Origin of the sequence: Streptomyces sp. H27-H5, assembly GCF_026627505.1 — a bacterium.
Lineage (GTDB): Bacteria > Actinomycetota > Actinomycetes > Streptomycetales > Streptomycetaceae > Streptomyces.
In genome coordinates this window covers 1-81,233 of sequence record NZ_JAPNLK010000038.1, presented here as the reverse complement: position 1 = coordinate 81,233, position 81,233 = coordinate 1, and the positions used below count along the sequence as shown (strand labels likewise).

66 protein-coding genes, 1 tRNA gene and 3 pseudogenes are annotated in these 81,233 nt (G+C 73.2%); 38 read left to right on the top strand and 32 right to left on the bottom strand.

Translation table 11 applies throughout. From position 1 onward, the window contains the following. Positions 1-133 precede the first annotated feature (133 nt). The 3 genes from OTB19_RS20140 to OTB19_RS20130 all read left to right on the top strand — a co-directional run bounded on the left by OTB19_RS20140 (position 134) and on the right by OTB19_RS20130 (position 2,069). Complete coding sequence (locus OTB19_RS20140) at positions 134-1,054, top strand: LysR family transcriptional regulator ArgP (RefSeq protein WP_267799706.1); 921 nt, start codon at positions 134-136, stop codon at positions 1,052-1,054. A gap of 25 nt (positions 1,055-1,079) precedes the next feature. Continuing rightward, positions 1,080-1,472: a TOBE domain-containing protein gene (locus OTB19_RS20135; RefSeq protein ID WP_267799705.1), complete on the top strand. Its 393-nt coding sequence runs from the start codon at positions 1,080-1,082 to the stop codon at positions 1,470-1,472. Positions 1,473-1,613: 141 nt separating this feature from the next. Then, positions 1,614-2,069 (top strand): tellurite resistance TerB family protein, encoded by a 456-nt coding sequence (locus OTB19_RS20130; RefSeq protein WP_267799704.1) that lies wholly within the window; start codon positions 1,614-1,616, stop codon positions 2,067-2,069. 43 nt (positions 2,070-2,112) lie between these two features. Here OTB19_RS20130 and OTB19_RS20125 read toward each other — a convergent pair whose 3' ends face one another. Further along, entirely contained in the window at positions 2,113-3,045 is a 933-nt protein-coding gene (locus OTB19_RS20125) for a M56 family metallopeptidase (protein ID WP_267799703.1), read from the bottom strand. Between the two features lie 14 nt (positions 3,046-3,059). Continuing rightward, positions 3,060-3,494, bottom strand: a complete 435-nt coding sequence (locus OTB19_RS20120; protein WP_267799702.1) for a BlaI/MecI/CopY family transcriptional regulator — start codon at positions 3,492-3,494, stop codon at positions 3,060-3,062. A gap of 175 nt (positions 3,495-3,669) precedes the next feature. Here OTB19_RS20120 and corA point away from each other — a divergent pair, with 175 nt between their 5' ends. Next, on the top strand, positions 3,670-4,752 hold the full coding sequence (gene corA / locus OTB19_RS20115; protein ID WP_267799701.1) for a magnesium/cobalt transporter CorA: 1,083 nt from the start codon (positions 3,670-3,672) through the stop codon (positions 4,750-4,752). Positions 4,753-5,048: 296 nt separating this feature from the next. On the opposite strand, the gene OTB19_RS20110 is transcribed toward corA, so the two are convergent. Together OTB19_RS20110 and sigK (OTB19_RS20105) are read right to left on the bottom strand one after the other, a co-directional pair. Then, positions 5,049-5,768, bottom strand: coding sequence for an anti-sigma factor (locus OTB19_RS20110; RefSeq protein ID WP_267799699.1), 720 nt, complete (start codon positions 5,766-5,768; stop codon positions 5,049-5,051). Further along, entirely contained in the window at positions 5,765-6,352 is a 588-nt protein-coding gene (gene sigK, locus OTB19_RS20105) for an ECF RNA polymerase sigma factor SigK (protein ID WP_267799698.1), read from the bottom strand. Before sigK (OTB19_RS20105) ends, OTB19_RS20110 begins: the two co-directional genes overlap by 4 nt. A 229-nt stretch (positions 6,353-6,581) precedes the next feature. Here sigK (OTB19_RS20105) and OTB19_RS20100 point away from each other — a divergent pair, with 229 nt between their 5' ends. From OTB19_RS20100 to OTB19_RS20090, 3 genes are all read left to right on the top strand, one after another. Next, on the top strand, positions 6,582-7,427 hold the full coding sequence (locus OTB19_RS20100) for a chitosanase (protein ID WP_324290530.1): 846 nt from the start codon (positions 6,582-6,584) through the stop codon (positions 7,425-7,427). Positions 7,428-7,652: 225 nt separating this feature from the next. Continuing rightward, positions 7,653-9,872, top strand: coding sequence for an NADP-dependent isocitrate dehydrogenase (locus OTB19_RS20095; RefSeq protein ID WP_267799697.1), 2,220 nt, complete (start codon positions 7,653-7,655; stop codon positions 9,870-9,872). A 121-nt stretch (positions 9,873-9,993) separates the two neighbouring features. Then, positions 9,994-10,542, top strand: a complete 549-nt coding sequence (locus OTB19_RS20090; protein WP_267799696.1) for a GNAT family N-acetyltransferase — start codon at positions 9,994-9,996, stop codon at positions 10,540-10,542. An 894-nt stretch (positions 10,543-11,436) separates the two neighbouring features. Here OTB19_RS20090 and OTB19_RS20085 read toward each other — a convergent pair. From OTB19_RS20085 to OTB19_RS20075, 3 genes and pseudogenes are all read right to left on the bottom strand, one after another. Then, positions 11,437-12,351, bottom strand: a pseudogene (locus tag OTB19_RS20085) (formylglycine-generating enzyme family protein); the annotation flags it as partial. Positions 12,352-12,386: 35 nt separating this feature from the next. Beyond that, positions 12,387-13,799, bottom strand: a complete 1,413-nt coding sequence (locus OTB19_RS20080; protein WP_267799695.1) for a sulfatase — start codon at positions 13,797-13,799, stop codon at positions 12,387-12,389. 249 nt (positions 13,800-14,048) lie between these two features. Continuing rightward, positions 14,049-14,468, bottom strand: coding sequence for a hypothetical protein (locus OTB19_RS20075; protein ID WP_267799694.1), 420 nt, complete (start codon positions 14,466-14,468; stop codon positions 14,049-14,051). 227 nt (positions 14,469-14,695) lie between these two features. Here OTB19_RS20075 and OTB19_RS20070 point away from each other — a divergent pair, with 227 nt between their 5' ends. The 4 genes from OTB19_RS20070 (at position 14,696) to OTB19_RS20055 (ending at position 18,486) form a co-directional block, all read left to right on the top strand. After that, a complete protein-coding gene (locus tag OTB19_RS20070; protein WP_267799693.1) occupies positions 14,696-14,932 on the top strand; it encodes a hypothetical protein in 237 nt (78 codons plus the stop codon). Next, entirely contained in the window at positions 14,926-15,096 is a 171-nt protein-coding gene (locus tag OTB19_RS20065) for a hypothetical protein (protein ID WP_420716872.1), read from the top strand. Before OTB19_RS20070 ends, OTB19_RS20065 begins: the two co-directional genes overlap by 7 nt. A gap of 416 nt (positions 15,097-15,512) precedes the next feature. Further along, a complete protein-coding gene (locus OTB19_RS20060; protein ID WP_267799692.1) occupies positions 15,513-17,216 on the top strand; it encodes a glycoside hydrolase family 71 protein in 1,704 nt (567 codons plus the stop codon). Positions 17,217-17,337: 121 nt separating this feature from the next. Further along, positions 17,338-18,486 carry an aminotransferase class V-fold PLP-dependent enzyme gene (locus tag OTB19_RS20055; protein WP_267799691.1) on the top strand — a complete coding sequence of 383 codons (1,149 nt, stop codon included), beginning with the start codon at positions 17,338-17,340 and terminating at the stop codon, positions 18,484-18,486. Here the strand turns inward: OTB19_RS20055 and cobF are convergent. Then, positions 18,473-19,225, bottom strand: a complete 753-nt coding sequence (gene cobF / locus OTB19_RS20050; RefSeq protein WP_267799690.1) for a precorrin-6A synthase (deacetylating) — start codon at positions 19,223-19,225, stop codon at positions 18,473-18,475. The genes OTB19_RS20055 and cobF overlap by 14 nt on opposite strands. 18 nt (positions 19,226-19,243) lie before the next feature. Here cobF and OTB19_RS20045 point away from each other — a divergent pair, with 18 nt between their 5' ends. The 4 genes from OTB19_RS20045 to OTB19_RS20030 are packed head-to-tail and all read left to right on the top strand — an operon-like array spanning position 19,244 to position 22,501. Then, positions 19,244-19,999, top strand: coding sequence for a (Fe-S)-binding protein (locus OTB19_RS20045; RefSeq protein WP_267799689.1), 756 nt, complete (start codon positions 19,244-19,246; stop codon positions 19,997-19,999). Then, positions 19,996-21,477 (top strand): lactate utilization protein B, encoded by a 1,482-nt coding sequence (locus tag OTB19_RS20040; protein WP_267799688.1) that lies wholly within the window; start codon positions 19,996-19,998, stop codon positions 21,475-21,477. Before OTB19_RS20045 ends, OTB19_RS20040 begins: the two co-directional genes overlap by 4 nt. Further along, positions 21,474-22,106 carry a LutC/YkgG family protein gene (locus OTB19_RS20035; RefSeq protein ID WP_267799687.1) on the top strand — a complete coding sequence of 211 codons (633 nt, stop codon included), beginning with the start codon at positions 21,474-21,476 and terminating at the stop codon, positions 22,104-22,106. The genes OTB19_RS20040 and OTB19_RS20035 overlap by 4 nt, the downstream gene beginning before the upstream one ends. A gap of 5 nt (positions 22,107-22,111) precedes the next feature. Next, on the top strand, positions 22,112-22,501 hold the full coding sequence (locus OTB19_RS20030) for a VOC family protein (RefSeq protein ID WP_267799685.1): 390 nt from the start codon (positions 22,112-22,114) through the stop codon (positions 22,499-22,501). 18 nt (positions 22,502-22,519) lie between these two features. Here OTB19_RS20030 and OTB19_RS20025 read toward each other — a convergent pair whose 3' ends face one another. After that, a complete protein-coding gene (locus OTB19_RS20025) occupies positions 22,520-23,011 on the bottom strand; it encodes a DUF309 domain-containing protein (protein WP_267799684.1) in 492 nt (163 codons plus the stop codon). A 115-nt stretch (positions 23,012-23,126) separates the two neighbouring features. Here OTB19_RS20025 and OTB19_RS20020 point away from each other — a divergent pair. The 3 genes from OTB19_RS20020 (at position 23,127) to OTB19_RS20010 (ending at position 24,416) form a co-directional block, all read left to right on the top strand. Beyond that, positions 23,127-23,200 (top strand) — tRNA-Pro (locus OTB19_RS20020). A gap of 328 nt (positions 23,201-23,528) precedes the next feature. Next, entirely contained in the window at positions 23,529-23,894 is a 366-nt protein-coding gene (locus tag OTB19_RS20015) for an STAS domain-containing protein (RefSeq protein WP_267799683.1), read from the top strand. Positions 23,895-23,981: 87 nt separating this feature from the next. Next, complete coding sequence (locus tag OTB19_RS20010; protein WP_267799682.1) at positions 23,982-24,416, top strand: ATP-binding protein; 435 nt, start codon at positions 23,982-23,984, stop codon at positions 24,414-24,416. Here OTB19_RS20010 and OTB19_RS20005 read toward each other — a convergent pair. Both OTB19_RS20005 and OTB19_RS20000 read right to left on the bottom strand, forming a co-directional pair. After that, positions 24,400-25,014 carry a hydrolase gene (locus OTB19_RS20005; protein WP_267799681.1) on the bottom strand — a complete coding sequence of 205 codons (615 nt, stop codon included), beginning with the start codon at positions 25,012-25,014 and terminating at the stop codon, positions 24,400-24,402. The genes OTB19_RS20010 and OTB19_RS20005 overlap by 17 nt on opposite strands. A 29-nt stretch (positions 25,015-25,043) precedes the next feature. Continuing rightward, positions 25,044-25,496 carry a MarR family winged helix-turn-helix transcriptional regulator gene (locus OTB19_RS20000; RefSeq protein WP_267799680.1) on the bottom strand — a complete coding sequence of 151 codons (453 nt, stop codon included), beginning with the start codon at positions 25,494-25,496 and terminating at the stop codon, positions 25,044-25,046. Positions 25,497-25,787: 291 nt separating this feature from the next. On the opposite strand from OTB19_RS20000, the pseudogene OTB19_RS19995 reads away from it, so the two are divergent. Then, positions 25,788-26,015: pseudogene (locus OTB19_RS19995) on the top strand (helix-turn-helix transcriptional regulator); the annotation flags it as partial. Positions 26,016-26,047: 32 nt separating this feature from the next. On the opposite strand, the gene OTB19_RS19990 reads toward OTB19_RS19995, so the two are convergent. Continuing rightward, positions 26,048-26,701: an ATP-binding protein gene (locus OTB19_RS19990; RefSeq protein WP_267799679.1), complete on the bottom strand. Its 654-nt coding sequence runs from the start codon at positions 26,699-26,701 to the stop codon at positions 26,048-26,050. Between the two features lie 121 nt (positions 26,702-26,822). On the opposite strand from OTB19_RS19990, the gene OTB19_RS19985 reads away from it, so the two are divergent. Continuing rightward, positions 26,823-27,905 (top strand): enoyl-CoA hydratase/isomerase family protein, encoded by a 1,083-nt coding sequence (locus OTB19_RS19985; protein ID WP_267799678.1) that lies wholly within the window; start codon positions 26,823-26,825, stop codon positions 27,903-27,905. Between the two features lie 62 nt (positions 27,906-27,967). On the opposite strand, the gene OTB19_RS19980 is transcribed toward OTB19_RS19985, so the two are convergent. Both OTB19_RS19980 and OTB19_RS19975 read right to left on the bottom strand, forming a co-directional pair. Then, positions 27,968-30,241, bottom strand: coding sequence for an excinuclease ABC subunit UvrA (locus OTB19_RS19980; protein WP_267799677.1), 2,274 nt, complete (start codon positions 30,239-30,241; stop codon positions 27,968-27,970). 9 nt (positions 30,242-30,250) lie between these two features. Beyond that, complete coding sequence (locus OTB19_RS19975; protein ID WP_267799676.1) at positions 30,251-30,661, bottom strand: VOC family protein; 411 nt, start codon at positions 30,659-30,661, stop codon at positions 30,251-30,253. A 94-nt stretch (positions 30,662-30,755) separates the two neighbouring features. Between OTB19_RS19975 and OTB19_RS19970 the strand changes: the two genes are divergently transcribed. Then, positions 30,756-31,520: a TetR/AcrR family transcriptional regulator gene (locus OTB19_RS19970; protein WP_267799675.1), complete on the top strand. Its 765-nt coding sequence runs from the start codon at positions 30,756-30,758 to the stop codon at positions 31,518-31,520. A 13-nt stretch (positions 31,521-31,533) separates the two neighbouring features. On the opposite strand, the gene OTB19_RS19965 is transcribed toward OTB19_RS19970, so the two are convergent. The 10 genes and pseudogenes from OTB19_RS19965 to OTB19_RS19920 form a co-directional block, all read right to left on the bottom strand. Continuing rightward, positions 31,534-32,457, bottom strand: a complete 924-nt coding sequence (locus OTB19_RS19965) for an SDR family oxidoreductase (protein WP_267799674.1) — start codon at positions 32,455-32,457, stop codon at positions 31,534-31,536. Between the two features lie 85 nt (positions 32,458-32,542). After that, a complete protein-coding gene (locus OTB19_RS19960) occupies positions 32,543-32,884 on the bottom strand; it encodes a putative Ig domain-containing protein (protein ID WP_267799710.1) in 342 nt (113 codons plus the stop codon). Beyond that, positions 32,879-33,796 (bottom strand): annotated as a pseudogene (locus OTB19_RS19955) (alkaline phosphatase family protein); the annotation flags it as partial. The pseudogene OTB19_RS19955 and the gene OTB19_RS19960, both read right to left, overlap by 6 nt. A gap of 59 nt (positions 33,797-33,855) precedes the next feature. Further along, positions 33,856-34,809 carry a galactokinase gene (locus tag OTB19_RS19950; RefSeq protein WP_267799673.1) on the bottom strand — a complete coding sequence of 318 codons (954 nt, stop codon included), beginning with the start codon at positions 34,807-34,809 and terminating at the stop codon, positions 33,856-33,858. After that, complete coding sequence (locus OTB19_RS19945) at positions 34,806-36,740, bottom strand: class I SAM-dependent methyltransferase (protein WP_267799672.1); 1,935 nt, start codon at positions 36,738-36,740, stop codon at positions 34,806-34,808. The genes OTB19_RS19950 and OTB19_RS19945 overlap by 4 nt, the downstream gene beginning before the upstream one ends. Then, entirely contained in the window at positions 36,737-37,903 is a 1,167-nt protein-coding gene (locus tag OTB19_RS19940) for a glycosyltransferase (RefSeq protein WP_267799671.1), read from the bottom strand. Before OTB19_RS19940 ends, OTB19_RS19945 begins: the two co-directional genes overlap by 4 nt. Further along, positions 37,900-38,724 carry an alpha/beta fold hydrolase gene (locus tag OTB19_RS19935; protein ID WP_267799670.1) on the bottom strand — a complete coding sequence of 275 codons (825 nt, stop codon included), beginning with the start codon at positions 38,722-38,724 and terminating at the stop codon, positions 37,900-37,902. The genes OTB19_RS19940 and OTB19_RS19935 overlap by 4 nt, the downstream gene beginning before the upstream one ends. A 6-nt stretch (positions 38,725-38,730) precedes the next feature. After that, positions 38,731-39,054, bottom strand: coding sequence for an acyl carrier protein (locus OTB19_RS19930; RefSeq protein ID WP_267799669.1), 324 nt, complete (start codon positions 39,052-39,054; stop codon positions 38,731-38,733). Next, positions 39,044-43,585 (bottom strand): type I polyketide synthase, encoded by a 4,542-nt coding sequence (locus OTB19_RS19925; RefSeq protein ID WP_267799668.1) that lies wholly within the window; start codon positions 43,583-43,585, stop codon positions 39,044-39,046. The genes OTB19_RS19930 and OTB19_RS19925 overlap by 11 nt, the downstream gene beginning before the upstream one ends. Next, positions 43,578-50,924, bottom strand: a complete 7,347-nt coding sequence (locus tag OTB19_RS19920; RefSeq protein ID WP_267799667.1) for a type I polyketide synthase — start codon at positions 50,922-50,924, stop codon at positions 43,578-43,580. Before OTB19_RS19920 ends, OTB19_RS19925 begins: the two co-directional genes overlap by 8 nt. Before the next feature lie 659 nt (positions 50,925-51,583). Here OTB19_RS19920 and OTB19_RS19915 point away from each other — a divergent pair. The 3 genes from OTB19_RS19915 to OTB19_RS19905 all read left to right on the top strand — a co-directional run bounded on the left by OTB19_RS19915 (position 51,584) and on the right by OTB19_RS19905 (position 55,183). Next, positions 51,584-52,477 carry a LysR family transcriptional regulator gene (locus tag OTB19_RS19915; RefSeq protein WP_267799666.1) on the top strand — a complete coding sequence of 298 codons (894 nt, stop codon included), beginning with the start codon at positions 51,584-51,586 and terminating at the stop codon, positions 52,475-52,477. 111 nt (positions 52,478-52,588) lie between these two features. Continuing rightward, complete coding sequence (locus OTB19_RS19910) at positions 52,589-53,863, top strand: putative Ig domain-containing protein (protein ID WP_267799665.1); 1,275 nt, start codon at positions 52,589-52,591, stop codon at positions 53,861-53,863. Between the two features lie 84 nt (positions 53,864-53,947). Continuing rightward, a complete protein-coding gene (locus OTB19_RS19905; protein WP_267799664.1) occupies positions 53,948-55,183 on the top strand; it encodes a cytochrome P450 family protein in 1,236 nt (411 codons plus the stop codon). 77 nt (positions 55,184-55,260) lie between these two features. On the opposite strand, the gene OTB19_RS19900 is transcribed toward OTB19_RS19905, so the two are convergent. From OTB19_RS19900 to OTB19_RS19875, 6 genes are all read right to left on the bottom strand, one after another. Beyond that, a complete protein-coding gene (locus tag OTB19_RS19900; protein ID WP_267799663.1) occupies positions 55,261-55,848 on the bottom strand; it encodes a fasciclin domain-containing protein in 588 nt (195 codons plus the stop codon). Between the two features lie 177 nt (positions 55,849-56,025). Next, positions 56,026-56,814 (bottom strand): anti-sigma factor, encoded by a 789-nt coding sequence (locus OTB19_RS19895; RefSeq protein WP_267799662.1) that lies wholly within the window; start codon positions 56,812-56,814, stop codon positions 56,026-56,028. Beyond that, positions 56,811-57,392 (bottom strand): ECF RNA polymerase sigma factor SigK, encoded by a 582-nt coding sequence (gene sigK, locus OTB19_RS19890; protein ID WP_267799661.1) that lies wholly within the window; start codon positions 57,390-57,392, stop codon positions 56,811-56,813. The genes OTB19_RS19895 and sigK (OTB19_RS19890) overlap by 4 nt, the downstream gene beginning before the upstream one ends. 121 nt (positions 57,393-57,513) lie before the next feature. After that, on the bottom strand, positions 57,514-57,729 hold the full coding sequence (locus OTB19_RS19885) for a hypothetical protein (protein ID WP_267799659.1): 216 nt from the start codon (positions 57,727-57,729) through the stop codon (positions 57,514-57,516). A gap of 206 nt (positions 57,730-57,935) precedes the next feature. Then, positions 57,936-60,212: an alpha-N-acetylglucosaminidase gene (locus tag OTB19_RS19880; RefSeq protein WP_267799657.1), complete on the bottom strand. Its 2,277-nt coding sequence runs from the start codon at positions 60,210-60,212 to the stop codon at positions 57,936-57,938. 59 nt (positions 60,213-60,271) lie between these two features. Continuing rightward, on the bottom strand, positions 60,272-61,954 hold the full coding sequence (locus tag OTB19_RS19875; protein WP_267799656.1) for a ricin-type beta-trefoil lectin domain protein: 1,683 nt from the start codon (positions 61,952-61,954) through the stop codon (positions 60,272-60,274). Between the two features lie 239 nt (positions 61,955-62,193). Between OTB19_RS19875 and OTB19_RS19870 the strand changes: the two genes are divergently transcribed. Then, on the top strand, positions 62,194-62,838 hold the full coding sequence (locus OTB19_RS19870) for a TetR/AcrR family transcriptional regulator (RefSeq protein WP_267799655.1): 645 nt from the start codon (positions 62,194-62,196) through the stop codon (positions 62,836-62,838). Between the two features lie 125 nt (positions 62,839-62,963). Further along, on the top strand, positions 62,964-63,917 hold the full coding sequence (locus OTB19_RS19865) for a serine/threonine dehydratase (protein WP_267799653.1): 954 nt from the start codon (positions 62,964-62,966) through the stop codon (positions 63,915-63,917). An 18-nt stretch (positions 63,918-63,935) separates the two neighbouring features. On the opposite strand, the gene OTB19_RS19860 is transcribed toward OTB19_RS19865, so the two are convergent. Further along, entirely contained in the window at positions 63,936-64,385 is a 450-nt protein-coding gene (locus tag OTB19_RS19860; protein WP_267799652.1) for a universal stress protein, read from the bottom strand. 187 nt (positions 64,386-64,572) lie between these two features. Between OTB19_RS19860 and OTB19_RS19855 the strand changes: the two genes are divergently transcribed. The 9 genes from OTB19_RS19855 to OTB19_RS19815 all read left to right on the top strand — a co-directional run bounded on the left by OTB19_RS19855 (position 64,573) and on the right by OTB19_RS19815 (position 76,019). Further along, entirely contained in the window at positions 64,573-64,932 is a 360-nt protein-coding gene (locus OTB19_RS19855; protein WP_267799651.1) for a hypothetical protein, read from the top strand. Positions 64,933-65,228: 296 nt separating this feature from the next. Further along, on the top strand, positions 65,229-66,563 hold the full coding sequence (locus tag OTB19_RS19850; protein WP_267799650.1) for an ABC transporter substrate-binding protein: 1,335 nt from the start codon (positions 65,229-65,231) through the stop codon (positions 66,561-66,563). Positions 66,564-66,643: 80 nt separating this feature from the next. Then, complete coding sequence (locus tag OTB19_RS19845) at positions 66,644-67,465, top strand: carbohydrate ABC transporter permease (protein WP_267799708.1); 822 nt, start codon at positions 66,644-66,646, stop codon at positions 67,463-67,465. Next, positions 67,462-68,337: a carbohydrate ABC transporter permease gene (locus tag OTB19_RS19840; RefSeq protein WP_267799649.1), complete on the top strand. Its 876-nt coding sequence runs from the start codon at positions 67,462-67,464 to the stop codon at positions 68,335-68,337. Before OTB19_RS19845 ends, OTB19_RS19840 begins: the two co-directional genes overlap by 4 nt. 48 nt (positions 68,338-68,385) lie before the next feature. After that, the gene (locus OTB19_RS19835; RefSeq protein ID WP_267799648.1) at positions 68,386-71,409 is read left to right on the top strand and encodes an alpha-mannosidase; all 3,024 of its coding nucleotides are present in this window, start codon (positions 68,386-68,388) and stop codon (positions 71,407-71,409) included. Positions 71,410-71,614: 205 nt separating this feature from the next. Next, the gene (locus OTB19_RS19830) at positions 71,615-73,648 is read left to right on the top strand and encodes an NADPH-dependent 2,4-dienoyl-CoA reductase (RefSeq protein WP_267799646.1); all 2,034 of its coding nucleotides are present in this window, start codon (positions 71,615-71,617) and stop codon (positions 73,646-73,648) included. A gap of 80 nt (positions 73,649-73,728) precedes the next feature. Then, a complete protein-coding gene (locus tag OTB19_RS19825; protein WP_267799645.1) occupies positions 73,729-74,142 on the top strand; it encodes a PaaI family thioesterase in 414 nt (137 codons plus the stop codon). Next, positions 74,139-75,488 carry an MFS transporter gene (locus OTB19_RS19820; RefSeq protein WP_267799644.1) on the top strand — a complete coding sequence of 450 codons (1,350 nt, stop codon included), beginning with the start codon at positions 74,139-74,141 and terminating at the stop codon, positions 75,486-75,488. The genes OTB19_RS19825 and OTB19_RS19820 overlap by 4 nt, the downstream gene beginning before the upstream one ends. Positions 75,489-75,566: 78 nt before the next feature. Beyond that, positions 75,567-76,019 carry an SRPBCC family protein gene (locus OTB19_RS19815; RefSeq protein WP_267799643.1) on the top strand — a complete coding sequence of 151 codons (453 nt, stop codon included), beginning with the start codon at positions 75,567-75,569 and terminating at the stop codon, positions 76,017-76,019. 69 nt (positions 76,020-76,088) lie between these two features. Here OTB19_RS19815 and OTB19_RS19810 read toward each other — a convergent pair whose 3' ends face one another. Next, positions 76,089-77,651 (bottom strand): alpha/beta hydrolase, encoded by a 1,563-nt coding sequence (locus OTB19_RS19810; protein WP_267799642.1) that lies wholly within the window; start codon positions 77,649-77,651, stop codon positions 76,089-76,091. Positions 77,652-78,072: 421 nt separating this feature from the next. Between OTB19_RS19810 and OTB19_RS19805 the strand changes: the two genes are divergently transcribed. The 3 genes from OTB19_RS19805 (at position 78,073) to OTB19_RS19795 (ending at position 81,126) form a co-directional block, all read left to right on the top strand. Further along, positions 78,073-78,741: a DUF4142 domain-containing protein gene (locus tag OTB19_RS19805; RefSeq protein ID WP_267799641.1), complete on the top strand. Its 669-nt coding sequence runs from the start codon at positions 78,073-78,075 to the stop codon at positions 78,739-78,741. A 9-nt stretch (positions 78,742-78,750) separates the two neighbouring features. Continuing rightward, on the top strand, positions 78,751-80,142 hold the full coding sequence (locus OTB19_RS19800; protein WP_267799640.1) for a DUF1996 domain-containing protein: 1,392 nt from the start codon (positions 78,751-78,753) through the stop codon (positions 80,140-80,142). Between the two features lie 141 nt (positions 80,143-80,283). Beyond that, positions 80,284-81,126, top strand: a complete 843-nt coding sequence (locus tag OTB19_RS19795) for an RNA polymerase sigma factor (protein WP_267799639.1) — start codon at positions 80,284-80,286, stop codon at positions 81,124-81,126. Positions 81,127-81,233 lie beyond the last annotated feature (107 nt).

The window sequence follows — 81,233 nt, the reverse complement described above, 5'->3', positions numbered from 1 at the left end:
CCACCTCCGACCTGGACGATCTCCTGGCCAGGCTCGACCAGCACACCGCCGATCACCCAGAAGAATCCTCCGCCGCCAAGGCCGCGTGATCAACCCCCGAAGGACTTACGACGCAGACCACTTAGCGCTCGTGATGGAAGAGCTTCCCCTGGAGCAGGTGCGCACCCTGCTCGCCGTGGTCGACGAGGGCACCTTCGACGCCGCGGCCGCCGCCCTGCACGTGACCCCCTCCGCGATCAGTCAGCGCGTGAAGGCCCTGGAACAGCGCACGGGCCGGGTGCTGCTGATGCGCACCAAGCCCGTGCGGGCGACGGAGTCCGGGCAGGTGGTGATCCGGTTCGCCCGCCAACTGGCCCGGCTGGAACGCGACGCCCGCGCCGAGCTGGGCCTGGGCGCGGACGAGGCGCGCGGGCCGGTCCGCCTGCCGATGGCGGTCAACGCGGACTCGCTGGCCACCTGGCTGCTCCCGGCGCTGACCCGGGTGCCCCGCGACCCGCCCGTCTGCTTCGAACTGCACCGCGAGGACGAGGGACACACCACGACGCTGCTCCGCGAGGGGCAGGTGATGGCGGCGGTCACCTCCACGCCCGACCCGGTGGCCGGGTGCACGGTCCGGGCGCTCGGGCTGGCGCGCTACCTGCCGGTGGCGCGGCCCGACTTCGCCGCCCGATACCTGACCGGGGCGTTGGAACGGGACCTCCGGGAGGCGCCGGTGATCGTCTTCGACCGGCGCGACGAGCTCCAGGACCGGTTCGTACGGACCTTGGCGCGCGGCGCCGGCTCGGGGGTGGGGGCGAGTTCGATCAGGCACCACGTGCCGACCTCGGAGGGGTTCCGCGACGCCGTGGCCGCCGGCCTGGGATGGGGGCTGGTGCCGCAGGCGCAGGCCGACCCGCTCCTGCGGAGCGGCGAACTGGTGCTGTTGACGCCGAAGCGGACGATGGACGTGCCGCTGTACTGGCAGCAGTGGAAGCTGGACTCGCCCGCGCTCGCGGCGGTCGCGGAGGTGATCGCGGAGGCCGCGAGGGAGGCGTTGCTGCCTCCGGCGCGCTGACTCGGGCAGGTCCTACGCTGTCGACATGGAGTCCTACACGATCGGCCAGGCCGCGCGACTGCTCGGCGTGAGCGTCGACACGGCACGCCGCTGGGCCGACGCCGAACGCTTCCCCACGCGGCGGGAGGGCGCGCGGCGCATGGTCGAGGGACCGGACCTGGCGGCCTTCTGCGTGCAGGTGGCGCAGGAGGGCGACGAGGACGAGGAGACCCCCTCCACCTCGGCCCGCAACGCCTTCCCGGGCATCGTCACGGCCGTGAAACTCGGCACGGTCGACGCGCAGGTGGAGATCCAGGCCGGACCGCACCGGGTCGTGTCCCTGCTGACGCGGGAGGCGGTGGAGGAACTGGGACTGGAGGTCGGTGCGCGGGCGGTCGCCCGGGTGAAGTCGACCAGCGTGTTCGTCGACCGGGGCTGAGCGTGCGGTGGGGGTGAGTCGTGCGGTCGGGGCGTGCCGGTCGGGGTGTTCGGGTCGGCGGGGCGCCGGGGGTGAGGGTGTGTCACCGGCGCCTGGTAACTTCTACAGTGTTGTAGAAGCAAGCCGACGTATGGAGCTCTCATGGCCCTGTGGGACCGCATCAAGGAGTCCGCATCGACGATGCAGACCCAGCTCGTGGCAACCAAGAACGACCTCAAGAGCGGCGCGTTCCGCGACGCGAGCATGGCGATGTGCGCCCTGGTCGCCGCCGCCGACGGGACCATCGATCCCGACGAACGGCGGCGCGTGGCGCAGTTGATCGCCGGCAACGAGGTGCTGCGGAACTTCGACGCCGACGACCTGCGCCGCCGGTTCGAGACGAACCTGACCAAGCTCACCGCCGACTTCGACTTCGGCAAGGTCAGCGTGCTCCAGGAGATCGCCAAGGCGAAGAAGAAGCCGACCGAGGCGCGCGCCGTGATCCAGATAGGCATCGTCATCGGCGGGGCCGACGGGGACTTCGACAAGACCGAGCAGGCCGTGGTGCGCGAGGCCTGCTTCGCGCTGGACCTGCCCCCGCACGAGTTCGACCTCTGAGTCGCCCGCGCCCCTCTCCGACACCCCGGTGCCGCCGGCCGGCTCAGAGGGCCGTGGCGGTTCTCAAGACGCAGATCAGGGTCACCGCCGAGTTCGCGGACGAGAGCGCCGAGACCGTCGTGCCCGCCGCAGCGCCCCAGGTGGCCAGTCCGGCCGCCGTGCGCAGCGGAGGCCAGACGGGCGCCGGCGGGGCCGGGGACAGCAGGGCCGCCACGCGGCGCGGCACCGGCCCGGCCGTGGCCGCGGGGAGTCCCGGGGGAGTGGCGCGGGTGAGCAGGGCGGCCTTGCCGATGGCCGTGGCGACCGTACGCCGGTTGCCGACCCGGGCCGCCGCTTCCTCGTCCGCCCAGCGTTCGGCCGTGTACGACACGGCCGAACGCCACGGCCGCAGGAAGGGGTTGGCGCAGGCGCCCAGCCGCACCACCGTCTGAAACCGGTGGTGACGACCGGCGAGGTGCGCCCGCTCGTGGGCGAACAACGCGCGCCGCTCGGCGGGGTCGAGTGCCGACAGCAGCCCCGTCGTCACCACGACGCGGCCACCGTGCCGGCCCGGGCCGGGCAGCGCGTAGGCGTACGGTTCGGCGGCCGGCAGCACCGCCACCGGCCCGTCGGCCAGTCGCGCGAGGGCGTGCCGGCAGGCGCGCCGGACCCGGAGATCGCGCCACGCGCCGGCCGCGGCGCAGCCGAGTACGGCCGCCAGCGCGGGGATCGCCGCGGGGCCGGCCACCTCGTCGTAGGGGAGCGCCGTGCGCACCTCGGGGTCCGACCAGGCGTCGGGCAGCGGGTTGCCCGGCAGTTGGGCGGTGCCCACCACCATGAGCAGGGCCAGGCACAGGGTGCTGCACAGGGCCAGCGCGGCGGCCGCGCCGGTCAGCAGCCAGGTGGCGGTGCGCGGGTGCAGGTGCTGCGCGGCCGGCCGGGCGAGCGGCCAGGCGGTCAGGGGCAGGACCAGGGGAAGGAAGACGAGCAGGCCCATCGGTGTCCCTCCCGTCACGCCCGGGCCGGGCCGGAGCCGGGCGACCCGTCGCCCGGCAGCGCACCGCCGAGCAGTTCGCGCAGCAGTCGCTCGTCGTGGGGCGACAGGGCGGTGACGAAGCTGGCCAGCACCGCGTCACGGTCCGCTTCCCCGTCCAGGACCTTGCGCATCCGCAGCGCGGCCAGTCCGGCGCCGTCCGCGACGGGCGTCCAACGGAACGACCGGCCGGATCGCTCCCGCTCGACGGCGCCCTTGTCGTGCAGGCGGGTCAGGATGGTGATCACCGTGGTGTAGGCGATGCCCCCGCCGATCCGCTCCTGCACCCAGCCCGCGGTGGCGGCCTCCGGGGACTCGCCGAGCGCGGCCAGCACCTGAGCCTCCAACTGGCCCTGGGCCCGACGTCGGGACGGGTGCGGGCCGGCGGCGCCACCCTCGTCGTGGTCGTTCATGCCGTCCGCCTTCCGGTCCGCGTCCCGACTGTCGCGGGGGAGGCCATCGTACTGACGCCCCGCGGCCGGGGTCCGGGTGCGGTCGTGTCCCGGCGCGGTGGTGTCCGGGGTCGGGCACCGGCGCGGCGGTGGCAGACTGGCGGCTGATCCGCCGAAGGGGAGTACCTCGTTGTCCATGTTCAGCAACCTGCGCCGGGCCGTCCGCCGCGGCTACCGGCGGGCCGTCGACCTCAGCCACCCGGCCCGTTCCCCTCTCGGCAGCGCGGTCGTCAACTGCCTCGTCTACCGCGACGGCCTCCGCCAGGAGGACTGCGGGGAGGTCGAGGAGGCACTGCGGCGGGTCCGCAAGAGCGGCGAGGGGTTCGTCTGGGTCGGCCTGCACGAGCCGAGCCAGGAGGAGATCACCGGGCTCGCCGGGCTGTTCGACCTGCACCCGCTCGCCGTCGAGGACGCCGTGAACGCCCACCAGCGGCCCAAGGTGGAGCGGTACGACGACACCCTCTTCGCCGTGTTCAAGACCGTTCGCTACGTCGAGCACGAGGAGCTGACCGCGACCAGCGAGGTCGTGGAGACCGGCGAGTTGATGGCCTTCGTCGGCGAGGACTTCGTCCTCACCATCCGGCACGGCGGCCGCGGCACCCTCGGCCCCGTCCGCGAGGCCCTGGAAGCCGCCCCGGACCAACTCGCCAAGGGGCCGGCGGCCGTTCTGCACGCCATCGCCGATCACGTGGTCGACGACTACGTGGCTGTCACCGACGCCGTGCAGAACGACATGGACGCCGTCGAGACCGCGGTGTTCAGCGAGTACGGCGGTCGTGGCGACGCCGGACGGATCTACCAGCTCAAGCGCGAACTCCTCGAACTGCGCAGGGCGGTGGCGCCCGTCGGTCGACCGCTGCACCTGCTGGCCACGGAGCCGATACCGCTCATCCCGCCGGACATCCGCGCGTACTTCCGCGACGTGGCCGATCACCTCACCCGCGCCACCGAACAGATCGGCGCCTACGACGGTCTCCTCGACTCCATCCTCCAGGCCCACCTCGCGCAGGTGACCGTGGCCCAGAACGAGGACATGCGCAAGATCACGGCCTGGGCCGCGATCGTCGCCGTGCCGACCATGGTCTGCGGGGTGTACGGCATGAACTTCGACCACATGCCGGAGCTGCACTGGACGTACGGATATCCGCTGGTGGTCGCGGTCATGGCGATCGCCTGCTTCGTGATCCACCGCGGATTCCGGCGCAACGGCTGGCTCTGACCCGGCCGGTTCCGAACCGGCACGACGGCGAGACCCGGGCGGGGACGTGCCCGTGTACGGGACGCAGGCCAGGACCCCGCACGCCGAACACCGCGATCGGCGTGCGGGGACTCCTCCCGACTTCTCGGAACCCGGCGCGGCGAAAGAGCCGCAGACACCACGCCGGACCCCGTGGTGTCCGGCCAGTCAACCAAGCCGGGCGGGGTCGCCACGACTGGTGCCCGACACGGAAAAGCCGCCGGTCGAAGGCGTGCGGCCTGGTCGATGATCCGAACCGGCCGGCCGCGCGCCCGACCTCAACCGGCCAGACTCATCAGCATCACCGGATCGGACGTCGGCCGGGGCGATCCGCCCGCCGGCTCCAGGGTGACCCCCACCGCGGTGGCCCGGCCGACCGGCCCGGTCATCAGGGTGCTTCCGTCACCGCCGACCAGGCCCGCCGGTCGCATCCCCGGACCGTCCGCGAACCACAGTTGGTACGTCTTGCCCGCCGGTGCGGGCGCCATCCCGGAGCCGACGAACGCGGCCCGGTTCCGCGCCGTGCTCACCACCACCGTGCCCTTCGCACCGGACGCGGTGCGACCCACCACCGTCCGGGCGTCCGGAGCGGTGATCACGTCCGTCAGGTTCTGGAGTTCGCGCAGCTCCCGGCCGGCCTGGACGGCCTGGTCCCGCTGCCACACCGCCGTGCCGCCCAGGGCGAGCGCCCCGGCCAGACAGGCCGCGAGGGCCAGCGGCAGGGCGCGCCTGCGCAGGCTCGGGATGCCGCGACGGGCCGGGGGCAGTTGCCGCACCGTGTCGATCCGGTCCAGTACGTGCGCGCGCATGGCGGGCGGCGGGGGCAGGGCGGTCGCCGAGCCGAGCCGGGCCGCCGTCGCCGTGAACTCCCGTACGTCCTGCGGGCACAGCGCGCACCGGGCCAGGTGGTGCTCGAAGGCGGTCCGTTCCTCGGAGTCCAGGGCGTTCAGGGCGTAGGCGCCGGCGAGGGCGTGCATGTGGTCGGTCCCGGTGCTCATACGTTGACCCCCATGCAGTCGCGCAGGCGGATCAGGCCGTCGCGCAACCGTGTCTTGACCGTGGGCAGCGGGGTGCCGAGGGTCTCCGCGACCTCGCGGTACGTCAGCCCCCCGTAGTAGGCGAGGCTGACGGCCTGCCGCTGGAGTTCGGTGAGGCCGCGCACACAGCGGCGTACCTGCTCGCTCTCCAGCCGGACCTCCACCTGCTCGCTCACCTCGTCGTAGGGGCGGGTGTGCTCCCGCGCCGCGTTCTCCTGCTCCCGGGCCGCCGCCGCCTGCGCGGAGCGGACCCGGTCCACCGCGCGCCGGTGCGCGATCGTCATCACCCAGGTCATGACGCTGCCCTTGTCGGAGCGATAGCGCGCGGCCTGCCGCCAGACGTCGATCAGCACCTCCTGGGCCACTTCCTCGGACTGCGCCCGGTCCCGCAGGACCTTGACGACGATGCCGTAGACGGGACCCGCGACCACGTCGTAGAGCGCGGCGAAGGCGTCCTGGTCGCCGCGGGCGATCTGGTCCATGAGGGCGGGCAGGTCGGGGCCGGGCTTCTCCCAGGCCGCGCCGAAGGTCACCGGTTGCCGCACGAGAGCCCCTTTCGCCCGAGGAGCCGGCCGTTTCGAGTACTGGTCATGGCAGGGGTTCCTTCGGGAGCGGCGACTGCTGACAGGGGTGACACATGGAGGGTTTCGTAGCCGGAGCCGCCATGGATTGGTTTGCTCCGGAACTGACAACAAGGGTTCTCCGCGCCCCGAATATCTGGTAGGAAAGTTTCCTAACCGAATCGGGAAGCCTCAACCACCGCATGGAGGCCTTGTGTTCACCCCCCAACGCAACAACAGGACCGTCGCGCTCGGCGCCCTGCTCGGCGCCGCCCTGCTCGCCGCGCCCGTCGCGGCCCACGCCACGGTGGCCCCGGCCACCGCACCCGCCGCTTCCACCGCGGCGGCCGCGACCGGACTCGACGACCCGGCGAAGAAGGACATCGCCATGCAGATCGTCTCCAGCGCGGAGAACTCCTCGCTGGACTGGAAGGCGCAGTACAAGTACATAGAGGACATCGACGACGGCCGCGGCTACACCGCCGGGATCATCGGGTTCTGTTCCGGCACCGGCGACATGCTGGACCTCGTCGAGTACTACACGCAGGTCAAGCCGGGCAACGTGCTCGCGAAGTACCTCCCGGCGCTGCGCAAGGTCGACGGCAGCGACTCGCACGCCGGCCTCGACCCGAACTTCACCAAGGACTGGGCCAAGGCCGCCCAGGACACGGAGTTCAAGAAGGCCCAGGACCACGAGCGCGACCGGGTCTACTTCAACCCCGCCGTCAAGCAGGGCAAGACCGACGGCATCGGCACCCTCGGCCAGTTCGCCTACTACGACGCCATCGTCATGCACGGCGACGGAAGCGACTCCACCAGCTTCCGCAACATCCGCAAGCGCGCCCTGACCAAGGCCAAGCCCCCGGCCCAGGGCGGCAACGAGACCACCTGGCTGAACGCCTTCCTCGACGCCCGCGTCTGGGCGATGAAGCAGGAGGAGGCCCACAGCGACACCAGCCGCGTCGACACCGCCCAGCGGGTGTGGCTGAAGAAGGGGAACCTGAACCTCGACACCCCGCTCGACTGGAAGGTCTACGGGGACCCCTTCCACATCGGCTGACCCGCCCCCCGCACCCCGCGCCCCCCTCCGGCGCCCGCATCCGCGGCCCGGGACGGTCCCTCCCCGTCCCGGGCCGCGGCCGCGTCGACCGGGCGGGCGGCGCCGGGTGACGCGTGTCTCCCCCGGGTTCCGGCAGGGGGCTGTCCAGACCGGTCCGATCACGAGATATCTTGATGTCGAGCAATGTTGCAGACGAGAGACGCAGACTGTGGAGCGGAGCATCCGGTGACTGACTCGACCATCATCTACACGCACACTGACGAGGCCCCGGCCCTCGCGACGTATTCCTTCCTGCCTGTGATCCAGGCATACGCGTCGACGGCCGGTGTGAATGTCGAGACCCGTGACATCTCCCTGGCCGGTCGGATCATCGCCAGCTTCCCCGAGCACCTGGAAGAGGGCCAGCGCATCGCGGACGCCCTCGCCGAGCTGGGCGAACTGGCGAAGACCCCGGGCGCCAACATCATCAAGCTGCCCAACGTGTCGGCCTCGATCCCGCAGCTCAAGGCCGCGGTCGCCGAGCTCCAGGGTCAGGGCTACGCGCTCCCGGACTACCCGGACGACCCGAAGAGCGACGACGAGCGCGAGATCCGCGCCCGCTACGACAAGATCAAGGGCAGCGCCGTCAACCCGGTCCTGCGCGAGGGCAACTCCGACCGCCGCGCCCCCGCCTCGGTCAAGAACTACGCCAAGGCCCACCCCCACCGCATGGGCGCCTGGACCTCCGAGTCGAAGACGAACGTCGCCACCATGGGCGCCGACGACTTCCGCTCCACCGAGAAGTCCACCGTGATCACCGAGGCCGGCACGCTCCGCATCGAGCACGTGGCCGCCGACGGCACCACCACCGTCCTGCGCGAGTCCGTACCGGTCCTCGCCGGTGAGGTCGTGGACGCGTCCGTCATGCACGTCGACGCGCTGCGCACCTTCCTGAACGCCCAGATCGAGCGCGCCAAGACCGAGGACGTGCTGTTCTCCGTCCACCTCAAGGCCACGATGATGAAGGTCTCCGACCCCATCGTCTTCGGCCACGTGGTCCGCGCCTTCTTCCCGAAGACCTTCGCCCGCCACGGCGAGACCCTGGCAGCCGCCGGTCTGTCCCCCAACGACGGCCTCGGCACCATCCTGAACGGCCTGGGCGCGCTGCCCGCCGCCGCCGCCATCAAGGCCTCGTTCGACGCCGAGCTCGCCGAGGGCCCCGCCCTCGCCATGGTCGACTCGGACAAGGGCATCACCAACCTGCACGTCCCCTCCGACGTGATCGTCGACGCCTCCATGCCGGCGATGATCCGCACCTCCGGTCACATGTGGGGCCCCGACGGCGCCGAGGCCGACACCCTCGCCGTCCTCCCGGACAGCAGCTACGCCGGTGTCTACCAGGCCGTCATCGACGACTGCCGCGCGCACGGCGCCTTCGACCCCTCCACGATGGGCTCGGTGCCGAACGTCGGCCTCATGGCCCAGAAGGCCGAGGAGTACGGCAGCCACGACAAGACCTTCGAGATCGCCGCCGCGGGCACCGTCCGCCTCGTCGACGCCGAGGGCAACGTGGTCCTGGAGCAGAAGGTCGCCAAGGGCGACGTCTTCCGCGCCTGCCAGACCAAGGACGCGCCGATCCAGGACTGGGTCAAGCTCGCCGTCACCCGCGCCCGCGCCACCGGCGACCCGGCCGTCTTCTGGCTGGACGAGGGCCGCGCGCACGACGCGCAGCTGATCGCCAAGGTCAAGACGTACCTCGCCGACCACGACACCGAGGGTCTGACCATCAAGATCCTCTCCCCGGTCGAGGCCACCGCCTTCTCCCTGGAGCGCATCCGCCGCGGCGAGGACACCATCTCGGTGACCGGCAACGTGCTGCGCGACTACCTGACCGACCTCTTCCCGATCCTGGAGCTGGGCACCAGCGCCAAGATGCTGTCGGTCGTCCCGCTGATGAACGGCGGCGGCCTCTTCGAGACCGGCGCCGGCGGCTCCGCCCCGAAGCACGTGCAGCAGCTCGTCAAGGAGAACTACCTGCGCTGGGACTCCCTCGGTGAGTTCCTCGCGCTGGCCGTCTCCTTCGAGCACCTCGCGACCACCACCGGCAACGCCCGCGCCCAGGTGCTGGCCGACACCCTGGACCGCGCGACCGGCACCTTCCTCAACGAGGACAAGTCGCCGAGCCGCAAGCTGGGCGGCATCGACAACCGCGGCAGCCACTTCTACCTCGCCCTGTACTGGGCGCAGGAGCTGGCCAAGCAGACCGACGACGCCGAGCTCGCGACCGCGTTCGAGGCCCTCGCCAAGTCGCTGGGCGAGCAGGAGGAGACCATCGTCTCCGAGCTCATCGCGGTGCAGGGCTCCCCGGCGGACATCGGCGGGTACTACCAGCCCGACGCCGCCAAGGCCTCGAAGATCATGCGCCCGTCCGAGACCCTGAACCAGGCCCTCGCGATCCTGGGCTGACGCCCACCGCGTGTCCGCCGACGCCCCGACCGGCACCTCCCGGCCGGGGCGTCGGCGCGTCCGGGCGCCCGCGGCCGTATTCCGGTTGTGAAGGGGGCCGGCCCGCGGCTAGTAATACGGGGTGATCACTGGACAGCTGGCCGGGCTGCGCGCCCGCCACCCCGACGACGTGGCGATCCTGCACGCCGGACTCTACGACGACGTCCCGAACCACGCCCGGTCGGACTCGCGCCCCTGGCGCCCGCTGACCCTGGCGAGCGGCCACTCCCCCTACGAACCCGACGGGCCCTCCGACGACGGCAAGGCCGCCTTCTCCGTCGTCGACCTGGCCACCGGCGAACTCGCCGGCGAGGCCCTGCTGTGGGGCATCGACCTCCACAACCGGGGCGCCCACCTCGGGATGTCCCTCCTGCCCGGCGCCCGCGGCCGCGGGATCGGCGCGGAAACCGTACAGCTCCTGTGCCACTACGGGTTCACCGTGCGCGGTCTGCACCGGCTCCAGTTGGAGACCCTCGCCGACAACCCGGCCATGATCCGGGCCGCACAGAGCGCGGGCTTCCAGGTCGAGGGCACCCTGCGGCGCTCCGCGTGGGTGTACGGGGCCTTCGTCGACGAGATGATCCTCGGACTGCCCGCCGATGAGTGGCAACGCCCGTCCTGGGACAGCTGATTCGCCCCACAGGAGCCCGCCGGGTGCGTTGGCCTGCCGCCGGTGAGCTGGGGGGAGAACTGGTGGCTCGTCGAGACGACACGTCCTGCGCCGGAATCGGGTGCGTGGGATATCTGCTGCTCAACCTGGTGGTCATCGTCGGAGGGCTGCTCGCCACACCGGTGCTGATCCCCGACCTCATGGCCCGGCAGGACCCGCCGGTACGCGTGGAGGGCCCCGGGGCTTGGGCGATCCTGTACGGCATACCCGTCGTGGTCGCGCTCGCCGTCACGGCCCTCGCCGGTCGGGGTACCGCCGGCTTCGTGTGGTGGCGGTTCCTGGCCCGGGGGGCCCTCCTCCTCGCCGTCGTCGCGGGCGCGGTGCTCTACACCGGGCACCGGGTGGAGGACATCGAATCGTGGAACGCACGCGGCGCCCTGACGAGCGGCGCCGCCGGGCTGGCCGCCCTCGCCGTGTACCTCGGCGTGCGCCGCTGGGACCGCACGCGCGGGGCGCGCCCCCGGGCCGGGGAGATCTGGTTGGCCATGGTGCCGCTGCGGGAGGACCCGTCGCGGCACCTGCGGCACTACTGCGTGGTGCTCGCCGCCGGGCTCGGCCGCGCCGAGGTCGCGCAGATCACCCAAGGACAAGGACGGCCGGCGCGACCACGTCCGGCTCCCCAACGACGGCTGGGACGAGGTCTCCGGCCGCCCCCACTGGGTGGAGATCGGCCGCGAGCCCCGGGTCGTCCGCTACCGGAAGTTCCTCGCGTCCCGGCCGCAGGGCCGCTGCCCGGACGCCGTCTGGTCCCAACTCCGCTCCCGCCGACCGGTGTCGGCGCGCTCCTCGGTGCCCGTGTCGAGGCTGTGGGGCCGGATCCGCCGGATCTGACCGGCGCTGGATTCCGGTGCGGACGTCGGCCGCCACGCGGAAGCCGATGTTGCCCGCGGAGCTGTCCGGGGTGTTGCGGGTGCGGGCCGCGACGCGGTAGCGGTTGCAGTACGAGTCGTGGCACATGTGCGAGCCGCCGCGCATCGCGCGCTCCGGGCCGGCCGCCGCGAAACGGTCCGCGGACCACTCCCACACGTTGCCGACCGTGTTGTACAGCCCGTGCCCGTTGGGGCGGAAGGACTTCGCGGGGGCCGTGCCCGCGTAGCCGTCCGCACGCGTGTTGTGCCGGGGGAAGTCGCCGTTCCAGATGTTGCACATGTACCGCCCGTCGGGGCGCGGTTCATCACCCCAGGGGTACCGCTTCCCCTCCAAGCCGCCGCGCGCCGCGAACTCCCACTCGGGCTCCGTGGGAAGCCGGGTGCCGGACCAGGCGCAGTAGGCCTGGGCCTCGTTCCACGACACGTGCACCACCGGGTGGTCCTGCCGCGCGGCGAACGAGGAACCCGGTCCCTCGGGGCGCCGCCAGTCCGCGCCGTCGACCGCCCGCCACCACGGGGTGCCGGCCACCGCCGGTGAGTGCGCGGCGAGTCCGGGCGCGAGGAACCCGGCGAAGACGAAGCTGAACCCGAAGGACTCCGCCTCCGTGACGTGCCCGGTGGCCTTCACGAACGAGGCGAACCGGGCGTTGGTGACGGTGGTCGGGGCGATGCGGAACGCCCCGACCACCGCCTCCCGTACCGGCCCCTCGCTGTCCGCCGGGAAGCCGTCCGGGTCCTCGGTGCCCATCAGGAACCGGCCGCCCGCCAGCTCCACCAGATCGCGGGCGGCCCGCCGCGCCGCCGGGTCGACCGGCCGCGCGGGCGGCGGCGGTCCGAGCGTGATCACGCTGGAGGCCGGTTCGCGGCCGGGGGTGCAGCAGGACTCGGTCGGCACGGGCATCACTCCTGGGTGGGCGCTACGGGCGGGTCGGGGGCTCAGCCGGTGCGGTCGGCGGCCAGCCGCGCCGCCAGCGCCGGGACACCGAGGGCCTGCTCCTGCGCGGGTGTGGCCTGGTACAGCAGGTTCTTCAGCTGGTACGGGTCGGCGGCCAGGTCGTAGTACTCCCGGAAGGTGACCTGTCCGGTGCCGGACACGGCGCCCGTCGCGTCGGTGTACAGGTCGTAGTACTCCGTATATTGCTTGTCCTTGGCCACGTACGAGGCCCAGGACTTCGGGCCCTCGCCGCCGGTGCCCTTCTTCCACCACTGGACCAGCAGGTGGTCCCGGGACTCGGAGCCGAGCAGGGACCGCCCGTCCTGACCGGCGGGCCGTGCGAGGCCCGCGGCGTCCAGGATCGTCGGCGCGATGTCGATGTTCGCGACGATGCGGTGGTCCGTGGTGTCGCCGCCGAGACCGCCGGCGGGCCAGGACAGGTAGAAGGGGACCTCGTGGGCGGGGGAGTAGGGCACCGACTTCTTGGTCCAGCCGTGGTCCGCCCAGGTGTAGCCGTTGTCCCCGGTGAAGATGACGAGCGTGTTCTCCAACTGGCCCAGCGCGACGAGCTTGTCGTGGATGGCCTGCACCGCGTCGTCCACCGAGAGCAGGCTGCGCAGTTGGCGCTTGCGGGTCTCGCGGGCGTCGTCGAGGGTGGACGTCGCGTCGCGGATGTAGGCGGGCTTGTCGGAGCGGTCGTCCTCAGGGACCGAGGGGCGGCCGTTCCAGGCGGGGACGGGTGTTTCGGTGTACTTCGGCGCGGGGGTGTTCGGCGCGTGCGAGGCGTACGGGGTGACGTACGCGAACCAGGGCCGGCTGTCGGTGGTCGACTTGTCGAGGAAGGCCAGTGTCCGGTTCTTGACGATGTTGGTGGTGTAGCCGGGGAGCTGTTGGACGGTGCCGTCCACGTTCCAGCGGGCGTCGTTGTAGCCGGGCTGGAGGAGGGCGAACTCCTCGAAGTGCGGCGGATTGTCCGGCAAGGTCCAGGCGTTGAGGTACTTGCCGAACAGCCCCGTGCGGTAGCCGGCCTGCTTGAGGTGGCGCTGCACGGTGGTCGCCTGGTCGAGGCTGTACGAGGCGGAGTTGTTGCGCACGCCGTGGTGGTGCGCGTGCCGTCCGGAGAAGATCGAGGACCGGGACGGCGCGCACAGCGGGGTCGCCGCGTGCCCGTGGGTGAAGGTGACGCCGTGGCCCCCGAGCCATTCGATGGTCTTCGGTATGGCCCAGTCGGTCTGCTTGGGCTGGTCGTCGGTGACGATGAGCAGGATGTTGGGGCGCGCCGCCGGCGCGGCCGCCGCGTCCCGGGCGAGGGCCGGGGTGGCCGCGGCGGCGGCCACGGCCGCGGCGCCGGCGAGGAAGCCGCGTCTGCCGACGGCGGAGTTCCGGGGCCCGCTGGTGGTGTGCTGCTCGCTCACGAGGGTCTCCTGTACGTGCGGGGGAAGGTGACGTACGTACGCGGGGCTCGCACCGGACCTCACGGCCCGCCGAACCCGCAGGTCAGACCCTAGAATTCGGGCAGCCGCGACTCAATGTCGGCCGCATGGCAGTGCTGTGGCAGTGCTGTGGCGCGAACATGGCCACTGTGGCGCGGACATGGCGGCGCCGTGCCGCGCGCGTAACGGCCCGGTGCCGCCCCGTCGAGGCCCCGCTGTGTGCGTACGGCCTCAGAGGCGGTGGACCCGGCCCTCTCCGACGGCCAGCGGGTGGCGTCCGGCGGCCAGGATCCGCAGGCCGGGCGCGACGGCGAGCAGCTCGCGCAGCCAGCGCAGGGTGTCGGCCGTCAGGTGGTCGACGCCGTCCAGGACGAGGAGCATGTCCCGCTCCGCGAGCCAGGAGGCGGCGTCGCGCGTGCCGTAGGGCAGGAAGGGCATGCCGGGTACACAGCCCAGTGCGGCCACCAGCTCCCGGACGCCACCGGCCTCGGCCACGGTGACCACGGCCACCCCGTCGCAGAAGTTGGACGCGAGCCGCCGTGCGACGTCGCGCACCAACAGGCTGCGCGGCGCGCGGAACCGGCCGGTCACGGTCAGCACCCGGCCCCGCCGGACGGCGGTGAGCAGCCATGACAGTTCCGTCGATGTCATCGGCAGCGTTCCGGACGGTCGAGATTCCCCCATCGGCACGATGCCCCCCATTGCATGCGCGACCAGGCGCGGCAAGAGGCGTGCTTCAGGCCGCATGCCGATGATTATGCGCCAGTTTCGTGGCAAGACCGGCGGAATGTCTTATTCCGCCGAATGGCTTGCACGGCTTGCCGGGCCCCGTCCCCGCCGGGCGGCGGCCCACGGGGGCGTGTGGTCGGATGGCGATCATGGGCCATGACCACGGTGCACCCCCGGCCGCCGCCGGCACCCTCAGCGGGACCTACCGCCCACGCCTGCTGTGGACGATCGCCATCAGCGTCTCCATCACCGTCCTCCAAGTGGTCGGCTCCCTGCTGTCCGGGAGCCTCGCCCTGCTCGCGGACGCCGCCCACAGCCTCACCGACGCCGTCGGCGTCTCCCGCCAAGGACCACAGCCTGAACCTGCGGGGCGCCGCCGGTGCTGACCGCCCACGTCGTCGTCGACCCCGCGACCCTGCGCGGCGAGGACCACGGCCGTCTCCTCACCCGCTTGCAGGCATGTGTCGGCGATCATTTCGACGTCGCCCACTCGACCCTCCAGTTGGAGCCCGAGGGCCACGCGGAGGACGGGTCCGCCCTGCACGGCTGACCCTCGCCCACCCCCGGAGCGGTCCACGACGTGGGTGACGCGCGTCGGCCGGACGACGGAGGGCCCGTAGACGACGCACGCGGCGGGAGGTCCGGCGGGCGGAACGCGGCGCGCCAAGCCCCCAGGTGGGGAACGCCCGGGCCCGCCGTCCCGGGGCCCGCCCGCGGGCCCGCGGGCCGGCACGGAACGTTGCGGACGCGTCCGCGCGGCCACGGGACCCGACCGGGACCGCGGTGCGCCAAGGGCCCCGGGGCGGAAGCCGTGTTGGCCAAGGCAAAGCGGTCGGCGTAGTTCCCGTGGTCCCCGTGACGTACGTGCCGGGCCCCGGCTCCGGGGGAACGGTTGTTTGGCAGCCGGGAATCGGCTCTACTGCTGTGCAGCCCCGCAGCCGGGGCATATTCCGGGGAGGGGCACACATGAGAGCGGACCGGCGGGCAGAGCGGGAGGCACGACCCGCGTCGCACCGACGCCGTCCCCGCTTCCGGGGGCGCAGACCCCTGCTGGCGTTCCTGATGTCGGCCTTCCTGCTCGTCGGCGTCTGCGCCGCGACGGGCGTCGCCTGGGACCCCTTCACCGCCGACGCCCACCAGAACCGCGCGACGCCCGAGATCGACGCGCCCTGGACCATCGCCCCCGGCGGCGATCCCTCGTCCGAGGCCTCCCGCACGCCCGAGGCCACCCCGAGCCCGAGCGGATCCCCCGAGGCGTCCGAACCGGCGACCCCACGCGGGCAGGTGGACACCGGGGGCGTCCGCCCCGCGGGCGCCCTGCCCTTCGACATGCCCCGACCGGCCGCGCTGCGCTCGGGCTCCGCCGGCAAGAAGCTGGTGTTCGCCCACTACTTCACCCCGTACCCGCTGTCCCTCGACAACGCGAGCGCGGACGTGGACTACTACACCCGCAACTACCTCGAACCCGACGGGGAGCGCGGCAAGCACGAGCGGTACGGCGGCCTGCTGCGCGACCGCCCGCTGCCCGTCCAGCCCAAGGGCGGCAACTGGGAGTACGCCAACCTCCAGCAGGAGGTGCGCACCGCCCGCGCCGCCGGCATCGACGGGTTCACCCTCGACATGCTCTCCCTCTCCGGCAAGAACTGGGAGCGCTGCAACCTCCTGATGGAGGCCGCCCGTTCGGTCGACCCCGACTTCAAGATCATGCTGATGCCGGACATGACCTCGCTGAAGACCGACGACCCGGGCGTACTCGCCGACGCCATCGCCGCCCTCGGCAAGAGCCCCGCCGCCCACCGGCTCGGCGACGGACGGCTCGTCGTGTCGCCCTTCAAGGCCGAGGCCAAGAACGTGGCCTGGTGGACCCGGGTGATCGACAACCTGAAGTCCGAGCACGGCATCCGCACCGCCTTCGTCCCCCTCTTCCTCGACTTCGGCGCCAACGGCGCGGGCTTCGCACCGATCAGCCACGGCTTCTCCGAGTGGGGCAGCCGCAGTTACGTCGGCCAGGAGAGCTCGACGCGAGACGTCCGACGGGCACACGAGATGGGCAAGATCTGGATGCAGCCCGTCTCCGTCCAGGACGCCCGCCCCAACCAGGGCATCTACGACGAGGCCGGCAACACCGCCACGCTCCGGTCCACGTGGACGCACGCCATCGACGACGACGCCGACTGGGTGCAGCTGACCACCTGGAACGACTACTCCGAGGGCAGCCAGTTCGCCCCGTCCCTGCACAACGGGTACGCCTACCTGGACCTCACCTCGTACTACCTGACCCGCTTCAAGACGGGCGACTGGCCGCGGATCGTCCGCGACACCCTGTACCTCACGGCCCGCACCCAGTTCGCCGCCGCCGACCCGACCGGTGACCAGTCGCTGGTCATGTCGCTGCGCAGGGGCAGCGCGGCCCCCCGGGACACCGTGGAGGTACTGAGCTTCCTGACGGGGTCGGCGAGGATCCGTACGGCCGTCGGCGCCGCCAAGGACACCCACGAGGCCCCGGCCGGGCTCCACACCGAACTGCTGCCGCTGAAGACGGGCGTCAGCTCGGCGGAAGTGGTGCGGGACGGCCGGACCGTGACGGAGGTCGAGCTCCCCTACCCGGCGGACCGCAGGGTGGAGGTCCAGGACCTCCAGTACTACGCGGCGACCAGCGGCCGGGAGTAGCCCGGCCCCGGCGGCGGTCCTCAGCTCCGGGGGCGGTCCTCCGGCCGCCGGGGCGGTCTTCCGGTCCGAACCCGCCCCGGGGGATGATCGGCGCACCAGCCGTTCCACTCACGGAGGTCCAGTGACCGAGCCGAAAGCCCTGGCGGAGTTCCCCGGCGGGCGCGCCCTGTTCCGGCTCGACCCCGACGTCGCGCACCTCAACCACGGATCGTTCGGCGCCGTACCGGTCCCCGTGCAGCAGGCGCACGCCGCACTCCAGGCAGAGGTCCACCACGACCCCGACGTGTTCTTCATCGGGGTGCCGGAACGTATCGCCGACGCCCGCGCCCGGGTCGCGACCCACCTCGGCACCGAAGCCGACGGCATCGGCTTCATCGCCAACGCCACCGAGGGGGCGAATCTCGCCCTCGACGCCGTCACCCTCGCCGACGGCGACGAGATCCTGGTCACCGACCACGGCTACGGCACGGTGGTCGAGGCGGCGGCCCGCCGCGCACCCCTCACCACGGTCACCCTCGACCCGTACCTCCCCGACGAGGACGCCGTACGGGAGACCGTGCTCGCCGCACTCACCCCCCGCACCAAGGTGGCGGTCCTCGACCACGTCAGCTCGCCGACCGCCCGGCTGATCGCCGGCCCCGCGCTCCTCGCCGACCTGGCCGCCCGCGGCGTCACCACCATCGTCGACGGCGCCCACGCCCCCGGCATGCTCGCCGACCCGCTGGCCGGCGGCGCCGACTTCTGGTTCGGGAACCTGCACAAGTGGGGGTACGCGCCCTCCGGCAGCGCCGTCTTCGCCGTCGCCCCGCGCCACCGGTCCCGGATCCGGGCCCTGGTCCCCTCGTGGGAGGACCGGCACGGCTTCCCCCGCTCCGTCGAGAACCGGGCCACCGTCGACTACACCGGCTGGCTGGCCGCACCCGAGGGCCTGGACCTCCTCGCACGCCTCGACGCGGCCGCCGTACGGGCCCACAACGCCGCGCTCGCCGCCCACGGCGCCGCACTGCTCGCCGAGCTCCCCGGACTCACCCCGCTCCCGCACACCGAGGGGCTCGCCATGCGCGCCCTGCGCCTGCCGCCGGGCATCGCCGAAACCCAGGAGAGCGCCCGCGCCCTGCGCGAACGGATCGCCGCCGAGCTGCGCGTACGCGTACTGATCTGGCCCTGGCCGGGCGGCGGCGGCATCCGGGTCTGCGGCCAGATCTACAACCGGCCCGAGGAGTACGAGCGCCTGGCCGCCGCCCTGCCCGACTACCTCAAGGGCGCCTGAGCAGGTACGTGTCCATGATCCAACCCTTGCGGGCGCGGGCCTCGGTCCGCAGCTCCTCGATCCGGCCGGCCACCTCCGCCAGCTTCCCCGAGACCAGGATCTCGTCGGGCGTGCCGACGTAGGCGCCCCAATGGATGTAGAGGTCCTGGTCGAGGTGGGCCGTGAACGCGTGCCGCGCGTCCAACATCACCACCACGTCGTCCACGTCCTGCGGCCAGCCCTCCGCGAGCCGCCGCCCGGTGGTGATCTGCACCGGGCGACCCACCCGGTTCAAAGTGGTCCGGTGCCGGGCGAGCAGCGAGGAGATGCTGCTGATGCCGGGCACCACCTCGTGGTCGAAGGCGACCCGACCCTTCTCCAGCACCTCGTCGAGGATCGCGAGCGTCGAGTCGTACAACGAGGGGTCGCCCCACACCAGGAACGCCCCGGTCTCGCCGTCCGCCAGGTCCTCGGCGATGAACCGCTCGAAGATCTCCGCCCGGGCGCTGCGCCAGCCGTCCACGGTCGGGGCGTAGTCCGCCGGCGTGCGGTCCCGGTCCGGGTCGCGGCCCTCCACCAGCCGGTGGCCGGGCCGGGCGTACTCGTCCAACATCGCCCGCCGGAGCCCGGTCAGGTCCGACTTCTCCTCGCCCTTCTCCAGGATGAGGAATGCGTCCGAGGCGCCGATCGCCTTGACCGCCTGGAGGGTCAGGTGGTCCGGGTCGCCCGCGCCGATGCCGATCACGTAGAACTTCTTCACCCGGCTATTCTGCCCGTCATGCGCGCCGCCCTGTTCGTCACCTGCGTCAACGACGCGCTGTACCCCCGAACCGGCATCGCCGTGGTCCGTCTCCTGGAGCGGCTCGGCGTCCACGTGGACTTCCCCGCCACCCAGAGCTGCTGCGGACAACCGCAGTACAACACCGGCTACCGCCACGAGAGCGAACCGCTGATGCGGCGCACCGCCGAGGCCTTCGCGGGCCACGCGTACGTGGTCACCCCCTCGGCGTCCTGCGCCGCCATGATCCGCGAGCACTACCCCCGGATCGGCCGCAGAGCGCAGGACGAGGGACGCGGCCCGGGACTGGCCCGGCTCGCCGACGACCTCGCACCCCGCGTGTACGAGTTGACCGAGTTCCTCGTCGACGTCCTCGGCGTGACCGACGTCGGCGCGTACTTCCCGCACACCGTCACCTACCACCCCTCCTGCCACGGCCTGCGGACCCTGGGCCTCGGGGACCGCCCCCGGCGGCTGCTGGCCGCCGTCAAGGGCCTGGAACTCGTCGCACTCCCCGGGGCCGAGGAATGCTGCGGCTTCGGCGGGACCTTCGCCGTCAAGAACCCGGACGTGTCCGCCGCGATGGGCGCCGACAAGATCCGCGGCGCCGCCTCCACCGGCGCCGAGGTGCTGTGCGGCGCCGACAACTCCTGCCTCGCCCACCTCGACGGCATGCTCCGCCGCCGTGACGTCCCGCTGCGCGCCCTGCACCTCGCGGAGATCCTCGCCGCGACCGAGGAGGACCCCCTGCGATGACCGCCATCCCGCTCGGCATGCCCGCCTTCCCCACCGCGGCGCGCGACGGCGTGCACGACGAGGTCCTGCGCGCCAACCTCCGGCACGCCACGCACACCATCCGCGACAAACGGGCCCGCGCCGTAGCGGAGTTGGCGGACTGGGACCGGCTCCGGGCGGCCGGCAAGGCGGTCAAGGACCACACGCTCCGCCATCTCGACCGCTACCTGCTGGAGTTGGAGGAGTCGGTCACGGCGGCCGGCGGCACCGTCCACTGGGCCGCCGACGCGGACGAGGCCAACCGGATCGTCACCGCACTGGTCCTGGCCACCGGCGAGCGCGAGGTGGTCAAGGTCAAGTCGATGGCCACCCAGGAGATCGGCCTCAACGAGGCCCTGGAAGCCGCCGGGATCGCCGCGTACGAGACCGACCTGGCCGAACTCATCGTGCAACTCGGCCACGACCGGCCCTCCCACATCCTGGTCCCCGCCATCCACCGCAATCGGGCCGAGATCCGGGACATCTTCCGTGCCGAGATGGGAAGTTGGGGCAGGCCCGCACCGGACGGTCTCGGCGACGACCCGCGCGAACTCGCCGAAGCCGCCCGCCTGCACCTGCGCGAGAAGTTCCTGCGCGCCAAAGTCGCCGTGTCCGGGGCCAACTTCATGGTCGCCGAGACCGGCACCATGGTCGTCTTCGAGTCCGAGGGCAACGGCCGGATGTGCCTCACCCTCCCCGACACCCTCATCTCGGTCGTGGGCATCGAGAAGGTGGTGCCGACCTTCCGGGACCTGGAGATCTTCCTCCAGACGCTGCCGCGCTCCTCCACGGCCGAGCGGATGAACCCCTACACCACCATGTGGACCGGCATCACCGACGGCGACGGCCCCACCGCCTTCCACCTCGTCCTCCTCGACAACGGCCGCACCGACACCCTCGCCGACGCCGTCGGCCGCCAGGCCCTGCGCTGCATCCGCTGCTCCGCCTGCCTGAACGTCTGCCCCGTCTACGAACGCGCCGGCGGCCACGCCTACGGCTCCGTCTACCCCGGCCCGATCGGCGCCATCCTCAGCCCCCAACTGCGCGGCACCGGCAGCGAGATCGACGCCTCGCTGCCCTACGCCTCCACCCTGTGCGGCGCCTGCTACGAGGTCTGCCCCGTCGCCATCGACATCCCCGAGGTCCTCGTCCACCTCCGCGAACGCGTCGCCCAAGGCGGCCCCGTGACCCGCGAGGGCATCCGCGTACGCATCCGTCCCGCCCGCGGTCACACCGCCGAACGGGCCGCCATGCGCGCCGCCCGCCTCCTCCTCGACCGCCCCGGCGCCCTCCGCGCGGGGGAGCGACTGCTGTCCCGCGCACGCCGCCTGCGACCACGCCGACTGCCCGGGCCCGGCCGGGCCTGGACCGACAGCCGCGAGCTGCCGCGCCCGCCCGCCGAACCCTTCCGCGACTGGTGGGCCCGGGAACGCGGCGACCGGGGAGAGGAACGGCGATGAGCACCAGGGACCGCATCCTGGGCCGCATCCGACGGGCCGTCGACGGCCCCGACACGCAAGTGCGCCGGGACTACCTCCGCCACCACGGCGCCCGCACCCCCGAGCAGAGCGCCGACCTGCTCGCCGCCCACCTCACCGAGTACCGGGCGACGGTGCACCGCGCCGACGAGGACGGCCTGCCGCCGCTCCTGGCACGACTCCTCGCCCGACGGGGCTCCACCACCGTGCTCGTGCCGCCCGACCTGCCCCCGCACTGGCTCGCCGACGCCGACGTGACCCTCGTCCACGACCTGGCCGCGTCCACCCCGCTCGAACTCGACGCGGTGGACAGCGTCGTGACCGGCTGCGCCCTGGCCGTCGCGGAGACCGGCACCCTCGTCCTCGACGGCGGACCCGAACAGGGTCGGCGCCGGATCACCCTGATCCCCGACCACCACGTCTGCGTCGTCCGGATCCCCGACCGGCTGGTGGACTCGGTCCCGCAGGCCCTGGAGCGGCTGGACCCCACCCGCCCGCTGACCTGGATCTCCGGCCCCTCGGCGACCAGCGACATCGAGCTCGACCGGGTGGAGGGCGTACACGGCCCCCGGACCCTGGAGGTCGTCCTGCTCGGCGGGTCCGCACAATAGGACCCATGTTTGCACACATCGCCCTCACCGCCCTCGTGGTCCACGACTACGACGAGGCCATCGACTTCTACACCCGCGCTCTCGGCTTCACCCTCGTCGAGGACACCGCCCGACCCGACGGCTCCCGCTGGGTCGTGGTCCGCCCGCGCGGCGCCACCGAAGCGGCCCTGCTGCTGGCCCGGGCCAAGGACGAGGCCCAGCGTGCCCGGGTCGGCGACCAGACCGGCGGACGCGTCGGGTTCTTCCTCCACACCGACGACTTCGCCGGCGACCACGCCCGGATGACCGCCGAGGGGGTCCGCTTCCTGGAGGAGCCGCGCCACGAGACGTACGGCTCCGTCGCGGTCTTCGAGGACCTGTACGGCAACCGCTGGGACCTGCTCCAGCCGGCGTAGCCCCCGGGCGCGGGACGGTCAGGCCGTCGGCGGTCCGTCCGGGGTCGTGGCGAGCCGGGGCGCCTCGGCCGCCGCGTCCACCACCGCGCCGGCCTCGACCCGACCGGCCAGCGCCCCGGCCCACTCCGCCAGCCCGGGCAGGTCGATCCCGTACGGCGCGTCCAGCCCGGCCAGGACGCCCGCGCCGCGCCGCAACAACCGGGCCCCACCGGTGGCGTTCCCCCGCGCCGCATGCGTGAGCCCCACCGCCAACTGGGCGAGCCCCCGCCACATCGCCGCCTCGCCCGGCGGACCCGACTTCCAGGCGTCCTCGAACACCTCGTGCGCGTGGAAGGGCATCCCGGCGTCCAGCAGCCGCTGCGCCTCCGCGACGGTCGCGGCGGGCGTCCGCACCACCCCCTCGGGCTGCCGCTCGACACCCGGTGCCCCGTACGGCAACGGCCGCCCGAGTCCGTCCCGCGGCCGCGCGCTCCGCGCCCGCCCCTCGCCATCCCGATCCCGTGCGTTCACCCGCACATCCTCTCTCCCGCCGATCACCGGTGCACGCGTACCCCTCGGCGTGGGGTAATGTTCTGCATGTGCCCGGCACGAGGGGGAAACCCCAGGTGGAAGGCGCAAAGCAGAACGGGACGTGGCGCAGCTTGGTAGCGCACTTGACTGGGGGTCAAGGGGTCGCAGGTTCAAATCCTGTCGTCCCGACTCGACAGAGTCGTAAAGCAGAGGCCGTATCGGATTCACCCGATACGGCCTCTCTTTCGTTTTCCGTCCTCCGCCTCCGGCCGCGCGCACTCGTCGTGTGCCGTGCGGGGTCAAGTGCCGTGACGCCGGGCGCTGTTCAGGCGGATCGCCGGCCGTGCCGGCCGGGTGGTGCGGGTGCCTGTGGGGCCGTGCTCTCATCCGCGTACGGTGTGGTTCCCGACCGGTTGCGGGGATGTGCCCGCCCGGTCCGACAGACTTCATGCCGTGGCGCGTATCCCGGCGGTATCCGGGCAGACGCATCGGCAGCAGGACGGAAGGATGATGGCGGATGGTGCCGGGAGTGGAGAAAGAGCGGTTCACCGTGGTGGAGCGGGCCGCGGACGGCGCCGTGATCCTGGCTCTCACCGGGGAGCTGGACCACGACACCGCCCAGCCCCTGCGGGATGCCCTCGACGCGGCGATCAGCCCGGGCGTCCGCCTGCTGGTGGACCTCTCGAAGCTGGAGTTCTGCGATTCCACCGGACTGAACGTGCTGCTGCACAGCAGGATCTCGGCCCAGGAGGCCGAGGGCACCCTGGAGCTGGCGGGCCTGACCGGACCCGTCGCACGGATGTTCCGCATCACCGGCGCGGACGGGGTCTTCCCCGTGCACGCCGACGTGGAGCAGGCGCTCAGTGGGCGACAGCCCGGCTAGACGGTCGACCCCGACGGGCGGAGGCCCGACGGTTCGTACAGGAACAGAGACACGGACACGGATACGGACGCGAGGAGTCTGAGCGCCATGGAGCAGCGTGGGTCGTCCGACCGGACCTGGCTCCTGGAGCTGGCGGGCGCCCGTAACCCGGTGACGCGCAGCCGGGACTTCACCCGCATGGCGCTCGACACCTGGCGGTGGTCCGCGGACGCGACCGACGACGTGCTGCTCCTGGTGTCCGAGGTCGTGTCGAACGCCTGCCTGCACGGCGGCGGGCCGGGCGTGCTCGTCCTCGACCGCACGCCGGAGCGGCTGCGGATAGAGGTGACCGACGGCAACCCCGCCCCGCCGGTCCCGGTGCCGGCGGGCTCCGCGGAACCGGGGCGGCCCGGCGGGCACGGGATGCTGATCGTGGAACGGCTCGCCCGGTCCTGGGGTTCACGGCCGGGCCCGGACGGGAAGTGCGTCTGGCTGGAGGTCGGACCCGACGGAGTGGACGGGCCCCTCAGTCCTTCGGGCTGAGGGCGTAGAGCGCCGCGAGGACCTCGCCCGTCGCGCTCACCCGGCCGATGCGCGGGAAGATCTTGCCGAAGGTGTGGGCGTGCGCGTCGCGATCCGTGTCGGCGGTGGCGTCCTCGGCGAAGACCAGCTCGTAACTGTGCTCCCAGGCCGTGCGGGCCGTGGACTCCACGCCGATGCTGGTGGAGATGCCGGCGAGGACGATCCGACGGACGCCGCGGCGGCGCAGTTGCAGATCGAGTTCCGTGCCGGTGAACGCGCCCCAGTGCCGCTTGGTGACGATCACGGTCCCGAGCGCGGCCAGCTCGGCGGGGATCTCCGAGAACGCAGCGGGCGGGGCCGATGCCGGGCCGGGCCGGTCGACCCGGCGAACGGGCAGGTCGCCGCCGTCCGGAGACCAGGCGACCCGCACCAGCACCACCGGCAGCCCGCGGGCGCGGAAGGCCTCGGCGAGGGCGATGCCGTTCTTCAGGACCTCGGGGGCGGGCCTGGTGGTGGGCAGCGCCAGGATCCCGTTCTGGAGGTCGACGAGGACCAGCGCCGTGGCGGAATCGAGGGTCAGGTCGGGCTCGGGGCGGTCGGGCGACGCGGGCGCGGTCATGGGGTCGGTCTCCTCGGGTCGTGGGGTGTTCAGTCCTCGGCCAACCGCCGCAGCAGTGGCACGACATCGGCCACCATCCGCTGCTCCGCCGGACTCAGACGCTCGGCGATCAGCTCGGCGAGCCGGTCGTGGCCCGCCTCGCGGCGCTCGCTCACGAGGGCCCGGCCCTCGGGGGTGAGCGAGATCGGCAGCCTGCGCCCGTCCGTGGGGTGCGGGGTGCGGACGACGAGGCCCTCGGCCTGGAGGGAGTTCACGGTGGCGATGACGGACTGGGGGCGGATCTTCTCCGCCCGGGCCAGCTCCGACGCCGTGCAGGGCCCGAGCCGGTCGAGCCGCTTGAGCACGGACATCTGCGACAGGCTGATCCCGCCACCGGCGGCGGCCCTCATCTGCCGCACCAGCATGCCGAGCGCGAGTTGCAGTTCCTCGGCCGTCTCACGGGACCGAGGGGCTCGGGGGGTGGTGGACGAATAGGGGGACATGTCGCCACGATAGGGACATACAGTCAAACTTGCAAGGTGGCCTTATGGCTTTTCGACGCGTGGCCCGCGGACCCCGTTGCCGTCGATTCCGTCCCGGCCGAGTCGGTTGCGGCCGCGTCCGGCGGGGTGGCCTCCGGCGGGGTGGCCTTCGGTAGGGCGTCCTTCTGTAGGGCGGGCTTCGATAGGGCGGGCTCGGGCAGGCGCCGGGCCGGGGCCCACGCCAGGAGCGGCAGCGCGCAGCGGCAGCAGCGCGGTGCGCAGCGAGGAGGCGTCGGCGAGGGCGGGGCGGCGGCCGGCGCGGGAGCGGGGGAACGGACGCTGAGCCGGCTGTTCCGCGCCGACCTGGGCATGACGTTCCCGCAGTGGCGCACGCAGTTGCGGCTGCACCAGGCGCTGCGGTTGCTCGCCGTGGGAACGCCGGTGACGGCGGTCGCGCACCGCTGCGGCTGGTCGTCCACGAGCGCGTTCATCGACGTGTTCCGACGCGCCTTCGGCCACACGCCGGGCACACACCTGTAGCCAGGCCGCCGGGTCTTGGCGCGCCCGCACGGTCAGTCGGCGCGGCGGTCGTCGAAGGCGACGGACAGGAAGGGCCAGGCCGCGGCGAAGCCGGCGGGCTGCTCGACGACCAGGTCGCACGCGGCATCGGTCGTGCCCGCGGCGTCGGTCGTGGCCGTCGCTCCGGCGGGGCGGAAGTGGACGACCGTGCCCGTGGTGCCGTCGTCCGCGATCGGCGTCAGACCGGTCGCCGGCACACCGTGCTCGTAGCGTTGGCTCCAGGCGCCGCCCGCACGGCGGTTGATGTGGACGAGCCACTCGCTCAGCGCCGCGACCACGGACATGCCCCGGCGCGGATGCCCGTCGGGCAGTGACTCGGCGTCGGGGTGGTCGAAGAACCGCAGGTCCTTCGTCGCCATGACGGGCTTGCGGACCGGCCGGCCCTGCTCGTCGAAGCGGGTGTCGGTGCCCCGCCCGTTGTCCGCGACGGACACCGACCCGTCGGGGCGGAGCGTCACGGTACAGCGGCCCGCGCCCCTGGACTCCGCCTCGTCGGCCGCGTAGGCGAGGACTTCCAGGATCAGGTGCCGTAGCCCGCCGGGAGCGAAACCGGCCGGATCCCGACGGATGAGGGCCAGGTGCTCCGGGTCCACGGATCTCGCCCAGTCGTGCGTGGTGTTGCGCCAGGGCGTACTCGAATCATCCATCACGGAAGTATGTCGACCGTGCCGTGGGCGCCGGGGGCGGGCCCCTCGAACGGGCCGTCCGGGGGCGCGGACACCATGGGATGATCTTCCGCGGGGCGGGCCACGCAGCATACTGGCCGGTGTGAAGAGCGAAGACGCCGCAGACGAGACGGTCCTGATCGAGATCGACGGCCACACGGGGGTGATCACCCTCAACCGGCCCAGGGCCCTCAACGCGCTCACCCACCCCATGGTGCTGCGGATCACCGAGGCGCTGACGGACTGGGAACGGGATCCGGGAGTGACCCAGGTCCTCCTGCGCGGCGCCGGCGAGCGGGGGCTGTGTGCGGGGGGTGACATCCGGGCCATTCACGACGATGCCAGGGCCGGGGGTTCGGCGTCGGCGGACTTCTGGCGGGACGAGTACCGGTTGAACGCGCTCATCGCCCGGTATCCCAAGCCGTACGTGGCGTTGATGGACGGCATCGTGATGGGCGGCGGGGTCGGGATCTCGGCCCACGGCAACGTCCGCATCGTCACCGAACGCTCGCGCGTGGCCATGCCCGAGACCGGCATCGGCTTCGTCCCCGACGTTGGCGGCACCTACCTCCTGGGCCGCGCCCCGGGGGAGCTGGGGCTTCACCTGGCCCTGACCGGAACGGCCGTCGGGGCGGCCGACGCCCTGTTGTGCGGGCTCGCCGGTCACTTCGTACCAGCCGGACGGCTGCCGGAGCTGACCGCCGAACTGCTCCTCGCCCCGGTCCACGAGGTGCTTCCCCATCACGTCGGCACCCCCGGACACGCCGAACTGGCGGAGCACCGGCGGTGGATCGACCCCTGCTACACGGCCGACACCGTCGAGGAGATCGTCGAGCGGCTCCTCGCGACCAACGAGCCCGAGGCCAAGGCGGCCGCCGAGACCATCCTGGCCAAGTCGCCGACCGCACTCAAGGTCACCCTGGCCGCCGTGCGCCGGGCGCGTGAACTCGGTCCCCTCGAATGGGTGTTGGAGCAGGAGTACCGGGTCTCCTGCAACGCCCTGACATCGCCCGACCTGGTGGAGGGCGTCCGGGCCCAGGTGATCGACAAGGACCGCAGGCCCCGTTGGTCGCCCGCCACCCTCGAAGAGGTCACCGAGGCGGACGTGGCCCGCTTCTTCGCCCCGCTCGGGGCGGATCACGAACCGATCTTCCCGGAGGCGCGGGACGAGCGCGTCACCGGCTGAGCGCGTCGGGCCGCCGCCTCCCGCGCACGGCGGCGGGCGGCGGCCCGACAGTTCACCCGTCGTCAGGAGCCGACGTACTCCCGAAGATGACGTGCCGTCAAAGTGTTGCCCGCGGAGACCAGTTGGGCCGGTGTGCCCTCGAAGACCACGCTGCCGCCCGCGTGACCACCGCCCGGCCCGATGTCGATCAGCCAGTCGGCGTGCGCCATCACCGCCTGGTGGTGCTCGATGACGATGACCGAGTTGCCGTCGTCCACGAGGCGGTCCAGCAGGGCGAGGAGCTTGTCGACATCCGCCATGTGCAGGCCGGTCGTCGGCTCGTCCAGGATGTACGTCGAGGACTTCTCCGCCATGTTGATGGCGAGCTTGAGGCGCTGGCGCTCGCCTCCCGACAGGGTGTTCAGCGGCTGCCCGAGCCGCAGATAGCCCAGCCCCACGTCCGAGAGCCGGCCCAGAATCGCCCGGGCCTGGCCGGTGGTGAAGAACGCGTGCGCCTCCGTCACCGGCATGTCGAGCACCTCGCTGATGTTCTTGCCGCGCAGTCGGTACGTGAGCACCTCGGGCGTGAAGCGCCGGCCCTCGCACTGCTCGCAGACCGAGGCCACCCCGGCCATCATCGCCAGGTCGGTGTAGACGAGGCCGAGACCGGTGCACTTCGGGCAGGCACCCTCCGAGTTGGCGCTGAACAGCGCCGCTTTGACCCCGTTGGCCTTGGCGAAGGCGGTGCGGATCGGGTTGAGCAGGCCCGTGTACGTGGCCGGGTTGGAGCGGCGCGAACCCCGGATCGGGGACTGGTCGGCGACCACCACCCCGTCCCGCCCGGAGAGGTAGCCGTGGATCAGGGAGCTCTTGCCGGAGCCCGCGACGCCGGTCACCACCGTCAGCACCCCCAGGGGGACGTCCACGCTGACGTCCTTGAGGTTGTGCAGGTCGGCGTCCTTGACGGACAGGTGGCCGCGAGGGGTGCGCACGGGCTCGCGCAGCGCCGCGCGGTGTTCGAGGTGTCGGCCGGTGAGGGTGTCGGAGGCGCGCAGTCCGGCCACGTCCCCGCTGTAGCAGAGCCGCCCGCCGGCGGTGCCCGCTCCCGGGCCGAGGTCCACGACGTGGTCGGCGATCGCGATGACCTCCGGCTTGTGTTCCACGACCAGGACGGTGTTGCCCTTGTCGCGCAGCCGCAGGAGCAGGTCGTTCATGCGCCGGATGTCGTGCGGGTGCAGACCGGTGGTCGGCTCGTCGAAGACATAGGTGATGTCCGTCAGCGAGGATCCGAGGTGGCGGACCATCTTGACGCGCTGCGCCTCGCCGCCCGACAGGGTGCCGGAGGGGCGGTCCAGGCTCAGGTAGCCGAGGCCGATCTCGACGAGGGAGTCCAGCAGGTCCCGCAGGTTGGCGATCATCGGGGCGACGGCCGGATCGTCGATCCGCCGGACGAACGCGGCCAGATCGCTGATCTGCATGGCCGAACAGTCCGCGATGTTCACCCCGTCGATCCGCGAGGACAGCGCGGCGGCGGAGAGCCGGGTGCCCGCGCAGTCGGGGCAGTCGGCGAAGACCACGGCCCGGTCCACGAAGGCCCGGATGTGGGACTGCATGGCCTCGCGGTCCTTGGCGAGGTAGGTGCGCTGGATCTTGGTGATCAGGCCCTCGTAGGTGAAGTTGTTGGACCCGACCTTCACCTTCACCGAGGGCTTGTGCAGGAAGTCGGCCCACTCCCGTTCGGTGAAGTCCTTGAGCTTGGTGTCGGGGGAGTAGAGGCCGGAGTTCGCCATGATCTGCCAGTACCACGAGTCCACGGCGAAGCCGGGAACGGTGATCGCGCCCTCGTTGAGGGACAGTTCGCGATCGACGAGCTGGTCGACGGCGATGTCGGAGACCTGGCCGATGCCCTCGCAGCGCGCGCACATGCCGTCGGGGGTGTTGAAGCTGAAGGCGGTGGACGTGCCGATGTGCGGGACGCCGAGCCGGGAGAAGACGATCCGCAGCATCGTGTAGGCGTCGGTGGCGGTGCCCACGGTGGAGCGGGAGTTGGCCCCCATCCGCTCCTGGTCGACCACGATGGCGGCGCTGAGGTTGTGCAGCCCGTCCACGTCGGGGCGGCCCAGGCTCGGCATGAACGACTGGATGAAGGCCGTGTACGTCTCGTTGATCATGCGCTGGGACTCGGCGGCGATGGTGCCGAAGACCAGGGAGGACTTGCCGGAGCCGGAGACCCCGGTGAAGACGGTGAGGCGCCGCTTGGGGATGTCGAGGGAGACGTCCGCGAGGTTGTTCTCCCGGGCGCCCCGGACCTGGATGACCTGGTGGGCGTCGGCGGCCGCGATGGGCTGAGAGGTCACGGGGGCTCCCTACTGGTGGTTGTCGGCCGGCTCGCCGGCGCCGGGGGCGGTGATCCAGTCGACGAGTTCGATGATCACGCCGTTCGGGTCGGTGACCTGGAACAGCCTCTCGCCCCAGGGCTCTTCGCGCAGCGCCATGGTGATGGGGACGCCCGCCGCGCGCAGTCGTTCGTGCTCGCTCGGCAGGTCGGCCACGGTGAACACCAGGATCAGGCCGGCCGCGCGCTCGTCACGGAAGTCTTCGGGGAGGAGTTCGAGTCCCCGGCGCAGGAAGATCACCTGCGGGCCGTCCGGGTGGGAGAGCGAGACGAAGCCGTCGGCGGACATGGCTTCCCGGAAGCCGAAATGGCCGGTCAGGAAGGTGGCGGAGGCGTGAACGTCGTCAACGTTGAGGGATATGGCGGAACTGGCGATCTGCACGGAACTCCTCGCGGCTCGGTGGCTCTGCCGTACATTGTACATAGTATTCTGTACAGCGTAGAAGGATTTCGACGCGGGCTGGAAGGAGCCGGGCATGGCGAAGGACCGGAGCGGTGCGGGCGACCCCGTCCGCACCCTGGAGCTGCTGTGGAGGGAGCCCGGGCAAGGGGCCCCGAGCGGCCGGCGCGGCCCCCGCCAGGGGCTGACCGTCACCGCGGTCGTCGAGGCCGCGCTCGCGCTCGCGGACGAGGCGGGCCTGGCGGCCCTCACCATGCGGGCCCTGGCCGGCCGGCTGGGAGTGACCCCGATGACCCTCTACACCTACGTGCCGGGCAAGGCGGAGCTGCTCGACCTGATGCTCGACGAGGCGTACCGGCGCATGGCGCGCCGGGACACGCACGCCGACGACCCCTGGCGGGCCCGGGTCGCACGGGTCGCCGACGACAACCGGGACCTGCTCCTGCGCCACCCGTGGATCGCCGACCTCCCGGTCACCCGGCCCCCGCTGGGGCCCGGCGTGATCGGCAAGTACGAGCACGAACTGGCGGCGTTCGACGGCATCGGCCTGACCGACGTCGAGATGGACGCCGCCCTCACCCACCTGCTGGGCTTCGTCCACGCCAACGCCCTGGCCGCCGCCGATGCCGCGGCCCACAACGACCGCCAGAGCGACGACGAGTGGTGGGCCGTCAGTGCCCCGCTGCTGGAGCGGGCCATGGACGCCGAGCGCTATCCGCTCGCCGGACGCGTCGGCAGCGCGGTCGGCGGCTACCGACCCGAGACCGTCTGGGACTTCGGGCTTGCCTGCGTGCTCGACGGCCTCGCCCGACGGGTGGAGGGGCGCCAAGACCCGGAGTGAGGCGGGCCGGCGCTCAGCGGTAGCCGGTGGTGTCCGCCGGGCGGTCCGGGTCCTGGACCTCGACCATGTACCGCCAGGCGTCCGGCCGGCTGCCGTCCAGGTCCGTGAACCCGTAGACCCGGGCCAGTTGCCCGCTGGAGAGGGACTGCCCGTTCCAGCGCGACACCTCGGGGTCGGCGGCGAGCGCCGCGACCGCGCGCCCGACGTAGGCCGGGGTCTCGGAGATCCCGAAGTGGGGGACCTTCTCCAGCGCGTCCCGCCAGTTCGCCTCGGTCACACCGAAGTGCTCCAGCATCATCTCCGACCGCAGCCAGCCCGGGGTCAACGCCACCGCCGTCGCGCCGCGCGGCCCCAGCTCGTGGCCGAGGGTGAACGCCATGCGCAACACCGCCGACTTCGCGATGTCGTAGAAGAACGACACCCGGTAGCGGCTCGCGTTGTACTCGGCCGTCCCGTCCGTCATCTCCACCACCAGACCGCCCGGACCGCGCAGCAGCAGCGGCAGCGCATGATGGCTGGTGATGGCGTGGGTGTCCACCGCGAGGCGCATCAGGCGCAGCCCCTTGTCGAGGTCGTGCTCCCAGACCGTGCTCTCCCACTCGAAGAGCAGCTCGCCGCCCCAGATGTCGTTGACCAGGACGTCCAGCCGGCCCTGCTCGGAATCGATCCGCCGGACCAGCGCCTCGACCTGCTCGGGCACCAGATGGTCCGCCACCACCGCGATCCCGTGACCGCCGGCCGCCGTCACGAGCGCGGCCGTCTCCTCGATCGTCTCCGGCCGGTCGTACTCCGACCGCTTGCCGGTCGTGCTGCGCCCCGACACGTACACGGTCGCGCCCCGCGCGCCCAGTTGCACCGCGATGCCCCGGCCCGCGCCCCGTGTCCCACCCGCCACCAGGGCGACCTTGCCCCGGAGGGTCTGCTCTGCGTCCGCCATGCCCCGAGCCTACGACGCCGCGTCGCGCGGGGCACGCCCATCGGCGGGCACGGCGGCGGGGCCCCGGCGTCACCCGGTGGGGGGATCAGAACCAGTTGAGGGTGAGGGTGAAGGTGGTGTGGGTGGTGGCGCCGGTGGGGTCGGTGGCGGTGGCGGTGATGGGGTGGGTTCCGGTGGTCCAGGGTGTGCCGGTGATGCGTCCGGTGGTGGGGTCGAGGGTGAGTCCCCAGGGGAGTGTGGTGGTGGTGTAGCGGATGGGGGGTGTGCCTCCGGTGGTGGTGAGTCGGATGGTGCAGGTCTGGTTGAAGCGGCAGGTCTGTGGTCCGGGGTCGACGATCCGCAGATCACCCGACGTCGGGGTCGGCGTGGGAGTCGGGGTCGGCGTGGGGGTGGGAGTTGGCGTGGGTTCCGTGGAGCCCCCGAACACCTCCGTGACGGGTGCGACGTTGGCCGCGTTGCCGGCGTGCGTCGCCGTCCCGAGCAGATCCTCCAGGGTGCGCAGCAGGTGATGGTGGTTGTAGGTGCTCGCATACGCGCCGGTCTTCACGTTCGCGCCGTGGAAGACCGTCGCGATCCGGTTCGAGCCGAGGTAGTTGTCCTCGTCCCAGGTCAGCACCAGCAGACTGTTGTTGGCCTTCGCCCACCGCGCGTACGCATCGAGGTTGTTCCTGGTCCAGGTGTCGCCCGTGGCCACCGGGCAGGAGTGCATGTCGTTGCACTGGTTCGGCACGACGAAGGACAGGTTCGGCAGCGACGCGAAATCGCCCTGCGGGAACTGCGCCCAGGTCTTCCCGGTGTCGAGCGGGACGTTCTTGAAGGCGAACCACGGGTTGTGCTTCTGCGCGTACTGCCCGCTGGTGCAGGCCGTGGAGCCCTGGCCGGGCAGGTCCTCGTTGTACGTGGCGAACGTCCTGCCCGCCGCGAGGACCTCCTGGCCCAGGTTGGGGGCGGACATCGACTGCGGGGTGTAGCAACCGTCGCCGGTGATGCCCTGGGTGGCGCCGGAGAAGAGGTTGAAGTAGTTCGGCTGGCTGGGATGGGTCAGCGCCTTCATGCCGGTCAGGCTCGCGCCGCCCTTCGCCAACTGGTTGATGTACGGGGCGTTCGCGCTGCCGATGATCTCCCCGTACTGCTTGTTCTCGTACACGACGACCACCACGTGGTCGTAGCTCGGCAGCGCGGCGGCGTCGGCGGTCGCCACGGAACGCGTCCGCACTGTCTTCGAACCCCCTTCCGCTGCCTGAGAGTTGGCGACGGTAAAGGCGGCGAGCAACACGAACGCGCCGAGTGCGGCGATCGGCGCGGACCTTCGGGTCCGCTGTCTCGCGGTGATGGGCATGGACGTTTCCTCCTCGATGCGGCGGGACGCCGACAGGGTGGTGGGTGGGATGCGGGTATTCAGTCCTCGCGCCGGGCCCCACCGGCCACGGCGATGTTCAGGAACCGGGGCGCCGGGCACGCCCGATCGCGGAACTCCCGTGCCACGGCGGCCCGGACGGCCGTGTTGCGCTCCTCGGGCAGCAGCATCAGCACGCTCCGTCCCGGGAGCCTCCCCGGCGGCCAGGCCCGCAGCGCCCCGGCCTCCCGGGCCCGGGCCACGGCCCGGGCCGACTCCGTCGCCCACCGGGCCGGATCGCCGCGTACGACCAGGAGCACCAGCCGCGCGCCCGAGGCCGCCGGGTCGAAGACGGCGTACCGGGGAGCGTCGGAGCCCCCCGGCAGCAGGGCCTGCCCGGGGCGGGCGAACAGGGCCGCCCGGCGAAGGGCCGTGTCCCCGTCCGGCAGCGCCTCGGCCAGCAGCCCGGCCAGCTCCGCCCGGTCCGGATCCACGCCCGGCGGCGTGTGCGCGTCGGCCACCGCGAGCGCCACCGCGCAGTCCGCCGGCTCCGACGTGTCCAGCCCGGAGGCCTCCGTCAGCGAGCCCTGGACGTGCAGGTCGGTCCCGCCGCGCCCGTACCCGGCGCGGGCCAGCGCCCGCAGCACCGCGTAGGGACGGACCGCCCAGGCCGGCGGGGTCGGCGCGGGCCCCGCCGGGGTGAGCGGCAGATCGCAGCCGTCGGCGGGGTGGGCGAGCGAGCTGAGTCGGACCAGCCCGTCGTCACGCGGCGCGGCGGCCGCGGCGACCGGCCAGCCGGCGCCCGCGACCGAGCCGGGGCCCGGGTGCGGGCCGCCCGGGGAGCCCACCGGCCACGCGCCGCGGTCCAGGTGGAAGGCGTACGGGGCGCTCCAGACGGCGGTCGGGGGCCGGCCGTGCGCCGCCTCCAACGCGTACGCCACCAGCCGGAACAGGGGATCGGCGGTGGCCCGGCGGGCCAGGTCCGGCCCGACCGTGCCCACCCGACCGGCGGTCACCGCTCGTCCCCGCGGGCCGGGACCCGCTGCGGGTTGTCGCCGTCCGTGCGGGCCGGCATCGCGTACGGGTCGCCGCCGTCCTTGCGCGCGAGCATCCGGTACGCGTTGCCGCCGTCCGTGCGGCGGGCCGCGACCGTGCGGAGAGCGTCGAGCACCACCGCGCCCGCGAGGCACGGCAGTGCGGCCGCCCTGACCGCGCGGGCCAGGACCCGCCGCCCGGGCCCCGTCGGGGGAGCCCACGGGCGGTCCGGATCGGGGGCCAGCCGGGTCGTGGTCAGGGCCACCGCGCCGACGAAGTCGTTGCCCTGGTGGGCCTGACCGTGTTCCTCGGCCAGGACCGTGAACCCGCGGTCGGCCAGGGCCTCCCGCAGGTTCGCCGCCGGGATCAGGTGCTGGTGCTGGGGCTGGAACCAGGGCAGCCAGGCCGACCCCAGCAGGCGGGCCATCCGCGACCGGGGATCGGGGAGCTCGATTGCGAGGAACCCGCCCGGCGCCAGCACGGCGGCCGCCGTGTCCAGCTCCGCGAGCGGATCCCGGGTGTGCTCCAGGTAGTGGTACATGCTCACCACCTCGTACTGGCCGGCCAACTTCGCGGCGAACTCGGGGAACTGGCCCTGGAACCCGGAGTCCACCCAGCCGCGCCGCTCGGCGTCCCGGACCCCGTCACCCATGTCCAGCCCGTCGAAGCGGGTGTTCGGCCACACGGCGCGCGCCGCGTTGCAGAAGTGGCCGTGCCCGGTGCCCACGTCCAACCAGGACGCCGGTTCGCCGTACGGTTCGAGCATCCCGGCGCGCTTGCGGTACGAGTCGCCGAGCCGCCCGAACACGGATCCCGCGCTCTCGCCCCCGCGACCGTCGTAGAAGTCCCGGTAGTAGAACTCCAGCCCCTCCACGGTCAGTCGGGGGTTCTGGAAGACGTGCTCGCAGTCCCCGCACTCCTCCAGGGTGAAGCGGCCCGGTTTGCCCTGGAGCAGGTCCGGCACCCGCAGCCGCACGGTGAGCCGCCGGGAGCCGCACCACGGACAGTCCGGCCGGAGTGCCTCGAGGAACCGGTCGGTGCCGTCGGCCAGTTCGGCCCGGTAGGCGGCCGCCCGGTCCGTGTCGTCGGCCGCCGGGGAGGTCCGGGCGAGGTCGGCGGCCGTCCGCAGGGCCGCGCCGAGCGCGCGCGCCGGCCGGAGTGCGCCGGCGGCGGCGAGGTCGGCGGGACGCAGGGGCGATCCCGGGCCGGCGAGGACCAGGTACGGCTGGAGCCAGTACAGCCCCGCCGCGGCGGCGCCCCACCGCCCCTGCCGTGCGGCGACGGCCGCGAGCAGGCCGAGCCCGGCGAGCTGCGCCGCGACGACCGTGCCCGGCGGCAGGCCCTGCGCCCGCAGCTCGGCGGCCCGTACCGCACCGGTCGGCTCCGGCCGGCGGCCCGCGCGGAGCGCCGGTGCGACGGCCAACCCCGCCGCGGCGGGCGCGTACTCCTTCAAGCGGCGTGTCAGCGCGAGGAGTTCCGCCGGCTCCCGGGGCGTGTCACCCGCCTCCACCCCGGCCCGGGTCAGCACCTCCTCCGCGACCAGCACGGCGAACCCGGCGCCGCGGCCCTCGCCCAGCCGGTCGGCCCCGTACCGGGTCGGATCGACCAACCGCAGCAGCCCGAGGGCCCGCTCGACGGCCAGGTCGCCGGGCAGCAGGTCGAGCACCCGCAGGCCTTCCCGGTCGGCGTGTGCGCAGGCCGACAGGAAGGTCGCCGGATCGGGCTCGACGCCGCGCGCCGTCAGCAGCCGCCAGCCGGCGGCGCGCGGCACCCCGGTCGACGCGGCCGGCGGGATCGTGGGCAGCACCGGGAGGGACCGCAGCCTGCGGTGGGAGCGGACCGTGCCCGCGCCGAGAGCGACCAGGACCGCGACGGAGGTCCACCGGACCCGGTGCGAAGGGGATGGCGTCATGACAGCTTCTCCAACCGGTCGGCCGCGGCGGCGGCCCCGCCGGCCGCGGCGAAGGAGGCCTGGATGCGGCGGGCGGCCCGGCGGGGGCCGGGATCGTCCAGCACGGCCGTGAGCGCGTCGCGCAGTTCCTCGGGCCCCGTCCGACCGAAGCGCACCCGGACGCCGGCGCCCGCCTCGACGACCTGGCGGGCCACGATCGGCTGGTCGTCCCGGATGGGCGCGACCACCAGCGGCAGCCCGTGCGCGAGTGCCTCGCACACGGTGTTGTGGCCGCCGTGGCTGACCACCGCGTCCAGGTGCGGCAGCAGCTCCAGTTGGGGAACGCCGTCCTGGACCAGCACGTTCGCCGGCGTCCGACCCCCGATCGTGGAGGCGGGGGCGGACAGCACCAACTGGACGTCATCGGAAAGGCGTTCGGCGGCGCCGAGGACCGCGCGGTAGAATCGGATGCCGGCCTCCTGGTTGAGCGTGCCCAACGACACCAGGACCCGCCGGCGCGCCGGGTCCAGCCGCCGCCAGGGGAAATCGGGCGCCGCCGGCCGGGCCCCGAAGGCCGGACCCACATAGGCGTGGTGCGGCGGAACCTCGGCGCCCGTCCCCACCAACTCGGGCGTGGAGAACACCCACACCAGGCGTTCGGAGAACCGCGGATCCCAGTCCCCGTCGTCCGCGCCGTACTCGCTCAGCAGCGCGCCGATCCGCTCCGACACCCACTCCCCGACCTTGGGGAATCCGGCGAAGGGACGGGTGAGTTCGGCGGAGGTGCTGGCCGACGTCACCCACGGGATGCCGAGCCGACGGGCCACAATCGGCCCGGCCAGGGCCTGTTGGTCGGCGACCAGCACGTCCGGCGCGAACCGGGCGGCCGCGGCGAGCACCCCCGGTTCCATCGCCCGGGCCAGCGGTATCAGCGCCTCCTCCCACAGGAAGCGCAGCGCGGCCACCCCGCGCAGGTCGCGCCACCGCTCGTGCAGCCCGGCGTAGCCGCCCGCGACGTGCTCCCCCGCGGGGAGGATCCGGGCGTGCGGGGGGAGCAGTCGGGCGAGTTCCCCGGGCGGCCCGGTCCAGGCGACCTCGTGGCCCCGCGAGGCGAGTTCCGCCCCGACGGCGGCGGTCGGATTGACGTGCCCCGCGAGCGGCGGAACCGTGAACAGCACCCTCATCGGATCAGAGCTCCCGTCCGCACCCGCGACGCGGCCGTCGTTTCGAGGTGGGCGAGCACGGTCTCCCGCAGGACACCACTGCTCTCCTTGAGTACGTCGTGCCCCAGACCCGGCAGGACCGTCAGCGTCGCCCGCGGGGTATGACGTACCAACGTCCGCCCACCCGGCAGCAGTTCGGAGTGCTCCCCGCACAGCGTCAGGGTCGGGCAGTCCAGCCTGGCGTAGTCGGCCGGGGTGAAGACGCGACTGGCCGCGATGTCGTCGATCAGGCTGGTCCGGTTGAGCAGGTCGTCCGCGATCGCGGTCAGGTTCGCGGCCTTCCGCAGCCGAAGGGTCAGCAGTTCGGCCAGCACCGGGCTGTCCTCCAGGCTCAACGCGGCGGCCGACAGGGTGTCCACCATGTTCTCCACCCAGGCCCCGGCGAGGGGCGGTTCGAGGAGGGTCAGCCCGACGACCACGTCGGGGCGGGCCAGCGCGGCGTGCACGGCGAGGGTCGCGCCGTAACTGTTGCCGACGAGGTGGACCGGCCGGTGCCCGAGGCCCAGGGCGCCGAGCATCGCCACGAGGTCGCGTACCGCGGTGGCGCTGTCGTACCCGCCGGCCGGCCGCTCCGTACGGCCGTGTCCGCGCAGGTCGTACAGCACGGTCTCGAACCCGGACCGGGCCACCGGCACGGCCAGGGGGCAGTAGAAGGAGGACAGGTTGTCGACGACGAGGCCGTGCAGGAAGACCACCACGGGTCGGCGGCCGGCGTCGGACCCGGCGTCGGCCGGGAGCCGTTGGACGTGGAAGCGCAGGCCGTTCGCGCGGACGAAGGACACGGCGGCTCAGCCGGCCGAGGCGGCGGAGGCGGGGGAGCCGGTCGCCCGCGCGAGGGAACCGTGCGTGACCCGGGCGATGTGCTCGACGATCTCGCCCACCGACATGGCGAGGATGCCGTCCATGTCCTTCTCCGCGAGGAAGCCCATCAGGTCGACCTCGGCGCCGTAGCGGTGGTGCAGCGACTCGGCGAGCGCGACGAACTCGATGCTCTCCAAGGCGAGGTCCTCGTTGAAGGTGGTGCGCATCGTGACCTCCTGGGCGACGAGGAACTCGTCGCCGACGATCTCCACGAGCATGTCGGTGATCTCGGCGAGGATGTCAGTGGTCATGGTGGGGCTCCGTCCAGGCGACGAGGTGGTCGAGGGGGGTGGGGTGGCTCGCGGGGATCGTGTCGTGGCGGACCGTGTGGGCGACGCGCGCGGGGGACACCACGCGCAGGACACCGGATCCGGGATCGCCCGACACCCGCCAGTCGCGGGGGCGGCCGGCGAGACCGGTGCCCTCGGCCTTCGCGGCGGCCTCCTTGGCGCACCAGAGCGTGGTCAGCGCGGCCGACAGCGTGCTCCCGTCGAGGGCCGCCAGCCGTTCGGCCAGGGCCCGTTCACCCTGACCGAGGGCGATCCGCGCCAGGGCGTCGGGATCGGTGGTCACCGTCTCGACGTCCACCCCGACGGGCCGGGCGCGGTGGGCCAGGGCGACCGCCAGCCGGTCCTTGTGGGCGATCGAGAGGTGAACTCCCGTGACCAGCGGCCCTTCCGGCACCGGACGCCCCGACGGGTCGTTGCCGACCGGCACCTCCACCGGGAACACCGCACCGGCGCCGCCGTCCCACAGCAGGCCCCGCAGCGCGTCCTTGGCCGCGATCCGGCCGAGCAGCCAGGCGGGCCGCTCCCGCGGTGACCGCCGCTCGTACACGGCCCGCTCGGCCGCCCCGAGATAGCGGCGCATCACCAGCTCCTGCGACGCGGGATCCGTCCACCGGCGGCGGGCCAGGCACCACCCGGCGGGCTGCGGCTCACCGATCCCGCAGACCTCCGGGGTGAACTTCATCGGCCACACCCGCTCGTCGGCGCCGAAGCGCCGGTACGTCCAGCCGTCGATCCGGGCCCAGACCCGGCCGTCGGGACGGCACAGTTCGAGATCGCCCCGCACGGTGGTCCCGCGGACCTCCCGGATCCGGGCGGTGGCCGCCACCAGGGCGTGCGGCGGGGGCGGCGGCCCGTGGAAGCGGACCCGTTCGACGGTGGAGGGGAACACGAGCCGGTCCACCGGCAGCCGGAGCTGCATCCAGTGCCCGAACAACTGCCCGGCGGCGTCGAGCAGCGCCCCGGGGTCCGGGAGGGCGCGCAGCACGCCCCGGATGCCGTCGGCGGCCACCGTTCGGACCTCGTGCACCCCGGCGAAGCGGGGGCCGTGGAACATCCACCGGTCACGGTAGAGCGCGTCCGCGCTGACGGGGGCGGGGCCCGGGTCGCGCAGCGGCGTGGGGTCGGGCGCCGGCGCCGGGTCGAAGGACCGGCCGAGCAGGACGACGACGCCGGCGTACTCGCCCAGAGCGACGTGGACGCGCCCGGGGCCGTCCGCGCGGACACGGACCTCGATGTCGTGGGCGGGCTCGACGGGGAGCCACCGCAGGGCGCGGACGTCCTCGTACCCGACGACCTCGACGGCGTCCCGGCCGTGGTCGGTGCGGGCGATGTGGGCCAGGGCGGCCTGCGAGGCCAGCTCCAGCATGGTGGTCATGGGGACGACGGGGAACCAGTCGGACTCCTCCGGCCAGCCGGCCGGCTGGAGGTAGACCCGGTGGTCCCGTACGTAGGGCAGCGTGTCGAGACCGAGCCGCAGGACCGCCCGCCCCGGGGCCTGCCCCGCGCCGTCACCGCCGCCGCCTTCCGTGCCGCCGCGTTCCGTGCCACCGCGGTACGGGGCCCGGGCCGCGCTCCCCGTCGGGACCTCGGCCCCGGCCGGGCCGGGGGCGCGCAGTCGGGCCAGGGCGGCGGGGGAGAGACGCACCAGGGGGGAGCCCAGGTCCAGCGGTACCGCGCGGGACACCGCCGGCCGGCCCACCGGCGCGGTCGGGCCCGCCGGCATGGTCGGGGTGGGGGCCGCGGGGGCCGTGAGCTTCGTGCTCGGGGCCGGAGTCCCTGTCGGGTCGGGCGGGGTGTCCTGCGATAGCCGGTCCCACTTCGGCGCCTGCCCCTGCGTCCACAGCGCCGCACACGCCCGACGCAGTGCGGCCACGCCCGTCAGGCGGGGCGAGGACGCGGCCACCGACAGGTGCGGCCGGTTCCGCAGGGTGTCCTCGACGAACCCCGGCAGGCTCCCCGGGCCCAGCGTCACGAAGTGCCGCACCCCCGCCTCCTCGTACATCCGCAGCGTCAACGCGCGGAAGCGCACCGGTTCCAGGAGGTGCCGCACCACCAACTCCCGTACCTCCTCGGTCGACGCCGGGAACGGGGACACCGTCGTCGCCGACCAGACCCGCCCTGCCGCGGCCGGACGCAACGGAAGCCGATCGAACGCCGCCCGGACCTGACCCAGGTACGGCTCCCACATCGGCGTGTGGAACCCCGAACGGAACGGGAGCTCCCGACACAGCACCCCCTCGGCCCCCAGCCGGGCCACGACCCGGGCGACCCCGGCGGGATCCCCGCACACCACCGACTGGTGCGGGCAGTTGTCGTGGCTGACCACCACCCCGTCCTCGCCGTGCAGCGCCGCCTCGGCCCGCGGCGCCCCACAGCCCAGTGCCGCGTACACGAGGTCCGGTACCTTCAGCGAGCCCGGCCGCAGCGAGGCGAGGAAGGTGTCGACGGCCTCCCGCGGGTACATGCCGGCCGCCACCATCGCCGCCCACTCGCCCAGGCTGTGACCGGCCGACACGTCCGCCTCGATGCCCAGTTCACCGAGGGCGCGGCCGAAGAACCGGCCCGCCTCGATGGCGTCCAACGCCCGTTCCATCAACTCCCCGCCCCGTCCGAGCCGGGGGCGGTCCAGGCCGAGCAGGTCCGCGACGTCGTCGGCGACCGGTGCGAACTCCGGTTCCAGGCCCGGGTAGAGGAACGCGAGCCGGCCGCCCAGGGGTTCGGGTGTGAACCACACGTCCCCCCGGCCGTGCCACGTCCGCCCGCGCGCCAGCACCTTCGCGGCCAGCGCGAGCCGCTGCGGCGTGGGCCCGACCACCGCGAGCCGGCACGGGCCGTCCCCGGACGACATGCCCAACGGATCCGAGGGCGCCCCGGCGGCCAGGAGTTCGGCCACGTCGGCCGTGCTCTCCCCGGCGAGCAGGAGCACGTCCTCCCGCGCCCCCGCCCCCGTCGAGGCCGGAGTCGAGGTCGGGGGCGGCGAGCCCATCGGCAGGAAGCGGCGCACCGGCGGCGCGGGTCTCGGCGCGCCGCCGCCGGGGTGCGCGGAGGCACCCGGGGCCTCCTCCAGCACCACGTGGGCGTTGATCCCGCCGAACCCGAACGCGTTGACACCGGCCCGCCGGGGCTCGGGACCGCGTTCCCACGGCTCGGCCACCGTCACCGGCCGCATCCGCGTCCGGGCCAGGTTCGGGTGCGGCTCCTCCAGGTGCAGGGTGGGCGGCAGGACGCCCTCGTGCACCGCCAGCGCCGCCTTGATCAACCCGGCGATCCCCGACGCCTGCATGGTGTGCCCCAGCATCGACTTCACCGACCCGAAGCCGATCCCCGCCGACCCCGCACCCTCGTCCGACGTCCCGAAGACTCTCGTCAGTGTGTCCAGTTCGGCCGCGTCCCCGATCGGCGTGCCCGTACCGTGCGCCTCCAGGAGCCCCAGCGCCCCGGGGGAGCGGGGATCCAGACCGGCCTCCCGCCACGCCCGTTCGAGCGCCCGTACCTGCCCCGTGACGAGCGGGCTCATCAGGCTCGCCGCGCGCCCGTCACCGGCGACCCCCGTGCCCCGGATCACCGCGTAGATCCGGTCCCCGTCCCGCTCCGCGTCCGCGAGCCGCTTCAGCAGCACCACGCCGGTGCCCTCCGAGAGCAGCGTTCCGTCGGCCCGCCGGTCGAAGGGGCGGATCCGCTCGGTCGGACTCAACGCCCGCAACTGGGTGAACACGCTCCAGAGCGTGGCGATGTGGCAGTGGTGCACCGCCCCGGCGACCACCACGTCACAGCGCCCGCCCGCCAACAGCCCGACCGCCTGGTCCACCGCGAGGAGCGAGGAGGCGCAGGCCGCGTCCAGGGTGTAGGCCGGGCCCCGGAAGTCCAACCGGTTCGCCGTCCGGGCGGCGGTGAAGCTCGGCACGAGCCCGATCGAGGCATCGGGTCGATCCGGTCCCAGCGCGTCCTGGAAGGCGGAGCGCACCTGCGCGATGCGCCGCTCCCCGAGCTCGGGCGCCACCTCCCGCAAGGTCTGGGTCAACTGGTGCGCGGTCCGCACCCGTTGGTCCAACCGGGCGGTGGCCACGCCCATGAAACCGCCGCGTCCGAGCACCACCCCGATCCGCGAGCGGTCGGCCGGCAGTCGTTCCTCGCCGCCCGCGTCGGCGACCGCCTCGGCGCTCACGTGCAGAGCCAGGAGCTGGTCCGGCTCGGCTCCCTCGACCGCCGACGGCATGATCCCGAAACGGGTCGGATCGAAGGCGGCCGGCCCGTCGATGAAGCCGCCCCGCCGGCAGTAGAAACGGTCCCCGCGCGCCGGCCCGGTGGCCCCGGCGGGGTCGTAGTACACCTCGGGATCCCAGCGGTCGGGCGGGACCTCGCCGATGGAATCCGTTCCGGCGAGCAGATTGCGGCGGTAGGCGGCCAGGTCCGGGGCCCCCGGGAAGACCGCGCCCATCCCGACGATGGCCGCGTCGATCGGTCGCGGCCCGCGCCGCGGGCCGTCAGTCACGGCGCTCCCCGGTCCCGAAGCCGGTCCCGCCGCCACCGGTTCCGGCTTCGTGCGCGGTTCCCGCTCTGCCTCCGGTACCACCGTGCCCCTCGTCCCGCGCCGCCGTCAGGACGACCTGTACGTCGTGGCCGTCCGAGAGTTCGGCGAGGAAGGCGGCGGTACCCGCCTCGGGGCTGAGCACCGCGATGCCGCGGCGGCCGTACGCACGCTCCAACTCGGGGGTGACCATGCCACCCGCCTCGGCCGCCCAAGGGCCCCAGTCGAGGGACAGCACCCGGCCGGGGAAGCGGGCCGACCAGGTGTGGGCGAGCCCGTCCAGGGCGTCGTTGGCGGCGGCGTAGTCGCTCTGGCCGCGGTTGCCGTACACCCCGGACACGCTGGCGAAGAGGGCCAGGAAGGCGGGGGCGGGCGTGTCGCCGTGGTCGGCGGCGACCGCGGCGAGGTGCCGGGCGCCGGCCACCTTGGTGGTGAACACCTCGGCGAAGGCCTCCGGCCGCTTGTCCCGCAGCAGACCGTCGCGGAGGGCGCCGGCGCCGTGCACGATGCCGTCGAGCCGGCCGTGCCGGGCCCGGACGGCCGCCACGACGGCCCGTACCGCCCGCTCGTCGGTGACGTCGGCGCGGTGGTAGCGGACGGAGGCGGCGACGCCGGCGAGGGCCGCCAGCGTGGCCCGCACCTCGCGCTCGGCGAGGATCCGGGAGGCGGCGGCCTCGATCTCGGCGGGAGTGCGCAACCCCGCCGCCACCAGCGCGGCGCGCAGCGCCACCCGGTCCGTGGCCTGCCCGTACCGCTCGTCCTCCGCGGCCGTCGGCTCGGGAGTGCGTCCGACGAGCTCGACGTGGCAGCCGGTGGCACGGGCGAGGGCGAGCGCGGTCCGGGCGGTGATCCCGCGGGCGCCGCCGGTGAGCAGGACGACGGAGTCGCGGCCGAGGGGTGGCGCCGATCCCGTGGAGGTGAGGTCCGCCGGCACCGGACGGGCCGTGACGCGGGCTCCGTCGGCGGTGTAGACGACGGAGTGGAGAGGCGCGGCGGCGGGGTCGGCGCCCGGGCCGTGACCGTCATGGTCGTGCCCGCTCCTGCCGCTCTCGTCAGCGGAGTCGCAGGCCCGGGCCTCGGCGCCGTCGCTCAACTCGGCGAGCAGCTGAGCGGCGACGCGGGCCGGGTCCTCCTTCGGGTGCACCCCCACCGCCCGGATCAGGGCGCCGGGAAACTCCAGGGCGGCGCTGCGGGCGAAGCCGTGCAGGCCCGAGTCGGGGGTGGCGGCGAGGATCAGCCGGCCCACACCGCCGACGAGGGCCCCCTTGAGCCCGGCGAAGGCGCCGGGCAGGACGGGTTCCTGCCCCGCGCCCTGAGCGGCCCGGAGCGCGGACAGGTCGACGAGCCCGTCGTGGCCGGCCTCGGGCCCGGACAGCAACCGCACCTCGACCCCGTGGGACTCCAGCGCCCCGCTCAGTGCGGTCGCCACCCCCTGCCCGTCGTCGACGATCCCGATCCGCAGCCCGCGCAGTCCGGCCGGATCCCCGGCGGGCGGTGCGACGGGTACGAGGTCCACGCGCATCCGGCGCGGCCGCGGCCCGGCGGGGCGGATGCCGGGCCCGTCGTACCGTGCGCCGGTCGACGCCGAGACACCGGCCGGGGTGTCGGTGTCGTGGGCCGCGGCGCCGGTGGTCGCGGTCTCGGCGGGCGTGAGGTCGGCGATCGTGGTGTCGGACCCGCCGGCGGAGGGCGTGGTGTGGGACACGACCCAGTCGACGACGCCGCGCAGGGTCTTGAGGCGGGAGAGCTCCTCGACGGCCGACTCGGCGGAGCCGCCCGGGTCCCGGGGGAGGCCGATCCGGTCGGCGAGGGCGCCGATGATCTCGACCCGCTTGATGGAGTCGATGGACAGGTCGGCCTCCAGGTCCAGCCCGGGGTCGAGCATGTCCAGGGGATAGCCGGTCCGGGTGTGCACGATGTCCAGGACGACGTCCATCACCCCGCCTGCGGTCAGCGGCGCGGCCGGGGCGTCCGGCCGGTCCGTCGGCCCGTCCACCGGACCGTCGTAGGGGGTGTCGGGGCCGGCCGCCCGCCACGGATCGGGGGGCGCCGGCGCCTCGATCGCCGCTCCGCCGCCGCGCTTCGCAGGCCCCGGCGCCGGGGTCGCGTGCGCCGGCTCCCGGCCGTTGACCGGTGCCGACCCCCACGGGTCGGGTGAACGGCCCGGGCTCCCCGACGCCGGCGGGTGGCCGTCGGGCCCGGCCGTGGCCCACGCCGGACCGTCGCTCCAGACGGGGCCGTCGCCCCACGCCGTGCCCGGTGCGGGCCGGGCGGGGAGATGCGGCTCCGGTGCGGCCGGCGCGCCCGCGCCGGGCCCGGTGCGGCCCAGGTAGCCCAGCAGAACCTCGCGTTGGGCCTCGATCAGCAGGCGCGAGCCGCGGAGGTACTCCAGCACGGCCTCGTCACGGGGACCGGGGGCCGCGATCGGCGCGTGGCCGTTCCCGGACGCGGTGTCGGGCCTCGGTGCGGGGGCCGGGGTCTCGATGGGGCGGGGGGACCGGGCGGACAGGGGAGGAAGGGGGGAGCCGTCCTGGTCGGCGGCGCTCTGCGGGCTCATCGGTGCCTCCGGTCGGGGGATGCGGTGGGCGGGGCGGAGGCCGCCCGGGATCGGGGTGCCGGCCGAGGTGCGGACCAGGTGGCCGTCCACCAGCCAGCCCGGGCGTCGCGGGGCCCGGTCCGGGAGCGGGGCGGTGCGGCCCCGGAACAGGGCTTCGGGGGCGATCGGGACCCCGGCCGCGGCCAACTCGGCCAGGGCGGTCACCAGTCGGACCAGCCCGTGCTCTCCGGGCATGTCCAACGGCACCATCGTGTGCGGGCGATCGCCCAGGATCCGGGCCGTCAGACCGGACAGCACCCGGCCCGGGCCCGCTTCCACGAACGTCCGGACGCCGGCCGCGTACATGGCCTCCACCTCGTCGACGAACCGGACCGGCCGCGCCACCTGGCCCGCCAGGAGGCCGCGTACGCCGTCGGCGTCGGCCGGGTACGGGGCCGCCGTGGTGTTCGACCACACCGGGACGCTCGGCACGGACACCGCCGTCGCCGCCAGCTCGGCGGCGAGCGCGGACTCGGCCCCGGCCACCACCTCGCTGTGGAACGCACAAGCCACCGGCAGGAGTTCGGCCGTGTGCCCGGACGCCCGGAGCGCGTCCACCGCCTCGGCCACCGCCTCCGTGCGGCCCGAGACCACGCACTGCCGGGGTGCGTTGTGGTTCGCCACCACGCACCCGGCCCGCGCCGCGACGCCCCGGACCTCCTCCGGCGCCGCCGACACCGCCGCCATCGCGCCGGGATCGGCTCCGGCCGCCGCCAGGATCGCCTCGGCCCGGCGCGTGCTCAGCCGTGACAGGCTCGCCGTGTCGTACGCGCCCGCCGCCCACAGCGCGGTCAGTTCCCCGTACGAGTGCCCGGCGACACAGTCCGGCCGCACGCCGAGCCGGCCGAGCAGCAGGTGCGCCGCGGCGCCGGCCAGCCCGAGGGCGGGCTGCGCCACGCGGGTGTCGGTGACGGCCGCCCGCTGAGCGGCCCGCGCCGGCGCGGTGAACGCGGCCGGCGGGAACATCGCGCCCGCCACCCCCTCCGGCGCCTCGTCCAGGAGCCCGCGCAGGGCGGGGAACGCCATGAACAAGTCCCCGAGCATGCCCACGCGTTGGCTGCCCTGCCCGGGGAAGAGGAACGCCACCCCGCCGGGGTCGGCCGCCTCCTCCCGTACGTGGACCCCCGCGCCCGGCGTGAAACCGCGGGCCTGCTCCAGCCGTACCGCCAGTTCGTCCGCGTCGGCGGCGACCACGGCCACCCGCACCGGCCCGGTACCCGAAGCGGAGGCCTCCGCCGCGAGGTCCCGCAGGGCCCAGGGCCGGCCGGCCGCGTCGTTCTCCTCCAGTCGGGCGGCGAGCCGTGCCATCGCCCGCCCCGCGGCCCGCCGGTCCTCGCCCCGGAAGCAGAACAACTCCGCCGGCCACTCCTCCAGCCCGTGTCCCGGCTCCTCCGCGCCTCCGTAACCGGCCACCACCGCGTGGTAGTTGGTGCCCCCGAAACCGAACGCGCTGACGCCCGCGATCCGCCGCTCCACCGGCACCGCCCACGGCCGGGCCTCGGTGTCGAAGACGAACGGGCCGTCCTCGGCCCGCCAGGCCGCGTTCGGCGTGCTCAGGTGCGCGGTCGGGGGGCGGATGCCCGTGTGCACCGCCCATGCGGCCTTGATCAGGCCGGCCAGCCCGGCCGCGCACTTGGTGTGGCCGATCTGCGATTTGACCGAACCCAGGGCGCAGGATCCCGGCTCGGCCCCCGAGGCGGTGAACACCTCGCTCAGCACGGACAGTTCGGTGCTGTCGCCGACCACGGTCCCGGTGCCGTGGGCCTCGATCAGTCCCACGTCGGCCGGGGAGACGCCGGCCCGGGCGTACGCCCGCTCCAGGGCCCGTCGCTGCCCCTCCGGTCGGGGCGCGGTCAGCCCCAGCGACCGGCCGTCGCTCGACGCGCCGACCGCCTTGATCACCGCGTACATCCGGTCGCCGTCGCGCTCCGCGTCCGTCAAACGCTTCAGCACCAGGGCGCCCACCCCCTCGCCGAGCGCGATCCCGTCCGCGGAGGCGTCGAACGGCCGGCAGCGGCCCCCGGGGGACAGGGCCCGCACCGAGGCGAACATCAGGTAGTCGTTGATGCCGTTGTGCACGTCGGCGCCGCCGCACACCACCATGTCGCTGTCACCGTCACGCAGTTGCCGGCAGGCCAGGTCCAGCGCGGCCAACGAGGAGGCGCAGGCGGCGTCCACGGTGCAGTTGGCGCCGCCCAGGTCGAGACGGTTCGCGACCCGCCCCGCGATCACGTTCGCGAGGATGCCCGGGAAGGAGTCCTCCGTCAGCCGGGGCAACTGCTCGTCCAACGCGGGCGGCAGCTCGCCCAGATAGGCCGGATACAGCGCGCGCATCCCGTACGCGCCCGCCAGCTCGGTTCCCGCCTCCGCGCCGAAGACCACCGAGGTCCGCGAGCGGTCGAACTCCCTGCCCCGGCCGTACCCGGCGTCCCCGAGCGCCCGCGCCGAGATCTCCAGGGCCAGGAGCTGCACCGGTTCGATCCCGGCCAGCGAGGTCGGCGGAATGCCGTGGGCGAGGGCGTCGAACGGCATCGGCGCCAGGAAACCGCCCCAGCGCGAGGGGGTGCGCTCCCCGGCCCGGGCCGGGTCGGGATCGTAGTAGAGCCCCGGGTCCCAACGCTCGACCGGAACCTCCGTGACGGCGTCCCGGCCGGCCAGGATCTGCGACCAGTAGGCGTCGAGACCCGGCGCCCCCGGGTAGGCGCAGGCCATTCCGACGATGGCGACGTCGAGCGGTTCGACGACGGGACCGGCCTCCTCCTCGGCCGCCCCGGCCGTCTCGGCGACCCGCCGGTCCAGGAACTCCGTCGCCCCCCGGGTGACCTGGGCGTGCAGCGCGGCCACCGTCGTGGTCCCGGACCGCAGGGTGGCGGCCTGGCCGAGCATGAACAGTCCGTCGCTCAACTGCTCCCGCTCACTCACCGGTTCCAGGCCGGCCGGGCCCCGACGCAGCCCCTTGCCGGCGATCCGGAGCCGGCCCAGATTCAGCCGCTCCAACTCCTCCCATATCTCGCGCGGTTCGGTCCCGCCCTCGGCGAGCCGCCGTCTGGTCTCCTCGAACGTTCCCGCGTACGGGGTGTCCGCGCAGCGGGTGGCATGGCCCGGCGCCGTGTGCAACAGGACGGTCTCCTCGCACTCCACCGCCGTCCGCTGGAAACCCGGCAGGATCGCGCCCGCCGCCACCGCCTCCCGCGTGAACAGGTAGGCGGTGCCCATCAGTACGCCGATCCGCGCCCCCCGGGCGATCAGCGGCGCGGCGGCCGTGACCGCCATCGCGGCGGACCGCTCGTCATGGATGCCGCCGGCGAACAGGACGTCCAGCGCGGCCGGTTCGGCGCAGGACAGCAGCCGTTCGATCTGCTCCTCCCACAGCGGGAACGAGGCGCGCGGCCCGACGTGCCCGCCGCACTCCGACCCCTCGAAGACGAACCGCCGGGCCCCCTCGGCGAGATACCGCTCCAGCAGTCCGGGCGAGGGGACGTGCAGGTGCGTCACCGTCCCCGCCGCCTCCAGCGGGGCCGCCTGCGCCGGGGTGCCGCCGGCGATGATCGCGTACGGGGGACGCACCCGCGCCACGGCCGCGAGCTGCTCCCGGCGCAGCTCGGGCGGGGCGAAGCCGAGCAGGCCCACGCCCCACGGGCGGTCCCCGAGCCGTTCGGCAGTCTCGGCCAGCAGCCGGTGCGCCTGCGGGCCCCGGGTCAGGGCGAGGGCGAGATAGGGCACGCCGTCCGCCGCGGCCACCGCCTCGGCGAACGCCGCCTGGTCGCTGACCCGGGTCATCGGGCCCTGCGCCACCACCCGGGATCCGAGCAGCGGTCTCTCCCTGGCGGCGGCCCCGATGTGCCCGGCGACGGCGGCCCGCACGGCCCGGAGCACCCCGCCCGTGGTGCGGTGCCGTCGGGCCAGTCGGTCCGCCACGCCCCCGTCCTGGCCGACGGGCAGCAACTGCGTCCGCAGGTCCCGGGCCCCGAGCAGAAGCGCCGCCGCTCCGTCGGGCGGCGAAAGGTCGGGCCGGGCGAACACCCGGTGCCCGTCCACGAGCCGGGTCTCGGAGCCGTCCATCGCCCGCAGCGCGGCCACGACCTCCGCGGGCAGACCGGCCACCCCCTCCGAGGTCAGGGCCAGTTGTACGTCGACCAGCACACCGGCGGCCCCGCCCGCGACGGCGGCCGCCGCGGTGTGCGGGCCGATGCCCCCGCACGCGAGGACGGGCACCCCCGGTCCGGGCCCGGCCAGCAGCCGCTGGAGGAGGACGAAGGTGGTGCTCGCGCCCACCCGACCGCCGGCCTCGTGCCCCTTGGCCACGATCGCCCCGGCCCCGGCCGCCACCGCCGCCCGCGCCTCCCCGAGGTCGGTGATCTCGGCCCAGACCCGGGGGGAACCGGGGGCCGCCGCCCAGGCGGCCACCCGCTCCGGGACGTGCTGCGCGACATCGGCGAGCAACACCGTGTCCACCTGCGCCGGAAGCTCCCCGGGGCCCAGCGGACAGCCCACCGGTACCCGCACCCCGTACGGCCGGCCGTCGAGCCGCCGCCCGAGCTCCGCGAAGGCGTCCCGCGCGGGTCCGGGGTCCCGGCCGAGGTCGAGCAGCCCGAGGGACCCGGCGCGCTCGGCGGCGGTGACGATGCGGGGGTGCGGCTCCTCGAAGGGGCAGGCCGCGACGACCAGGTCACGGGTGGCGGGGGGCTGCGCGGGGTGGGGGGTCACGGGCGCTCCTTCTTCCGGTGCGTTCCGGTGCGGTGCGTTTGCTGCGCGGGCGGTGGTGTGGGGCGGTGGTGCGCGGTCCGTGGTGCCGTGTGGTGTCGTGCCGTGTCACGTGGCGTGGTGCGCGCACCGGTGCCTCGCGGTGAGGCGCGCGGGGGCCTGCGGTGCCGGTGCCGTGCGGGGCGACGCGTGGGCCGTACGGGCCGTGCTGTGGGGGTGCGGGCCGTGCGGGCAGGACGGGAGAACAACGCCGGTCGACGACTCCGCCGGCGCGGTGCGTGCCGCGGCCGGGTGACCCGTCGTCGGTTCGGACGGGCTTGAGCGGTGGTCAAAATCCCCGGCGCCGCGATGCATCGTGCGGTGATGACCGTGCACTGTCAACCGGTATGCGGAGTGGGTTCCCTCGCTCTTCCCGGACCCGCCGGCCGGTTCCCGACCCTCCGCCCCCGGGCCGCCCTGCACCCCCGTCCGCCCGGTGGCCTGCGGCGATGTCCACCCCTCGGGCCGGGGCCGGGGAAGGCGTGAGGGGAGGGGCGAGGCGCACGGTCATGCCGTGCCGGTATGCCTTCTCGCCACCCGGGCATGAACGGCGCACCGAGGCGCGGGAGTTGTTCACCATGCTGCCCCTTACAGGTACGGCATCACCCGGTTACCGTCCGGTCATGACCCCCACACTCGCGCAGCTTCGCTACCTCGTCGCCGTCGCGGACTGCCGTTCCATCACGGGCGCGGCCGCCTCGGTCTTCGTGGCCCAGTCCGCCCTCTCCCGGGCCGTCCAGGCCATGGAGCGCGATCTCGGCGTGGAACTCCTCGCCCGCCGGGGCCGGGGCGTGGACCTCACTCCCGAGGGGTCCAGGGTGGTACGACTGGCCCGCACCGTCCTGAGCGCCGTCGAGGCGATCGACGACATCGGCACCGGTCACGGCGACGCCGTCCGCACCACCCTCGTCCTGGTCGCCACCCCGACCCTGGCGCTGGACCTGGCCGCCGAACTGGTGCCCTCCTTCACCCGACGGCATCCCGGGGTGGACGTCCGGGTCCTGCAGCGCGACAGCCGGGAGGCCCTGGTCCAGGAACTCACCGGCGGCAGCGCCGAACTGGCGCTGGTCGACCTGCCGATCGACCAGGAGCTGTCCACGCACCACGTCCAGGAGCGGGAGGTGGTGCTGATCTCGCCCATCGGCTCCCGGCTGCCGGACCCGATGCCGTTCCGGTTGCTCGACGGGCTGCCCATGGTGCTGCCGTGCCCGGGCACCGGCCGACGGACCGAGATGGAGGCCATGTTCAGCTGCCTCGGCGTGCGCCCCGAACCCCGCCTGGAAGTCGACGAACGACTCGCCTGGGTCACCGGGGTGACGGACGGGCGCGGCTCGCTCATCTGGTACCGGGACGTGGTCTCCAGGGCCTTCGGCACGCGCGCCGAGATCCGCTCGTTCACCCCGCCCCTGCTGCGCCCCGTGGGCATCGCCCACACCCGGCGCCCCCTCGGTCGGACGGCCCGGGCCTTCATCGCGCACGCCCTGCACAAAGCCCCCGTACGTGAGCCCGCACCCTGACCGGAACAGGCCTTGCGGACCGCGAGGCATGTCGGTTCGGCATTGAACCATGCTCAAACGGGACGGCGTTGGCCCTGGCATCCGCGCCCGACGTCCCCTCACATGGTGCGCATGGCACCCACCCGCAGAACACCATGGGCGGCGGCCCTCGCCACCGCCGTCCTCGCCGTCGCCCTGCCGGCCGCCGCTTGGGCGACCGGTGGCGCCGCCACCGCTTCCGCGACCCCGGCGCCCCCCGACCCGGCGGCGCCGGCCGCCGCGCCGGCCCCCGCGCGCGCGTGCGACCTGCCCGGCGGTCTGGCCGAACTCAGCGGTCTCGCCATGAGCCGCAGGCACCCGGGCGTCCTCTACGCAGTCAACGACAGCGGCAACACCAATCAGGTCTTCGCCGTCGACTGCAACACCACATCCGGCCGGCTCGTGGCGACCTACACCGTCACCGGCGTCGGCAACACCGACTGGGAAGGCCTCGCGCTCGGCAAGGACGCCGGGGGGTCCCCCGTGATCCTCGTCGGCGACATCGGGGACAACTTCGCCGGCCGCGCCGAGATCACCGTCCACGCCTTCGCCGAACCTGAGGTGCTCGCCGACGCGTCCGTCACCCCGACCAGCCACCGCTTCGCCTACTCCGACGGCCGGCACGACGCCGGGTCCCTGCTCGCGGACCCCGTCACCGGGCAGCTCTACATCGCGACCAAACTCATCGGCGCGGCGGGCAAGCTGTACAAGGCCCCGCTGCCGCCCGTGTCCGGGCAGCTCAACACCCTCTCCCCGGTCCGGTCGGGCCCGGTGTTCACGACCGACGGGGCCTTCTCCCCGTCCGGGGCCTCCTACGCCCTGCGCAGCGGTGGACCGCTCGGGGCCAACACCGCCACGGTGTACGACACCGCGGGGAACAAGCTCGCGGACGTGGCGCTGCCGGCCCAGCCGCAGGGTGAGACGCTCACGTACGCCGACTGCGCCGGCCTGTTGGTCGGTTCGGAGAACGACGCCCGGATCTGGCGCGTGCCACTGCCGCCGGAGGCCACCCCGGGCTGCGCCGGAACCCCGACTCCCACGCCGACCCCGACTCCCACGCCGACCCCGACTCCCACGCCGACCCCGACTCCCACGCCGACCCCGACGTCGGGTGATCTGCGGATCGTCGACCCCGGACCACAGACCTGCCGCTTCAACCAGACCTGCACCATCCGACTCACCACCACCGGAGGCACACCCCCCATCCGCTACACCACCACCACACTCCCCTGGGGACTCACCCTCGGCCCCACCACCGGACGCATCACCGGCACACCCTGGACCACCGGAACCCACCCCATCACCGCCACCGACCCCACCGGCGCCACCACCCACACCACCTTCACCCTCACCCTCAACTGGTTCTGAGACGGCGCGGAGTCGGGCTTGAACAACCCGTCCTCCAGGCCGCACTGTTGGCCGGGTCTCTTCCACACGGTCAGGAGAATCGGCTTGTCGTCCCACACTGCAGACGCGCACGTCATCGATCCCGCCGGGGGGTGTCCGCACGCCCTCAACGCCCGCCTGCGGTCCCAGGGCGCCGTCGCGGAGGTCGTCCTCCCCGGCGGAGTGCCCGGCGCGGTCGTCCTGGGCCACGACGCACTGAAGGAGTTCCTCGCCCACCCCGATGTCGCCAAGGACGCCCGGCACTTCCCCGGCCTGCGCGACGGCACCGTCCCCCGGGACTGGCCCCTGCGGGTCTTCGCCGACGCCCAGGGCATGCACACGGCCGACGACGCCGACCACCGCAGGCTGCGTTCACTGGTCGGCAACGCCTTCACCGCCCGCCAGGTCGAGCGACTGCGGCCGCGCATCGCGGAGTTGACCTCCGGACTGCTCGACGACCTCGGCGCGGCGGCGGCAGCGTCCCCGGACGGCGTCGCCGACCTCAGGACCCACTTCGCACTGCCCCTGCCGATGAGCGTCATCTGCGAACTGCTCGGCGTGGACCAGGAACACCGGGGGCGGCTGCACCACCTGTCCAACACGGTGATCGTCTCCACCGACACCACCCCGGCCGAGGTGATGGCCGCCGTGCGCGAGCTCGTCGCGCTCATGGGCACCATCGCCGCCGCCCGCCGGGCCGCACCGGGCGACGACCTCACCAGCGCCCTGATCGCGGCCCGCGACGAGGACGGCGACCGGCTCAGCGAGGCCGAACTCAGCGGCACGATGCGGCTGATGCTCGTCGCCGGCCACGAGACCACCCTCAACCTGATCAGCAACGCCGTGCGCGCCCTGTGCACCCACCGCGATCAGCTCGCGCTGGTCCGCGAGGGCAAGGCGAGCTGGTCGGACGTGGTCGACGAGACCCTGCGCTGGGATGGCCCCGTCAGCTGGTTCCCGTTCCGCTACCCCACCCGGGACGTGACCGTGGGCGGCGCCCTGATCCCCCGCGGCACCCCGGTCCTCGCGGGCTACACCGCGGCCGGCCGGGACGAGGCCGCGTACGGTCCCGGGGCGGACCGTTTCGACCTCACCCGGGGGAACAGCCGCAATCTCTCCTTCGGGCACGGTGCGCACTACTGCGTGGGCGCCCCGCTCGCCCGGCTGGAGGCCGGCATCGCCCTGGAGCGGCTCTTCGACCGGTTCCCGGACCTCGACCTCGCGGTGCCCGAGGCGGAACTGCCCTACCAGCGCAGTTTCATCGGCAACAGCGTGCAGACCCTTCCGATCCGTCTGGGGTGACCCGGCGGGGGAGCGGGGCCGGGATTCGGGCGTCAGGGCCCTCGGCGTCAGGCCTTCGGGAGCAGGCCTTCAGAGAATCAGGCCTTCGGCATCAGGACGGAGTCCACCAGGTAGACCGTCGCGTTGGCGGTGTGGACGTCACCGCAGACCACCGACGCGTTGCCGTTCACCTTGAAGGACTCGCCGGAACCGGAGGTGGTCAGTCGCTGCTTGGACAGGGTGTCGAAGGAGCCCTGCTCCAACTGCTTCGGCGTCAGCTCCTGGCCCACCACGTGGTAGGTGAGGACCTTGGTGAGCTGTGCCTTGTCGGCCAGCAGCTTGTCCAGGTCGGCCTTCGGCACCTTGGCGAAGGCCTCGTTGGTCGGTGCGAACACCGTGATGTCCTTCGCGCTGTTCAGGGTGTCGACCAGGCCGGCCTTCTTGACGGCGGTGACCAGGGTCGAGAGGGCCGGGTTGTTCGACGCGGCCGTCGCCACGGGGTCCTTGGCCATGCCGGCGAAGGAGCCCGAGCCGTCCTTCGGCACCGAGGCGCAGCCCGGTCCGAACGGTTCGCCGTCCGCCGCCATCGCGGAACCCGCGGCGAGAGCCGGCCCCAGGGCCAGTGCGGCCACGGCCGACGCGGCGAACGCCGCCCTGCGTATGCCTGTGTTGCGACGTGCTGTCATCACGTGACTCCTCGGGTCGGGTCGTTCCCCCCCCCCGCCCCGGGCGCCCCGCCCGACAGTGCGGGTCGCGGGCGTCCCGGGTCTTCCTTCACACGGGTCATTCGGAGCCGTCGGGCGACCGGTTTGGTGAGGTGTGTCCCATGCGTGCCGCCCGGAGGGAGCCTCCCGGCTCCGCTCCTACGCGGCGCCCGCCGCCGGGAACGCGAGCACCACCAGCGGATCCGTGGTCGGTGCGGCCGAACCGCCCGCCGGTTCCTCCGTGACCCCGACCCCGGTGGCGGGGCCCACCTCGCCCCTGAGCAGCGCCGGCGCGTCGGGTCGCGCCGGGTCCATCAGCCCGGCCGGACGCATGACGCCCTTCGGGTCGGCGTACCACAGTTGGTACACCCGCCCCTCGGGCGGCGCCGCCAGGCCGTCGGCCACGAACACGGCCCGGTCCCGGTCCCGGGAGAGCACCACCGTGCCCGTGCCGCCGTCGGCCATGCGGCCCGTGGTCAGCCGCGCGTCGGGCGCCGCCAGCAGCTCCGTGAGTGCCGCCGCCCGCGCCTCGACCCGTCGGGCGTCCTGCCGGGCCGTCTCGGCCCGCTGGTACTGCCAGGCCGCCACCCCGCCGAAACCGACCGCCGCCGCGAGGCAGGCCGCCAGGGCCCAGCGGAGCCAGGGCCGGGCGGGCCGCGCGTGGTGCGCGGGCACCCGTACGGGATCCGGCCGCGCGGGCACCGCCCGGATCTCGCGCAGCACCGACTCCCGGAGCGCCGGCGGCGGCTCCACGGCCACCGCCCGGCCCAGCAGGGCCGCGGTGGCCGCGAGTTCCGCGACCTCCCGCAGGCACGCCTCGCAGGTCTCCAGGTGCGCCTCGAAGGCCGCCCGCTCCGCCGGGGGCAGCGCGTCCGTGACGTAGGCGCCCGTGCCCTCGTGCATGCGGCGCGTCGCGCCTTCCGTGCCTTCCGTGTCCTCTGTGCTCATCCGCCGTTCACCCCGAGACAGTCGCGCAGCCGCAGCAGCCCGTCGCGCAGGCGCGTCTTCACGGTACCCAGCGGCACCGACAGCTCCTCGGACACCTCGCGGCAGGTCAGACCCCGGTAGTAGGCCAGGGTGACCGACTGGCGCTGGATCTCGGTCAGCGAGCCCAGGCAGCGCCGCACCCGGTCACGCTCCTCGTGGTGCTCCACCGCCTCGCTCACCTCGTCGAACTCCGGAAGCGCGGCCTCCAGCCGCGCCGCGCGCCGCTCCCGCTCGGTCGAGGCCTGCGCGGAACGCACCCGGTCCACCGCGCGGCGGTGCGCCATCGTCAGCACCCAGGTCCGCACGCTGCCCCGGTCGGCGCGGTAGCGCCCGGCGGTACGCCACACCTCGACGAGCACCTCCTGCGCCACCTCCTCGGCCTGGGCCCGGTCGCGCAGCACCGTGTACGCCAGGCCCAGCACGGACCCGCTCACTGCCTCGTACACCGAGACGAAGGCGTCCTCGTCCCCTTCGGCGACCCGGCCGAGGAGGGCTGACATGCCGTCCTCGGCGCGGTCCGCTCGTGTCACGTCGTTCACGGGAAGATCCTCCGGGATTCCCGGTCGTTCGTCGGCATCCGCGCGCCTCATGAGCCATTCGTAGCCGCCGAGCCACTGGATTGGCCCCGCCCGCCGGCGGTGCCCGTCGGCCCCGCACCCGTCATCCGCGGGGCCTGCGCTTGCGCAGCTCGACCACCCCGTCGGTGATCAGGTCCCACGGCTCCGAGCGCGACGACGGCTCCCGCGCCGGCTCCCCGACCCGCGGCGACGGGGGGACGGCCTGGTCGGGGTCCCCGCCGGCCCGGATCGGCGCGGTCGCGAGGTCGGACGGGGCTTCCGGCGCCGGGGAGGGCCGCTCCGGCTCGGTCTCGGACATGCTCGGTGCGCTCCTGGGGGCGTCGGAAGGGGCGGCCACCGGATCGCTCCGACAGCCGCCCCTGTTCGTGTCCGGGCCAGTGAACCGACCACCCGTCCAGTGTGGTGATCAGCCGTATGTGCTCTCCCTCTCACGAGTGTGGAATTACCCACGTGAGAGTGACGGTCACGGGAAGTCCCGGACAGCGCCACGGCCGATGATGTAGGTCATTTCGCGGCGGGAAGCGCGGCCGCGATCCCCGCCGCCAGGGCGTACGGATCCCCGACCGGTGCCTGGGCATGGCGAGTGGTCCGCCGCGCCCACTCCTCGTCGAAGGCGTGCCAGTCGATCTGCCGGGGCACCGCCCGCCGGACCAGCGCCTCCTCCAGCGTGGCGAAGTACGCGTCCCAACGCGGCGCGTACAGCTCCGAGACGAGACCGCCCCACTCACGGTTCGCGTAGTCGTGCAGGGAGCCTCCCTCCGAGGCGGCGCGCGGCCCCCACACGCTCAGGAGCGAACGCGCGTCGTATTCGTACCGGTCCGCCTCCGCCCGGCCCGCGCCCCGGGAGCGGGCGGCCGAGAGGCGGGGCCCCAGCAGGAAGTGCGGGTCGGCGCTCGTGACGGCGTCCAAGCGCCTCTCACCGTCGCGCCACTGCGCGGTCAACTCACGGAACAGGCGCACGTCCTTCGCGTCGTACGCCGCCTTGATCCTCGGCAGCAGCACCCGCGAATGGTTCGCCAACGCCTGCCGGGCCGTGTCCACCAGGTCGTACCGGTAGGCGCTGGAACCCCGCAGCGGCGGGTCCACCTTCAACAGGTGGTCCAGGGCGCGCCGCACCGAACCCGCCGGATAGCGCATCGACGTGGGGCTCCATCGGGCGGATCCCGCCGCGCTCAGGCTCGGCCGGGCCGTGAACAGGCCGTCCTGGGACTCCGACCACAGGCCCGAGGGGGTGCTGTACGGGCCCTTGCGCAGTTCCTCCCACGCGGCCGCCGCCTCGGCGTCGGCGCGCCCGTACCGGCGGGCGGAGTACGCCGCGAACCACTTCCTCTGGTCGATCGGCCCGGACTCCCAGGCCAGATCCGTGAAGAGGTCGAAGGCGGCGGGATCGGTCCCGGTGGCCTCCGGCATGTACGCGATGCCCGCGAGCGCACTGTTCGACTTGGACCGCCACGCGCCGAACCGGTCGGCCCACACCGGGGTGTTGGCGCCGATCGTGGTGTGTCCGCCGAAGTTGGGGATCGTGCCCAGCGCGTAGGGAGCGCCGCCCCAACGGGCCTCCCGGTCCAACCCGTCGTACCGGTCGGACAGTCCGTCCAGGACCAACAGCTTCGAGGTGTCGACCCCGGCCAGGAGTTCCCTCCTCGGATCCTCCTGCCAGCCCAACACGGCCCACAGTGCGCCGGGATGGGCCGCCCACAGCGCCTTCTGCACCGCCCCGGCGGCCGCCGTCACGTCCACCGGACCCGTCTTGCCGCCCTCGTGCAGCGGGCTCATCCGGTACATGGAACTGTCTCCGAACACCGCCCGCTGTTCCGCGTAGTACGCGGCGGCCAGCTTCCCGAACGCGGCCGAGTTCGGGTCCAACCAGTCCGGACGGTCGAAGCCCGCCCAGTCGCCCTGCGGCACCGTCGTGGCACCGGGGTTGCGCGCTGCGAACGCCGGCGGCACCGTGCCGAAGAAGCCCGGGAGCACCGGGGTCATGCCGAGGCCGCGCAACTGCTCGGCGATCCGGCCGCCGATCCCGGCCCGCTCGCGCATCAGCCCTTCCGAGACCGGTCCGCCGAAGCCGCTCATGTTCTGCAACAACCACCAACTCTGGTGCGCGGGACCGGGGATCCACGCCCTCAGCTCCGCCGCCGAGTATCCGAACCGCTGGAGCGCCCGGTAGTACGGATACTCGGCGCCGACCTGCACGAACACCTCGTTGACGCCGTGCAGGGCCAGCAGGTCGATCTGCCGCCGGTGCTCCTCGAAGGTGCGGTAGGGGCCCGAGTAGCCGTCGTCGGTGTCGTTGAGCGCGTACCGGTGGGCGACCAGCGCGCTCCGGGTGACCGACTTCGGTACGGCCGGCAAGCGCTCCGGCAGCATCCCCAGGCTGTCGCCGGGCCAGCCGATGTCGGCGCCCGCGACGTGCTGGAGGTACCAGCCGACCCCGGTGAGCAGGGTCGCGCCGCTGGTGCCGCGCACCGTGATGGCGCCCGCCGTCCCGGACACCGTGAAGGTGTCCGCCGCGCCGCCCGCGTCGGGCGCCAGGGTGAACTGCCCGGCGTGCCGCGGCAGCAGCCGCTCCAGGGCCTCCCGCGCCGGACGCGCGTCGAAGTCCCGGGCCGGCGTAAGCCGACGTACGTCGGACTGCCGTACGTCGGGCGCGGCGGGTGATCCCGCGCCCGAGGCGACCGCCCCGGGCGTCGCCCCCGCCAGGACCAGGACGAGCAGTGCCGCGGGAAGCGCCGCCACCGCGACCGTACGGCGCCCTCGCGGGCGCCCGCTGCGTGCCATCGAGCCGTACCTCATTCCGTCGATCGGTGCCGTCGGGTCGGAGCGTCGGACCGGAGCCGTCAGGCCGGCAGGGCCCAGGTCTGGTCGATCCGGTGGTCGCCACAGGGGGTCAGGCGCAGCCGCTCGGCCGGCGCGTCCGGGGTCGCCGCGGCCGCGGGCGCGGTCAGGCACAGCCCGCTGCTCTTCTCGACCAGGGCGCCGGGACGGTCGTGCGCCCAGCTCTGCCGGGATCGCCCGGGCACGCAGTCGGCGAGCTCCACCAGGTCGCCGTCCCCGGCGGTCAGGCACTGGCCGGCCGACCGCAGACGGGAGTCGGGGCCCACGGTCCACCGCTGGTCGGGGGCGCCGGTACAGGCTGCCATGACCACCGCGCCGACACCGCTGGTGTTGGCCCCGTCGGCGCACTTGGCCGCGTTGCCGGCGATCTGCCCGGTCGGCACGGCCTTGCCGCAGCCGCGCGGGGTGAGCCGCCACACCGCGGTGTCGTGGGCGGCTACCCTGCCGGTCAGCGAGACGGTCGCCTCACGGTGTGCCCCGCTCCACAGGTCCTTGACGTCGACGGCGCACGACGAGGGCAGGCCGATGTCCTCCAGCGGCACGTCGACGTCCATGGCCGCGCCGGTGCGGTTGAGGACGGCCACCGCGCGGTCGCCGTTCGCGAGCGGCCGCACCAGGACGTCGGAGGTGCCGTTCGAGGAGACCACCGCGCCCTGCCGGCCCAACGGGTCCTGGTCGAGCGCGATCAGGTCGGTGTTGCCGAGCGCGGCGAGCCCGGCCGGGGTGAGCGCGGAGACCTCGGAGGAGAGGATGAAGGGGGCAGCCATCATGGCCCACAGGCCGACCTGGCTGCGGCTCTCCGCCTCGGTGAGTCCGGGGGCGCCGGCGATGAGGAAGTCCGGGTCGTTCCAGTTGCCGGGGCCCGCGTACCGGCCGAGCCAACGGTTGTAGCCGTAGTTGCCGAGGACCGAACTCCACCGCGAGGTCGTGGGCGCGGTCGGCGCGTACACCTTGATGTCACGGCCCTCGCGCCACAACTGGCCGGTCTCGCCGACCCAGTCGATCACCTTGTGCCAGTCGGCGCCGCCCCATTCGCCCTGCTGGAAGTAGGCGGGCGCGGACGCGGACAGGACCATGTCGCGGCCGCTGTCGCGCAGGGCCCGGGCCACGCCGTTGTACGCGTCGCGGTAGGCCTGTTCCTTCGTCTTGCCGGGCGGCACGTACAGGTTGCAGCCGTCCATCTTGACGAAGTCCGCCTTCCAGGAGGCGAAGAGCCGGGCGTCGCGCGCGTAGTGGTCCGCGCCCCCGCCCGCGGGCGCCCCGCTGCCGGGATAGCGCCCGCAGGTCAGCGCGCCCGCGTCCTGGTAGATGCCGAACTTCAGCCCCTTGGCGTGCAGGTACTTGCCGAGCCAGGCCATCCCGTGCGGGAACTTCTCCGGATCGGCGACCAGGTCGCCGTCGGCGTCACGGCTCTTCAGCATCCAGCAGTCGTCGACGGTCACCGTGTCGTAGCCCTTGGCGGCGAGACCGGTGGAGACGAGCGCGTCGGCGTTCGCGACCACCTTGGCCTCGTCGATGTCGCACATGTAGTGCGCCCAGTTGTTCCATCCCATGGGAGGGGTGAGGGCGAGCGGGGTGTCCGAGGTGGCGGTGGGCTCGGCCGCCGCCGTCGCGGGGGACAGGAGGAGGGCGAGCAGGGCGGCCGCGGTCAGACAGGGGAGCGACGCACGCGGGCGAGGCGGCACGGGGTCTCCTTGACGTGGGGGACGTACCGAGGGTCTGTCGAGCGCTCAGTGCAGCGGTGCGGCTACCCACTGTCAATACAAGTCGCTGGTTATGACGTGATGACCAGCAATATGGGTGTAGTCGCCCTCACGCGAAGGGTTGACTTCACGGGCGTCCGCTTGACCGAACCCGGGGGCGCCCGGTCCGCCGACCCTCGGGTGATACGTCGTACGTGACGGTGTCTGTTACGGTGTATCTCATGCCGAGAAGATCAGCCGCCCTGGACCGCGCGACCCCCGAGGCGATCGCCGTGGAAGCCCTGCGGATCCTCGACGAGGAAGGGCCGGCCGCACTCAGCTTCCGCGCCCTCGCCGACCGGCTCGACGTCTCGCACGCCACCGTCCAGCGCCGCTGCGCCGATCTGGCCGGGCTGTTGGACCTGTGCACCGAACACCTTGCCGGCCAACTGCCCGAGATCGCCGCCGGCACCGACTGGGCCGAGGCCACCGAACAGCGGTTCTCCGCGTTCTACCGACTGCTCACCGCGCACCCCGGACTGCTCGTACTGCGCGGTGGCCGGCCCTGGTTGGGCCGCCGACTGCTCGCCCGCCTCGTGGAACCGGCGCTGGCCGACAGCGTCGCCGCCGGGATGACCGCCGCCGAGGCGATGACCGTCTACCGCCGGATGTACCTGCTCACCCTCGGCAGCGCCGCCTTCGTGGACCACCGCGATCCGGCCGGCGCCACCGCCGCGTCCCGGGCCGCCCTGGCCGCGCTGGACCCGGCCGAGTTCCCCGTGCTCTCCGGCGGCCTGGCCGACGTACTGCCCCCGCTGACCGACCACGAGGTGTATCACGGCGCCCTGCGCCAGCTGATCGAGGCCGCCCGGCCCGCCGGCGCCTGAACCCGCACGCCCCGGCCCGTCACCGGCCGGACCCGTCACCGGCCCAACCCGTCACCGGCTGGGCGCATCACCGGCTGGACGCATCACCGCCTGAATCAACCACCGCCCCCCCGAGGAGACCGTTCATGGAGCAGCAGCTCGACTACGCGGCCGTGCGCGCCGCCGCCGGCCGGATGGCCGACGTGATCCGTCCCGTCGCCGTCGTGCCCGCCGACCGGGGCGTCTGGTACGCCCTGGAACACCTCCAGCACACCGGCTCCTTCAAGGCGCGCGGGGCCCGGAACTTCCTCGTCGCGCACCGTGAGGCGGGCACCCTCCCCGCGGCCGGGGTGACCATAGCCTCCGGGGGCAACGCGGGCCTCGCCTGCGCCTGGGCGGCCCGCGCCCAAGGGGTGGCCGCCACCGTGTTCCTGCCCGTGAACGCGCCCCGCGTGAAGGTCGAGCGGCTGCGCGGGTACGGGGCCGACGTGCGGCTCGTCGGCGACCGGTACGCCGAAGCACTGTCCGCCTGCCGGGAGTTCGCGGACGAGAGCGGCGCCCTGAGCAGCCACGCGTACGACCACCCGCTGATCGCGGCGGGCGCCGGCACCCTGCTCGACGAGATCCGGGCGGGACTTTCCGGCCTGGACACGGTGGTCGTCGCGGTGGGCGGCGGCGGGCTGTTCGCCGGTGTGGCCACCGCCGCGCGCGAGCACGGCGTCCGGGTCGTGGCGGCCGAACCCGAGAACTGCCGGGCCCTGAACGCCGCCCTGCAGGCGGGGCGCCCCGTGGACGTCCCGGTGGATTCCGTCGCGGCCGACTCGCTCGGCGCCACCCGGGTCTCCGCCGACGCCCTGGCCGCGGCACGGCAGGGCGACGTGGACTCGGTGCTCGTCCCCGACGCGGCCATCGTCGCTGCCCGCCGGGGGCTCTGGGAGGAGCATCGGATCGTGGTCGAGGCGGCCGCCGCCACCGCCCTCGCCGCCCTCCGCGGGGCTCCGGAGCCGCTGGGGGAGCGGGTCGCGGTGATCCTGTGCGGGGCCAACACGGACCCCTCGGACCTGACGGCTCCGACGCCCGACCGACAAGCGGTGCGGTAGGCGGCGGGACTGTCCGCGTCAGTCCTCGTTCTCGTCCCGGACCACGACCACGGTGCTCCGCGCGTACTGGACCACCTGCTGGCTCACCGAGCCCAACAGGGCGCCCCGGAAGCCGCCGTACCCCCGCGTGCCGACGACCGTCAGCTCGGCCTCCTGCGAGGCGTCGACCAAGACCTTGGCGGGCGCGCCCTTTTCGACGCGTCGGAAGACCGGGACGCCCGGCGAGGTGCCGACGGCCTCGGCGACGGTGTCGGCGAGCTTGAGACGGGCCGCCTCCTCGACGCCGACCAGGTCCTCCTGCGATGTCGGTCCCACCGCGAAGGGGTTGGTGTTCCAGTCCCAACTCATCACGGCGTGCACCCGGCCGCCGATGGCCTTGGCCTGGGCGACGGCCCAGCGCAGCGCTTCCTTGGAGTGGTTCGAACCGTCCACGCCGACGACGATCAGGGGCTCGGCGGTCTCACTCACGGTGGGTTCCTCTCGGTTCGTCCGTATTCGCGGTCCCTCCCTGTATACACGGGGAGGGGTGGCGACCTCGAACGACGATGGTTGCCGCGGTCGAAGACTTTGGAGGACAGCCCCCCGCCCCACCGCCCTGCGACAGTCCGATCGTCACCACGATCGACGCGGTGCGGCGAGGCATGGAGGAACGGGCGTGGCAGAGCGCAAGGGTTGTCTGATCGGCTGCGGGGTGGTGCTCGTCCTGGGCGTCGGGGCCCTCGTGGCACTCTTCCTCGGCGTCGGCAAGGTCATGGACGCGGCCGAGAAGACCTTCGTGGAACCCGAGGTCTACCGCTCCGTGAAGGTCGGCGACGCCGAGGACGCGGTCCGCGCCGAACTGCCCTCGGGCGAGACTTTCGTCAAGGCGGCCCTCAAGGAGGGCGGCCCGGCCGAGCCGGCGGGCAGCGTCTGCTCCTGGTACCTCTCCGCGGCGGACTCCGACGGCAACGACGTGTTCCGCTTCTGCTTCAAGGACGGCAGGCTCGCGGAGAAGGTCGAGTACCGCATGAAGTAGCGCGGCACGGCCCCGCCGCCCCCGACCCGCCGGCGGCCCCGGCACCATCCCGGCCATCGCCGCCCGGCGCCCTCCCCGCGCGCGATCCGTCGCCGCGTCCGAGGTAAAGCGCATCAGTCCAGGTGGCGGCGGTGTTGACCGGGGCCCCCGGTTCTGCGTGCGGGCCCGCCGGGGCGGTGCGGGATGCGGGGATACCCGGCCGGCGGGACCTCGGGCACGTTGACGGGCTCCGCCCTTCGAGCCAGCGTGGGCGCCGCCCTCCGGCAGCGAGGCCGGACCTCCCGAAGGCGGCGACGATGACCCGTTCCCCCGCGCTCCGCACGGCCCTCGCCACACTTGTGGCCGGAGCCCTCCTGTCCACCGCGGCATGCGGCATGAACGCCGCCCCGGACGACGTGAAGGAGGCGAGGAGGACCGGCCGGGTCGCGGGCGCGATCACCTTCCGCACCCTTCAGCTGAAACCCGCGTACACCTCGTACGTCCAAGGGGTCATCGACGCCTTCGAGGCGAAGTACCCCGAGGTGAAGGTGAGATGGGAGGATGTCCCGGGTGACGGCTACAACGAGAAGCTCGTCGCCGACGCCCGCGCAGGGGCCCTCCCGGACGTGGTCAACCTCTCCACCGATTCCTTCCAACTCCTGGGCGACCGGGGCATGCTCGCCGACGTGGCCGCGCTCGACGGGCAGGTCGCCGATGAGTACGTCCCCGGCGCCTGGGAGCAGTTCAAGCTCCCCGGCAGGGGCGAGGGTGTGTTCGCCTATCCCTGGTACGTGACCCCCGAGATCCTCACCTACAACGAGGAACTCTTCGCGCGCGCCGGCCTGGACCCGGCCCGACCGCCCACCACCGTCGAGCAGTTCTTCGACTGTGCCGAGCGGATAGCCGCCCGGTCCGGAGGCCGCTACGCCGCCTTCATGGCGGATCCCAAGGGGCGACTGCCCGGCGACTGGCAGAAGATGGGCGTCCCGATCCTCGACGCGGACGGGAGCGCGTTCACCTTCGACACCGCCAAGGCGGTCGAGTGGGTCGAACGGATGAAGGACCTGTACGCCAAGGGCGCCATGCCGAAGGAGTCCCTCCTCAAGGCGGACGACATCAGCCAGTTGTACGGCAGCGGCAAACTGGTCTTCGGACCGGGCTCGCCGGGCTTCGTCAAGGACATCCGGCGCAACGCCCCGCAGGTCTACGCACACACCCGGGTCGCGGGCGCCGTCACCGGCACGCTCGGCCACATCGGCATCTACGCGCAGTCGCTCGGCATCCGCAAGGACACCGAACACCCGGACGCGGCGGCCGAGTTCGCCAAGTGGGTGACCAACGGACCCAACCAGGTCGCGTTCGCCAGGAAGGCCACCATCTACCCCTCCAACGCCCGGGGCCTCACCGACCCGTACTTCGCGGACCGGGGGGACGGCAAGGACGCCGAGACCGTGGCCCGCGCGATCGGCGCCGAACAGCTGAGGAGCGCGGACCTCGACGCCAACACCCCCGTGCAGTGGACCAACCAGGTCGGTGACGCGGTGGTCCGCGAGATGCAGAGGGCCATCCAGGGCGAGTCGGACCCCAAGACGGCGGTGAGGAAGGCGCAGGAGGAGGCGAACAAGCTGCTCGCCGACGCGGCGAACCGGTGAAGGGCCGTGCCGAGGTCGAGACGGGACTCCTCCACCGCACCTGGTGGACGCCCTACCTCTTCCTGGCCCCCGGACTGGCGATGGTGACCCTGTTCAGCCTCTGGCCGTTCGTCAACACCGTCCTGCTCTCCTTCACCGACGCCCGGATCCTGCGCGGCGGCGGCTTCGTCGGCCTCGACAACTACCGGCGCGCCCTGGCCGATCCCGACTTCTGGGTCGCGACCGGCAACAGTGTGGTGTACCTGCTCGTCGTCGTGCCGTGCCTGGTCTTCCTGCCGCTGGCCCTCGCGGTCCTCGTCCGGACCAAGGTTCCCGGCATCGGCTTCTTCCGGTCCGCCTTCTACACGCCGGTGATCGCCTCCGCCGTTGTCGTGGGCCTGATCTGGCAGTGGGTGCTGCGCAGCGACGGGCTCGTCAACACGGTCTTCCGGAAGCTGAGCATCGTCTCCGAACCGATCCCGTTCCTCACCGACAGCTCCATGTTGCTGGTCTCCGCCATGATCGTGACCGTGTGGAAGGGCCTCGGCTACTACATGGTCTTCTACCTGGCCGCGCTCGGGAACGTCTCCGCCGCCCTGCACGAGGCGGCGGCCCTGGACGGCGCGGGCGCCGTCCGGCGCTTCTTCAGCATCACGGTCCCGCAGGTGAAACCGATGATGCTGCTGGTCGGCACCCTCTCCGCCATCTCCGCGCTGCGCGTGTTCACCGAGATCTACATCCTCGGCGGCGAGAGCGGCGGCCCCGGTGGCGGCGCCCGTACCCTGCCGTTCCTCATCCGGCAGGTCGGCCTCGGCTTCTCCGGCGAGACCGGCTACGCCTCGGCCATCTCCATCCTGCTGTTCCTGCTGACGCTGGTGTTCAGCCTGCTGGGGCGCCGCCTCTCCAAGGGGGACGAGAGTTGAGCACACGGGGCCCCCTCGGCGTGGAGCCGTCCCGGAGGGCCGGGGACGGCCGCAGGCGCCGACTGCTCGGCCGGGCCGGCCGGTACGCGACGCTGGTCCTCGTCCTCGTGGTCATGCTCGGGCCGATCGTCTGGCAGTTCCTGACCTCGATCCGAGGCCGCACCGAGAACGTGTACGACGGGGTGTTGCCCGCACAACCCACCCTCGACAACTACGTCCGGGTCGCCGAATCGTTTCCCCTGCTCCAGTACGTCGGCAACACCCTCGTCGTGGCGGTCCTCGCGATCACCTCCAACACCGTCTTCGCCGCGATGGGCGGCTACGCGCTCTCCCGCGCCGGCTGGAAGGGCCGCACGACCGTCTTCACGGTGCTCGTGGCGACCCTGATGTTCCCCTTCGAATCCGTGATGATCTCGATGTTCCTGACCGTGCGCGACATGGGCCTGGTCGACACCCTCGTCGGCGTGTGGCTGCCCGGCGCCGTCTCCGTCCTCAACATCATGGTCATGCGGGCGGCCTTCCTCGCCGTGCCCCGGGAGGTGGAGGAAGCCGCGGTACTGGACGGAGCAGACGAATGGGCCCGCTTCACCAGGGTGTTCCTGCCCAGTGCCAAGGGCGCCCTGGCCGTCGTGTGCATCACCAGCTTCATGGGGGCCTGGGACGACTTCCTGTGGCCCCTGCTCGTCCTCACCGACAGCGACCACTACACCCTCCAACTCGGCCTGAAGACCCTGGCCGGCGCCACCACCGTCAACGACCAGCGGCTCATCGCCGCTGGCGCGATGGCGGCCCTCCTCCCCATGCTGCTCCTCTTCCTCGCCCTCCAGCGCTTCTTCTTCAAGGGCGTGGGCGACGGAGCCGTCAAGATCTGAGCGCCGCACCCACCCACCACACGACCTCTGCCTCCTGGAGCAGCCGTCATGCACGACGACAGCAGCGTCACCGAACTCCGCCTCCGCCGGGTCCTCACGGAACGGATCAAACCCGCCGTGCGCTCCCGCCCGGTCCCGCTCACCGTCGAGCGCTGGGACGCCCCGGGCGAGCCCGTCCCCGTGGCCGAAGGCCTCACCGCGCCGTACGAGCCCTGCGGCGTCGGCGAACCGTGGGGTCCGGCCTGGGGCACCACCTGGTTCAAGGTCACCGGTGTGGTCCCGGCCGACCACGCGGGCCGCGCCGTCGAAGCCGTCCTCGACCTCGGCTTCGACCGGATGATGCCCGGCTTCCAGTGCGAGGGCCTGGTCCACCGCGCCGACGGCACCGAGATCAAGGCACTCAACCCCTACAACGACTGGGTTCGCGTCACCGACCTCGCGGAGGGCGGCGAGCGGGTCGAGTGGTACGTCGAGGCCGCCGCCAACCCCGTGCTCGTCGATCACCGCGCCACCCACGAGGGCGACCGACTGACCAGCGCGGACCGGCCCCTCTACCGGCTCGCCCGGATGGACCTGGTCGTCTTCGAGAGCGAGGTCTGGGAACTCGTCCAGGACCTCGAAGTCCTCCACGACCTGATGACGCAGCTCGCCGCGGACGACGCCCGGCGGTACGAGATCCTGCGCGCCGTCGACGCGTCGCTGGACGCGGTGGACCTCGGCGACGTCCCCGGCACGGCCGGCGCGGCCCGCGCGCGGCTCGCCGCCGTCCTCGCCGCGCCCGCCCACGCCTCCGCGCACCGGATCAGCGCGGTCGGCCACGCCCACATCGACTCGGCCTGGCTGTGGCCGCTGCGCGAGACGGTTCGGAAGGTGTCCCGCACCACCTCCAACATGGTCAACCTGATGGACGAGCACCCCGAGTTCGTCTTCGCGATGTCCCAGGCCCAACAGTTCGACTGGATCAAGACCCATCGCCCCGAACTCTTCGAGCGGATCAAGAAGAAGATCGCGGACGGGCAGTTCGTGCCGGTGGGCGGCATGTGGGTCGAGTCCGACACCAACATGGTCGGCGGCGAGGCCATGGCCCGCCAATTCCTCTACGGCAAGAAGTTCTTCCTCGACGAGTTCGGCATCGAGACCCACAACGTCTGGCTGCCCGACTCCTTCGGCTACACCGCCGCCATGCCCCAGATCGTCAAACTGTCCGGCGCCCGCTGGTTCCTCACCCAGAAGATCTCCTGGTCCCAGGTCAACGCCTTCCCGCACCACACCTTCTGGTGGGAGGGCATCGACGGCAGCCGAGTCTTCACCCACTTCCCACCCGTCGACACCTACAACTGCGACCTCGGCGGAGCGCAGCTCGCGCACGCGGCACGCAACTACCGTGAGAAGGGGCGTGGTTCACGCTCGCTCGCCCCCTTCGGCTGGGGCGACGGCGGCGGCGGACCCACCCGCGAACACCTGGCCCGGGCCCGCCGCCAGCGGAACCTGGAGGGATCACCGCGCGTCGAGATCGAGCGGCCCGACGCCTTCTTCGAGAAGGCCCACGCCGAGTACGAGGACGCCCCCGTCTGGGCCGGCGAGCTGTACCTGGAGCTCCACCGCGGCACCTACACCTCCCAGGCCAAGACCAAACAGGGCAACCGGCACAGCGAATCCCTCCTGCGCGAAGCCGAGTTGTGGGCATCGACCGCCGCGGTGCGGGTGCCGGGGCACGTCTACCCGTACGAGGACCTGGAGCGGATCTGGAAGACCGTGCTGCTGCACCAGTTCCACGACATCCTGCCCGGATCCTCCATCGCCTGGGTACACCGCGAGGCGCGCGAGACGTACGCGAGGGTCCGGGAGGAGCTGACGGCGATCACCCGCGCCGCGCAGCTCGCGCTGGCGGGGGAGGGTACGGAACGCCTGGTGTTCAATTGCGCCCCGCACGCCCGACGCGGCGTCCCCGCGGGCGGCGCGGGCCTGCCGGCGCCGGCAGGCCGGTCGGTCACGGTCCGGGAGCGACCCGCCGCCGGGCACATCCTCGTCAACGGGCGGCTGCGCGTGGAGATCGACGGCCGGGGCCTGATCGTGTCGGCGTACGACCTGGAGGCGGACCGGGAGTCGCTCGCGCCGGGAAGCGCGGCCAACCTGCTCCAGATCCACCCCGACTTCCCCAACATGTGGGACGCCTGGGACATCGAGGCCTTCTACCGCCACCGCGTCACCGACCTCGTGGAGTGGGACGCCCTGGAGGTCACGGAGAACGGCCCGGAGGCGGCGACCGTACGGGTCACCCGCTCCTTCGGCTCCTCCCGGGCGACGCAGTCGATCACCCTTCGAGCGGGAGCCAGGACGGTGGACCTGGTCACCGAGGTGGACTGGCACGAGACGGAGAAGTTCCTCAAGGCCGCCTTCCCGCTCGACGTGAAGGCCGAACGCTGCGCCTCGGAAACCCAGTTCGGGCACGTCCACCGGCCCACCCATGTCAACACCTCATGGGAGGCGGCCAAGTTCGAGATCTGCGCGCACCGGTGGATCCACGTGGAGGAGCCCGGATGGGGGGTCGCGCTGCTCAACGAGTCCACCTACGGGCACGACGTGACCCGGGACGTGCGGCTCGACGGCGGCCAGACCACCACGGTCCGACTGTCCCTGTTGCGGGCCCCGCGCTACCCCGACCCGGAGACCGACCAGGGCACCCACACCCTGCGCCACTCGCTCGCGCCCGGCGCGAGCCTCGGGGACGCCGTACGGGAGGGCCACGCGCTGAACCTGCCGGAGCGGGTCGTCACCGGCGCCGGACCGGTCGCCCCGCTGGTGGTCGTGGACGACGACGCGGTGGTCGTCGAGGCGGTCAAGCTCGCCGAGGACCGCGGCGGAGACGTGATCGTCCGCCTGTACGAGTCCCGGGGCGGCCGGGCCGTCGCCAGGATGACGGCGGGCTTCCCGATCTCGGCGGCCGTCGAGAGCGACCTACTGGAGCGGCCGCTGGAGGGCACGGCCGTCGGCGCCCCGGCGGCCGACGGCACGGTGCGGTTGACCCTGCGCCCGTTCCAGATCGTGACGGTCCGCCTGCGTCGGGCCTGACGCGCCGGCCTCGGCCCGATCCCCTGGGCCGGGGCCGCGCCTCGTGAGCTGTGCCACAGCCCGAGGGAGCCCGGGCCGTGCGTCACGCGATTCCCGGGGCGAAACGCCCGGAACCGCCCCGGTATCGGTTATGCACCTAGTTGCAAAAGACTCCGCGCCTCGCTAGAACAGGTTCATCACCCCCCGCGCGAGGAGGCACACCCCGATGAGTCCGCAGAGTTCCCAGAGCCGGTACCCGCACCTGCTCAGCCCCCTGGACCTCGGCTTCACCACCCTGCCGAACCGCGTGATCATGGGCTCGATGCACACCGGGCTCGAAGAGCACGCGGGCGGCTTCGAGCGCCTCGCCGCCTTCTACGCCGAGCGCGCCCGCGGCGGCGCCGGCCTGATCGTCACGGGCGGCATCGCCCCCAACGACGCCGGTCGCCCCTTCGAGGGCGGCTCCCGCCTCACCACCGAGGACGAGGCCGCCGAGCACCGGGTGATCACCGAGGCCGTGCACGCCGAGGGCGGGAAGATCGCGATGCAGATCCTCCACTTCGGCCGCTACGCCTACCACAAGGACCTGGTCGCCCCCAGCCCGCTCCAGGCTCCCATCAGCCCCTTCGTCCCGAACGAGCTGACGGACATCGAGGTCGAGCGGACCATCGAGGACTTCGTCCGCGCCGCCCGGCTCGCCAAGCTCGCGGGCTACGACGGCGTCGAGATCATGGGCTCCGAGGGCTACCTGGTCAACGAGTTCATCGCCGCCGCCACCAACAGGCGCACCGACCGCTGGGGCGGCGCGTACGAGAACCGGGTGCGCTTCCCGCTGGAGATCGTCCGCCGCACCCGCGCGGCCGTCGGCGAGGACTTCATCCTCATCTACCGGCTCTCCATGCTGGACCTGATCCCCGGCGGCTCCACCCTCGACGAGGTCGTCCACCTCGCCAAGGAGATCGAGGCGGCCGGCGCGACCATCATCAACACCGGCATCGGCTGGCACGAGGCCCGCATCCCCACCATCGCGACCTCCGTCCCGCGCGGCGCCTACACCTGGGTCACCAAGCGGCTGATGGGCGCGGTCTCCGTACCGCTCGTCACCAGCAACCGGATCAACACCCCGGAGATCGCCGAGGAGCTGCTGGCCGACGGGCGCGCCGACCTGGTGTCCCTGGCCCGCCCCTTCCTGGCGGACGCGGAGTTCGTGAACAAGGCCCGCGCCGGCGCCCCCGAGACCATCAACACCTGCATCGGCTGCAACCAGGCCTGTCTCGACCACACCTTCAGCGGCAAGATAACCAGCTGCCTGGTCAACCCGCGCGCCTGCCACGAGACCGAACTCGTGCTGTCACCGACCCAGTTGAAGAAGCGCGTCGCCATCGTCGGCGCCGGCCCGGCCGGCCTGGCCTGCGCCGTCTCGGCCGCCGAACGCGGCCACGCCGTCACCCTCTACGAGGCCTCCGGCCACATCGGCGGCCAGCTCGACATCGCCCGCCGCATCCCGGGCAAGGAGGAGTTCGAGGAGACCATCCGCTACTTCGGCACGCAGCTCGCCGCCCACGCGATCGACGTACGCCTCAACACCCGCGCCGACGTGGACACCCTCCAGGGCTACGACGAGGTCGTCGTCGCCACCGGCGTGACCCCCCGGACCCCGGCCATCGAGGGCGTGGACCACCCCCACGTCGTGAACTACCTCGACGTCCTGCGCGACGGCGCGCCCGTCGGCGAGCGGGTGGCCGTGGTCGGCGCCGGCGGCATCGGCTTCGACGTCGCGGAGTTCCTCACCGACAGCGGCGAAGGCGCCTCCCAGGACCCCGAGGTGTACTTCCGTCACTGGGGCGTCGACACCGCCTACACCGGCCCGGGCGGCCTCACCGCCGCCGAGCGCCCCGCGTCCCCGCGCCGCGTGCACCTGCTCCAGCGCAAGGCCACCAAGGTCGGCGCGAACCTCGGCACCACCACCGGCTGGATCCACCGCGCGGAACTCAAGCACCGGGGCGTCGTCTCCGTGGCCGGGGCCACCTACGACCGGATCGACGACGAGGGCCTGCACATCACCGTCGAGGGCGAACAGCGCCTGGTCCCCGCCGACACGGTCGTCCTGTGCACCGGACAGGAGCCGCGCCGCGACCTGTACGAGGCGCTGCGCGCGGCCGGCGTCGACGCGCACCTGATCGGCGGCGCCGACGTGGCCGCCGAACTGGACGCCAAGCGGGCCATCCGCCAGGGCACGGAGCTGGCCGCGAGCCTCTGAGGTCGACCCCGCGACGACGCGGGATCCCGCGCGGATCAAAGGTGTTGTGGCGGCCCGACCGGGCCGCCACAATTCCTCGGGTGACGCTGACACCCGCAGACGCCGACAAGATCCTCGCCGACCACTTCGCCCCCTGGGTGCTCGCCCTCGGCCTCACCGTCCGGGAGACCGGCGAACGGCACGCCGTCCTGCGGCTGCCGTGGTCCGACGACCTGGCCCGGGACGGCGGCGGGCTCAGCGGACAGGCCCTGATGGCCGCCGCCGACACGGCCACCGTCATCGCGATCTCCGCCGCGCGCGGCGCGTACGGGCCCATGACCACCGTCCAGCAGTCGACCAGCTTCCAACGTCCCGTGATCGGGGCCGACGTGCTGATCGACGTACGGATCACCAAACTCGGCAAGCGGATGGCGTTCGCGGACATCACCATGACGCCGGACGGCTCCGACGAGCCGGCCGCCAAGGCCTCCACCGTGTACGCGCTGCTCGGGTGAGCGGGGCAGCGCCCGGACCCACCAGGCCGTCGAACCTCTCCCGTCTCTCCCGCAACAAGGACTTCAACGTCTTCTGGCTCGGCCAGGCGTTGTCCGTGATCGGCGGGTCGATCTCGCTCTTCGCACTGCCCCTGCTCGTGCTCGATGCCACCGGGTCCCTCGCCCAGATGGGCCTGATCACCGCCGTCGCGGCGGTCTCCGCGGTCGGCACGGGACTGTTCGCGGGCCACGTGGTCGACCGGGTGGACCGCCGCCGGCTGATGATCGTCTGCGATCTGGCGCGCGCCGCCCTGCTGGGCGCGGTGCCGTTCCTGTGGCTCGCGGGCCCCCGGATCTGGCTGCTGTACCTGATGACCGCCGTGGTCGGCGTGCTGAAGACGCTGTTCGACGTGGCGTACGTGACGGCCGTCCCCAACCTGGTTCCCGCCGAGGACCTCACCGCCGCCAACGGGCGACTGATGAGCACGTTCGCCGTGGGCACCCTGGTCGGGCCGGTGGCCGCCGGGGCCATCGCCACGTGGGTCGGCGAAGACTGGGCCCTGGGTGTGGACGGCGCCACCTTCCTGGTGTCCGCCGCGACCCTCCGGTGGGTACGGCTCACCCCGCGCCCCACCCCGGACGGGTTGGGGGAGGAGCAGGTGCCCGGCGGCGGGGCCCGGAAGGCGCGCGAGATGTTCCTCGTCGGCTTCCGCTTCCTGTGGGCCCACGAACTGCTGCGCCCGCTGACGGTGCTCTTCACCCTGCTGACCTTCGTCACCGTCGGCGCCACCGACCTGCTGTTCTTCCGGGTCCGGAGCGACCTTCAGCAGAGCGCCGCCACCCTCGGCTACGTCGTCGCGGTCAGCGGTCTCGGCACGCTCGTCGGCGCCCTCTGCGCCGGGAGGCTGCGCCGCCTCCTCGGGTTCGGCGCCTGCTGGCTGGGCTCCGTCGCCCTGGTCGGCCTCTCCGTCGCGGGCATCGGCGTGAGCCGGGACGTGCCGACCATCGCCGCACTGGCCGCCGTGTTCATGTTCGGGCTCACCGTCGCCGGGGTCTGCTCCATGACCCTGCGCCAGGAGGTGACACCGGACCCTTTGCTGGGCCGCGTCACCTCCGTGTTCTGGACCGTGCACAACGCCTCGGGCCCGGTGGGGGCGGCCGCTCTCACCCGACTGGCCCAGGCGCACGGGGTGCCGGCCATCAGCCTGGCCGCCGGTGCCTTCTGCCTGCTGCTGGTCGGGGCCGGACTGTTCACCCCGCTGCGCTCCGGCCGGCCCGGCCGCCCGAAGGAGCCCCTCACCGGATCGCCCGGGCGCGGACCGGCCAGGGGGAAGGCACGGCGCACCAAGCCGGAACGACGCCGCTGACCCCCCGGCCGCCGCCGACGCGCGCGGGAGTGGCCTGCCTGCGATCATGTCCCGGGGATCATCCACCGAGGAGTGCGCATGTCCGGAAAGTTCGAGGCGAGCGTCGAGATCGACCGTCCCGTGGAGGTGGTCTTCGCCTACCTGGCCGACGGCCGCAACGACCCGCAGTTCAGCCCGCGCGTCCAGGAGATCACCCGCAGCCCCGAGGGCCCGACGGCCGTCGGCTCGGTCTTCCGCAGCACCGTCAAGGACGCGGGAATGAAGACGGGGCGGGAGTTCCGGATCGACGGCTTCGACCCGCCCCGCTCGATCCGCTGGACCGAGCTGAGCCGGAACCTGGTCACCGCCAACGGCGGCTACGATTTCGAATCGCTGCCCGGAGATCGCACTCGGGTACGGATCTTCAACACCCTCGAAGGGCACGGCGTCGGCAAGCTGCTCGTCGGGCTCGCCCTGGGCGCGGCCCGCAAGGACGCCCCCGACTTCGGCCGCCGGATCAAGGCGGCCGTGGAGGCGTCCTCCCCCCGCTGACGGACGGCCCGGTACCCCGGCCCGCCCCTCATGCTCAGGGCCGCGTCCGACCACGGTCGGGGCAGCGCGTCAGAACCGCTGCGGTCCGATCGGGAACGGCAGCGGGCCGCGCCGCTCCGACGCCTCGCGGCGGTCCGCGTCACCCGGCGCGGACCGGCACGTCACGTCCCCGGCGGGCAGCCGGCCCGTGGCCAGGTAGGCGTTGACCGGCGCGTTCGCGCAGGAGGTCGGGTCGGCGAGGTACACGCCGTGCCCCTCGCCGCCCGCCGCCAGCACCATCCGGGAGCCCTTCAGCGCACGGTGCAGGCCCTGGCCGCTGACGAGGGGGGTCTGTGAGTCCCACTCGTTCTGCACGGTCAGCACGTTCGCGCGGGTCCGCATCGGGGTGGCCGGCTCCAACGGCCGCTGCCAGAACGCGCAGGGCTTGATGTTGGACGCCATGTCCCCGTACAGCGGGTACGCGATCTTGTCCCTGGCCGCGTCCCGACGGTAACGCTCCGCATCGCGCGGCCAGTTGTCAGTGTCCGCACACACCACGGACCAGAAGACGGCGCTGCCGTTGTCCGACGCGGGCTCCTCGGCGCCGGCCCGCACGGAACGCCAACGGTTCGCCGCGCCGGGAGCCGCCGGCCGGCCCTCGGCCGCGTCCTTGAGTTCCCGGACGAGCGGAGCGGCCTGCGCCGGGTAGAAGAACAGTCCGCGCGCGGCGCGGATGTCGTCCCCCGTGATCTTCTGTCCTTCGAGGACGATCGGGTCCGCGTCGGCTCGCGCCACCAGTGCCCAGAACGTGTCGGACACCGCCTTCGGCGTGTCCCCGAGCCGGAACTCGCCCGCGCGCTCGGCGGTCCACTGCGTCCACCGCTTGAACGCCGGCTCGGCCTCGGACGCCCAGACCTGGATCATGCCCCGCCAGATCCGCTGCGGATCGACGCCGCTGTCCAGGACGAAGCGGTCCGTCCGCTGCGGGAACATCTGTGTGTACACGGCGCCCAGGTACGTGCCGTACGAGTAACCCACGTACGAGATCTTGCGCTCGCCCAGCGCGGCGCGGATCGCGTCCATGTCGCGGGCGGTGTTGCGGGTGCTGATGTGGGGGAGGACCGCACCGGCCTTCTGCCGACACTTGTCCGCGACGGTGCGCGCCCACGCCACGTCCGAGGGGAAGGTCCCCGGCCGGTAGGGCCGGTCGATGTTCTGCTCGGCGTCGGTGAGGCCGCAGGTGATGGGGCTGCTGGAGCCGACACCGCGCGGGTCGAAGCCGATGAGGTCGTACTTCTCGCGGACCTCCCGGGGCATCGACTCCTTCATCATCAACGGCAGTTCGAGGCCGCTGCCGCCCGGCCCGCCCGGGTTCAGCAGCATGACCCCGTGCCGCTTCGCCGGGTTCTCGCTCTTGACGCGGGATATCGCGAGGTCGATCGTGCGCCCGCGGGGGCGCTGGTAATCCAGCGGAACCTTGATGGTCGCGCATTCGTACGAGGCCGGCTGGTCCGGGCTGCACCGGTGCCAGGCGGGCCCGCGTACGGAGGCGGGGTCCGCGGGAGCGGCGGACGCCCCGGTCGCGGACAACAGTGGGACGCCGGAGGCGAGGAGACCGACGGCGAGCAGGGGTGCGAATCGCTTCAGGTGCACGAAGTGCCGTTCCTTTCGGTGAGGGACGGTTCCCGCTCACCATGTGGCACACCGCGCCGCGGGCGAATCATCCCGAAGGGCGGCTTCCATGCTCCTCGCGAATGACTGCAATTCCGGACAACTGGCCGAAACCCAGGCGGCGTTCGCCCAGGCAGGGGCAAGGGCGGCAGTCACTTGTGCCCCGGGCGCCCGAACCGTACCAGCCTTTCGAGGCGTTGCCCGGATGTTTGTCCATTCGTGATGGCCCTTCCAAAAGAACACCACAACTGGCGCTAGCGTCCCTAGCCACCCGGGAGTTCGGACGGTTGTGGTCCTGGGCGGCGCGTCAGACGCCGCCCACGACCCCTCCGGCCCTGAGTCCCTCCCGGTCCACCAGCAAGGAGGCACAGTGCCGTCAATCCGCCGGTCTTCCATCGGCAGCATGTCGGTCGCGTCGAGACACGTGATGGGAACGGGCATGGTCATCGGGGCCCTCGCCTTCACGTTGATCGCGCTGCTGATTCCCGTGCAGAGCTTCGGTGGCAGAGCCTCCGCGGCCGCCTCGGCCCCGGCGGGCGACGACGACGGCGCCGGGGTGCTGAGCACCGCCTTCGGTCCACTGACCCCCCAGGACCGCGACTTCATCCGCAAGGTGCGCCTCGCCGGACTCTGGGAACTGCCCGCCGGGCGCCAAGCCCAGGAACGCGGTGCGCGCCCCACGGTGCGGACCGCCGGGGAGCACCTCGTCGAAGGCCACACCGAACTCGACCGCCGCGTCATCGAGGTGGGAGGCGCCCTCGGCGTCCAACTGCCGGACCGGCCGAGCGATCAGCAGCAGGGCTGGCTCAACCAGATGACCGCGGCCCAGGGCGACGAGTACGAGCGCGTGTTCGTCCAACTGCTGCGCCGGGCCCACGGCAAGGTGTTCGCGCTGGTGGCCCAGATCCGGGCCCAGACCCGCAACTCCATGGTCCGCGAGTTGGCCAATGACGCCAACACCACTGTCCTGGACCACATCTCGGTCCTCGAAGCCACCGGGCTGGTCGACTTCGACGGCCTGGTGGACGCCAGTCCCACCCCCTCCACTGTTTCCCGACCCCCGACGAAGTGAAGTGATCGCATGAGTCAAAAGGGCCACAAACGCCGCTTGCGGCCGACGCACAAGGCCCTCGCCATCGTGTCCGCCCTGGTCCTGGGCGGCGGCGGGGTCGTGATCGTCGCGCAGGGGGCATCCGCCGGGCAGGACTCGGCGCGGACGGCGCCGGTGACGGCCACCATCGACTGTCCCGACGTGGGCGACAAACTTCGCGCGGTGCCCGACCAGGCCAAGCCCGAAGTCGACGCCAAACTCGCACAGTTGGACACACAGATCGCCGACTCCTACCAGCGCCTCGCCACCGGCAGAGCCAAGGGCGGCGCCCTCCTCGGCGAGCTGAAGCAGAAGCGCGACAAGACCATCGCCGACATGTCGCAGGCGATCGACAAGTCGGGAGGCAACGCCGGGCAGTTGCAGAACCTCGGTGGCTGCGAGATGAAGCAGGCCGCCGCCGCCGACATCCCGGACGCGCCCGGAGCCCAGGTCGACGCCCAGGCCGCCCCCCAGCAGCAGGCCGCCAAGGGCAAGAACGGCGGCGGGCCGGCACGCAGCGACTTCGTCGCCATCAACACGGTGAGGCCGAACGTGGCCAACCCCGGCGCGAAGGCCGGCGCCTCCCGGGGCCAGCTGTCCGTGCAGTGCGGACGCAACCAGGAGAAGCACTTCAACCCCGACAACGTCATCGTCGCCCCCGGTGTGAGCAACGGCGCGCACCACATGCACGACTACGTCGGCAACAGGACAACGGACGCCTTCTCCACCAACAACAGCCTGGCCGCCTCCGGAACCACGTGCACCAACGGCGACCAGTCCACCTACTACTGGCCCGTCCTGCGCCTTCGCGACGGACGCGCCGAGAAGGACGCCAACGCCCCCGGCGGCGGCCAGGACGCCAACGTGGGCACCATCCTCCAGCCGAAGCAGGTGACGATCGACTTCAAGGGCAGCCCCGTCAGCCGGGTCACCGCCATGCCGCGCTTCCTGCGCATCATCACCGGTGACGCCAAGGCCTTCACCAACGGCAACGCCAACGCGAACGCCTCATGGAGCTGCACGGGCTTCGAGAACCGCCAACTGAAGGACAAGTACCCGATCTGCCCCAAGGGCAGTGACGTGGTGCGCACCTTCAAGTTCCAGAGCTGCTGGGACGGCAAGAACACCGACAGCGCCAACCACCGCACCCACGTGGCCTTCGCCGCCGCCAACGGCGCCTGCCCGGCCGGCTTCAAGGCCATCCCGCAGTTGGTCCAGCGCATCGTGTACGGGGTCGCGCCCGGCGCGAAGTTCGCGGTGGACAGCTTCCCCGAGCAGCTGCACAAGCCGGTCACCGACCACGGCGACTTCATCAACGTCATGAACAACAACCTGATGAACAAGGCCGTGCAGTGCATCAACGGCGGGCGCGCCTGCCGCTGAGACTCTCGGGGCGTCGCCCTCCTCCCACCTCTCCCGCGTCGCCCCGAGAGCGGTGCCGGTCCGAAGCCGACTTCGGACCGGCACCGCCCTTTTTACCGTCCCGAACGGGGCCCGTACGGCCCCGAGCACGTGAGGAGCGACATGTCGGTCCCCTCAGACACATCCGGCCGGGCCCGCACGCCCGGCCGCATCGGCGCGTCCGGTCACACCGGCGCCTCCGGCCGTGTCGGCGCGTCCGATCGGGAACTCATCCGACGGATCAGACGGTCCTGTGCCCGCGACGCCCTGGACCCCGAGGCCTTCGAGCTCCTCTACCGACGCCACCGCCCCGCCGCCCTCGCCTGCGCCCGAGCCTGTACCCGGCTCCCGCAGGACGCCGAGGACCTCGTCTCCGAGGCCTTCCTGCGCACCCTCCAGGCCGTCCGCTCCGGCGCCGGCCCAAGGGACCACTGGCGCCCGTACCTGCTCACCGTCGTCCGGCACCTGGCGGTCGAGTGGCGGGCCGGCGACGAACGCGTGATCCTCACGCCGGACGTCGAGTCCTGGTGTCGCCCGGCCCCCTCGGGGGACGATCCGCAACGCCGGCTGGTGGACGGCGAGAACCGTCGACTCGCCGCACGTTCCTTTCGCACCCTGCCCGATCGGTGGAGAGCCGTGCTGTGGCACACCCTCGTCGAGGACGATTGCCCACACCAGGTCCCCGCACTGCTGGGCATCACCCAGAGCGCCGTCACCTCGCTGGCCTTTCGCGCCCGCGAGGGACTGCGCGAGGCGTACCTGGGCGCCCACGTGGACCCGGCCGACGACGCGCGCTGCCGCCACTTCGCCACCCTGCTCGGCGCCGCGGTCAGGCGGCGCGGGGTCTCCCGCCGCCTCGCCCGCCACCTTTCGTCCTGCCGCTCCTGCGCGCGGGCCTACCGGGAGCTGACCGATCTCAACGCCGCACTGCGCGCGGGCCCCCCGAGATTGGCCGCGGGCCTGTGACCGGGTGGTGAACGGGAGACCCACGCGAAAGCGCCGCCGAGAAAGGTGTCCACACGAAGGGAGCCGGCCCACCCCCCCCCCCTGCGGGGGGGGGGGCGGCTCCCATT

What these genes read in the sequence shown, in the direction of transcription:
- OTB19_RS20140 (WP_267799706.1), top strand. Translation starts at nt 134, where the DNA reads ATGGAAGAGCTTCCCCTGGAGCAGGTGCGCACCCTGCTCGCCGTGGTC.
- OTB19_RS19795 (WP_267799639.1), top strand. Translation starts at nt 80,284, where the DNA reads ATGTCGGTCCCCTCAGACACATCCGGCCGGGCCCGCACGCCCGGCCGC.
- OTB19_RS19880 (WP_267799657.1), bottom strand. Translation starts at nt 60,212, where the DNA reads ATGGCACGCAGCGGGCGCCCGCGAGGGCGCCGTACGGTCGCGGTGGCG.
- OTB19_RS20030 (WP_267799685.1), top strand. Translation starts at nt 22,112, where the DNA reads ATGTTTGCACACATCGCCCTCACCGCCCTCGTGGTCCACGACTACGAC.
- corA (WP_267799701.1), top strand. Translation starts at nt 3,670, where the DNA reads ATGTTCAGCAACCTGCGCCGGGCCGTCCGCCGCGGCTACCGGCGGGCC.
- OTB19_RS19805 (WP_267799641.1), top strand. Translation starts at nt 78,073, where the DNA reads ATGTCGGTCGCGTCGAGACACGTGATGGGAACGGGCATGGTCATCGGG.
- OTB19_RS19910 (WP_267799665.1), top strand. Translation starts at nt 52,589, where the DNA reads ATGGCACCCACCCGCAGAACACCATGGGCGGCGGCCCTCGCCACCGCC.
- OTB19_RS20110 (WP_267799699.1), bottom strand. Translation starts at nt 5,768, where the DNA reads ATGAGCACCGGGACCGACCACATGCACGCCCTCGCCGGCGCCTACGCC.
- OTB19_RS20130 (WP_267799704.1), top strand. Translation starts at nt 1,614, where the DNA reads ATGGCCCTGTGGGACCGCATCAAGGAGTCCGCATCGACGATGCAGACC.
- OTB19_RS19800 (WP_267799640.1), top strand. Translation starts at nt 78,751, where the DNA reads ATGAGTCAAAAGGGCCACAAACGCCGCTTGCGGCCGACGCACAAGGCC.
- OTB19_RS19900 (WP_267799663.1), bottom strand. Translation starts at nt 55,848, where the DNA reads ATGACAGCACGTCGCAACACAGGCATACGCAGGGCGGCGTTCGCCGCG.
- OTB19_RS20120 (WP_267799702.1), bottom strand. Translation starts at nt 3,494, where the DNA reads ATGAACGACCACGACGAGGGTGGCGCCGCCGGCCCGCACCCGTCCCGA.
- OTB19_RS19865 (WP_267799653.1), top strand. Translation starts at nt 62,964, where the DNA reads ATGGAGCAGCAGCTCGACTACGCGGCCGTGCGCGCCGCCGCCGGCCGG.
- OTB19_RS19895 (WP_267799662.1), bottom strand. Translation starts at nt 56,814, where the DNA reads ATGAGCACAGAGGACACGGAAGGCACGGAAGGCGCGACGCGCCGCATG.
- OTB19_RS20060 (WP_267799692.1), top strand. Translation starts at nt 15,513, where the DNA reads ATGAGAGCGGACCGGCGGGCAGAGCGGGAGGCACGACCCGCGTCGCAC.
- OTB19_RS19970 (WP_267799675.1), top strand. Translation starts at nt 30,756, where the DNA reads ATGGCGAAGGACCGGAGCGGTGCGGGCGACCCCGTCCGCACCCTGGAG.
- OTB19_RS19990 (WP_267799679.1), bottom strand. Translation starts at nt 26,701, where the DNA reads ATGGATGATTCGAGTACGCCCTGGCGCAACACCACGCACGACTGGGCG.
- OTB19_RS20015 (WP_267799683.1), top strand. Translation starts at nt 23,529, where the DNA reads ATGGTGCCGGGAGTGGAGAAAGAGCGGTTCACCGTGGTGGAGCGGGCC.
- OTB19_RS19870 (WP_267799655.1), top strand. Translation starts at nt 62,194, where the DNA reads ATGCCGAGAAGATCAGCCGCCCTGGACCGCGCGACCCCCGAGGCGATC.
- OTB19_RS20125 (WP_267799703.1), bottom strand. Translation starts at nt 3,045, where the DNA reads ATGGGCCTGCTCGTCTTCCTTCCCCTGGTCCTGCCCCTGACCGCCTGG.
- OTB19_RS19965 (WP_267799674.1), bottom strand. Translation starts at nt 32,457, where the DNA reads ATGGCGGACGCAGAGCAGACCCTCCGGGGCAAGGTCGCCCTGGTGGCG.
- OTB19_RS20000 (WP_267799680.1), bottom strand. Translation starts at nt 25,496, where the DNA reads ATGTCCCCCTATTCGTCCACCACCCCCCGAGCCCCTCGGTCCCGTGAG.
- OTB19_RS19830 (WP_267799646.1), top strand. Translation starts at nt 71,615, where the DNA reads ATGAGTCCGCAGAGTTCCCAGAGCCGGTACCCGCACCTGCTCAGCCCC.
- OTB19_RS20135 (WP_267799705.1), top strand. Translation starts at nt 1,080, where the DNA reads ATGGAGTCCTACACGATCGGCCAGGCCGCGCGACTGCTCGGCGTGAGC.
- OTB19_RS20005 (WP_267799681.1), bottom strand. Translation starts at nt 25,014, where the DNA reads ATGACCGCGCCCGCGTCGCCCGACCGCCCCGAGCCCGACCTGACCCTC.
- OTB19_RS19940 (WP_267799671.1), bottom strand. Translation starts at nt 37,903, where the DNA reads ATGAGGGTGCTGTTCACGGTTCCGCCGCTCGCGGGGCACGTCAATCCG.
- OTB19_RS19930 (WP_267799669.1), bottom strand. Translation starts at nt 39,054, where the DNA reads ATGACCACTGACATCCTCGCCGAGATCACCGACATGCTCGTGGAGATC.
- OTB19_RS20075 (WP_267799694.1), bottom strand. Translation starts at nt 14,468, where the DNA reads ATGACATCGACGGAACTGTCATGGCTGCTCACCGCCGTCCGGCGGGGC.
- OTB19_RS19850 (WP_267799650.1), top strand. Translation starts at nt 65,229, where the DNA reads ATGACCCGTTCCCCCGCGCTCCGCACGGCCCTCGCCACACTTGTGGCC.
- OTB19_RS19815 (WP_267799643.1), top strand. Translation starts at nt 75,567, where the DNA reads ATGTCCGGAAAGTTCGAGGCGAGCGTCGAGATCGACCGTCCCGTGGAG.
- OTB19_RS19835 (WP_267799648.1), top strand. Translation starts at nt 68,386, where the DNA reads ATGCACGACGACAGCAGCGTCACCGAACTCCGCCTCCGCCGGGTCCTC.
- OTB19_RS19915 (WP_267799666.1), top strand. Translation starts at nt 51,584, where the DNA reads ATGACCCCCACACTCGCGCAGCTTCGCTACCTCGTCGCCGTCGCGGAC.
- OTB19_RS20035 (WP_267799687.1), top strand. Translation starts at nt 21,474, where the DNA reads ATGAGCACCAGGGACCGCATCCTGGGCCGCATCCGACGGGCCGTCGAC.
- OTB19_RS19845 (WP_267799708.1), top strand. Translation starts at nt 66,644, where the DNA reads ATGGTGACCCTGTTCAGCCTCTGGCCGTTCGTCAACACCGTCCTGCTC.
- OTB19_RS20010 (WP_267799682.1), top strand. Translation starts at nt 23,982, where the DNA reads ATGGAGCAGCGTGGGTCGTCCGACCGGACCTGGCTCCTGGAGCTGGCG.
- OTB19_RS19885 (WP_267799659.1), bottom strand. Translation starts at nt 57,729, where the DNA reads ATGTCCGAGACCGAGCCGGAGCGGCCCTCCCCGGCGCCGGAAGCCCCG.
- OTB19_RS19945 (WP_267799672.1), bottom strand. Translation starts at nt 36,740, where the DNA reads ATGACGCCATCCCCTTCGCACCGGGTCCGGTGGACCTCCGTCGCGGTC.
- OTB19_RS20070 (WP_267799693.1), top strand. Translation starts at nt 14,696, where the DNA reads ATGGGCCATGACCACGGTGCACCCCCGGCCGCCGCCGGCACCCTCAGC.
- OTB19_RS20040 (WP_267799688.1), top strand. Translation starts at nt 19,996, where the DNA reads ATGACCGCCATCCCGCTCGGCATGCCCGCCTTCCCCACCGCGGCGCGC.
- OTB19_RS20045 (WP_267799689.1), top strand. Translation starts at nt 19,244, where the DNA reads ATGCGCGCCGCCCTGTTCGTCACCTGCGTCAACGACGCGCTGTACCCC.